The following is a 115,343-nucleotide window of genomic DNA, read 5'->3' as shown; positions in this document are numbered from 1 at the left end:
ATCTGCGAGCCGCCATTCTGAACGCGGGTATCCACCGTCTGGCCACCCGCCACTATCTGGATGCCGCGGTTGCCGATAGTGTGGTTGGTAGTTAACCCACCGGTGCGTACGTTCTGTACGCCCTCCTGTACTACCTCATCCCGAGTCGATCCGGTGACATCCTCGGTGAACGCCATCGCCCCGCTGCTAGCAAACATGCCGCCCACCGCCGCTGCGATTAACACCGCGCCGCTTGCACGCTTGCCTTTCGCCCGGGTCAGTTCTGAAACCACCACAAACGCCCGCTGAACGTCATTCCACACCAGCCGGTAACTGCAGTTAAGACTCTTCTTCATTTAAATGTCCTCGAAACCCGTCTCTCATCCGTCAGGCGGCGTGTTGATCGGGGTCTGCCAATGCTGTTGTTTTGATGCCAAAGGGATTGCTTTGCAGGGCAATCAGCCGACGAAGATGGCCGATGACCTGCTTGCCAGTGATAAAACGAGTGCATTCGTACTGGCGTTCCGTGCCTTTGTGGCGCGGACACCAGAAATAGTCCTGATGATCAAAATTAAGCCGCACGTCATCCCAGCAGCCGTTGCAGACATGCGTGTTGATGACGCGCCAGGGGGTATGAAATTCGCTGTTCGGCAGGCTGAATCCACTGATTAGCACCACCGGAATACGACAGCCCCACGCAAGCCAGGAGAGACCACTGCCGAGGCCGATAAAAAATTCGGCGTGCTCCAGCAGCGCTACGCGGTCAGCGAGGGGCAGATCGCCGGTGAAATCTTCGGCGCCGTGGGGGATTTTGTTCCAAATGTAACCGCGGCCTACCACGCGCTCTTTGTCGATACACAACACGCGGTAACCCTGCTCTTTGAGATAGTCGATCACTTCATGCCAGCCGCTGCCGTTGTTCCAGAATTTGGCCTGACTGGTGGACTGAGTCGCAATGCAGACGTAGGGTTCGGCGATACGACGTGGGCTGCGCTGGCGCAGATCCGGAACAATTTCCGTAGGGTCGACGCCGAGAATATGCCCGGCACTGCGGTGCAGACCAACGGCTCGAAAATCAAATGGCTGTTTGTTGAGATCGCCATGAAAAAACAGTCCGACGCGCCAACTGGCATAGGGCGGCTCGCTCACGCCCGGCCCGGCCTGCCAGGCTTCAGGGGTAAAGCAATTGAGCTGCGGATAGACAGGCTTAAAAAGATCGACGATGGGCTGTGCCATGGTGCAATCAACGTTGCACTGGTATGTCTGTCGAAAGCGTTCGGCGTAGGGTAGCCAGCCAATGAGGTCACCCAGCGTACCGCAGGGAAATGAAACCAGTACCTTTTTGCCGCGCATGTCCAGAACGTGATCCAGCACGGGTTCCGACTGAACACCGTCCCAGACCCGCAGACGAAACCGCACGTAATACTTTTTTGTGCTGATCACCCAGCCCTGCGCGACATCGTCGGAAAACAGAATATTTCCCGTTTCTTCATCGCTTATTTCTACCCGCCAGTTGCCGGGCGGCAACAGTAACCGGGCGCCGTCATTAAAATCATACAGGATACCCATTGGCCCCTGCTGAGTAGGAATTTCTGGCGGTGAAATAAAAGCATATCCATGACCAACCACTGCGGAAGTCGTCATCGCCTAACCTTAATCATGAGTAAACGCATTAAATAAGGCTGGTAGTAAATAATAAGCGGGCACCAGCCGACCTCCGGATGCAATAATCCGGAGTGAATGTCTTTATAAATTTATTGAGTCTCGTTAAGAGTCGATTAATGGTAGTAATAAGGAGATTTATTGCAAATTCTTTCTAAATCTTAAGATCTCTATATATCAATAACTTAGTTTTTGAACATTTTTAAGCCCGATCTCAATAACATCGAAAAAACAACCACTTACCTATCATCAAAAGCAAGAAATTTAGGATTATCCTTAAAGCAAATTTAGTGCGAAAAAGTGACAATCACTGGAAATATGAAATATATCCTCGCCTCTCTGGATGGCATTATGAAGATATATCCGCCTCGCTAAGATCAGAATGTTGAGCAAAACAAAATCGCCTCATCTGTTATTTTACAAGCAAGCCGAAGCGCTCTCTTTTATTTAATTTAGGACTGACAACCTTCATATAAAATAACAAACGGAACAATCCGATTGATTATTTTTAAGTCACCATAAAACCGAGAATATATAAACCCGGCTGTAACCGAAAATAACGTTGCCTAAAAAGGGGGAAAACTGATATCAACGCGATGGCCAGGCCCTATGCCGTCTCGCTCACGCAACGGTTGCGCAATTTTGTGATAACGGTTACACAACAAAAGGAGGATGACGATAATTTCGTATTTTGAAACAGCGTTTTTAATTCCTTTCTGTCTACGTGGACGCTATAATGCCGCCATCCTAATTTGAATGGATTCAGCTGATTGAACTGTAAAACAAATAACTCACATCAATTTTTCCCCGATCTGGCTGAATCTCAGGCACACATTACTCTGCACGCTTTTTTGATGTCACCTATCCTTAGTCTGTGGCATCGCTCTTTTCGCAACACAGGTTTGACTCCGGAGCCGTGCGCTACCCGGAGCGTGATTTCCATATCCTTCTCAACTCAAACTTAAAGACCAGAACTGTCATGAAAAAGACCAAAATTGTTTGCACCATCGGTCCAAAAACCGAATCCGAAGAGATGCTGGCGAAGATGCTGGACGCGGGCATGAACGTCATGCGTTTGAACTTCTCCCACGGTGATTATGCTGAGCACGGCCAGCGCATCCAGAATCTGCGCAACGTGATGAGCAAAACCGGGAAAAAAGCGGCAATCCTGCTGGACACCAAAGGCCCTGAAATCCGCACCATTAAACTGGAAGGCGGCAATGATGTTTCTCTGAAAGCCGGCCAGACCTTCACCTTCACCACCGACAAATCTGTCGTCGGCAACGCCGATACCGTCGCCGTCACCTATGAAGGCTTCACCAGCGACCTGAGCGTCGGCAACACCGTACTGGTTGACGATGGTCTGATCGGTATGGAAGTGACTGCCATAGAAGGCAACAAAGTTATCTGTAAAGTGCTGAACAACGGCGATCTTGGCGAAAACAAAGGCGTAAACCTGCCTGGCGTTTCCATCGCCCTGCCAGCGCTGGCTGAAAAAGACAAACAAGATTTGATTTTCGGCTGCGAACAAGGCGTGGACTTCGTTGCAGCATCCTTTATTCGTAAACGTTCCGACGTAGTCGAAATTCGCGAACACCTGAAAGCACACGGTGGCGAGCACATTCAGATCATCTCCAAAATTGAAAACCAGGAAGGCCTGAACAACTTCGACGAAATTCTCGAAGCCTCCGACGGCATCATGGTTGCCCGTGGCGATCTGGGTGTTGAAATCCCGGTTGAAGAAGTGATCTTCGCCCAGAAGATGATGATCGAAAAATGTATCCGCGCGCGCAAAGTGGTGATCACTGCTACCCAGATGCTGGACTCAATGATCAAAAACCCGCGTCCGACCCGCGCAGAGGCTGGCGACGTGGCGAACGCCATCCTCGACGGTACCGATGCCGTGATGCTGTCTGGTGAGTCTGCAAAAGGTAAATATCCGCTGGAAGCCGTTTCTATCATGGCGACCATCTGCGAACGCACCGACCGCGTGATGACCAGCCGTCTGGACTTCAACAACGACAGCCGTAAACTGCGCATCACCGAAGCGGTGTGCCGTGGCGCGGTTGAAACGGCTGAAAAACTGGAAGCACCGCTGATTGTCGTTGCAACCCAGGGCGGTAAATCTGCACGTGCCGTGCGCAAGTACTTCCCGGATGCCACCATTCTGGCCCTGACCACTAACGAAGTGACCGCACGTCAGTTAGTGCTGAGCAAAGGCGTTGTCGCGCAGCTGGTGAAAGAGATCTCCTCTACCGATGATTTCTACCGTCTGGGTAAAGAGGTAGCGCTGGAAAGCGGTCTGGCAGCCAAAGGCGACGTGGTCGTTATGGTTTCCGGCGCGCTGGTTCCGAGCGGTACCACCAACACGGCGTCTGTCCACGTTCTGTAATAAAACCGGACATTCATCGTTGATAAAAAAAGCGCCCTTGTGGCGCTTTTTTTATATTCTGAATACCGCCATAAATAAAAAAGCAAATAGGCTTTCACTATTTAATCGCGACATTATCTAAGATGAATCCGATGAGATTGTGCTGTTTTAACAGACGTTTTTTAACTTTTTTCTAAAAGTCGGTGCTTCTTTGAGCGAACGATCAAATTTAAGTGGATTCCCATCAAAAAAATATTCTCAACCTAAAAAACTTTGTGTAATACTTGTAACGCTACATGGAGATTAACTCAATCTAGAGGGTATTAATAATGAATCGTACTAAACTGGTACTGGGCGCGGTAATCCTGGGTTCTACTCTGCTGGCTGGTTGCTCCAGCAACGCTAAAATCGATCAGCTGTCTTCTGACGTTCAGACTCTGAACGCTAAAGTTGACCAGCTGAGCAACGACGTGAACGCAATCCGTTCCGACGTTCAGGCTGCTAAAGACGACGCAGCTCGCGCTAACCAGCGTCTGGACAACCAGGCTCATTCTTACCGTAAGTAAGAGTACCTGTGATGAAATGGCGCACATTGTGCGCCATTTTTTTTGCCTGCTATTTACCCGCCCCGTTGTGTCCCCGTCTGCTGATCTGTTGCCGTATCTGTTGCCATTTTATCGTCGCTGTTTTGCGCTGAAACTACGCTCTCCGTCACTGACGCGGATTTCCCTGCCGGAATGGCCACCGGGTAACCGGCACGACGATTCAGCGCTTTAGTAACCCACTGCCTGTCGCCGCCGGACTGATCGATCAATGTCGCCAGCGTGGCGGAAATCGCGATAGGCGAACGTTGCGTGTCCTCTTCAACGGTTTGCGACAACGGACGATGCACTTCAATATAGTGCCGGCCATCCGGTTCGACTGCATATTTCACCGGTTCATTGATAATAGCGACCCGCGTACCCGCTGCAACCTGCGCAAAAAGCGCCTGAATATCTGGTGCGCTCATACGGATACAGCCAGAACTGACGCGCAATCCTACGCTATCCTGCGCATTGGTGCCGTGGATAAGATATTCACCCTGCCCCATCCCCAGGCGCAGCGCAAAGCGCCCCAGCGGGTTATTCGGCCCTGCTGGCACCACGGGCGGGAGTTCAATGCCCCGCTCCAGTGAGCGTGCCCGAATGCCCGCGGTGGGTGTCCAGGTCGGATTGGGGATTTTCTGGCTAATGCGGGTCACCGAAACCGGCGTTTCCAGCCCCTGTTGACCAATACCGATAGGATAGACCTGCACACTGTTTTTACCCGGCGGGAAGTAGTAAAGCCGCAGCTCTGCGAGGTTCACCACAATCCCCTCGCGCGGCGTATCCGGCAACAGCAATTGCGAAGGAATGGTAACGACCGTACCCGGGCGCGGCACGGGCGCGATAGTGTCGTTGGCTTCCAGAATCAACATCGCGGCCGTATCAAAGTGCCGGGCAATGGCCTGTAAATTTTTATCGCTGGCTTGCACGGTGTACGTCTGGTTCTGACCAAGGAGACGGCTGCTATCCGCTGGCAATGAGTACTCCGCCGCACAGGCCAGTTGGGTTGCGCTAACCGCGCCGAAAAAGCACAGAGAAAGAAGAGAGACGCGTTTCATGTGTAGTTCCTGTATTCACTGGCAAGCCACCAGAATGCAAAGCCTATGCGAGGTGAATATCACCTCGCATCACAGGATGGAAGCTGTTTTTAGAGTTTAGCTAATGTTTGCAGCTTTGTTGCGGATAGCGCGGATCATGGCTTCAAGCCCTTGCGAGCGGGAGGGGGTGAGATGTTGCGTTAACGACATCTGTTCAAACCATGGGCGTACATCAAACGCGACAATATCCTGCGCAGTCATCTGCTGATAGAGCACAAAGACAATCGCAATAAGTCCTTTGACTATCGCGGCATCACTATCACCGGCCAGTTCAATGACCCCGGCCTCGTTGCGATGCATGACAATCCACACCTGGCTCTGGCAACCCTGAATAAGGTTCTGAGAGTTATGATCTTCGTCGCTTAAGGCCGGCAGTCGCTGACCGAGTTCGATAATATAAAGATACTTCTCTTCCCAGTTGGCACAACGGCCAAAATTGCGCAGCAATTTCTCTTTATCCGGTAATACCGCCATTTTCGCCTCTTAAGTTAGCCCAGTAACTGATGAATACGTTTCAGGCCTGCTACCAGACGATCCACCTCTTCTTCCGTATTGTACATAACGAGTGACGCACGGCACATGGCGGGCACATTGTAGAATGCCATCAGCGGCATGGCGCAGTGATGCCCGGTACGCACCGCAATGCCGTAATTATCCAGGAAGCTGCCAACGTCGTAAGCGTGGTGCTTACCCAAATTAAAAGCAATGACTCCCTGGCGTTGTGCCGGGCCATACAGCGTGAGATCCGGCACATCCGCCAGCGACGTTAAGGCATAGTGCATTAACGTTTGCTCATACTCACCAATCGCGTCTAGCCCCAGCGCCGTTACATAATCAAGGGCCGCTCCCAGTCCGATGATCCCGCCAGTATTGGGCGTGCCTGCTTCAAAACGCCACGGCGCTTTTGCCCAGGTCGTGCCTTCGGTCAGGCTAACTGTGGCGATCATGGCGCCGCCGCCTTCCCACGGTGGCATATCATTGAGGATCGCCTCTTTGACATACAGCACACCAATGCCCGTTGGGCCATAGAGCTTATGACCCGAAAAGGCATAAAAATCACAATCCAGCGCCTGTACATCGACCGGATGATGCATTACCGCCTGCGCGCCATCCACCAGCACTTTCGCCCCGAACTGATGCGCAGCGGCAATGATCTCCGCCACCGGGTTTTCGGTACCGAGCACGTTAGACACATGCGTAACCGCCAGTAAGCGGGTGCGCTCGTCAAGCAATGTCGGCAGCACTTCCAGTTGTAATGTGCCATCCTGGTTCAGCGGGATCACGCGTAACTGCGCGCCCACCCGCTCACACAGCATTTGCCATGGCACAATATTGGCGTGGTGCTCCATCGCGGTAATGATGATGTTATCCCCCGCGCGAACCTGGCTGTTCCCCCAGCTGTTCGCTACCAGGTTGATGCCCTCAGTCGTGCCACGCACAAACACCAGTTCTTCCGGCAAGCGGGCATTGAGAAATGCCGCCGCCTGCACACGAATATTCTCCATACGCTGCGTGGCTTCAGCGCTCAGGGTGTGAATGCCGCGGTGGACTGCCGCATAGCCGTGGCGGAAAAACTCCGCTTCCGCGTCAATGACCTGATTCGGTTTTTGCGCGCTGGCGGCACTGTCAAGATACGCCAGCGGCAATCCGTTCACTTCACGCTGCAGGACCGGGAAATCGGCACGCACGTTGTTAACGGGAAAACTCATGCTACGCCCCCTGCAAGGCGCTGGCTGATACGCGCCAGCACCTGTTGTTTCAGCGCTTCGTCGCGGATAGCTTCTGTCAGCTCTGCGGCAAAGGCATGGATAATCATTTGCTGCGCCGCCTGCTGATCAATACCGCGCGAGCGCAGGTAAAACATCTGTTCATCGTCAATTCGACCAATGGTGGCACCGTGGCTGCATTTCACGTCGTCGGCGTAAATTTCCAGTTGTGGCTTGGTGTCCACTTCCGCCAGACGCCCAAGCAGCAAGTTGTTGTTGGTCATCTGCCCATCGGTTTTAATCGCGTGCTGTGCCACATTTATCAGGCCGTTAAACACTGCCCGGCCTTTATCGCTGACAATGGTTTTATGTAACTGGCGGCTGTTACAGTAGCCTTTGTTGTGCTCCAGCCAGGTGCGGGTGTCGCAGACTTCCGTTTTCACCGGCATTGCCAGGCTATTGATATTGAGTTGCGTGTTTTCGCCATTCAGTTGCGTACTGGTGTTATGGCGCAACACCGCGCCCCCCAGTAGAAAACTGTGGCTCTCTGCAGAACCGTCATCCGTCAGCCAGATATCGTTGTGCGCAAAGTGGTAACTCACCGGGTTTTCAAACGCCAGTTTGACGTGATGCAAGTGCGCATTGGCCGCAACGTTCATTGTCAGGCGCGAACCGGTAAAATGCGGCTGCGCGTTGAGGCTGACATAGTGCTCATAGATTGTCGCCTCCGCACCCTGCGCCAGTTCCAGATGGTGGCGATAGTGCGCGGTGTTCATCTCCTCACCCGCCACGCCCTGAGTGATATGCATTAAGAGCAACGGCTTAGAAGGCCGTTGATCACGTACCACCTTAATCCAGGTCACGCCCTGCGCCAGGCTTTCCGTTAAATGCAGGAACACTTCTGGCTGTACCGGTGCAGGCAAATTCTGCCGCGCATCCACAAACGACACGTCGAAACCGGAGCCAGCAGTATCATCACTTAAGGCGGCGTTAAACTCACCATCGATAAACACCAGCCGTATGGCCTCCACCGGCAAGGCCAGTGCTGCAAGCTGTTGCGCGTTGACGGGCGCCGTCGTCGCCACAAACTGGCTGTTCAGCAAGCCATCAAGCGGCGTGTATTTCCAGTTTTCCTGTTTGCGCGTCGGTAGCCCCAGTCGCAGCAGCTGTTGCAGGTGTTGCTGCGCGATGTCGGAGCGGGTACCACCCTGCTTTTCAAACAGGTGATGCCACTGCTGCAGTGCGTTACTGCTGTTCGGTAAGCCAGCCATAGCCCTGCTCCTCCAGTTGCTTAACCAGGGTGAAGTCGCCCGATTTCACAATGCGCCCCTGATACAACACATGCACAAAGTCGGGTTTGATGTAATCAAGGATCCGCTGGTAGTGCGTAACGATAATAAAAGCCCGCTTCTCATCGCGTAGCGCATTTACGCCGTCGGCAACAATTTTCAGCGCATCAATATCCAGCCCCGAGTCGGTTTCATCCAGAATGCACAGATCCGGCTCCAGTACCGCCATTTGCAGAATGTCATTGCGCTTCTTCTCACCGCCAGAGAAACCCACATTTACCGAGCGGGTTAACAAATCTTCCGGCATTTTCAGCAGCTTAATTTTGTCTTCCATAAGATCCTGAAAGTCAAAACGATCCAGGGCCTCTTCGCCGCGATATTTACGCACCGCATTGAGCGCCGTTTGCAGGAAAAACTGGTTGCTGACGCCGGGGATCTCGACCGGATACTGAAAAGCCATAAACACGCCTTCGCCTGCCCGGTCTTCCGGTGAAAGCGCAAGCAGATCTTTGCCTTTAAACGCCACGCTGCCGCTAACAACTTCATAATCTTCACGCCCGGCCAGCGTTGCAGAAAGCGTGCTCTTGCCGGAGCCATTCGGCCCCATGATGGCATGCACTTCCCCAGGGCGAACCTCCAGACTCAGACCACGCAGGATCTCTTTATCTTCAACACTCACCTGCAAATCTTTAATACTTAACATTTATTGTCCCTTAATCCTTAACCGACGCTGTGTTCAAGGCTAATAGCCAGCAATTTTTGCGCTTCGACGGCAAACTCCAGCGGCAGCTCAGAGAACACGTCTTTACAGAAGCCGTTAACAATCATTGAGATCGCGTCATCTTCGCTGATGCCACGTTGCAGGCAGTAGAACAGTTGATCTTCACCAATACGTGATGTGGTCGCTTCGTGCTCCAGCTGCGCGCTATTATTGCGGCACTCAACATAAGGGAACGTATGTGCGCCGCTGTCGGGGCCAATCAGCATGGAGTCACACTGGGTAAAATTACGGGCATTGGTGGCCGTCGGCATGATTTTCACCAGGCCGCGATAACTGTTCTGGCTGTGTCCGGCCGAGATCCCTTTCGAAATAATCGTCGATTTGGTGTTTTTACCGATGTGGATCATTTTGGTGCCGGTGTCGGCCTGCTGATGTCCACTGGTCAGCGCTACGGAGAAGAACTCGCCAATCGAGTTATCACCACGCAGAATGCAGCTCGGGTATTTCCAGGTAATGGCCGAACCGGTTTCAGACTGCGTCCACGACATCTTGCTGTTGTCGCCCTCACATAGCGCGCGCTTAGTCACAAAGTTGAGGATACCGCCGGTGTTATTGTCACCTGGGAACCAGTTTTGCACCGTTGAGTATTTCACTTCGGCATCTTTGTGGATAATCACTTCCACCACCGCCGCGTGCAGTTGGTAACTGTCGCGCACCGGCGCAGAGCAGCCTTCGATATAACTGACGTAGCTGCCTTCATCGGCCACAAGGATGGTACGTTCGAACTGGCCCGTTTTTTCTGCATTAATGCGAAAATAGGTCGACAGCTCCATTGGGCAGCGCACCCCTTTCGGGATGTAGATAAAGGTACCGTCCGAGGCCACTGCTGCATTCAGCGCCGCGAAGAAGTTGTCGTTTGAGGGCACGACCGTGCCAAGGTATTTCTTTACCAGGTCCGGATGATCGTGGATCGCCTCGCCAAAGGAGCAAAAGATAATCCCCTGTTCCGACAGTTTTTCACGGTAGGTGGTTGCCACCGAAACGGAGTCAAAAATGGCGTCTACCGCCACTTCTTTCCCTTCGCGAACCGGTACACCCAACTGGTTAAACGCTTCTTCCACTTCTTCGGTTAACCAGGCGTTGGCATTCGTCTGCTGAACGGCGCCGGGTTGCGAAGCACAGGTGTCATCGCAGTTGCCACACGACGGGGCCGAGTAGTAGCTGTAATCCTGGTAATCCAGTTTGTCGTAGTGGGCTTTCAGCCAGTGCGGCTCTTCCATCTCCAGCCAGGCGTGGAACGCGTTCAGGCGAAATTCGAGCATCCACTCCGGCTCGTTACGCTTGGCCGAGATCGCCCGCACAACCTCTTCGTTGATGCCTTTGGCCAGCTCATCGGTCGTCAGGCGGGTGAAAAAACCCTCTTTGTAGTTGAGGTTGCCGCCGGTCCAGATTTTGACATCATCTGTTGCTTCAGTATTACGAGACATAGTACCGCCTATACCCCAAAACTTTCGCCGCAGCCGCATTCGTGCTGAGCTTTTGGGTTATGAAATTTGAAGATCTGATTTAAGCCTTCGCGCACGTAGTCCACTTCGGTGCCATCGATAAACGGCATGGCCTGGAGGGGCACATAAAGACGCGCGCCGTCAGATTCATACAGCAAATCATCGGCACTGGGCTCGGTCACTGTATCGAGCACATAGCCAAACCCGGCGCAGCCGGTCTGTTTAATACCAAGCCGCACGCCAAGCACACCCGCCTGTTTCGCAGCCAGAGCACGAATATGTTCTGCAGCAGCAGGCGTCATGGTGAGCCCGCGCCATGCAAAATCTTCCGGATTAAATGATTCCATCGCTTTACCTCACATCAGCAGATCAGAAGGGCATAACGCTATGTTAGTGATAATGATTATCACTTCAACCTCTTTTCCGAAGGGTTATTCCGCCGATGCCCCTTTTTTCGGCACTTGCTATAAGCATAGACCCTGCTGAATGGCTTTACAGACAAGTGAAAAATTGTTTAATAAATTGATAAATAATGACTTTAAACGGCCAGCCATGAGCAAGCGGTTAAAAAAGAAAAGATGTATAGGCAATACCTATTTTTGAGATAGGATTTGAAAAATTCTTTGAATCAAAAAGTTAGTCAGTAATCAAAAAGTTAGCTGCATCACAAAACCGGGAATCAAGGACATACCTCGCATCCTTACTCCGCCATTCCCGGTGCGTTAATTCAAAAACCTGGCTGGCAGAATGGGATTTTGCCTCCTTCACCGTAGGTGAGCATCTCAGCTATGATGTGGCTGTTTAAAATCCGTGCCCACGCGAGGGCTCTTTAGCGCAAGGAGAGTATGAGTGAAGACGCAGCTAAAAATGTCGTATTCAGATACAGGTGCAGGATTTCCCGTTTTACTGGGCCACAGCTATCTGTTTGATAAGTCTATGTGGTCGCCGCAGATTGATGCACTGGCGAGCCATTTTCGCGTAATCGCCACCGATTTATGGGGTCATGGCGAATCACCCGCCCTGCCCGAATCGGTCTCATCGATGGCGGATATCGCCCGCGATCATCTGGCATTAATGGATTCGCTGGGTATTGAGCAGTTCGCGGTGGTCGGCTTATCCGTTGGCGGCATGTGGGGTGCCGAACTGGCAGCCGCGGCACCTGAAAGGGTCAGAGCGTTGATGCTATTCGATACGTTCATCGGCGATGAAACGCAGGCAGCGAGAGATCAATACTTCATGATGCTCAATGCAATCAACGTCACCGGGGCTATACCGGCACCGATGCTGGAGTATGTGGTCGCACAGTTCTACTCCAGATACGCTGCCCAGGAAGATGTTCAGCACCTGCACAGCGCCCTGGCGTCGCTCAGCGCAGAACAGCTGCGTAACAGTATTGTTCCTCTCGGCAAACTCATTTTTGGTCGCCCAAACCGCCTGCCCGTACTGGAAAATATTACCTGTCCTGTTCATGTCGCCACCGGCGCGCTCGACCTTCCACGCCCGGCAACGGAAGGCCGTTTAATGGCCGATAAACTTGGCTGCGACTTTACGCTGATCCCGAATGCTGCGCATATCAGTAACCGCGAAAACCCGGAAAGAGTCACGCAACTGATTGTCGATTTCCTCAAACAGTACGGGTAATACACCACGCGTGATCACGGCCTTAAAGTTTAACCACTTTCAGGCCGTAATCTGCCGGGTTAACAATGTCCTCCAGCGTGCCCATCTGGGTTAATGCCTCTTTCGACACGACGCAATGGATCGTGCTCTCCGGGAAACGCAAATTCTTCACGATGTGCACCACCTCCGGCTTCCCTTTGCTGTCGATATCACTGATCCAGCCAAGAAAACCGCCGGCGTATTTCGCCAGGCTGCCGATCGGGTAAAAACCGTAAATTTGCAGATACTCGACAATCACTTCGCGATCCCAAACGTGATCGGCCTGGTAAATGTTACGGCAGGCGACCAGCGGCGTGAGCGGTGGCTCGCCATTGCGGGCATGCGTCTGTTTATTGATTGCTTTGATAACCGACAAACGCCGTGCCAGCGCGGAAAGTTGCGCCCCGCGTTTACCAGCAGGATAACCTGAGCCATCGAGCCGTTCGTTGGCATTTTCAATCACATCGCGGCAGGTCAGCCCCGGCGTCCACCCCAGCGCACGTAAACGGTTCAGCAATGTACCAACATGGGTTCGCAGAAGCGCTTTCTGCTGCGCATCCATGTTGATTTTCAGGGAAGGCAACGCGGCGCTGACCAGAAGCGGTTTACCCAGTGTATGCATGATGGCACCTAGCGTGGCCTCACGCAGTTGCGGATCGCGCGGGTCACGAAGACGCAGCATATCAGCCAGTCTGGCTGCAACCTGGATGGCATGCCGTACCCATTCTGGCTCGTCGCGCAGGCAGGAAAGTGCATACAGCAGTACCTTGCGATCCTGCTGTTGCAGATAAAGCAACGTATCGACGCAGTCATAAAAGATATCAACCGGTAAACGGTTACGCGTTTTCATGTACATCAGCGCCACCTGCAGGCGGTGCGCCACTTTCATCACGCCTTGCTCCATTGGCGTCTGGCGCGCGCGTTTCTCGCGCTCCTGCATTTCACGCTGCCGGGCTTTACGTTCACCCTGCCCTGGAATAAACAGCGGCGATTCGTAGACCATCATGCCGCGGATCCCTGTCCGGTACGCGGCCTCCCTTTCCGCCTCATTCACATAGCGGAATAACGACTGGGACTGGGATGAGGTCAGGTCGACAAATTGGATCCCGATAGCGGCATAACCGTTATTACCAAACGGGCGGATATGGCGAATAGCGCCCTGCGCGTCAAAACGTTCTCCGTCAGGAAACTCCAGCGTTATGCCTGAAATAGTCTGCCCAACTTCCAGAGCAATACTCTCGAACAGGTCAATTTCGACCATGCAGCCGCCAACGGATAAATTGCGTACCCGGCCGGGAATGGAGAGTTGCTGTGAGTAAACATCAAGGGATGCACGCGCCTGCATTCCAAGAATAAACGGAATACGTATTTCCCCACGGCTCTCTTCAACGAGGGCAGATTCCGGTAATTGGCATTCGAACCGGTAGAATTTGCTGTCTGTTTTTATGAGCCTGGCCGGGATACGGCTCAGGCTATAAGTATCGCGCTCAATATCCTCGCCGGCTTTAACCGCTTCGAGATCGAAGTTCAGACCACCCTCAAAAAGATAATTTTCGATATCCTTACCGGCGTATTCAATGTCGAGCACCATACGATTCGTTTGTTGATCGAGCGCACTGATGCCCGCAGTTAATGCATAAGGCATATCTTGCGCATAAATCGACAGCATATGCGGATGCTGAATTAACGAATGGATAACATTTCCTGGTGGGAGTGAACAGTGTTCCGCCATGCTTTATCCCTTACATGATAAATGATGTCGCCGCGGGTCAGTGGCCGCGGCCGAATCATTGTAATGCGCGCAGCGCAGATGAACCGATACGCTCCGCAACAACGTGTTATACGGGGCAGAGATGACGCAGAAACGTCACTTTCTCATTTTTTGGCCATTCCTGCCCCGATTCTAATATCCATGATGCCTGTTTAATACTACAAAAAATAGATTAAGATTTTTCTAAATTCGAAATAAACAATTCGTACGTTAATTAGAGATAAAAAAACCAACTGTTTGATTTATGGATTGTTATTTGACGGAGGTTTGCTGGGTATATGCAAAACAAAACGATAGGATAAGCTTTAACTGACGCGCCTCAATGCCCCTCTTGCACTAAAAACAAGTAGATAAGATCCATCTCAAAATCATAACAATCAAAGGTCATCCCAAAATAAAGCTAACGAGTTTGAAATACCAGTTTTATTTATAGATTTAAGCGATCATTTTCTTAACAGTGATAGATAGAGACTATCAAAGTAAGAGTAATCGATCATTCAAAACAATTTTAACGGTTATCATTCGGCATGTAGAATCAAAAAATTATATGTTTTCAATATGCTGTATCATTTTGTGGAGATCCTTATCAGGGATAATGGAAATACAAACCTTAGAATTTACTGGCAAGAAAATGCAGATGACTGCTGAGTTTCAACCGATTATTCAGCTTTCAGGTAATAAAATCCTACGTTATGAAGTGCTTGCCAGATTTTTTAATGCCGAAGGTTTCTTAATCCCTGCGCAACAGATCACGCCTGAGTTAACGCATCCGCAGACGCTTTTTCAGGTTTGTGATTTTATTATCGCGAGTGCATGTAACTTACTTAAACTCAAATCTGCGCTGGTAATTTCCTTTAAGTTACCCGCGCAGTTGATGGGCAACATGGAATACCTGGCAGGCATTTATAAACGCAGTTTGCAGAATAATGTTGCACCTCAGAATCTGGAAATCACAATAAGCGAGAAGATCCTTAAAGCACCACTTATTAATTACGTTACATATTTAAGACAGGCTAAAGAATATGGCTTTTTATTGGCGCTGGACGAGGCCAGGCCCGGCGCAATACCCGCCAGCACTCTGTCACAGTTATCTTTTGATACGATCCACCTTGACCGCGCCATGATTGAGAATATCCATCAGGATGCTGCAACCTTTACTGCGCTACGCCGTTGCATCGGGCCGCTTATCTCTGCAGGTATTACGGTGTTCTGTACCGGCATCGCGAAGTCGGCAGATCTGCACTTTCTGCAGAAACATCCCTCGCCAGGCATTCAGGGCTATGCATTGTCCCGTCCGCTCACCTACAGTCAGTTACGTCTGCTGGAAGGACTCTGAGAACATCGGCGACAAACAGCCTGCCCATAACTGAGCAGGCCGGGAGTCACTACAATCGCAGCAGGTTGAACACCAGTAGCGGGTCTTTTGGGTTAGCCAGTTTCTGCACTTTGCCACTGTAGCGTTCACGTTCGGCAAGCAGTGTAGTTTTGATGCTGAGAATTGCGCTCTGTTCATCTGTCAGCGCTTTTTTACCCTGGTGAGTAGCGTGTTGCGATCCGGCGGAAGGTGTGGTGCTTTGCCCCGCTGAGAGCTGGGTGACGATAGTTTTTAACGTGGTGGGGGTTAACCGGCTAAAAGGCGGCGCCTTCTGCGATTTATCTTCTTTTGCGGCCTGCTTCAGGAGCGTCTGAAACGTGCCGCTTTGCAGCTCAGTCCTCGCCTTCCAGCTCCCCTTGACGACAGCAGAGCCCGTCTGTGAAGCTGGCACCCCTTTTAATGACGTATCCATGATCCTTTCCCTTAATTTGCTTGTTCCTCGCAGTGACAGAGAATACCCCTGCATAAGAAAATCAAATAGAAGGTAACCAACCATTTAGTGTGGCTATTTAGCGTATCGCCCGTTAGGGCTGCTGTACCTCATCTTTGCGGGTACAGATAATCGCCTTCTCATTCGTATGATGATTATCGGAATAGAAAAAAGCTTTTTTGCCACTGGAAAGCTGGGTAATGATATGAATAGAAACCCAGTTGCTATCGCTGTTTTGATCGTTACTGTCGGTGTACGTCAGGGTGCGCCCGCTGTACTGGTCGGAGATTTCATACGGTTTCTCCTGCGGATTGGTGTAGTGGCGGCCATTTACCGTCAATCCACCCGGATCGACAACAGCCGTATACTCATCACACAGCAGGCTGATGCCCGCCGCAGAACTACAAACAGTAAACAGGGCCAAGCAGCCGCCCGCAATCAACCTGATCATATGCATCCCGTAGCCGTTTATTGGCAAAATAATAGTACAACGCCCCAAAACGGGGCGTTCAACGTGCTGATTAATTATAAAGAGAAGGCTCGCCGACAGGTCGTGTTTTGAAGCGGCGATGGATCCATAAATATTGTTCCGGCGCGCGCAGGATTTCACGCTCAATCACCCGGTTCATATAGCTGGCCGCTGCGAATTCGTCCTGTACAGGATAATCACTCAGCGCCTGGCCAATATGCAGCGCGTAGCCTGAATTGTCTTCTTTACGCACCATGGTGACCGTCAGCATTTTCGCCCCGGAAAGGCGCGACAGAACAAAAGTACCATTGGTCGTGGCGGCATTTTGAACTGAGAAGAACGGCGCAAAAATACTGCCTTTACGACCATAATCCTGATCCGGTGCAAACCACACCGCTTCCCCCTGCTTCAGTGCATTGACCAGCCCCTTGAGGTTGCGGCGATCGATCATTGACTTATTCGAGCGCATACGACCACGCGTCTGTACCCACTCCATCAGCGGGTTGTTGTGCGGACGGTAGGTTGCCATCATCGGCTGACACAACCCCATCACCCGGCCGCCGAGCTCCAGCGACATGAAGTGTACGCCCACGACCATCACCCCGCGCTGGCTAGCCTGCGCCGACTGCAAATGCTGATAGCCTTCAACGTCAAACCAGCGACGCACGCGTTGATCCGGCCAGAACCAGGCCATACCTGTTTCGATTAGCGCCATGCCGAGCGACTTGAAATTCTTTTCGATCAAAGCGTCGCGCAGTGCGCCATCCATTAGCGGAAAGCACAGCTCAAGATTACGGCGCGCTATGCGCTCGCGGCGTTTGAGAAAGGGGCGAGAAGCAAGCCCAAGGCCCGCGCCAAGGCGGGCAAGGACAGGATACGGAAGTTGCACAAGGAGCCAGAGAAACCCAAGTCCGAACCATGTGATCCAGTAACGTGGGTGTAAAAATGCGGGTTTAAATGTAGCCATCATTGTCACCAAAAAGCCGGTATTCAGTAGCGCTTAAGGAGACAATGAATCGCTTCATCAGGTCATTATGCGTTACAACACTTCACTGCGGTTTCCATGAAAGGGGTCAACCGAAGCGACACATCCAGTGCTGCGCAATATAGCACGAACGGCTAAGAACCTATGTAAAGAATAGTGAATAAAAAATGAATTTTTCTTTCCAATTACACAGGTTTGTGGCTCAGACTATGGCGGTTGTCAGCCGCGATGAACAACAGAGTCGTGACTGTTCATCGAAGATATCAATTTGCCACACCTGGTGCCGCCCGCCCGCATGCAGTGCGCGGCAAACGCCGCGAACACGCCCGCTACGCACGGAATGCAGATGGTTGGCGTTAACCTCCAGCCCTACCACTTTTTTGTCTCCTTCCGTACATAAATACCCGGCCACCGAGCCCAGCGTTTCTGCCAGCACCACAGAGGCACCACCGTGCAATAATCCAAATGGCTGATGGGTGCGATGGTCTACCGGCATCGACGCTTCCAGCGCATCATCACTGATGCGCTCAAAACGAATGTCGAGATACCCCACCATATTGCCGTCACCCATGGCATTCAGCGCTTCCAGGGTCACCGCGCGTTTCCAGATCATGCCAGTATCTCCAGTAAAGCCTGTAACGGATGACGGACGCCATTGCCTTCGACACGTTTCACCTGACTGCGACAGGAGTATCCCGTTGCCAGGCAGCGACTGCGCGGCAGACGTTGCATGGCCTGGTGCCAGGAGAGTTCATAAATACCCAGTGAACTGGCATGGTTTTTCACTTCATGCCCGTAGGTTCCGGCCATTCCACAACAGCCAACGCTGACGTTTTCCAGCTTCGCGCCAAAACGCGCGAAAATAGACGCCCATTGCGCTGGCGCGCCAGGCAGCGCCGTCACTTCAGTGCAGTGACCAAACAGATACCACGGCTCGCCGCTGATCGCCTGCGCGTCTCTTTCTTCCAACGCCGCAGGTAACCATTCATGCACCAGTTGCACATGAAAATTGCCGCGCTCATCGCCCAGAGCCAGCTTGTACTCATCCCGATAACAGAGCACCAGCGCAGGATCGACGCCTACCATCGGCATGCCAAGTTTAGCCACGCGATTAAGGAAATCGGCTGTCTTTTGCGCTGTCTTCGCAAAACGGTTCAGGAAGCCTTTAATATGCTGCGCCTTGCCGTTGGGCGAAAAAGGAAGCACAACGGGCTGGAAACCCAGTTTTTCCACCAGCCGGACAAAGTCCGCGACCACCTGCGCATCGTAATAACTGGTAAAGGGATCCTGGACCACCAGCACCGTTTTTGCTTTTTGCGCTACATCGAGTTGTTCGAGTTGCTCCAGCGTCATGTTGGCCGTTCGGTGGCCCACCATCTGGCGTTGCAGCGACGGCACCGACAGTAACGGCAAATCCACCATGCCGATGTGTTTTGCTGACAACGAACGCACCCAAGGCTGACTCATAAAAAAGTTGAAGGTCTTCGGCGCTCGCGCCATCAGCGGCGCATAGCTTTCTACCGTCGCGACCAGGTGATCGCGCATGGGGCGCAGGTAACGGCTATGGTAAAGCTGCAGAAACCGGGAGCGGAACTCCGGCACATCTATCTTAATGGGGCATTGGGTAGAACAGGCTTTGCAGGCCAGACAGCCCGACATAGCGTCTTTGACTTCATGGGAAAAATCATATTCGCCACGGCGCGCATGCCAGCTGTTGCGGGTCCGTTCAATCAGCGAACGCAGACTGGCGCGTTTTTCCGGCAACTCTTTTTCCAGTTGAACAGGATCGATTCCGCGATCCGCCAGCAGGCGCAGCCACTCCCGCACCAGCGTGGCGCGTCCTTTCGGTGAATGAATACGGTTAGCCGAAATTTTCATCGACGGGCACATCGGACTCTTCGCGTCGAAGTTAAAACACAGACCGTTACCGTTACACTCCATAGCCCCACGCCAGGAGGCACGAACGGCAATCGGGATCTGTCGATCATACGTGCCACGTTTAACATCGTCGACCTGCTTCATCGGCGCATCGATGCCTTCTGGCGGGCAAATTTTCCCAGGGTTAAGACGGTTTTGCGGATCGAACGCTGCTTTGACTTTGCGCAACTCGCCATAGAGTTGCTCGCCAAAAAATGCCGGACTGTACTCTGCCCGGAAACCTTTCCCGTGCTCGCCCCATAACAGGCCGCCATATTTTGCCGTGAGTGCAACCACCTCATCAGAGAGGGTTTTCATCAGTATCTCTTGCTGCGGATCGCACATGTCCAGTGCAGGACGCACGTGCAGCACCCCGGCATCAACGTGACCGAACATCCCATAGCTCAGCCCGTGGCTGTCCAGCAGCGCGCGGAACTCAACAATATAATCGGCCAGATGCTCCGGCGGTACGCAAGTATCTTCGGCAAAGGGGATAGGTTTTGCTGCACCTTTGGCATTGCCCAGCAGCCCGACGGCTTTTTTACGCATTGCATAGATACGTTCAATACCGGCCAAATCTTCACAAATTTGCCAGCCAATCACGCCGCCTTCACCGTCCGCCATCAATGTGCTCAGACGCTCGCACAACGATTGCACCTGGCCATCAATCAAGGCCTGATCATCGCCGGCAAATTCAACAATATTCAAACCCAACATTGTCTTATCCGGCACATCTGTAATCAGCTCGTTAACCGAATGCCAGACAATGTCTTCCCGCGCCAGGTTCAGTACTTTGGAATCCACCGTTTCCACCGACAACGCCCGCGCTTCCACCATAAATGGCGCATTGCGCAACGCAGAGTCAAAGGAGTCATATTTGACGTTCACCAGCCGGCGTACTTTCGGTAAAGGGGTGATATCCAGACGGGCTTCAGTAATAAAAGCCAGCGTGCCCTCGGACCCGGTCAGCACACGGGTGAGGTCAAACTCCGTCATCTCATCATTAAAGACATGACGTAAATCGTAACCGGTCAGAAAACGGTTAAGCTTCGGAAATTTATCAAGAATTAATTGGCGGTTATCGCGGCAACGTTCCAGCACCGTTTTATAGATGCGGCCAATGGCCGTGTTCGCCGCCCCGAGCGTTTCCGCCAGCGCAACCGGCATCGCCTGTGTATCCAGGATATCGCCGCCCAGCAGAACAGCGCGAACGCCCAGTACGTGGTCGGACGTTTTGCCATACACCAGCGAGCCCTGACCGGAGGCGTCGGTATTGATCATGCCACCGAGTGTCGCACGGTTGCTGGTGGAGAGTTCCGGGGCGAAGAAGAAACCGTAAGGTTTGAGGTACTGATTCAGTTGATCTTTAATGACCCCCGCCTCTACACGCACCCACCCCTCTTCCGGGTTGATCTCCATAATGCGGTTCATATAGCGGGACATATCAACAATGATGCCCTGGTTTAACGCCTGCCCGTTGGTGCCGGTACCACCACCACGCGGGGTAAACACCAGCGTGCGAAACCGCTCTTCGGCGGCAAGGCGGGTAATGAGGACAACGTCTGACGTTGAACGAGGGAAAACGACAGCATCGGGTAATAACTGGTAAATACTGTTATCTGTCGCCATTGTCAGCCTGTCGGCGTAACTGGTGGCGGTATCACCTGTAAAACCTTGTTGCTCCAAAGCCTGCAAAAAATTCAGCACCAGCTGAACGACGCCGGGTGCCTGGGAAATCTGTGGGATCATTATGCTTGACCCTGCCTGACGGTGAGTGTTGTAAAGAGTTAATCGTTTGCTTGTTGCATTCATCGTTGTATCACATTTTTTTCTTATACGCCCATGAGAATTACAGGCAGAATCAGACTGTCCAAAATCGCTGAAATCATTAATCATTATCACTGGTGATTTCCCGATATACCGAATTTTCGGCCACGTAAAAAGGTGAGTAATTCATATGGTTGATCTACGTCAGTCCAGGGATGTACCGCAAGTCATGCTGTCGGTGCTGTTTTTAGCGCTCATGATCATTGCCTGTCTGTGGGTCGTTCAGCCCTTTATCCTCGGCTTCGCCTGGGCGGGTACAGTGGTGATTGCAACCTGGCCGTTGTTGCTGCGTCTGCAACGCGTGCTTTTTGGCCGCCGCTCGCTGGCGGTGCTGGTGATGATGCTGTTGCTGATCCTGCTGTTTATTATTCCGGTTGCTTTGCTGGTTAACAGCCTGGTTGACTCCAGCGGCCCGGTTATTCATGCGGTAACAACCGGCGTAACATCGCCGCCGGATCTGGCCTGGCTGCACAGCATTCCACTGGTTGGCGACAGGCTTTATGCTGGCTGGCATAGTCTGCTGGACATGGGCGGAAGCGGTATTATGGCGAAACTGCGCCCTTACGTAGGCGCCACCACGACCTGGTTTGTCGGTCAGGCTGCGCATATTGGCCGTTTTATGTTGCATTGTACTCTGATGCTGTTATTCAGCGCCCTGTTGTACTGGCGCGGTGAGCAGGTAGCACAGGGTATTCGCCACTTTGCCATCCGGCTGGCTTCCCGCCGCGGAGATGCGGCGGTACTGCTTGCCGGCCAGGCGATACGCGCCGTGGCGCTCGGTGTGGTCGTGACGGCGCTGGTGCAGGCGGTACTTGGTGGTATCGGTCTGGCGATTTCCGGCGTACCTTACGCTACCCTTTTCACCGTGATGATGCTGATGACCTGCCTGGTACAGATTGGTCCTTTGCTGGTATTAGTTCCTGCTATTATCTGGCTCTACTGGAGTGGTGACTCGACCTGGGGCACCGTACTGCTGGTATGGAGTTGTGTGGTGGCAACGCTGGATAACTTTATCCGCCCGGTGCTGATCCGCATGGGGGCTGATTTGCCGCTGATCCTCATTCTGTCCGGGGTAATTGGCGGACTGGTCGCTTTCGGAATGATTGGGCTGTTTATTGGCCCGGTACTGCTCGCCGTTTCGTGGCGACTTTTCTCGGCATGGGTCAGTGAAGCCCCGGCCCCCGAAGACAGTGATAACGCACTTACCGATGTGCAAGATTTAGACAATCCCTCCTGACGCGCCTTAAGGCGGGGAAGCCCGCCTTAAGTAATCATTAAGCATTGCTTATCATTCAGCTGCGCTAATTCTGGCAAGAGACGTCCAAACCCCGCAGAATGCGGTACCTGGCAGGTATATTCTTTACGTATGTTTAACTAATGAGACGAATCTGATCGACTCAAAAATTCAGGATGCCTACTATTAGCTCAAGGTTATAGATCAACATCTTGATTTATAAGCATGGAAATCCCCTGAGTGAAACAATGAATTGCTGTGTGTAGTCTTTGCCCATCTCCCACGATGGGCTTTTTTTTATCCTGCATGTTGAGTACGTGTTGTTTGCACATGATTACCGCCAGTCACCGCGCAGGTTCCGTTATCCAGCACTGCACCGATCGGCAAATAATCAAACGCGAGATGGACCGCGCTCACGTCCTGCCCGTCACAGGCTTTAATATGTTCGTTATATGACGCACAACCTGCGAGGCTGGCGCAGGCCAGTACCGCAATAATCATTGATATTGCTTTCATTTAACTGCTCTCTGGTTTTGTAAGTGTATTTATCTGCCGGTAAAAAAAGGTTCACCGTCGAATAAATAAGGATTTCTGTGCTGCATTTCTTACTGCGAGGAAATACGTAATAACAGACGAATACGTCAGTGATGCATTAACCCATGCTGCTGCATAATATGGTCGACAACGTGTTTTAACCGGCCCTGCAGCCCGCCGTAACCCCGGCGTTCGCCCGCATAGCTCACCCACATCCCCCCACACGGTTCCACTTCAATAAAACCGGTAAGCCCATTACAAATAAAATGCACATATCGGTGTTCCCCGTATTTCTTTCTCATTTCATCTTCCTTACGCGAATATTCCGCCTCACCAGACATGACGTATGTATTGCTGGCATGGCATAAATCAGTTGATAAGATGAATTATATGCAGGGTAATTATCAGCACAATCAATAAATGACAGGGGCACGCACAAATAGCTTACGATCCCACAAATCGCTTAGGCAGATGTTAGGTAACAGGCCTGTTTGTTATATTAACAGGCCTTATGTTACTCAAATAACTACTGGTTAATATGACACTGGCTCATCATATTCCAGTCTCGCGGGAGCTCCCGGGTTTCGCCAGTGACATTCACGGTAACCGCGCCGCGAATATCGGCCGATGAAGCGCCTATTTGCAGCGTAAACTCTCCCGGCTCGACAATACGTCGGCCATCGCGGCGCGTAAAATTGAGCATATCGACCGGCAGGGTAAAGGTCAGTGTCGCCGTTTCACCTGGTGCCAGGGCCACGCGCTGGAAGGCTTTCAACTCTTTTACCGGGCGCACCAGCGAGGCGATGTGATCGCGAACGTAGAGCTGCACAACCTCACTGCCGCTGCGTTCACCGCTGTTTTTGACGGCGACCTGAACACGGATTTCCCCCTCAATGCTGACCTCTGGCGTCAGCAAAACCGGCTGAGCATAGGTAAAATGCGTCCAGCTTTGACCGTAGCCGAAGGGGTAGCGGGAACCGAAATGGAAGGCAAAGGGCGTGCCGCCGCTTTTCAGTTTATGATTGTAGTAGTACGGCATCGCGCCCGCGCTCTTGGGTACACTCACCACCAGCCGCCCCTGCGGTTCGGCACGCCCTGTCAGCACATCAGCAATGGCCCAGCCGCCCTCCTGCCCCGGCGCCCATGCCATTAGCAAAGCGGCAACGCGCGATTCCAGCCCCTGCAGGTGATAAGGACGCCCGCCGGTCATCACCACAATGACGGGCTTACCGGTATCGACCAGCGCTTCCAATAATTGCTGCTGCACGCCAGGCAGAGCCAGGCTATCCGTGTCTGAGCCTTCGCCTACCGTGCCACTTTGGAACAAACCAGCCAGATCGCCCACACACGCGATTACCACTTCACTCTCCTGGGCTACACGCACTGCTTGCGGGATCAGCGAGGTATCGTTCGATACTGGCGATTGCTGGATCGGCTTGCCAGAGGTATCACCAGGAAATACCGGTGCGCCTGAGGCGCGCTTTTCAATAATGTAGCAGCCCTTAGCATAGCGAACACCTTCCTCGCCCAGCACGTTGCGCAACGCCTGCAGAGGCGTGGTGACCTGCGAAGTCTCTTCCAGCATATCGCTGATAATCAGATGCACCGGGAAGCTATAACCGCTAAGGAGTGCCAACGGATCGTCCGCCGTTGGGCCTATGACTGCCAGCCGCGGCGTGCCATTAAGTGGCAAAATGCCATTATTCTCCAGCAGCGTCAGTGAACGCGTCGCCACCTCGCGCGCGGTCTGTCGCGCATCGTCAGATTGCAAGCGAATAGCGCGCTCATCCGTATAAGGCTGCTCAAACAAACCCAGGCGAAACTTCACCGCCAGTACACGGGCAACGATTTCGTCGATCTTAGCCATCGATATCAGCCCACGTTCTACGGCCTGCGCCAGATGCCGCGCACAATCATCTTTCGGTAATTCGACATCCAGACCGGCATTGAAAGACAACGCGGCCGATTCTGCCGCATCATGACTAATGCCATGATGCTGGTGCAGCAAACTGACGCCGCCATAATCGGCAACGATTATGCCATCAAAGCCCCACTGCTCACGTAACACGGTAGTCAGCAGAAAGTGGTCGCTATGGCCTGGCTGGTTATCAATGTCATGATAAGCCGGCATCACCGACCCGGCTTTTGCCAGCTTGACCGCCATCTCAAATGGCAACAGGAAGGTGTCGTTCAGTTCGCAAAAACCGAGATGCACCGGTGCATGGTTACGTGCTCCCTCGCTAAATGAGTGACCGACGTAATGCTTAAGCGTCGCCAGTAAATCGCCCTTCTCACCCTGTAAACCCTCTACATACGCGCACGCCATGACCCCCACCAGCCAGGGATCTTCACCGAACGTCTCTTCGGTGCGCCCCCAGCGCACATCGCGGGAAACATCCAGCACGGGCGCAAGGCCCTGCTTACAGCCCGTAGAGCGCGCCTCTTCGCCTATTTGCAGCGCCGCACGCTTGATCAGTTCCGGATCCCAGGTTGAGCCATAATTCAGTGAGGAGGGAAATAGCGTAGCGTCTTTGCACAACAGGCCCACCAGACACTCTTCATGGAACAACGCCGGAATACCAAGGCGCGTCTCTTCCACCAGTCTCTTTTGCAGCGCATTGGCTGCGCGCACGCCGCTGTGTGCGTCAACGATATGGGTGCCCAGCGGGCGTGTTATCTGCCCGACGCCGAGCTTCAACCGTTGATCCAGCGCAGCCTGCGCACTGACACCGGCAAACTCATCGCTCAGGTCCGTACGTTCCCGGTGCTTGCCGTTTTCGTCCAGCACCAGCCACAGCGCATGCATCTGGGCGAATTTCTCTTCCGGCGTCATTCGCGCCAGTAAATCAGCCACGCGCTCTGCAACCGGGCGGCTGGCATCCTGATAAATCGCACTCATCGGATCACTCCTGTGTTACTGAAATCCGGGGAATCTTGTGGCGCCGTTGTGCTCTGCGGCTCGCCACGTTTCTGAATCAATTGCTGTGCAATGGTGTCGGCAAGCTGGCTGTTGAGTTTGTAACGCGTTAACAGCAGCACCATACAGATAAACAACAGGCAAGGGATAAGGGTAAACAGTGCGTTAATGGTGGTGAGTACAGTCGTATTTTGTAGCGCCTGATTGGGCGCATAGTCGACCGCCGCGAGCACCCAGCCCACCACGGCACCGCCCAGCGCAAGGCCGAATTTAATGGCAAATAGCGCAGTGGAAAATACCAGGCCATCCAGCCGCCGACCACTGCGATGCTCTTCATAATCAACAACGTCAGAGAACATGGTCCATTGCAGCGGCGTGGTCAGGTTTTGAATAAAACTGAACACGATGTTGACGGCAAAAATAAGCCATACCTGGGTAGGAGGAATAATAAAGATCAGCGCGGCAAAGACGACAAAGGTAATAATCGTCCACTGATAGGCACGCACACGGTCAAATTTCCCCAGCAGACGTGCAGATAATAGTGCGCCAGCCAGCGCGGCAAGCATGCCAGAAACAATAAACGTAAAAACCATTTCCGGACGTTGCAGCACATATTTGACGTAATACATGGTTGCAGAACCGCGCGTCACCACCGCCGTTAACAGCAAAATATTGAACACAAATACGATGCGCCACTGGCTATTTGCCGCCAGCAGTTTCAGGTCACTGACCAGGGAACCGGAACTGTCATTACGCGGGGTGAATCGCTCGCGGGTCATAAAGAAGCAGCCAAAAAACAGCGCAATGCCGAGGATCCCCATAAGGCTCATAGCGTAGAAATAGCCTTTTTGATCGTTGCCGCCACCCAACTGCGCCACCAATGGCAAGGCAATGACGGTGACGATCAAACCGCCAATAAAGGACAGGCCAAAGCGCCAGGACTGCAATGAATGACGTTCATGTGGATCCATGGTCAGCGCACCCGGCATGGCGCAGTAAGGGACGTTAATGGCCGAATAGATAAAACTCAGGATCGCATAAGTGACGCAGGCGTAGATAATTTTTGCCGTCGCCCCCGCATCCGGCACGTAAAACGTAATGATGCAACTTACGCCGAAGGGTATGGCAAACCACAGCAGCCATGGGCGAAAACGGCCGTGCCGCGTCTGAGTACGATCGACCAGCGCGCCAATACAGGGATCGACAAAAGCATCAATCGCACGCACCACTAAAAACATGGTGCCCATAATTGCAGCTGGCAAGCCAAACACATCGGTATAGAAATAGGCGAGAAACAGCGTGGCTGTTTGCCAGACCAGCGCACTGGCCATATCGCCCAGGCCGTAGCCTATTTTGTCTGAAGTACGCAGGACAGAGGGAATTGTCATTTTTATTAGCCTTGTGAGGTGAAAAAATATTTCAACCTGACGTGATAATTCGCGTCACGCCACTCACTACCGGCTCAAGTATTGGAAGAAGAAATGCGGGTCACAATTGCAATAATTACCAGGCTTTTTACGTTTTTTGGTAATTGTGATCGAAGACGAATTCGCAGTGAAAGCAGAAAAAATCCCCGACATGATGTCGGGGATTTTGATTTAGCCGTTATTTTTTCAGTTCGGCAAGGCTCAACCAGGTTTGCACGACGGTGTCCGGGTTCAGGGAGAGGCTGTCAATGCCTTCATCCATTAACCAGGCAGCAAAGTCTTCGTGATCCGATGGCCCCTGACCGCAAATACCGACATATTTGCCCTGTTTTTTCGCCGCGCGGATAGCCATAGAAAGCAGAGCTTTCACCGCATCGTTGCGTTCGTCAAACAGTTCTGACACCACACCGGAGTCACGGTCAAGGCCCAGCGTTAACTGAGTCATATCATTCGACCCGATCGAGAAACCATCGAAATACTCGAGGAACTGCTCAGCCAGTAGGGCATTCGACGGGATTTCACACATCATAATGATTTTCAGCCCGTTCTCGCCGCGTTTTAGCCCCTGCCGCGCCAGCTCATCGACAACGGCTTTCGCCTGCTCAACGGTGCGTACGAACGGGATCATAATCTCGACGTTGGTCAACCCCATCTCATTACGCACACGTTTCACGGCTTCGCATTCCAGCGCAAAACAGTCGCGGAAACTGTCGGCCACGTAACGCCCGGCGCCACGGAAGCCGAGCATCGGGTTCTCTTCTTCCGGCTCGTAGCGCTCGCCCCCCACCAGGTTGGCATATTCGTTCGATTTAAAATCGGACAAACGCACAATCACGCGTTTTGGCCAGAAGGCTGCCCCAAGCGTTGAAATGCCTTCCGTCAGACGGCCAACGTAAAACTCCACCGGCGAATCGAAACCTTTCATCATTTCGCGGATGTCGTTTTGCAGCTTCGGATCCTGATCATCAAACTCAAGCAGCGCACGCGGATGGACGCCAATCATGCGGTTGATGATAAATTCCAGACGCGCCAGGCCTACACCTTCGTTAGGCAGGCAGGCAAAATCGAAGGCACGATCCGGATTACCCACGTTCATCATGATTTTTAGCGGCAGGTCCGGCATGGTATCGACACTGGAACTTTTCACACTAAAATCCAGCAGATCGGCATACACATACCCGGTGTCACCTTCGGCACAGGAAACGGTCACTTTCTCACCCGTTTTGATGCGCTCGGTCGCGTCGCCACATCCCACTACCGCCGGGATCCCCAGTTCGCGGGCAATGATTGCCGCATGGCAGGTACGACCGCCGCGGTTAGTCACAATGGCCGCCGCTTTTTTCATGATCGGTTCCCAGTCCGGGTCGGTCATGTCTGTCACCAACACATCGCCCGCCTGGATCAGGTTCATTTCGCTGATATCGTGGATCACTTTAACCGTACCCGCACCAATGCGGTGGCCAATGGCCCGGCCTTCAGCGACGATTTTGCCCTGGGCATGCAACGTGTAACGTTCCATTACCTGGCCACGCGAGCGAACAGTTTCCGGGCGCGCCTGCACAATAAACAGTTTGCCGGTATGACCGTCTTTCGCCCATTCAATGTCCATTGGACGGCCATAGTGCTGTTCAATCTGTACAGCCTGCTTCGCCAGCGCCTGCACTTCCTCGTCGGTCAGTGAGAAGCGATCGCGTTCTTCCTGCGGCACGTCTTCGATCTGCACCTGTTTTCCGTGTTCCTGGGTCGGCGCATAAATCATACGGATTTTTTTCGACCCCATTGTACGACGCACAATCGCCGGGCGATTAGCCGCAAGCGTCGGTTTATGCACGTAAAATTCATCCGGGTTTACCGCACCCTGCACCACCATTTCACCCAGCCCCCAGGCCGCAGTGATAAATACCACCTGGTCAAAGCCGGATTCGGTATCAATGGAGAACATCACGCCGGAAGACCCGATGTCGGAACGCACCATACGCTGCACCCCTGCCGACAACGCAACGCCGCGATGGTCATAACCCTGATGCACACGATAAGAGATGGCGCGATCGTTAAACAGTGAGGCGAAAACATGTTTAATCGCCACCAGCACCGCGTCATACCCTTGTACGTTGAGGAAGGTTTCCTGCTGCCCGGCAAAGGACGCATCCGGCATATCTTCCGCTGTTGCCGACGATCGAACAGCAAAGGAAGCCTGCGCATCGTCTTCTGACAACCTGGCATACGCATCATGAACGGCTTTTTCCAGCGCTGGCGTAAACGGCGTGTCGACGATCCACTGGCGAATCTGCGACCCGGCTTTCGCCAGTTCGGCAACATCGTCGATGTCCGTTTTATCCAGCAGTTCATAAATACGTTGGTTCAGCCCGCTCTGCTCAAGAAACTGGTTAAACGCATCGGCGGTGGTCGCAAAACCATTCGGTACGGAAACACCCACACCGGACAGGTTAGTAATCATCTCACCAAGGGAGGCATTTTTGCCTCCAACTCTGTCTACATCATTCATGCCGAGTTGGTCATACCAAAGCACCAGCGGAGACGAGTCATTGTTGGACATCGAAACAATCCTTTTGTGATATATGAATGGGTAAAACACCAGACTACGCATTAATCCTGGCATATTTAATTTCATTGAAAAAACGGTGAATCGTGTAAGCAATTACGATTTCTGGTTTTTCGGACAGATTCCCATCAATCAACGGCCCTCAGAAAATAATTTCTTTGAGTAAAACCTTATTTTTCATAGTAGATTAAAAAAACTGAACTGCACTTTTCATTAAAAATAAAAACAGCATTTCATTTTTAAAAATGAGAAAAAGGATATACGCAAGATCGGGCTTTTAATTTATGCTTTCATAGAATTACGCATGATATTCAGGATGGGTTAAATGGACAGTTCTGTTGATCGCCACGTGTTTTATATTTCTGATGGAACCGCTATCACAGCCGAGGTATTAGGCCATGCGGTGATGTCGCAATTCCCTGTCGCCGTTAGCAGCATCACGCTGCCCTTTGTCGAAAACGAAAGCCGCGCCAAAGCTGTCAAAGAACAAATAGATGCGCTCTATCAACAGACCGGTAATCGCCCACTGGTTTTTTATTCCATTGTGATCCCGGAAATTCGCAACATTATTTTGCAAAGCGAAGGATTCTGTCAGGACATCGTCCAGGCGCTGGTTGCGCCTTTACAACAAGAATTAAAACTCGATCCCACCCCGATTGCGCACCGCACGCATGGCCTTAATCCTGGGAATTTAACCAAATATGATGCGCGTATTGCGGCAATTGATTACACGCTTGCCCATGATGATGGTATTTCGTTGCGCAACCTTGATCAGGCGCAGGTGATTTTACTCGGCGTTTCCCGCTGCGGTAAAACGCCAACCAGTCTCTATCTGGCAATGCAATTTGGTATTCGCGCGGCAAATTATCCTTTTATTGCCGATGACATGGATAATCTCATTCTTCCCGCTGCGTTGAAGCCACTGCAACATAAATTATTTGGTCTGACCATTAATCCTGAACGTCTCGCCGCCATTCGTGAAGAGCGTCGCGAGAATAGCCGCTACGCATCGCTGCGCCAGTGCCGTATGGAAGTGCAGGAAGTGGAAGCGCTTTACCGCAAAAATAATATTCCGTGCCTTAACAGCACCAATTACTCCGTCGAAGAGATTGCGACCAAAATGCTCGACATTATGGGCCTGAACCGCCGCATGTACTAACAGGCTAGTACATGAGTTCGCGATGCGCTATGATGTGCCGCAACAACGTGATGGGCGTCACGGCTACACTTGAATTAAGCCAGGATTGGTTTAAGGTGTCGCCCATTACTTCCGGTATTTCTGCCGATGAAGCACACATTTTTGAGATCTCTGATGAATAAAACCGATGAACTTCGCACTGCGCGAATTGACAGCCTGGTCACCCCGGCTGAACTTGCGCAGCAATACCCCGTTAGCGCAACGGTGGCGGAGCATGTAACCGACTCCCGCCGCCGGATAGAAAAAATCCTTAATGGCGAAGACCGCCGCCTGCTGGTGGTTATTGGCCCCTGCTCGATCCACGATCTGGACGCGGCGATGGATTATGCCCGTCGTCTGCGCACCTTACGGGAAAAATATCATGCGCATCTGGAAATTGTGATGCGGACCTATTTTGAAAAACCCCGCACCGTGGTGGGCTGGAAAGGGCTGATCTCCGACCCGGATCTGAACGGCAGCTATCGGGTTAACCACGGTATCGCACTGGCACGTCAGTTACTGCTCCAGGTCAATGAGCTGGGCGTACCGACCGCAACCGAGTTCCTGGATATGGTTACCGGCCAGTTTATTGCCGATTTGATCAGCTGGGGTGCTATCGGCGCGCGGACAACAGAAAGCCAAATCCACCGGGAAATGGCTTCTGCGCTCTCCTGCCCGGTCGGTTTCAAAAATGGTACGGATGGTAATACGCGTATTGCCGTCGATGCGATCCGCGCATCGCGTGCCAGCCATATGTTCCTCTCGCCGGATAAAAGCGGGCAAATGACCATTTACCAGACCAGCGGCAATCCTTATGGTCATATCATCATGCGTGGCGGGAAAAAACCGAATTATCATCATGGCGATATCGTCGCAGCCTGCGAGGCGCTGCGTGAATTCGGTCTGCCAGAACATCTGGTGGTGGATTTCAGCCACGGCAATTGTCAGAAACAGCACCGCCGCCAGCTGGATGTATGTGCAGATGTTTGTGCGCAGATCCGTAATGGCTCTACGGCCATTGCTGGCGTAATGGTGGAAAGTTTTCTCCAGGAAGGCACACAAAAAATCGTTCATGGCCAACCACTGGCGTACGGGCAATCCATTACCGACCCTTGCCTGAACTGGCAAGACAGTGAACGGCTGCTGGATGACCTGGCCGCTGCCATCGCCACGCGTTTTTGACCTTCGCCCGCCGTCCGCGGCGGGTACGCCGAATGCATCCGCCTACGTTTTCCTGGGGGAATACCGATATTCTTCCGTCATGCGCTTGCCTCTCACTCTATAATATTGATAATGATTATCATTGTTAACATTGCATTGTTTGAGTGGATATGTCGCATATGGATAGCACGACGCGCCTCCCTGTCAGCTCGCAGGAAAATACAACCTACGTGACCCCGGCCGATCGCCGCATCAACAGCCAGACGCTGCTGGGCGACGAAGGGCGCATTGTCATTGAGCACAAGGGACAAGAGTACTTGCTGCGCCAGACCCATGCCGGGAAACTGATCCTTACTAAGTAAGATTAGCTTGAGCAGCTTACTTCCAGCCGTTTTCCCCAGTCTGGCGGACGACTGACATAATCATCATTACGATCGATGAAAGGCTGGCGCAATGCCTCATGTAACCGTTCCAGTTCCGTCATATCGCCCTGCTCAGCGGCGGCTATCGCGCGTTGTGCCAGCCAGTTTCGCAACACCATAGCCGGGTTAACGCTCAGCATCTGATGCTGGCGCTGTGCATCATCAATATTTTCGGTCTGTAAACGTGCGCGGTAACGCGCAAACCACGCATCAAACGCGGCACGATCGATAAACTCATCACGCAGCGGCGAGCTGGCGCTGAGCTGTTCCGTCACGCTTAGCATGCGGAAAGTCCGGGTATAATCGCTCCCTTCCCGCGCCATCAGTGAAAACAGCGCATCAAGCAGCGCATTGTCCCCTTGTTGCTGGCTAAAGAAACCCAGCTTCGCGCGCAGCAGCACGCCATATTCATCCATCAGAATGTGCTGGTACTCGTCCAGTGCGGCGTTTAACGCTTCAACCGCAATAAATGGTGAAAGCGACTGCGCCAGACGCTGCAAATTCCACAGGGCAACCGCCGGTTGGTTTTCGAAACTGTAGCGCCCCTGATAATCCGAATGGTTACAGATAAAACCTGGCTGATAATCATCGAGAAAACCAAATGGGCCGTAATCGATAGTCAGCCCCAGGATCGACATATTGTCGGTGTTCATTACGCCGTGGGCAAAGCCGACCGCCTGCCATTGGGCTATCAACTTTGCCGTGCGCCGCACCACATCCCGAAACCAGGACACGTAGCGATCGCTGTCTTCCTGCAATGCCGGCCAATGGTGACGGATGACAAAGTCTGCCAGTAGCTGCACCTTTTGCGGTTCACGCCGATAGTAAAAATGCTCGAAGTGACCGAACCGCACATGGCTTTCAGCTATGCGCATGAGCATTGCCCCTTGCTCGCGCGTTTCGCGTATGACGGGAGTATCACTGGTGACAATACTCAGCGCACGCGTTGTGGGAATGCCGAGGCGGTGCATCGCTTCTGAGGCCAGGCTCTCACGGATGGTAGAACGCAACACGGCCCGGCCATCGCCCATCCGTGAATACGGTGTCAGACCTGCACCTTTGAGATGCCAGTCGCGGGTTGAGCCATCTGGCAATTGCTGTTCGCCGAGCAAAATACCACGCCCGTCGCCCAGTTGACCGGCCCATACACCAAATTGATGCCCACTGTAGACTTGCGCCAGCGGCGACATACCGGGCAACAAGGTTTCGCCTCCCCAGACGCCAGCGCCGGACGACGGCTGGAAAAGTGAATCGGGCACGCCCAGCACCTGCGCCAGCGCGGTGTTACGCCAGATAAGACGGGCGTTATGCAACGGCGTTGGAAGCTGTGCGGTATAAAATTGTGGCAGCTCATCGCGCCAGTGTGTTGTAAAAGACAGGGTCATAAATCCTCCTGCCTTTAGTGTAGAGCCTGCAACGGTATTTAAACACGGAGGAAAAGCAAGGCTATGAATGTGCCAGTGAGGTCAGCATCGGTACAGTGACTGCCGGCCACATCGCGCCCTGAATGGCGCTGAAAGGGAATGGCGCAATCCGCTTTAGCGCCAGTTCGTCATCAATGCCGGCAATCATTATCGATCGGCAATAGGGTTCAATTTGAGAAACAATCGCCCTTATAAAGGGTTCAAAAGAGCTTGACGATAATCGTTGATGTACAAAATTTTTATCAAACATCACACCTTTAAACAGGCCATCAAAAATGGCTTTCGTCGATGCGGCGCCAGTACCGAAATTGGCTAACACCAACGGATATTGTTTCGCCAATAGAGACAATATCTGATTTTCGTTCCCCTTATTCAGACAGGGAAAATTCTCATTGATCATTAACTCAAGGAACGGAAATTTATTGACGCTGGCCGCAAGTTGTTCGTCGCTGAGCAGAGCTTCAACAATATGGGGTGAGATATTTATCCAGGCGATTAACTGATGTTGTATAAAAAAGAGCTGGCAGGTTTCCAGCAACGCCAGTTGTTCGGTAAACAGTTCCAGCGTTTCGCTTGCCGTAAGACGTGGGGCAACCAGCTCTGTAGGGGCGCGGACATTGCTGTCTAACCCCACAAAGTTGACGATAATTTCCAGCCCCTGAAGCATCCCGTTACGCTTTTTCGCAGGCAGTAATAAAAGCTCGGAGCGGTATGTGTCATCAAGCGATACGATCATTGCGCCAGTCCCGCATTAAGGGTGATTTCCGGCATACACAGACCCAGATATACATAATTCAAATTTCTTGATTTTAATAGGATTAACGTCATTTTTTTCCGTTTTAAATTCGAATTATCCTTAATCCTTTTTAAACCATCGAGGATAAATGCGAATAATCTGCATACCCGGTTCCAAGTGTACGACCAGATTAATTAATATTATAAATATTAATTAGCGGAAATTTCCTGGAATCAAAAAGGTAAACCCTTAAAAACAAAAGAGGCTGCGCTCTGCGTAGCGCGATGCCTCTTTTATCATGTCGCGAACGACGCTAATGACTCAAATGCGCCGCGCCTGCCAGAAATTTTTACGCCAGTACACGTTATCCAGTGAGGATCGCATCACACCACGACTCGTCGATGCGTGGATAAATGCATTGTCCGTGTCGTAAATTCCTACGTGCAGACCATTTTCACCGGAGCCGGTTTTAAAGAAAACCAGATCGCCGGGCAGTAAATCATCTTTGTCGATACGGGTTCCAATTTCTGCCTGCTGACGCGTTTCACGCGGAAGCTGAAGGGCGAATTTGTCCCGAAAGGTCATCATCACAAAACCGGAACAGTCCACACCTGAGCGGCTCATTCCACCATAGCGATAGGGTGTGCCACTCCATTCGCCAAGCTGATCGTTCAGGTTCGCGATAACGGTAATCGAGTCGGACAACCTCGGGTTAGGTGGCGGCGCGCGATGAGAGCTACATCCTGCAAGGAATAACGCTGCTGCCACGAGAAACCAGATACGCATTCTGGATCAAGCCCCTTTCTTTCTTTTTTCCGGAATAATCTACCGTGGGAATGAGATCCCTGGCAAGTCACGTTTTGTCACGCCAGCGGGAGCAACATCGCATGCCCTTCAATATCCAGCCGGCGAAACGGCATACCATACGCAGTGGCAAGTATTGATGGCATTAATACTTCGTTTGCAGCCCCGGCAGCAACAAGCTTACCGGCTTTGAGTAACCAGGCCTGATGCGCGTGACGCAGGGTATGGTTAAGGTCGTGGCTGCTCATCACCACTGTGATCCCCGCCGCCGCCAGTTCATCAACCAGCTTGTCCAGCGCGGCCTGTTGGGCAACGTCGAGACTGTTCATGGGCTCATCCAGTAAGAGCAGTCGCCCGGAAGGGTTCCCCTGCGGGTGGATTTGCAAAATCACTGCGGCCAGACGCACACGTTGCCATTCACCACCCGAAAGCTGGTTAACGGAACGGTCAAGCTTATCCATCAGCCCCAGCTTGCCGGCGATCTCTGGCACCAGCGTGCTATGCGCATTATCAGACTGATGCAGCGATAAGTAGTGCCAGACCGGCATCGCAAATGGTGGGGGTTGATGCTGGGCAAGATAAGCACGCTGATGCGCAAGCTGCGTCGCTGACCAGCTTGCCAGGGGTTTACCCTCAAAAGAGACGACCCCCTGCCCCTCTGACAACCCGGCAAGCCGGGCCATCAGCGTGCTTTTACCCGCGCCGTTCGGCCCGACTAAATGCAGGATAACAGCGCGCCCCACCTGCGCTGTTATCGGCCCCAGCCTGCCCGCTTCGGCCACATCCCGCAGGTTTAACAGCCCTGACATTATTTTGCCAGCGCGTCTTTAACCGCTTCCACCAGCGCAGGATCGTCCGGAGTCATGTCCGGCGAGAAGCGTTGGATCACCTGGCCATCACGCCCAATCAGGAATTTTTCGAAGTTCCAGAGGATATCGCCCGGCTCTTTTGGCGCCCGTCCTTTGCTTTCCATTCGTTCATAAAAACCGCTCCCCTGAGGCGCTATCGCCTTTGGCGCAGCGGCAATCAGTTTTTTATACAGTGGATGGCGGGCCTCACCGTTGACCTCGATCTTGCTGAACATCGGGAACGTGATGCCATAGGTAGTGCTGCAAAAGGTTTTGATCTCCTCTTCGGAGCCGGGTTCCTGGCCCAGGAACTGATTGCAGGGGAAGCCCAGCACCTTAAACCCTTCTTTACCCAACGTTTGCTGGATCTGCTCCAGTTGCTCATACTGCGGTGTCAGACCACACTTAGATGCCACGTTAACCACCAGCAAAACATCGCCGCGATATGCCTCAAGCGTAGTGCGTTCGCCATTAATGGTCGTTACTTCAGTGTTCAGAATATCCTGTTGCATAGCGTACCTTTTGTTGATGTTATGGATGCCGGATCTAACGCCCGACCCTCAATAATAGCCAGATAAAGACGGGCGCGCCCAGCGTTGCGGTCACGACACCTATCGGAAGTTCTGCAGCGCTTAACGCCAGACGGGCAACCACATCGGCGAGTAACAGCGCAACCGCACCCGCCAGAGCACAAGCAGGCAGTAACGCACGATGGTCTGTCAAACCGCACAAGCGGAGAATATGCGGGATCACCAGACCAATAAATCCTATCGCCCCGGCCAGCGCCACGCTGACACCAACCATCCAGCCGGTAGCGCCCACAAGCAGGTTACGCCACAGCCATAAGGGCAAGCCCAGTTGTCGCGCCGAAACTTCGCCCAGCGCCAAGATATTAAGTGGTGTCGATTGCAGGCTTATCCAGATAATGGCTGGCAACAGCGCCAGCATTAACCAGCTCTGCTGCCAGTCAATGCCACCGAAGCCGCCCATCATCCAGTACATTAACTGCCGTAAATCGAATGATGTCGAGAAGTAAACCGCCCAGGTCATTAATGCCGTACAGATGATCCCTAATGCCACCCCGGCCAGTAACAACCGGCTGGTGGAAAGGTGCCGACGCGCGAAACGCAACAAAATCAGGGTGACAATCAGTGCGCCCGCGATCGCATATACCCCTAATGCCCAGCCTGGCAGCATACCACCGCCGAGCAGCACAGCAGCAATCACCCCAACGCCCGCACCACTGGAAACACCGAGCAAACCGGGCTCCGCCAGCGGGTTTTCAAACAGGGTCTGCATCACGGCACCAGAAAGGGCAAGCGCCGCACCCACCAGCATTACAGCCAGCGTGCGCGGCAGGCGAATTTGCCAGACGAAGAGTTGCCCGTCGGGCGTAAACCAGGCAGACGGCGCAATCCATTGTTCACCCGCGCAGAGACTAAAGAAGAGCGCAAACAGTAAGAGCAGCGATAGTCCGCAAAGCCAGCGGCGATTTTTTTGCTGTTGAAGGTGTGCGTATGCCAGCATGATTTCCGTTTTCGCGGTCAGTCAGGAGACTGATTTTATGATTGATGCGCAGGGCTGAAAAGAAAAAAGGCCGCATAGCGGCCTTTTTAATTAGTTCATATCACTCAGCTTTCGGCGAAGCGTTTTCAACACGGCTCTTTAACTTCTGGCCGGGTCTGAAGGTCACCACGCGCCGGGCTGTAATGGGAATATCTTCGCCCGTTTTGGGGTTACGACCCGGACGTTGATTTTTGTCGCGCAAATCGAAGTTGCCAAAGCCGGAGAGTTTTACCTGTTCACCGTTTTCCAGAGCACGACGGATCTCTTCGAAAAACAGCTCTACCAGCTCTTTTGCGTCCCGTTTGCTAAGCCCAAGCTTATCAAACAGATATTCTGACATTTCAGCTTTTGTAAGCGCCATAGGTTCAATCCCTCAATGATGCCTGGAATCGCTCTTTTAATGCCTCTACACATCTGGCAACGGTAGCGGCAATCTCCTCTTCTTCGAGTGTACGGCTGGTATCCTGAAGGATCAGGCTAATGGCAAGGCTCTTATACCCTTCCGCTACACCCTTACCGCGGTACACGTCAAATAAGTTTACGCCAACTACCTGATTTACGCCAACTTTCTTACATTCGCCCAAAACATCTGCTGCAGGCACATTTTCGGCAACCACAACAGCGATATCACGGCGGTTCGCCGGGAAGCGAGAAATGTCCTGAGCCTGAGGAACCACGCGGTCTGCAAGCGCATTCCACTCCAATTCAAACACCAGTGTACGGCCGTTTAAATCGAGCTTGCGTTCCAGCTCAGGATGGACAACACCAATGAAACCAATACGTTTATCTTTCAGATAAATCGCCGCCGACTGCCCCGGATGTAATGCCGGATTGGTCTCTGCACGGAATTCGATTGCCGATAATTTGCCCGTCAGTTCCAGGACAGACTCAAGATCACCTTTCAGATCGAAGAAATCGACGCTGCCTTTCACCAAATCCCAATGCTCTTCGGAACGGTTGCCACAGATGGCCCCCGCCAGCATGACATCCTGACGAATACCCAGATTTGCCTGCGTATCCGGCACAAAGCGCAGACCGGTTTCGAAAATGCGTACACGGCTCTGCTGGCGGTTCTGGTTATAGACGATGGTACCAAGCAGGCCGGTCCACAATGACAGACGCATCGCAGACATTTCACTGGAGATCGGGCTTGGCAGAATCAGCGCTTCTTCGCCCGGATGGATCAGCTGTTGCAGTTTCGGATCAACGAAACTGTAGGTGATCACTTCCTGGTAGCCTTTGTCGTTCAGCATCGTTTTCACGCGCTTAAGTGACAGGTTCGCCTCACGGTGCTCACCCATAATCAGGCCAGCCTGCACTGGTTCATCCGGAATATTGTTGTAGCCGTAAATACGCGCGACTTCTTCAACCAGGTCTTCTTCGATTTCCATATCGAAACGCCAGCTCGGCGCAACGGCCAGCCACTCATCCTGACCTTCGGTCACTTCACAGCCCAGGCGCGTCAGAATATCGCTCACCTGCTCGTCAGCGATGTGATGACCAATCAAACGATCCAGTTTGCTGCGGCGCAGACGAATAGTGGCACGCTTTGGCAACGTGTCTTCATGGGTCACATCGATAACCGGGCCTGCTTCTCCACCACAAATGTCGAGCAGCAAACGGGTCGCACGTTCCATGGCTTTATACTGCAACTGCGGATCAACACCACGCTCATAACGATGAGACGCGTCCGTGTGCAGACCATGACGGCGTGCACGGCCGGTAATCGACAGCGGGTTGAAGAACGCACACTCCAGCAGGACATTCTGTGTTTCAGCGTTCACGCCGGAATGCTCGCCGCCAAAAATACCGCCCATCGCCAGCGCTTTGCTGTGATCGGCGATCACCAGGGTGTCGGCATTCAGTTTGGCTTCGCTGCCGTCCAGCAGAACCAGGGTTTCACCCTCTTTCGCCATGCGAACGACAATCCCGCCCTCCAGGCGATCGCGGTCGAACGCATGCATCGGCTGACCGAGTTCCAGCAGTACGAAGTTGGTCACATCGACAACAGCATCGATAGAACGAATTCCGCAACGACGCAGTTTCTCTTTCATCCACAACGGCGTAGGGGCTTTAACGTTAATCCCTTTTACGACGCGACCGAGGTAGCGTGGGCAGGCGTCTGCCGCTTCAACCACGATCGGCAATGTATCGGTGATGGTCGCGGTAACCGGTGTAATCTCCGGCACAAGCAGCGGAGACTGGTTCAGTACAGCAACATCACGCGCGACGCCGATAATGCCCAGGCAGTCAGCACGGTTTGGGGTTACGCTGATTTCGATAGTGTTGTCATCGAGTTTCAGGTATTCGCGGATATCGGTACCAATCGGCGCGTCTGCCGGCAATTCAATAATGCCGCTGTGATCGTCAGAAATCCCCAGTTCTGAGAAGGAGCACAGCATGCCTTCTGACGGCTCGCCACGCAATTTTGCGGCTTTGATCTTGAAATCGCCCGGCAGCACTGCGCCAACAGTCGCCACAGCCACTTTCAGACCCAGGCGGCAGTTCGGGGCACCACAGACAATATCCAGCAGGCGATCACCGCCCACATTGACTTTTGTTACGCGCAATTTGTCCGCGTTCGGGTGTTGAGCACACTCCATGACTTCGCCAACTACCACGCCATGAAACGCACCGGCAACCGGCTCAACGCCGTCGACTTCAAGACCCGCCATAGTGATTTGGCCAGACAGCGCTTCACTATCGATGGCCGGGTTTACCCATTCGCGTAACCACAGTTCACTGAATTTCATTGTTTTGCCTGCCTTTATTTAAACTGTTTGAGGAAACGCAAATCGTTTTCGAAGAAAGCGCGCAAATCGGTCACGCCATAACGAAGCATGGTGAGACGCTCCATACCCATTCCAAACGCAAAGCCAGAGTAAACTTCCGGATCAATGCCAACATTACGCAGCACGTTTGGATGAACCATACCGCAGCCTAACACCTCCAGCCATTTCCCGTTTTTACCCATTACGTCGACTTCTGCAGAAGGTTCAGTAAACGGGAAGTAAGACGGCCGGAAGCGGATCTGCAGATCCTCTTCAAAGAAATTACGCAGGAAATCGTGCAGCGTGCCTTTCAGGTTGGTAAAGCTGATATTTTTATCAACAATCAGCCCTTCCATTTGATGGAACATCGGCGTGTGTGTCTGATCGTAGTCGTTACGATAAACACGGCCCGGCGCGATGATACGGATTGGCGGCTGCTGATTTTCCATGGTGCGGATCTGCACGCCGGACGTTTGCGTACGCAGCAGACGGGTGGCATCAAACCAGAAAGTGTCGTGGTCAGCGCGTGCCGGGTGATGGCCCGGAATATTCAGGGCGTCGAAGTTATGATAATCATCTTCGATTTCAGGACCTGTCGCCACGGTAAAGCCGAGCTCACCGAAGAAACTTTCAATACGGTCAATGGTGCGGGTTACCGGATGCAAACCACCATTCTCGATACGGCGTCCAGGCAGGGAAACATCGATAGTTTCAGCCGCGAGGCGCGCGTTCAGTGCCGCGTTTTCAAGGTCGGTTTTACGGGTATTCAGCGCTTGCTGTACCTGCTCTTTAGCTTCGTTGATCACCGCCCCGGCAGCCGGGCGCTCTTCTGGCGGCAGCTCACGCAGGGTGGTCATTTGAAGGGTCAGGTGCCCTTTCTTACCCAAATATTCGACGCGAACATTGTCCAGCGCGGCGACATCCTGGGCATCGTTAATGGCTGCCTTGGCACTGGCAACCAGCTCTGCGAGATGTGACATGGTTTTCCTCGTTATATGACGATATTTACATGCGGCAGATACAAAAAAAGCCTCCACAAGGGAGGCTTTCTGGCGCTGTTTTCCGTTTCTTCTTTCACGCGCAAGCCTCCTGGATTCAGGTGCTAAAGTAAAAAAAGAAGCGGAAAATAGCAGCATTCATGCTTGCGTTACCTTAACCGGGTAAGTGAGCTGTGATGGCTTATTGAAAGCGTATCACGGCAAAATGTCAATGGATTGATAATGTTAAAGCAAAAGAGGGAGCCAGGCTCCCTCTCTTAAACTGGCTTACGCCAGAGCTGCTTTCGCTTTTTCAACCAGGGCAGAGAATGCCACTTTGTCGAATACGGCGATGTCAGCCAGGATCTTACGGTCGATTTCAACAGAGGCTTTTTTCAGGCCGTTGATGAATTTGCTGTAAGAAATACCGTTCTGACGTGCTGCTGCGTTGATACGTGCAATCCACAGTTGACGGAACTGACGCTTTTTCTGACGACGGTCACGATAAGCGTACTGACCAGCTTTGATAACAGCCTGGAAGGCAACACGGTAAACGCGTGAACGCGCGCCGTAGTAACCTTTAGCTTGTTTCAAAATTTTCTTATGACGTGCACGTGCAATCACACCACGTTTTACGCGAGCCATATGCTCTCCTGTATATTCTAATTAAAAAGTTAAAAGGTTAACGACTTATGCGTACGGCAGGCACGCGATTACCAGGCCCAGATCGCCTTTGGAAACCATGGCTTTCGGACGCAGGTGACGTTTACGCTTGGTAGCTTTTTTGGTCAGAATATGACGCAGGTTAGCGTGCTTGTGTTTAAAACCACCTTTACCGGTTTTTTTAAAACGCTTAGCAGCACCGCGTACGGTCTTGATTTTTGGCATTTTTTAACTTCCACTTCGCATTGTTAATAAACGAAACATAGGCGAACTAAACCCTGAGCTTGCGGCCCAAGGTTTAGTTACTTGATGGCCTTACTGTTTCTTCTTAGGAGCAAGCACCATAATCATCTGGCGGCCTTCGATCTTCGTAGGGAAGGATTCGACTACTGCCAGTTCATTCAGATCGTCTTTCACGCGATTAAGCACTTCCATACCGATCTGTTGGTGGGCCATCTCACGACCGCGGAAACGCAGTGTGATCTTGGCCTTATCGCCCTCTTCGAGAAAGCGAATCAGGCTGCGGAGTTTTACCTGATAGTCGCCTTCATCTGTACCAGGTCGGAATTTAATTTCCTTAACCTGAATAACTTTTTGCTTCTTCTTCTGTTCCTTAGAAGATTTGCTTTTTTCATAGAGGAACTTGCCGTAATCCATTATACGGCAAACGGGCGGCTCGGCGTTAGGGCTGATTTCAACTAAATCTACCCCGGCTTCTTCAGCTTTTTCCAGAGCTTCTCTCAGACTCACAATACCAAGCTGCTCGCCTTCCAGACCTGTTAAGCGAACTTCCAGGGCGCGAATCTCGCCATTGATACGATTAGGACGCGCCGTTTGAACTCGTTTTCCGCCTTTAATACTTTATTCCTCCAGTTGTTGAAGACTGCGGCTGCGAATCTCTTGTTGCAGCTTCTCGATAACTTCATTTACGTCAAGGCTACCCAGGTCTTTACCACGACGGGTACGCACAGCAACTTTGCCGGCCTCAACCTCTTTGTCCCCACAAACCAGCATATAAGGGACACGACGTAAAGTGTGCTCGCGGATTTTAAAGCCTATCTTCTCGTTTCTCAAGTCTGCTTTTACGCGAATGCCCGCATTTTGCAGTTTCCGGGTCAATTCATTAACGTAATCAGCCTGGGAATCGGTGATATTCATCACGACAACTTGCACCGGTGCAAGCCATGTCGGGAAGAAACCTGCGAATTCTTCAGTCAGGATGCCGATAAAGCGCTCCAGTGAACCAAGAATTGCGCGGTGGATCATCACCGGCACCTGACGCTCGTTGTTTTCGCCTACATAAGAGGCACTCAGACGAGACGGCAGAGAGAAGTCCAGCTGTACAGTACCGCACTGCCATGCACGATCGAGGCAGTCATACAGTGTAAATTCAATTTTCGGGCCGTAGAAAGCACCTTCACCCAGTTGGAATTCGAACGGGATGTTGTTTTCTTCCAGCGCAACGGCCAGATCTGCTTCCGCACGGTCCCACATTTCGTCACTACCAATGCGTTTTTCAGGACGCGTTGACAGTTTGACGACGATTTTCTCAAAACCAAAAGTGCTGTACATATCATAGACTAAACGGATACAGGCGTTCACTTCATCGCGAACCTGCTCTTCCGTACAGAAGATATGAGCATCATCTTGCGTAAACCCACGTACGCGCATCAGACCATGCAGCGCGCCCGATGGTTCATTACGGTGGCAACTGCCGAACTCTGCCATACGCAGCGGCAAATCACGATAGGATTTCAGCCCCTGGTTGAAGATCTGCACATGACCCGGGCAGTTCATCGGCTTAATGCAGTATTCACGGTTCTCAGAAGAGGTAGTGAACATCGCATCTTTATAGTTGTCCCAATGGCCTGTTTTTTCCCACAGGACACGGTCCATCATGAAGGGACCTTTTACTTCCTGGTACTGGTACTCTTTCAGTTTGGAACGTACAAACGTTTCCAGTTCGCGGAAAATCGTCCAGCCATCGTTATGCCAGAACACCATACCCGGCGCTTCTTCCTGCATATGATACAGGTCGAGCTGTTTACCGATTTTACGGTGATCGCGTTTCGCTGCTTCTTCCAGACGCTGCAGGTACGCATTCAGCGCTTTTTTATCTGCCCATGCAGTACCGTAAATACGCTGCAACATTTTATTGTTGCTGTCACCGCGCCAGTAAGCGCCCGCAATTTTCATCAGTTTAAAATGATGGCAAAAACGCATATTCGGCACGTGCGGACCGCGGCACATGTCGATATATTCCTGGTGATGATACAAGCCCGGCTTGTCATCATGCGCGATGTTTTCATCAAGAATAGAGACCTTGTAGGTTTCACCGCGTTTGACAAACGTCTCACGGGCTTCATGCCAGCTCACTTTTTTCTTAATGACGTCGTAGTTGCTTTCGGCGAGCTCATGCATACGTTTTTCGAGCGCGTCGATATCTTCCTGGGTCAACGTATGGTCAAGATCGATGTCGTAATAGAAACCGTTATCGATGACCGGACCAATCGCCATTTTGGTGTTTGGCCAAAGTTGCTTAATAGCGTGGCCTAACAGGTGCGCGCAGGAGTGACGGATAATTTCCAGGCCTTCATCATCTTTGGCGGTGATGATAGCAAGGTTGGCGTCGCTGTTGATGACATCAGAGGCATCAACCAGTTCGCCATTAACGCGGCCAGCGATACAGGCTTTCGCCAGTCCGGGACCGATATCCAGTGCAACATCCATGGGGCTTACAGCGTGGTCGTAATGGCGTTGGCTGCCATCAGGAAGAGTAATTACAGGCATTTCATTTCCTTATTTGCAGTGGTGCCCCACACGAAAGAGCACATACAAAACTAAACAATGTATTTATATCAGCAAGTTAAAGATGTTTCTTTGCTTCACTCTGCAAAGTCTGTACAACAGCATTCGGGATGTACCCACCCCCACCGGCTGATAACGCCCCCCAATAGTACACGCCATTGGCTTCACATAAAAGTATGAAAAAAATCGTTATACTGCGCGGCGGATGTCGACATTACGGTACTTCCTACCTCACAGGGCACCCGGGGACACCGCATTAATAAAGAAAGCGTCAGCCAAATTAACTCCCCCCCGCTTACTGCACTAAGGTTTGTCGTGTGGACGCCCCTGTTGAAGTGAGTTTTTTCTATTTTGTTTCACCGGGGTGATTACATATTTACAACAATGGGCGTTCCAGGCGAAATTACTTTGTATTGCCTTTTCATTTTGGTAAGCAGAATGAAAAGGTATTTTAAAAATACTAATGCCATCTGACGTTTATCATGTTTTAAGACGCTATTTTGTCCTGTTGCACTGCTTCAGGTTCGAATAGCATTCATCAACGCCTAACCAACTGATAATGAATGGAAATAATCTATCCACTTCTGGTTATCGCGCTGGTCGCGATTATTGTGTTCTCGTTTTATAAGCACTACAGCATGAAGTCGTCCAGGAACCTGCCAGGCCGTCATAAAAAACGGCACTAATAAGGATCCACCTGCTCAAAAAGGCACGCGTTATGCGTGCCTTTTTCTGTTACTCACCTCAGGCTTCGTAACCTAAGGCGCGAATGACTTCCTCCATCGCATCATGCGTCAGGGGAGAGCGTTTTATGCGGGGGTTTGCCAGCATCGTTCTGACCACACCAGCAATAACAATGTGTTTCGGCTCTTGCCCAAGGTCGCGCATTTCCAGCACCACTTTTCCAACCACCCGGCACATCTCCTCATATAACTCGTTATCTGTTGCCTTTCCCATCATGCCTCCGGTTGCGTGGTGTTACCTAAGAATTTGCGTTAAGCTAACCATATCTAATAAAGAAACATCGCCAGGTGCATCCTGTGCGTTGCAACATTATTAGAGATGTTCTTTGTAACGAATAACTTTTATTGCCCTTCCGATGCGTGCGGATTTCACCCGGAAGGGAGCTTTTTACCGGAGAGGCTTACGATGTGGCAAGTTTTCTCTCCTTCTGCCCTGGCCTGATGCCCCTTTCCCACCGACACCGCTTCGCTCAGACATTTGCACAAAGTTAAATTTTTCCGCCAATTTGGGTTAAAGATCACCCTGCCGCCTGCCGATGATTGAAACATTAGCGGTCTGAATGAATCAATACAGCAATGCCATCGATCAATTACGACAACATGACCGGTCTGAACCTGACGCTCAGGGCGGCGACCGCTTCGACGCTGGAGGAATCTATTCAGCGTCTGTCGTCGGGGTTACGGATCAATAGCGCGAAGGATGACGCAGCAGGTCAGGCCATTGCCAACCGCATGCGCGCAAATGTCAACGCGGATACTGTCGTATCCCGCGGACTGGATGACGCTATCAGTATGGCGCAAACCGCTGATGGCGGGCTGAACACCATCAGTGAATTACTGATCCGCGCCAAAAGTCTGGCGATCCAGTCAGGTAATAGCACCCTTTCCGCCAGCGATCATCAGAGCATTGATAACGAATATCAAAGTATTCTTAAGAGTATTCAGGCCATTTCGGAAGGCACTGAGATTTTTGGCCGCTATCCACTGGCTACCGACAGCCCTGAATTGCCTCCTGAGCTGATAGGCAATGTCCCGCCGCTCAGCGTTAAGTTTCCGGCGCAGGGCACCAACTATACATTCAGTTCTGGCATTGTCTCGCTGGCGTATATCCCTGCCGGCGCCACAAACATTACGCTAACCATGGATTCGCTGGGCCTGGATGATGACATCCAGTTGTTTACTCGCGACGGTAAACATCTGGCCGGTACACCGCTCACGGGCAGCGATCCGGACTATACATGGAAAAGCCGCGGCATAACGGATTCGACCAAAGCCACGTCAAAAGTACTGACGGCGGCCAATGGTTTTCAAAGCGGCGCCACTTACGATGATTCGCAATTAATTGAGGGGGGGGCATCCTGGGCGCTGAACGGCAGCGCTACCCTTAATTATAACGGCATGACCATTCGCTACAGTGGCGACGGCGATCGCTATGAAACGGGCCGGGCCTTTAATGACGGCAGCAATGGAACGAACCGTCTGGAACGTTTAAAAATCGATAAGGCCAGCGAAGATCTGATCGTGATGGTGCTGGGTAGCGGTTCGTTTACCAGTAACCTGACCTGGGGCGATTTGCCCACGCCAACTATCACACCGACCACGCCGCCGAAACAGAGTCGTCCGTGGGAAGTGGTCACCAGCGCCAATTACGGCGACGACGTAAAAGCTGTCACGCTGGCAACCACCCCCTCGGATCTGAAATCGTTAGGGCTGGCGCAGACGGATTTACGATCAACGGGCACCGCCAGTGTGGCGATGGGGCTGCTGGATAAGGCGCTGGATAAAATCAGTGGCTATCGCGCGCAGTATGGCGCGTCGATCAATCGTTTTGAGTCGAATAAATCCGTTCTGGCACAACAAGGCATTGCAACGCAAGCGGCGCAAAGTCGTATTCAGGATGCGGACTATGCGTTAGAGGCAAGTAAAATGGCAAAAGCGCAAATATTGCAACAAGGTCAGGATGCGGTACTGAAAGTCGCCAACCAGTCGGCGCAAAATATTCTTGCCCTGCTACGCAGTTAAATCTTAAAAGCTATTTAAAAGAAGCAATAAATAATTACTTTCAGTTTTTGTCAAAATTGCTAACGATTTATTTTACAGTTGCCCAATCTTTCGCGTAAATACAAAAACCGGTACGACACAATCCGGTTTTTTAAGAAAAGGAAGGAACGGAAGAGATAATTAGTTCCACTCACCAGCAACCAGTGTGTGAGCATCAAATGCGGCATCGTTGTTACCGTGCGTAGACTGAGCAACGGTAACCATGTTAGAGCCCGCCTCGATATTAGTGATGTTTGAGCTGTTCTGGCTGGCAGGTGCATTAACGGTATCAGCAGCGAAGACACCAAATGAGAGTGCAGAAAGCACTACAACTGCTGCAGTAGTTTTGATTTTTTTCATGATTTCATTCTCTAATTTAAATAACACAGATGACTGTCTGGGTGATTAATTACCCGTGCTCATAGTGTAGATCTGGATCACACTTTTGCACAGTCAATTTATTTATCCATTCGTGTCAAATAAACTGAATATGTTTCACAACAATTAATTATGGAGAAATTAAGGAGGGTATGAATATACTTAAATGAAATTTATCAAAGGCCGAAGAAAATAGCACAAATTAACAAATAAAGATAATGGGCCGGGTATTTCCGGCCCACTTAATTACATTTTATAGCCTAACGTTACCGTCGTTCTGCGATCGGTGTGTTCCGGCGCGGTGGATGGCGGCTCGGAGTTCCAGGTCAGGTTATACGCCACTTTCAGCGCGAAATGCGCGTTGATAGCGACATTCAGCGCCGTCTCGGAGTTCACAGTAGTGTCGTCCGCACCAAAGACGGAAACGCCCTGCGTGAATTTCGTATTGTCACTGATCTGCCATGCATAGGTGCCAGAAGCGTACCCCAGCGCAGTGGTTTTCGTGTCGCCATCGGTGTACTTATCATGACGCAAACCAGGACCGAATTCAAAACGCAGGCTATGCACCGGACCGTTCAGGATCTGACGACCATAACCTGCCGTCAACACGTCGCGATCGCGATAACCGTTATAGCGGTCCGTCAACCAGCTCGCCTGGCCAAACAGGTAATCATAATCCGTCAGGTTGTAACGGCTACGGCCACCAATAGCATATTTCTCAGACGAACGTTCATCGTTTGATGAGGTGTTACTGGCATTGCCCCACAAAGACCATGCCGTTCTGCTACCGTACCAGGTCAGCGTGGAGTCGGCAGTCAAAGAAGAACTCTTTGTGTTGCCGGACTGGGCGAGATAGCCACCATTCACGCTACCTTCGAACGGTTTCTTCGCAGTTGAAGGATCATCCATGACAGTAAAAACGGTATCATCTGCGGCAGCATTCATCGACGCAAGCACGCCCGCAGCGATAAGCAATGCGGGTACTGTCTTAAAAAGCTTCATTTATTAAGAGTCCGTACAGCAAAAAAAGAGACCAACACGGTCCCGGAATCTTTCATGAGGATCAATGACCAACGGTCCTAAGAAAGGTAACAAATTATAAAAAGCCCCGTTAAACATATCAATGAAATCTTATTTGATTTTTTGAATAAGAGAGATCTCAAAAAGGGGTATTTGGTTATTAATCGCTTTTATGCCTTAACTCAATTTCATGCTGAAAATCATACTGTTATTCCTTTCCCTTCCGGGTAATCGGTGCCAGGCTTAGGGCAACCGGATAAAAAGGAGATCATGATGGTTTCTGTTTATACCCTGACGCTCGCGCCCTCTCTGGATAGCGCGACGCTAACACCACACATCTACCCTGAAGGTAAACTGCGTTGCAGCACACCAGTATTTGAACCCGGCGGCGGCGGCATCAACGTGGCCCGGGCGATTGCGCACCTGGGCGGCAAAGCAACAGCCCTCTTTCCTGCGGGCGGAGCGACCGGTGAACACCTGGTCAATTTACTGGCGGACGAACGCGTGCCGACTATCGCGGTGGCGGCCAAAGACTGGACGCGGCAAAACTTGCACGTACATATCGAGTCAAGCGGCGAACAGTACCGCTTTGTTATGCCGGGGGCCGCGCTCAGCGATGATGAGTTTCGCCAGTTGGAAGAAAAAGTCCTCGCCATTGAAACCGGCGCAATATTGGTGATCAGCGGCAGTCTGCCGCCAGGCATCAAAGTAGATAACCTGACACAGCTTATCAAAGCGGCGCAGCAGCAGGGCATCCGATGCATCGTGGACAGCTCCGGAGAGGCGCTCACCGCCGCGTTATCGATCGGCAATATTGAACTGGTAAAACCCAATCAGAAAGAGTTGAGCGCACTGGTCGGGCGGGAACTGACGCAACCGGATGATGTTCGCCTTGCGGCACAGGAGATTGTCCGCAGCGGTAAAGCGTTGCGGGTGGTGGTATCTTTGGGACCGCAAGGCGCACTGGGCGTTGATGCGGAAGACTGTGTGCAGGTTGTGCCACCCCCAATGAAAAGCCAAAGTACGGTAGGGGCAGGAGACAGCATGGTCGGCGCGATGACGCTCAAGCTCGCACAGAATGCCCCGCTTGCCGATATGGTGCGTTTTGGCGTTGCTGCCGGGAGCGCGGCCACTATTAACCAGGGCACGCGGTTATGCGCCCTGCAAGACACGCAGAAAATTTACGACTATCTGCGTAAAGTCTGAAAAAGCCGCGCTTCGCTGGGCGGGCGGGCGCGCATCAAAGCGATCAGGGTAGTCGACAAATTTTCCTTGCCGACTATGCTAAAAAAACTTTCAGGATTACAACGAGGTGAAATATGGGCAGTGACAGCATCACGCGCTACGTCGTAACGGTCACCTTTCATGAACGAACCCTGACCGAAATCAATGAACTGAATAACCACTTTACACGCGCGGGTTTTCTCCTCACCATGACCGATGAACAAGGCAACGTGCACGATCTCGGCACTAACACCTTCGGTTTTATCAGCGCGCTCAGCGAGCAAGATGTCCACGCGCTGGCGAGTGGACTGGCGGAAAGCGCGATCGACGAAGAGGCTGACATTACCGTTAGCACCTGGGACACCTGGCAACAGCAAGATCATTAAGAACGCTGTTGTGCCCTTCGTTGCTCAGTTGTGCGTTATATCCTGTTTTTTGAAAGCTTTAGTGCGCTAACCTTATGATCTGGCTGATTACATGGGAGAGACATCATGTGGCAAGCGATAAGCCGTCTGTTAAGCGAGCAACTGGGCGAAGGCGAGATTGAGCAGCGTGAGGAGCTGCCAGGCGGCGAAATCCACGCTGCATGGCGCGTGCGTTATGCGGGCCGCGATCTCTTCGTGAAATGCGATGAACGTGAACTGTTACCCATCTTTACCGCCGAAGCCGATCAATTAGCGCTGCTGGCACGGAGCAACACGGTCAAAGTACCCGCAGTATGGGCGCTCGGCAGCGACCGTGATTACAGCTTTTTAGTGATGGAATATCTCCCAGCCCGCCCGCTGGATGCACACAGCGCCTTTCTGCTCGGCCAGCAGCTTGCGCACTTGCATCAGTGGAGCGATCAGCCGCAGTTCGGCCTTGATTTTGATAACGACTTATCCACTACCCCACAACCCAACGCCTGGCAGCGACGCTGGTCTACCTTTTTCGCCGAACAGCGCATTGGCTGGCAACTGGAACTGGCGGCAGAAAAAGGCCTGGAGTTCGGCAACATCGATGCCATTGTGGAACATGTTCAGCAGCGTTTATCGTCGCACCAGCCGCAGGCTTCGCTGCTTCACGGCGACTTATGGTCGGCCAACTGCGCCCTCGGACCGGACGGACCTTACATTTATGATCCGGCATGTTACTGGGGCGATCGTGAATGTGATCTGGCGATGCTGCCGCTTCATCCGGATCAGCCGCCGCAAATCTACGATGGCTACCAGTCAGTCTCTCCGCTCCCGAATGATTTCCTCGATCGCCAGCCTGTCTACCAGCTCTATACCTTGTTCAACCGCGCGATCCTTTTCGGCGGCGAACACCTGGTGAATGCCCAAAAAGCCCTCGAACGCGTGTTAGCCGTGTAGGATATTTTTCTGCATCGGGCCCGGACAGATGCTGCTACCGGGCCCTTTCACGTTATAAAAACCCCAGCAGCGTAAAGAAGAAGTAGCCTGCGACAATGATCAGCACCGGCAACACATACAGCGGGAAAATCTGGCGGAAAATGGAGTGATTTGGCACCACGATCCTTGCTTCAAGCTGCGCGCGCGATAGACCTTCATCGCCTTTGGCCTTTTCCAGAATGGCCTGATCTTCCACCCCTTCACGCAGGAAACGCACTTGCCGGCTCATCCGCGCGCCTGAAGCCTGCAACGCCAGAGCCACAAAGATCAGCGCAAAGATAATCCAAAACATGATGTTCAGGCTTTGGTGAAAATCCGGCGTTGGCGAGTTGTACCAAAACAGGTTCAGAAACGGCGTATTGAAGCGCATCATTTCGATCATTACATGAGCGAAATCCAGCATCACCGCGTTGATACCGGGCTGCTTGTCGCTGTGGTCGTACATAAATTTCAGAATGGAAATAATGGTCGAAATAATGGCCGGAATAAAAATCACCCAACCCAGAACGCGTTTCAGCACGGCTATGCGTCCAGCTTGTTGATACGTCATGGCTTCCCCTTGGTTGTGACGCACGGTTTGCGCCTAAGTCTACCTGCAGAGAATCATTTTCGCCTGATCTTTAAAGGCGGTATGATGCCCTTTCGCTCATAATCCGAACTTTCTTCCCGACACGAGCCGCTAAAAAGAGAGGTGTTATGTCTGCCCCGCAACAAATTCTTGCTGCCATTTTTGATATGGATGGATTACTTATCGACTCAGAGCCACTCTGGGATCGCGCTGAACTGGACGTCATCGCAGGACTTGGGGTCGATATCACACGACGCAATGAACTGCCGGATACCCTCGGATTGCGCATCGATATGGTGGTTGAACTCTGGTATGCGCAGCAACCCTGGAACGGTCCTGGTCGTCAGGAGGTCACCGATCGGATCATACAGCGCGCGATTTCGCTGGTTGAACAAGAACGCCCGCTGCTCGCAGGTGCCCGCGAGGCTGTCGCACTGTGCAAAGCCAACGGTTTGAAAGTGGGTCTGGCCTCCGCCTCGCCACTGCGTATGCTGGAAAAAGTACTCGCCATGTTTGACCTGCGCGACAACTTCGATGCGCTGGCTTCGGCTGAAGCGCTCCCCTACAGCAAACCCCACCCGCAGGTCTACCTTGATTGCGCTGCGAAACTTGGCGTTGAACCGCTCTGCTGCGTGGCGCTGGAAGATTCTGTCAATGGCATGATCGCCAGCAAAGCGGCCCGCATGCGTTCCATCGTTGTGCCGGATGCCGAACATCGTGCCGATCCGCGTTATGTTCTGGCGAACGTCAAACTTGATTCTCTTCAACAACTGACGCTATCCCATTTATTGGGCTAAGTTACCGGGGTGGCATTTTGTCGCCCCGCTCAAAATAATTGAAACATCATTTCATTTTTATTTGTATTTTCCCCGCCCCCCTTCTATCCTGAAACTCAGGCGCTGACGCCCTCTTTCACAACAATAATATGCCGGAGAACTCATGATACTGGATGCCTTTAAGCTTGCGGGTAAAGTGGCCATTGTGACCGGGTGTGATACCGGCCTTGGCCAGGGAATGACACTGGGGCTGGCGGAAGCGGGCTGCGATATTGTTGGCGTAAACCGTAAAATTCCGCATGAAACCGCCCAAAGAGTAGAAGCATTGGGACGCCGCTTCCTGGCGATTCAGGCAGATTTGCGCCACCAGCAGACGCTTGAGGGAATTGTTGCCGAAACCGTTGCCAGGATGGGACGCGTTGATATCCTGGTGAACAATGCCGGTACTATCCGCCGTTGCGATGCAATCGACTTTAGCGAGCAGGACTGGGATGACGTAATGGATCTCAACCTCAAAACGGTGTTCTTTTTGTCACAAGCCGTTGCCCGGCAATTCATTGCACAAGGCGATGGCGGTAAAATCATTAATATCGCCTCAATGCTCTCCTTTCAGGGTGGCATCCGCGTTCCGTCCTACACGGCCTCGAAAAGTGGTGTGATGGGACTAACACGCCTGCTGGCGAATGAATGGGCCCCTCACCATATCAATGTGAATGCCATAGCGCCGGGCTATATGGCGACTAACAATACGCAGCAATTGCGTGAAGATGCCGAACGCAGTCAGGAGATCCTCGATCGCATTCCTGCCGGGCGCTGGGGAGAACCCGCCGATTTACAGGGCGCTGCAGTGTTTTTAGCGTCCCGGGCCGCGGACTATATCAACGGTTATACCCTTGCCGTCGATGGTGGCTGGCTGGCGCGCTAAATCTGACAGGATTGTGACAAAGAGTTACACCGTCACCTCTTCCGCCTACTGTACAAACATCCTATACTGTATGCATCGACAGTTACGCGAGTTTGATCATGACGGCGGAAGGCCACCTGCTTTTTTCCATTGCCTGCACGGTGTTTGCCAAAAACGCCGAGCTGACGCCCGTGCTTGCTCAGGCCGACTGGTGGCATATTGTGCCATCAGCCATTCTCACCTGCCTGCTACCCGATATTGACCACCCGAAATCATTCCTTGGACAGCGGCTGAAATGGGTTTCCAAACCTGTGGCACGCGCCTTTGGTCACCGGGGATTTACCCACAGTCTGCTCGCGGTATTCCTTGCGCTAACCCTGTTTTATTTGAAAGTTCCGGAAAGCTGGGTTATTCCGGCCGATGCACTGCAAGGCATGGTGGTTGGGTATTTAAGCCATATTTTGGCAGATATGATCACCCCGGCGGGTGTCCCGCTGTTATGGCCTTGTCGCTGGCGATTTCGTCTGCCGCTGCTCTCACCGCAAAAAGGCAATCAACTGGAGCGCGTCTTGTGTATGGCGCTGTTTACTTATGCCGTGTGGATGCCCCCCACGTTGCCCGAAAACGGGGCAGTACGCTGGTCCTCAGAAGTGATTAACGCATTGCAAAGCCAGTTTGATCGCTTTATTCATCAACAATCCGGCCAGTAATTAACCCGTTATCGCATTTTTGGCATAACCCATTCCATTTGGATATAAGAGCGTCCTGGGAGTTCTGCTAACCTTGCGCCACGGGATCGGCCGACAGGTTGACCGAATAATGATATCAGGAGAACGGGGATGAATTTTCCATTAATCGCGAACATCGTGGTGTTCGTGGCACTGCTGTTTTTGCTGGCGCAGACTCGCCACAAACAGTGGAGTCTGGCAAAAAAAGTACTGGTCGGTTTAGGCCTTGGTGTGGTCTTTGGACTGGCGCTGCAGGCGATCTATGGCTCCGATAATCCGGTACTGAAAAGCTCTATTCAGTGGTTCAACATCGTCGGTAATGGCTATGTGCAACTGCTGCAAATGATCGTTATGCCGCTGGTTTTCGCTTCGATTCTGAGTGCGGTTGCCCGCCTGCATAATGCCTCTCAACTGGGCAAAATCAGTTTCTTAACCATCGGCACGCTGCTGTTCACGACGCTGATTTCCGCTCTGGTGGGTGTGCTGGTCACTAATCTGTTTGGTCTGACTGCGGAAGGACTGGTGCAGGGCTCGGCGGAAACCGCGCGCCTGAATGCAATTCAGAGCAACTATGTGGGTAAACTGGCGGATTTGACGGTGCCGCAACTGCTGCTGTCGTTTGTGCCGAAAAATCCTTTTGCCGATCTCACCGGCGCAAACCCGACGTCGATTATCAGCGTGGTGATCTTTGCCGCATTCCTCGGCGTCGCGGCACTGAAACTGCTGAAAGACGATGCGCCGAAAGGGCAACGCGTACTGACTGCTATCGACACTCTGCAGAGCTGGGTAATGAAACTGGTTCGTCTGGTCATGCAACTGACGCCGTATGGCGTACTGGCGCTGATGACCAAGGTCGTGGCAGGTTCCAACATTCAGGACATCATCAAGCTGGGTAGCTTCGTCATTGCCTCGTACCTGGGTCTGGCTATTATGTTCATGGTGCACGGCGTGCTGCTGGGCATTAACGGCGTCAGCCCGCTGAAATTTTTCCGTAAGGTATGGCCGGTACTGACGTTTGCCTTTACCAGCCGTTCCAGCGCGGCCTCAATTCCACTGAACGTCGAAGCGCAAACGCGTCGTCTGGGTGTGCCGGAATCCATTGCCAGTTTCTCTGCCTCTTTTGGCGCAACCATTGGCCAGAACGGCTGTGCTGGCCTCTATCCGGCCATGCTGGCGGTGATGGTAGCCCCGACGGTCGGCATTAACCCGCTTGATCCGGTCTGGATTGCCACGCTGGTCGGCATTGTGACGGTCAGTTCCGCCGGGGTAGCGGGCGTCGGCGGCGGCGCAACGTTCGCAGCACTGATCGTGCTACCTGCAATGGGGCTGCCGGTGACGCTGGTCGCACTGCTGATCTCTGTCGAACCGCTGATCGATATGGGCCGTACAGCGCTCAACGTCAATGGTTCAATGACCGCAGGCACGCTGACCAGCCAGTGGCTGAAGCAAACGGATAAAACCGTGCTGGATAGCGAAGAGGACGCCGAACTGGCGCATCGCTAAAAGAACAAGTACCACATTAACCGCCTGCACCGTCAGGCGGTTTTTTTATTCGTTATCGATATCTATCTCACCTTCCTGCCGCATCTGCATCGCCCAGCGCTGGGCTGACTCCGGTACGCTGAACACCGGAGAACGGCGAAAATGCTCGCCCATCAGGACAAAAGCCACATATTTGCCACGTAATAACCAGACATCGCGAAACCCTTCAACTTTCAGGGCGTGATCGGGCGGAGCCGGTTCGACACGGGGTACATAGCTGATAACAGCGCGGTTTTGTTGACGAAAAGGTTTCATAGGCAATGCATTCACTAAAGACAATTTCCACAACCAGTAATCACCTATCATAGCCGAAAGTTGCCCTGCGCGTCGCGCCTGCGGTGACTTTCTCTTATTTTTCGCGGGGTTCAGGCGCCCCTCAAACCGTCGCCGTCAGGACATTGTTCTATAGTTAGAGGGGTTTTAATGTAACAACGACCCTTTTCAGCAATGGAAACAGGAGACGAGTTCAATGTCGCAGAATGAAAAAGAGTCACAACATCACGCGCCGGTTCACGATGCCAGCGAGTCGCGCCCCGGACTGGATTCCCTGGCGCCCGCAGATAACTCACACCGCCCTTCTCCCCAGCCGACCGCGCCGGGCGAGCAACCAACCGCACCGGGCAGCCTGAAAGCCCCGGATACCGCGAACAGCAAACTCACCTCGCTGGCGTCTGTTCGCAAGGGCGGCGAAAACTATCCTCTTACCACCAATCAGGGCGTGCGCATTGCCGATGATCAAAATTCATTACGTGCCGGCACACGCGGTCCAACACTGCTTGAAGATTTTATCCTGCGGGAAAAGATCACCCACTTCGACCATGAACGCATCCCGGAGCGTATCGTGCATGCGCGAGGTTCTGCAGCGCATGGTTACTTCCAGCCTTATCGCAGCCTGAGCGACGTGACAAAAGCCGATTTTCTTTCCGATCCAGAGAAGATCACACCTGTTTTTGTGCGTTTTTCAACTGTTCAGGGTGGCGCAGGTTCAGCCGATACCGTGCGTGATATTCGTGGCTTCGCCACCAAGTTCTACACTGACGAGGGCGTTTTTGATCTTGTTGGCAACAACACGCCGGTGTTTTTTATTCAGGATGCACATAAATTTCCGGATTTCGTTCACGCGGTAAAACCTGAACCGCACTGGGCGATACCGCAGGGCCAAAGCGCTCATGACACCTTCTGGGATTATGTTTCTCTCCAGCCAGAAACGCTGCATAACGTGATGTGGGCGATGTCCGATCGCGGCATCCCCCGTAGCTATCGCACAATGGAAGGTTTTGGCATTCATACCTTCCGGCTGATCAATGCCGAAGGTAAGGCAACGTTCGTGCGTTTCCACTGGAAGCCGCTGGCGGGCAAAGCCTCGCTGGTATGGGACGAGTCGCAAAAACTGACCGGCCGCGATCCCGATTTCCATCGCCGGGAATTGTGGGAGGCGATTGAGGCGGGCGATTACCCGGAATATGAACTGGGTCTGCAACTGATCCCGGAAGAGGATGAGTTCAAGTTCGACTTTGATTTGTTGGATCCCACCAAACTGATCCCCGAAGAGTTGGTGCCGGTGCAACGCGTCGGGAAAATGGTGCTTAACCGCAACCCGGATAATTTCTTTGCCGAAAATGAACAGGCCGCATTTCATCCGGGCCATATTGTCCCCGGTCTGGATTTCACCAACGATCCATTGTTACAAGGGCGTCTGTTTTCTTACACCGACACCCAGATTAGCCGCCTCGGTGGCCCGAACTTCCATGAAATCCCGATCAATCGCCCCACCTGCCCTTATCACAACTTCCAGCGCGACGGCATGCATCGCATGGAGATCGACACCAACCCGGCGAACTATGAACCGAACTCGATCAACGATAACTGGCCACGTGAAACGCCTCCTGGCCCCAAACGTGGTGCCTTTGAAACCACTCAGGAGCGGGTCGATGGTGCTAAAATCCGCGAGCGCAGCCCCTCTTTCGGCGAATACTATGCGCACCCACGTCTGTTCTGGCTGAGCCAGACACCGTTTGAGCAACGCCACATTGTGGATGCCTTCAGTTTTGAACTCAGCAAAGTGGCGCGGGCTTATATTCGGGAACGCGTCGTCGATCAACTGGTGCGCATTGACGTCAATCTGGCGACAGCCGTAGCAGAGAACCTCGGTATTACGCTCAGTGATGAACAACTTAACACCGCGCCGCCGCCGGACGTTAACGGGTTGAAGAAAGATCCGGCGCTCAGTTTATATGCGGTGCCGGATGGCACAGTCAAAGGCCGTGTCGTCGCCGTATTGTTGAACGAGAAGGTTCGCGCTGCCGACGTGCTCACGCTGTTACAGCAGTTAAAAGACCACGGTGTGCACGCGAAACTGCTCTATTCCCGTATGGGAGAAGTGATTGCTGATGATGGCTCGCAATTACCGATTGCAGCGACATTTGCCGGCTCGCCTTCCCTGACCGTAGATGCGGTAGTTGTACCTGGCGGTCATCTCAGTGGGCTGTTGCAAAATGGCGATGCGAAATACTACCTGCTGGAGGCGTATAAACACCTGAAACCGATCGCGCTGCTGGGTGATGCTCGTCAGTTCAAAGCCCTGTTGAATGTCGACGCACAAGGTGAAGAGGGCATTATTGAGGCGGATAGCGCTTCTCCGACCTTTGTCGACGAGGTTCTCACCGCGCTGGCTGCGCACCGGGTGTGGTCACGCATTAGCAAAATAGACGCCATTCCTGCCTGATCCTGAAGCGGATAAAAAAAGCCCCATTATCGACATGGGGCTTTTGTTTGCTCAGGCTAAAAGAGAAAAATTACTGCTTAGCTTGCGGATCCGTGTCGTATTCGGCACAGGACTGGTAGCCAGAATTCATAACGTGACCGGTCTCATCCAGGGCAACGAAGTATGTTTCGGTTTTGCCGTCACGTTGACCCAGAATGTAAGTCTGGCAGGTACCGCGAGCGTGGATCATCGTCACTTCAGATGAAGGGCGACCTGCAATCTGCATCACCTGCTGGCGGCTCATGCCTTTTTTGACGTCTTTCACTACTGGCTGGCTGACCTGGTCTTTGGCGCGATCGTAAGCCGTACACCCTGCCAGCATGGTCATCACTGCTGCTGCACCAAGAATTCCTGCGATGTTCTTGTTCATATTCCATCCTCTTGTTTATCCGCTTGTGTATCAGCGTGTTATCTAAGCCTGGAATATAAAATTGCATTTTTCAACTTTACAGAGGCGATGGCATAACTTTCGGAAAGTTCTAATAAAACAGAGATAATTTGCTAAAACGCCGTAAATTGCGACACTCAAAACTGTGATCCTTGTCGTTTCACGGCCAAAGGGTTACTTTGAGCCCATCATTTATTTGCAACCTGCAAAGCAGGATTACATAACGGAGGGGTAAATGACTCTGCAACAAGAGATTATTCAGGCGTTAGGCGTGAAGCCGGCGATCAATGCCGAAGAAGAAGTGCGTCGCAGTGTAGATTTTTTGAAAACCTATCTGAAAACGTTTCCCTTTCTGAAATCGCTGGTGCTTGGCATTAGTGGTGGGCAGGACTCCACCCTTGCCGGCAAAGTGAGTCAGATGGCGATATCAGAGCTGCGCCAGGAAACCGGCGATGAGGCTTATCAATTTATCGCCGTGCGTCTGCCCTACGGCACGCAGGCCGATGAGCAGGATTGCCAGGACGCTATTGCCTTTATTCAGCCGGACCGCGTGCTGACGGTAAATATCAAGAGCGCCGTGCTCGCCAGCGAACAAGCATTACATGATACCGGTATCGAACTGAGTGATTTTGTACGCGGCAATGAAAAAGCGCGTGAGCGGATGAAAGCGCAATACAGCATTGCTGGCATGAGCAAAGGCGTTGTGGTGGGCACCGACCATGCTGCCGAGGCAGTCACCGGCTTCTTTACCAAATACGGTGATGGCGGTACCGACATCAACCCGCTTTTCCGCCTCAACAAGCGCCAGGGTAAACAACTGCTGGCCTGGCTGGGTTGCCCGGAACACCTTTACAAGAAAGCGCCCACCGCCGATCTGGAAGACGATCGCCCTTCACTGCCGGATGAAGCGGCGCTGGGGGTCACTTACGAAAATATTGATGATTATCTGGAAGGCAAAACGCTGGATGCCGGCACAGCGAAGATTATCGAAGGCTGGTATGTGAAAACCGAGCATAAACGTCGCCCACCGATCACCGTGTTCGACGACTTCTGGAAGAAGTAATCATAGAGGCGGTGTAAGCCGCCTCTTTTTTAACCGCCACACGCCTGCTATACTGGATAAGTAAACAGTATCAGGAGTCCGTTGTGGTCAGGCGTCTATCCGCCCCGCGTCCCGAATTCGAAGCGGCGGCAATCTATGCATATCCCGAACATCTTCGCCCCTCGCTGGAAGCGATGCCCAATCTGCCCGGGGTCTATATTTTTCACGGGGAAAGCGAGGTCATGCCGCTCTACATTGGCAAAAGCGTGAATATTCGCAACCGCGTTCTTTCACACCTGCGCACCCCGGACGAAGCCGCCATGCTCCGCCAGTCGCGGCGAATTAGCTGGATCTGTACCGCCGGCGAAATGGGTGCGCTCTTGTTAGAAGCCAGGCTCATTAAGGAGCAGCAACCGTTATTCAATAAACGGTTGCGCCGTAATCGCCAGCTCTGTTCGCTGAGCTTACACGGCGATAAGCCGCAGGTAGTGTATGCAAAAGAGGTGGATTTTTCAGCCTCGCCCGATTTGTATGGATTGTTCGCTAATCGCCGGGCGGCACTGCAGGCACTCCAGAGTATCGCCGATGACGAAAAGCTCTGTTATGGCCTGCTCGGGCTGGAGTCCATAACACGGGGGCGTCCCTGCTTTCGTTCAGCATTGCAACGCTGTGCTGGCGCATGTTGTGGTAAAGAGTCGCTGCAAACGCACCATGAAAGATTTACCGCAGCGATGGCGCGTATGCAGTTGATCTGCTGGCCGTGGCAGGGGCCGATAGCGCTGAAAGAACACGGCAATGCCATGACGCAGTACCATATTATCCATAACTGGCTATGGCTGGGCTCAGTCAGCCGGCTGCGCGATGCCGAGGAACTGCTGCGCACCCCGGCCGGTTTCGATCATGACGGCTACAAAATTCTTTGCAAACCCCTTCTCTCAGGCGAGCATGAGATTATCGAACTGAGTTAGTGCCCCGGCAACCAGGTGATTTCACTGAAAAGTAACTGCCCTTCCGGTTTTAGCAACCGGAGGGTATGGTGGCCCTCCTGCCAGTACGCACCCTGATCGGCTGTCAGCAGTTTCTCGCCGAGTTGCCACGCACCGCTCAGCACAAAGATCACGCCGCCGCGCGCACCAAAGGTTGTAAAGGTGCGGTCAGCAATACGCACCTTTGCCCGGCAGCGATCACGGCGCGTCAGCACATTAAAATCCATCGACATTTTTCCGTCAGACAATTCGGCCTTTACAGCCTGTTCACCGGCAAAGGTAAAAGGTTGATGGCGTTTCAGGATGTGGTGAAAGGCAGTGCCGCCGTCCAGCGTGACTTCTCCCCCTTCAATCAGCGTGATCACCCTGTCAACGCCCGGAAACTGCGGAAACTCACCGTTGCTCGCCAGGGAAGCGATACTCACACGCCAGCTAAAATCCCGCGTCGACGGCGGAAAACAACAAATCTCACGCGTCTCACCCGCACCATTACGCCAAAGATTGACCGGCATTTTGCGGATATCAAAATATTCCATCATCACTCCTGAATGGCGCGGCACAAGGCCTGCGCCGCTGCTTCGCAGAACAGCGTACTGACTTGTTATTGTTCAGAATGCCATGCAGGGTTGGCCGCAGCCAGGCGGATTAGCCTCAGACACATGCCTCACTCTGCAAGTAAAAAACTCTAAATTTCAGATAAGTAACACCCTTAAAGCGGGTGGCATGATGAGAATACCGTGCCGGTGGCGGCTGGCAAGAGGAAGGTAAGAAAAAACCGCCGGATCTGCCCACCACGTAAACGTTAATGGGCAAAACCGGCGGTCTTAAGAGGGGGCTGAATTATTTTATTCAGCAGGTGCAGGAGGCATTTTACCTTCCGGCGCCGGACGTTCTGTCAGACGCTTCTCAAAATTCGCATTGAACTGTTTTTTCTGCTCCGGCGTCAGAATGTTATAAATTTTGTTCTGGGTTTCCATATGTGCCAGCATGTCGGCTTTATGCTGCGCTTCCATTTTCGTCAGTTGCGCTTCGGCTTTGGCTTTATCGAAACTGTCGCTGGCCACAATTTCATGCATGGCACGCATCTCTTCCACCGGCGGGCGTTTCATCTGGTCTCGCTGGCTTTTCATAATGTCGCGGATCTGCTGTTTCTGCGCATCGGTCAGATTCAGATCTTTAAACATCATCATTTCATGCGGCCCTTTTGGACCCTTGTGATGCATCATCGGCTTGCTATCCGCCGGTGCAGCAGGCGCGTCCGCAGCGTGTGCCAGGTTAGCGGCGCCGAAGGCCAGGGTAGAGGCAACAAACAGGGCAGTTAATTTACGCATAATTTTATTCCTTACTTCGGTTTTACTTACGGCGGTTGCCGTGTTGACGCTATTCACTTTACTGCCTTTATCGTCAATTAATCAGAGCGACAGTAAAACAATGAAAGTGTAAATAACCTTTTTACGACAAATAAGGAGGAAATAAGGATAAAGGGTGAAGAGATGAAAATTAAATATACAACTTACTGATTCAGAAGGGATTATGAAGAATTATAAAATAAACCTGATTATAAATAAAGCCACTCACCAGGATAAATCTGTAATTTATTCATGAGGGTGATGAAAATAAGCCCTGCATCAGCAGGGCTTCGGTATTAATCTATTTTTTCCAGCATTAATCCTGCACGCAGACCAATGGCGACGTCAGGGTTTGGAAACAAGACATACTCCCTGTCATGTTGAACGACATAACGCTCCCCGCGATCTTCCGCCAATAAGGTGCCCGCTTCAAACGGCGTGAAATTGAGCGTATCGGCAGAAATATAGAGTTTGAACGCCTCGCTGTTACGGGTCAGTTGCTGCACCACGCGGTACCGCAACGGCATGGTTTCAGTATCTGGCGCGGGCTCTCCGGCAACCAGCGCAGCAAGCGCCCAGGCGGTACGCTGAAACTGGCTCAGATCATTCTCGCCGAAGGGCAAAGCTTTACCCAACTCCAGCGTGCAGGCCAACGCACCGAACTGCTCGCAACTGTAGTGCGTAAAGGTGCCTGCCGGCGCACGATGGAACACCAGCGCCTCAAGCCCGGCGGCGCCAAGCCACTCAAGAAACAGCTCATCCCACGGCTCTGCACGCTGCGGCAATATGCCAAAACGGACATGGTGCGACCCTCGGATCGCCGTATGCAAATCAAGATGCCAGCGCCCCCCCTCGCCTTCATCGAAGAAGTGGGTGACCGCCCGCTCCAGCTGTGCGGCGCGCAGCGTTTCATCACTCGGAGGCAGTGTGCGCCAGCGTCCGCCAAACAGGCGGTTCAAATCGTTGGTCAAAAAGCGTTTGCCCTGGGTCAGCGCCTGGGGATTGCCAAGGATCACCAGCAGCCGCCAGGTCAATGGTTGCACACCGGAAAATAAATTCTTCAGCAGGATATCCAGCATCTCGACCGGCGCGGTTTCATTGCCGTGAATAGCACAGGAAATCACCAGCGATCGCCCGCAAGGTTGCGGCGGCACTAACTCCAGGATCCCCTGTTCATGCCACAGCCAGTGAATCCCCCCCGACTCTCCAGACATTTTACGCGGAATGTCACCCGATAATGTGGCGGCAAGAAAGTTATCCATACGACCTCCTGTTAACGCTGGAATGGATAAACAGACCCCAGGTTCAGTAGCTGCGTCAAACGATCCAGCGCTTCGCGTCCTTCACGCAACAGCTGTGGATCGGCTAAATCGGCCTGCGTCAGGCGATCGCGATAATAGCGATCAACCCAGTCATTGAGCGTAGTAAACAACCTGTCGTTCATCATGACTGCCGGGTTTACTGCCTGTTGCTCCGTCTCGCTAAGCACGACCCGCAGACGCAAACAGGCTGGGCCTCCCCCATTCGCCATGCTTTCACGCAAATCAAACACCTTCAGCTCGCTAATGGGGTTATCCTGCTCCAGCAGTGTATTCAGATAACGCCAAACGCCGGCGTGCGTCTGCGACTCCTGTGGCAATATCAACATCATGCTGCCATCGTCACGACTCAAAAGCTGACTGTTAAACAGATAGGTTGCTACCGCATCCTCTACCGATACGGCGCTCTGCGGTACCACAATCGCCATAAACCCCGGAACGTGGGCACGCAATTCGGCTAACAAACGCGGCTGATCGACAAAGGCCAGCGCATGGCAAAACAGCACCTGCCGGTTGGAAACGGCAATCACATCATTGTGGAAGACGCCAAGATCGATGACATCCGGGTTTTGGCGGGCAAAAATCACACGCTGCGGATCAACCTGATTCAGCCGCGCCACAGCCTGACTTGCTTCTAATGTTTGTCGTGCCGGGTATCGGGCTGGCCCCGTCTCGCCCCCCTCTTCCCGACCATAAACAAAGAGTTGCATACCGGGTTCGCCATAATCGCCACCGAAGCGGTTATGATTCGCAGCGCCTTCATCGCCCAGCATCGCCACCTGCGGCAGCGCGCCGTGGATAGCAAAGGTGTCCCGATCGGGGAAAATTGCCCGGAGCAACGCTTCCGTGGTCGGTGCTTCTGTTGCCCGGTGGAGCTTGTTATTCAGGTTCGCCACTGTCAGATGCACTTTGCCATCGAGGGCATCCGCCGACGGGCACACTGTTGCAGCATTCGCCACCCACATGGCCGATGCAGAACTGGCCGCTGAGAGCAAATGTGGCGCCTGGGTCGCGGCTTTCGCAACAACGTGTTCGTCACTGCCGCTAAAGCCCAACTGGCGCAGCAGCGCAACATTTGGCCGTTCCTGCGGCGGGATCACTCCCTGCGGGAAACCGGCATCCGCCAGCGCCTTCATTTTTAGTAGCCCTTGTTTCGCCGCCAGCCGTGGATTGGAAAGCTGGAAACGATGTCTTGTCGAGGCCTCATTACCAAACGACAGCCCGGCATAGTGGTGGGTTAACCCCACCAGGCCATCAAAGTTCACTTCACGCGCTTTCATCGCGGCTCCTCATGGGCAAAATCGAGTCCCGGGCTGAGCGTTTGCGGCAGGTGTAATGTCGCCGTTTCGAGGCTTGCCATCGGCCAGGCACAATAATCCGCCGCGTACCAGGCGCTGGCGCGGTGATTGCCTGATGCGCCCACTCCGCCAAATGGCGCGGTGCTGGCCGCACCGGTCAGGGGTTTATTCCAGTTAACGATCCCGGCGCGGGCTTCGAGCAATAACCGGTCAAACTTCTCGCGCTCTGACGATATCAGGCCGCAGGCCAGCCCATAGCGGGTAGCGTTAGCCAGAGCGATGGCCTCATCAAAGTCATCGTAACGCCAGACGCCTAACAACGGGCCGAAGACCTCTTCATCTGGCACATCGGCAACGCCCGTTAACGCGATAATGCCCGGCGTCAGTAATGATGTACCTTCCGATAACAGGCGTGGCGCCAGCAAGGTTTTACCCCCGCGTGCTTCATGCGCCTGCCAGGCTTGTACGACGTGGTGAGCCGCCCCGGCTGAAATCAGCCCGCCCATAAACGGTTGCGGCTCTGCGTCCCACGCCTGTGGAATTAACCGTGCACTGACCTCCATCAGTCGTTGCAGAAAAGCGTCCCCGGTTGCGGAGCGTTTCACCAACAAACGACGGGCGCAGGTACAACGCTGACCGGCAGTAATAAATGCCGACTGGATCGCCAGATGTACAGCGGCATCAATGTCCTCGGGTTCGTCCACAATTAAGGGATTATTGCCCCCCATTTCCAGCGCCAGGATCTTTTCCGGCTGCCCGGCAAGCTGGCGATGTAACTGATAGCCTGTCTGCGCACTGCCGGTAAACAGCAGTCCATCCACGCCTGGCAGCGTGCTCAGGGCTTGCCCGGTTTCACGACCGCCCTGCAGCAGGTTAAGCACACCAGCAGGCAAACCCGCCTGCTCCCACAGTTTCACCACGGCTTCCCCGGTCCATGGCGTCAGTTCACTGGATTTAAACAGCAGAGTATTGCCTGCCAGCAGCGCCGGAATAATGTGCCCGTTAGGTAAATGGCCCGGGAAGTTGTACGGGCCAAATACCGCCAGCACGCCGTGAGGGCGGTGACGCAATGTCGCGGCGCCGTCGGCCATTTCGGTATGTTGCTCACCGGTTCGGGTATGGTATGCCTTCACCGAAATCCCCGCTTTGTTGATCATCGCAGTGATTTCTGTCAGCGCTTCCCAGCGTGGCTTACCGGTTTCGCGCGCAATAATTTCCGCCAGCGTGGTTTTATTCGCCTCCAGCAGCGCCGTGAATTTCTCGACAATGGCCTGGCGAGTGCTAAATGGCTGGCGCGCCCACAGTGGAAAAGCCTTACGTGCCGCCTCACAGGCCTGCTCAACTTGCGCAGCCGTTGCGTCGAAGCCATGCCACAGCGCTTCATGACTCACCGGGTTGGTTTTTACCCGACGCTCTCCTTCGCCGGTGATCCAGTCGCCATTAATCCATAGACTCATTGTGATTTCTCCTCAGCGCAAAGGCGGGCGAGACGAACCGTGTCACCCGGCTGGCATTTCAGGGCATCCAGCTCTGCTGGCGTTAATAACAGGCGCTCGCAGGCCGGATCGGCTGTAATAAGCATGGCCCTAAATTGTTGGTATTGCTCATTCGCGACCATGCAGGCCGGCCATTCGCCGGGCGCGCGATGGCCTTCGCCAACGGTCACCAGACGACTCTTGCGGATGGCTCTGACCCGGTCAATATCGCACTCAAGGGTCGGACCGCCGTCGAAAATGTCGACATAGTTGCGATAACGGAAACCTTCTTTTTCCAGTACCGCACGGGCAGGTGCCGTTTGTGGATGCACCTGCCCGATTACCGCCTGCGCCTCTTCCGACAGAAAATGGGTGTAGATAGGGTGCTTCGGCATCAGTTCAGCAATAAAGGCTTTCTGCCCGGTGCCACACAAGTAGTCAGCCCGGCTGAATTCCATCGAGAAAAAACGTTTCCCCAGACTCTCCCAAAAAGGCGAATAGCCATGCTCGTCAATCACGCCGCGCATTTCCGCCACCACTTTTTCGTTAAAGCAATCGCGGAAGGCGGCCATAAACAGAAACCGCGATTTCGACAACAAATAGCCGTTGCCGTCTTTGCGCCAGGCGGGATCGAGAAATAACGTGCACAGTTCACTGCTGCCGGTGTGATCATTACTGAGGAACAGGGTCGGCAACGCGTTATAGACATTCAGCTCTTTTGACGCATGTACTTGTGTGCCCACACGGTAGTTGTACCAGGGATCGTTAAGCCCCACTGCCACTTCGATGGCGCAAATCCCGGCCACTTCGCCACTTTGCGTCTCTTCCAGTACGAAAACATACCCCTGCTCACTCTTCGCCAGTTCCCCCGCCCAGGTGCGACGCGAACGTTCAATTCGTGCCGCAAGTGTGGCTTCATCAACCGGGAGAGAGGTCAGCCCGCCCCCGGTTTTCCCGGCGAGCGCCAGCAGTGCCGCGAGATCGCCCTCAGCGACAGGACGGATCACCATCATGATGAACGCTCCGCAACGAATTCCTTACACGCGCGGGCAAAACGCTCCAGCCCGACGCGGATCTCTTCTTCACTGATATTCAGCGCGGGCGCGAAACGCACCACATTCGCGCCGGCAATCAGTACCATTGCCCCTTCCAACGCCGCCAGCTGCGAAATGAGCTTTGCACTCCCGGCGTATTCTTCCGCAAGCTGGCAGCCAATCAGCAACCCGAGGCCGCGAATGTCACTAAACAGGTGATAGCGTTCGTTCAGGGCCGCCAGTTGCTCGGTTATCCACTGGTGACGCTGTTTCACGCCGTTTAGCATTTCATGGGTATTAACGAGGTCAAGCACCGTTCCGGCAACGGCCCCGGCCAGCGGGTTACCACCGTAAGTTGTGCCGTGTGTACCAACATTCATCACCTTGCCAAACTGTTCACGCGTCAGCATTGCGCCAATCGGGAATCCGCCGCCCAGGGCTTTGGCGGTGGTGAGCACATCTGGCGTCACCCCGTAATGCATATAGGCATACAGCTCGCCGGTGCGGCCAACACCGGTTTGCACTTCATCAAAGATCAGCAGTGCGTTATGGCGGTCGCAGAGCTCGCGCAAACCTTGCAGGAACGCGGTGCTGGCTGGCACCACGCCGCCTTCGCCCTGCACAGGCTCGACAATCACCGCGCAGGTGTCGTCATTGATCAATTCACTGGCGGAAGCCAGATCGTTATACACCGCGTGCTGGATTGCCGGCGGTAGCGGCGCAAAGTCCTGCGAATAGGCAGGCTGGCCGCCCGCACTCACGGTAAACAATGTGCGACCATGAAAGGCATTTTTGAATGCAACAATGCCGCTTTTCTGCGCGCCAGCGTTATCGTGAGCATATTTACGCGCCAGCTTTAACGCGGCCTCATTTGCTTCCGCGCCCGAGTTACAAAAGAAAACACGGTCGGCAAACGTTGCATCCAGTAACCGCTTCGCCAGTTTCAACACCGGTTCATTCGTGTAGCCATTGCCGGTATGCCAGAATTTAGCCGCCTGCTCACTCAGGGCGTTGCACAATGCCGGGTGCGCATGTCCCAGTGCGTTAACGGCAATCCCCCCCGCGAAATCGATATACTCTTTACCTTGCTGATCCCACAGACGTGAGCCTTCTCCGCGAACCGGAATAAAAGGTGCTGGCGCGTAGACAGGCAACATCCATTGATCAAAATTTTCACGCGTAATTGACAGAGACATAGCGACCTCATCCGGTAAATAAAAAGTTTATAAAATGTTAACGAATGTGAAGACTTTCGCTGTAAATGTAGATTGCATGGTTCGTGCCAGCTAGCGGAGAAAATGCATAAACGGGGTTGTTCAACAATAATTCAACCGCTTACAACCTGTCGCCATTCACTTTAATTGCATAAAAAGTGAATAATTCGCGATCGATGTGTGATGGCAGGCGGAATGGCGTGAGACTTTATGCAATAAGAATAATTAATATTGGAACTGTGATCATCAGCGAAATTAATTTTCATCCACCACCCTTTTTAAGCGCATCCTGCACAGAAACAGGGCAGCTGGCGCGTTTTTTGTGCAAAGGGGCAGGCAAAACAAGCGCCGTACCAATAAGTGGCAGTTGCGAAACATAAACTCTGCTAACATCTCTGCATCTTTCACTCTGCTAAGTGGCTGCGACTATGAAATTTGTCTCTTTTAATATCAACGGGCTGCGCGCCCGTCCCCATCAACTTCAGGCCCTTGTAGAACAGCATCAGCCGGATGTGATCGGCCTGCAGGAGACAAAAGTTCATGATGATATGTTCCCCCTCGAAGAGGTGGCACGCCTTGGCTACAACGTGTTCTATCATGGGCAAAAAGGCCACTACGGGGTCGCGCTGCTGACGAAAGCCACGCCTGTCTCGGTACGCCGCGGTTTCCCCAACGATGGCATCGAAGCGCAACGCCGCATCATCATGGCAGAGATCCCCTCTCCGCTTGGCGATATCACCGTTATTAATGGTTACTTTCCCCAGGGCGAAAGCCGCGACCATCCGCTGAAATTCCCGGCGAAGGAGAAGTTCTACCAGGATCTTCAGCAGTTCCTTGATACGGAACTGAAAAAAGAGAAGCCGGTGCTGATCATGGGTGACATGAACATCAGCCCGACGGATCTGGATATCGGCATTGGCGAAGAGAACCGCAAACGCTGGCTGCGTACCGGTAAATGCTCATTCCTGCCGGAAGAACGCGAATGGATGGATCGCCTGAAAAGCTGGGGCCTGGTTGACACATTCCGCGAAGCCAACCCGGACACGCAGGATCGTTTTTCCTGGTTTGATTACCGCTCTAAAGGCTTTGATGATAACCGTGGCCTGCGCATAGACCTGCTATTGGCGAGCCAGCCGCTGGCAGAGCGCTGCATCGAAACCGGTATTGATTATGACATCCGCGGTATGGAAAAACCCTCCGACCACGCGCCGGTCTGGGCCACCTTTAAGATCTGAAACTGATGGACTCCGCGCCCGTTTGCAGCCCGTGGGTCAGTGTTGACTGGCTCAACGATTTGCAGCACCAGTGTAATCAGGCCGCTGCGCCAGACCGGGAATGGCGGTTGTTGGAAGTGGGTTACGAGGCCGCGCAAGCCTATCGCGCCGGGCACATTCCCGGCGCAGTGTATATGGATACGCGCGAGGTAGAAGCACCGCCGCTGTGGAATGTTGTTTCCCCCACACGTCTGCGCGCCGTGCTGACCCGCTATGCCCTGCACGTCGACACCCCTGTGATCCTCTACGGTCGCGGTAATTACGCCGCCGAGCGGCTCGCGCAAATTCTGTTATACGCCGGGATCCAGGATGTGCGTTTGCTTGATGGCGGCTGGCAATGCTGGCTGCGCGCAGGACTGAAGGTGGAGGTGGGCCCAGCCCGCCGCCTTCACGCCGAACCTTTTACCGCACCACTACCCATGCAGCCGCAATGGCTGCTGAATCAATCTCAAACCCGCCAGTTACTGGCGCAACCGGATACGGTGCTGGTCAGCGTACGTAGCCGGGCTGAATTCACCGGCGCCACCAGCGGTTATGGTTACATTGCTGCAGCCGGCGAGATCCCGGGAGCCCGTTGGGGGCATGCAGAAGGCGACAGTCAGTATATTGAGAATTACCACTGCCCGGATGGCACACTGCGCGCCCCACAAGAGATTGCCACTTTGTGGCAACAGGAGCAGATCACTGGCGACAAACAGGTGGTATTTTATTGCGGCACGGGCTGGCGCGCATCGCTGGCTTTTCTGATCGCCCGCTCGCTTGGCTGGCAACGTATTGCCGTGTATGACGGCGGCTGGTTTGAATGGAGCCAGTCCTCTTAATGGAAAACAGGCTCGTATGACAACACGCAACAGTATCGATGTGGTCGCCGCTATTATTGAACGCGATGGCAAAATTTTACTCGCCCAACGCCCCGGGCATGCCGATCAGGCCGGGTTGTGGGAATTGGCGGGTGGGAAAGTCGAACCCGGCGAAAGTCAGCCGCAGGCACTGACGCGCGAATTGCGCGAAGAACTGGGCATTGAAGCCCACCCGGCAGGTTACGTCGCCAGCCATCAGCGCGAAGTCTCCGGGCGGTTAATTCATTTACATGCCTGGCATGTGGTGCACTTTCAGGGAGAACCCACGCGGCACTACCACAGCGCCCTGCTATGGTGTACGCCCGCCGATGCGCTGCAACAATCGCTCGCCCCGGCAGACGTCCCGCTGCTGGAGGCGTTTATGGCTTCACGCGGCGCCATACCAGCGGATTAGTGGACAACGCTTTCTCATCACGCTGGCATTGCAGAAGCACGCCCTCGGTTTTGATCACCGCCCCTTCGGTATAATTTTGATTGCCATAAACACAGCACTGCATGCAGGGCTGTGTGGTTTGCGTCTGGCCGCCGGAGCTGAACACCTCAGCGGGAACATTCACTTCAATACCAGGCGACGGCATACGTTCCGCCAGCACACCATAGGAGGCGACCAGTAATGTTGTCGCCACTGCCCACGTGAAACGGGTCATAACTTGTCCTTTCTAATTGACTCCACTAATTACTATAACGGATCTATTTGGCAGGACTTTAATTTCACGGATCATCGGTTTTAGTTATGACAGCACGGGGGTTATTAATTTGCCTGGTGAGCGAATTTTTCCCTTGCCCGCTGCCGCATTGCGGATGTTATAGTCCAAAAGCGCCCATTTTTTGCGCACACAACCACAAGACATTCACACCGATAAGAGAAACTTATATCTATGGATCAGACCCACTCTCTTGCATCATTTCTTGCTTATGTTCAACAACGCGATCCACACCAGCCGGAGTTCTCGCAGGCCGTTCGTGAAGTTATGACTACCCTCTGGCCTTTTCTCGAAGCCAACCCCCGTTATCGCCAGTTTTCACTGCTGGAGCGTCTGGTAGAACCGGAACGCGTGATCCAGTTCCGCGTTGCGTGGGTGGACGACCGCAACCAGGTGCAGGTTAACCGTGCCTGGCGCGTGCAATTCAGTTCGGCCATTGGCCCGTACAAAGGCGGAATGCGCTTTCACCCCTCGGTGAATTTATCCATTCTGAAGTTTCTGGGTTTTGAACAAACCTTTAAAAATGCCCTCACCACTCTGCCGATGGGTGGAGGTAAAGGCGGCAGCGATTTCGATCCAAAAGGCAAAAGCGACGGCGAAGTGATGCGTTTCTGCCAGGCGTTGATCAGCGAACTTTATCGTCACCTGGGGGCCGACACCGACGTGCCTGCGGGCGACATTGGCGTTGGTGCGCGTGAAGTCGGTTTTATGGCCGGAATGATGAAAAAACTCTCTAACAACACGGCCTGTGTCTTCACCGGTAAAGGGTTATCATTTGGCGGCAGCCTGATCCGCCCGGAGGCGACGGGTTACGGTCTGGTGTATTTCACTGAAGCCATGTTAAAACGCCACGGGCTGAGTTTTGAAGGCCTGCGCGTCGCCGTGTCGGGTTCCGGCAACGTCGCGCAGTACGCGATTGAGAAAGCCATGGCCTTTGGCGCCCGCGTGGTCACAGCCTCTGATTCGGCCGGAACCGTGGTCGATGAGTCCGGCTTTACCGCAGAAAAACTCGCCCGCCTGTGCGAAATCAAAGCCAGCCGCGATGGTCGTATTGCCGATTATGCGCGCGAATTTGGCCTGACCTATCTCGAAGGTCAGCAACCGTGGTCCGTACCGGTAGATATTGCGCTGCCGTGTGCCACGCAAAACGAGCTTGATACTGACGCTGCCCGCCTGCTAATTGCCAATGGGGTTAAAGCCGTTGCTGAAGGGGCCAATATGCCTACCACCATCGAAGCAACAGAACTGTTCCTTGACGCCGGCGTCCTGTTTGCCCCCGGGAAAGCGGCCAATGCCGGAGGTGTGGCAACGTCAGGTCTGGAGATGGCCCAAAACGCGGCGCGCATGGGCTGGAAAGCGGAGAAAGTGGATGCCCGTCTGCACCATATCATGCTCGACATTCACCAGGCGTGTGTGGAATACGGTGGAGAAGGTAAACAGACGCACTATGTGCGTGGGGCGAATATTGCCGGTTTTGTTAAAGTCGCCGACGCCATGCTGGCGCAGGGCGTCATTTAACCCGGTTCGAACTCGCAAGGCGCAGGCCAACTGGCATAATGCCGGGTGGCGCTGCGCTTAGCGTCAGGTTTCTGACCGGATAAGCAACGCGCCAGCCGCCCCCGCAGTATGGCGACTGGCACGTAGGTCCAGCCTACGACATCTCTGTCGGGGTTTCCGCCGCTGGCGGGCGTTTTTTACCCCGGCCTTTCGCAAAGCTCTTTTTCTTTTCCCCGCCCGGTGCAATCAGCCCGCGAAACTGACGTACCGGGGTATTACGCGCCTGGTGGATAAGCTCATGCAACGTGCCGACCAGCGGTTGCATAAAATCCTGGTAACGGCACTCTTTCTCACTGATTTGCGTCAGCACGGATTCCCAGTGCGCGGTCATATCCGGTCGGGCCGCCATTTCCGGCAGCGAATGGATCAGCGCCCGCCCCGCATCGGTTGAATGAATATAGCGCCCTTTTTTCACCAGGAAACCACGTTTAAACAACAGTTCGATAATCCCGGCGCGGGTCGCTTCGGTGCCCAGACCATCGGTGGCACGAAGGATCTTTTTCAGGTCTTTATCCTGCACAAACCGTGCAATTCCGGTCATGGCAGAGAGCAAGGTGGCGTCGGTAAAATGACGCGGCGGTTGAGTCTGACGCTCGACCACTTCGCCTTTTTCGCACAGCAGTTCATCTGCTTTCGCCACGACAGGTAATGGCGTCCCGTCGTTTTCTTCATCACGTTCCTTCGAGCCCAGCAAGGTACGCCACCCTGCCTCAGCAAGGAAACGGGCTTTTGCAACAAACTTGCCGTTGGCAATATCCAGATCGATCTGACATTTGCGAAATACCGCATCCGGGCAGAACTGCATCAAATACTGGCGGGCGATCAGGTTGTAAACCCGGGTTTCGTTCTCGGTAAGATTGACCTTCGCGGCACGAGCGGTCGGGATAATGGCATGGTGCGCATCGACCTTTTTATCGTCCCAGCACCGGTTGCGGGTATCCGGGTTGATCACTGGCTGCGGCAGTAAATCTGCCGCGTGAACGCTGATTGCATTCATCACAGCATGCCGCCCGGCGTAATGTTCCTCCGGCAGATAGCGGCAATCAGAACGCGGGTAGGTAATGAGTTTGTGGGTTTCGTACAGTTTCTGGCAGGTATCCAGAACATTTTGCGCGCTTAGTCCGTAACGCTTAGCCGCTTCGATTTGCAGCGCCGACAGCGAAAACGGCAGCGGAGCCAGTTCTGATTCCCGTTTATCGTTATACGCCGTGACGATAGCGGGCTGCCCGGAAATACGGCTGACCACATGATCCGCCAGCGGGCGGTGCAGCAGGCGCCCTTCTTCATCCTGGTAGGGCTCACACGCTTCGCTCGGCTGCCACAATGCGGTAAAGCGTTCACCCGCCGGAGTGAGGATGTGGGCTTTCACGTCAAAAAAATCTTTGGCGATGAAGTTTTCGATCTCTTCATCGCGGCGCACCACCAACCCGAGGACGGGCGTCTGTACACGACCAACAGACAACACGCCCTGATAGCCCGCATTACGGCCAAGTAAGGTATAAGCGCGGGTCATATTAATGCCGTACAGCCAGTCGGCGCGGGCGCGGGCAAGCGCCGACACGCACAGCGGAATAAATTCGCTGTTGGCGCGCAGGCGTTCAATCGCTCTTTCTACCGCCTGTGGGTTAAGGTCGTTGATCAGGCAGCGCTGCACCTGCTGGCGCTTTTGCGGGGCCAGTTGCAAATAGTCGATCACTTCGTCGACCAGCAACTGCCCTTCGCGATCCGGGTCACCCGCGTGTACCACCTGTTCTGCACTGGCGAGCAAACGCTTAATGACGTTAATCTGCTTGAGCACTGAGGGGCGTGGCTGTAACTGCCACTTCTCAGGCACAATCGGCAAATCAGCCAGGTTCCAGCGGGCATAACGGCTGTCGTAAGCATCGGGTTGCGCCTGCTCCAGCAGGTGACCGATACACCAGGTCACCACCTGATCATTACCACACTCAATGTAGCCGTCGCCTTTGCGATGCGGCTTTGGCAGCACATCGGCAATAGCGCGGGCCAGACTGGGCTTTTCGGCAATAAATAACCGCATAAAATTAACGGATCTCGATCATCGGGCGGCCGCCACGGGCACGCACCAGTTCGCCAATGGCGCTCAGTTCAATGCCATATTCTGCCGCCGTGGCTTTCACTGCCGTTTCCGCTTCTGGCAAGACCGCCAGCAGCAGCCCGCCAGAGGTTTGCGGATCGCACAACAGGTCACGCACGTCAGCCGGCATTTCACCCATTAAATGGCCATAGCTTGCAAAGTTGCGTTGCGTACCGCCCGGTACCGCGCCTTGTGCGATATAGGCTTCGACACCGGGTAACTTCGGCACATCCTGCCAGTTGATCTGCGCTTGCACGCCTGCGCCCTGACACATTTCGCTCAAATGCCCGAGCAGGCCAAAACCGGTGACATCCGTCATGGCTTTCACCCCGTCGATAGCGGCAAACGCCGCCCCGGCGATATTCATCCGGCACATCACTTCAGTCGCCAGTCCCTGATGTTCTGCTTTCAGCAGCGACTTTTTCTCAGCGGTTGTGAGAACGCCAATCCCCAGCGGTTTGGTCAGGAATAACCGACACCCCGCCTCGGCGGTGCTGTTTCGCTTCACGCGCTCAGTAGGCACCACGCCCGTTACCGCAAGACCAAAGATGGGCTCTGGCGCATCAATAGAGTGCCCGCCCGCAAGGACAATGCCCGCCTGCTGGCAGGCAAAGCGGCCACCCTCAATCACCTGGCGGGCAATCTCTGGTGCCAGGGTGTTAATCGGCCAGCCCAGAATCGCGATCGCCATGATCGGTTTCCCCCCCATCGCAAAAATATCGCTGATGGCGTTGGTGGCGGCAATGCGGCCAAAATCGAAGGGGTTATCGACAATCGGCATAAAAAAGTCAGTGGTGCTGATAATGCAGGTACCGTTACCCAGATCGTAAACGGCGGCGTCATCGCGCGTTTCGTTGCCGACAAGCAAGTTCGGGTCGAGAAACTTCGCCTGCTCGCTGTGCAGAATAGTATCCAACACTTTGGGGGAAATTTTACAACCGCAACCGGCTCCGTGGCTGTATTGCGTTAAACGTATAACTTGCTCGCTCATGGACATCTCCTGTCAATGCAATCCCGCTATGGTAGCGCCCAAACGGTAAGGTGATAAGTCTGGCAATCTGAAATCGCGCGCTGTTGCTCATTAAGCGAACGAAAGCCGCCCCTGACGCGCCTGTTTTTACGTCACGGCTGTCGCCAGAGAGCATCTCATCTGTCATTTTGCGAGCTAAGCCAATTTAATTTTTTTCTAATTGTGACAGAAATATGACAGAGCCTGAGAGGGCAACGGACATTATCCAACACCAAGGAACTACGGCGAATGAAAAAAAATATTCTCGCATTTTGTCTTGCCAGCCTGCTTTCTACCAGCGCACTGGCGTTGGTGCCTGCGGGCAACGATGCCACCACCAAACCTGACCTTTACTACCTTAAAAATGATCAGGCGATTGACAGCCTGGCGCTGTTGCCGCCTCCGCCAGAGGTGGGCAGCATTGCATTTTTGAACGATCAGGCGATGTATGAACAAGGCCGTTTATTGCGCAACACCGAACGAGGTAAACAGGCGGCTGAAGACGCCAACCTGAGTGCGGGCGGCGTGGCAAATGCCTTCTCGGCCGCATTTGGCTCACCCATTACCGAGAAGGATTCTCCGCAGCTACATAAGCTGCTGACCAACATGATTGAAGACGCTGGCGATCTGGCCACCCGTGGGGCGAAACAGAAATATATGCGTATCCGCCCGTTTGCCTTCTATGGCGTACCGACCTGCAATACCAAAGAGCAGGACACGCTGTCGAAAAATGGCTCTTATCCCTCCGGCCATACCTCCATCGGCTGGGCAACCGCGCTGGTGCTGGCGGAGGTGAATCCGGCGCGCCAGGATCAGATCTTTAAACGTGGTTTCGATCTTGGCCAGAGCCGGGTGATTTGCGGTTACCACTGGCAGAGTGATGTTGATGCTGCGCGTATTGTCGGTTCGGCGGTTGTCGCCACGCTGCACACCAACCCGGCTTTCCTGCAGCAGTTACAAAAAGCCAAAGATGAATTTGCCGCTCAGCGCAAATAAACGTTCAGAATGGCCCGGCAGCGCGATGACGTTGACCGGGCCTGCAAGAGATAGTCTGCTATTCAGAAACGCGTCACAAACGGCGTGGTGTCTGGTAACGTGACGGTGGTGGATGCTTTCAGTTGCGGGGTGCCGAGGTAGAGGAAGCCGACGATTTTATCCTGCTCGCGGCAGTTAAATGCCTCACGCACGACCGGGCTGTCGGTCAACGGCCCCGTACGCCAGATACCATTAAACCCCTGCGCCAGCGCCGCCATTTGCATGGCCATCACAGCACACCCAGCCGAAAGCAACTGTTCCCATTCCGGGACCTTAGGGTGCGCTTCGCATTTGGCGACCACCGCAATAATCAGCGGTGCGCGAAACGGTGAAGTGCGGGCTTTTTCGATGCCCTTTTCATCCTGGCCGGCCGCCACAGCCCCCTGTTCCAGAATCTGACTGAAACGCTCGCGCCCTTCGCCTTCAACGACGAAAAAATGCCACGGTTGCAGCGTGCCATGATCCGGAGCGCGCATTCCGGCGCGAAGAATGTTGTCCAGTTGTTCACCTGTCGGCGCTGGCTCCGCCAGTCGGGAAGCACTGCGACGGTTGACGAGCAATTCAAGTGCGTCCATTAGTTAACCTCCTGTAGTCAAATTTATTCATAAAATTAACACGGGCGTAGAATTTGTTACAGCGCCGGAGGCGATTCCTGCTGACAAGTGACGGCGGGGTAATTAGGATAACCACACTTTGCCGCTCAGGGCAGCGGTGGGCGTTAACTACCAGGGAGAATACATGCGAACCCTTTGGCGTATTATTGCCGGTTTTTTTAAGTGGGCCTGGCGATTGCTGAACTTTATCCGCAATCTGGTGCTGAATCTGTTCTTTATCTTGTTGGTGCTGGTGGGTGTAGGCATCTGGATGCAGGTCAGCAGCGGTAAAGCCGATCACAGTAGTCGCGGTGCTTTGCTGCTGGATATTTCCGGTGTGGTCGTCGACAAACCGAGCGCCAGCAACCGGCTCGGCGTGCTGGGTCGTCAGTTCTTTGGCACCAGTTCCGATCGCCTGCAAGAGAACTCCTTGTTCGACATCGTTGAAACCATCCGCCAGGCGCAAAACGATCGCAATATTACCGGCATCGTGATGGATCTGAAAAACTTCGCCGGTGCCGATCAGCCATCGATGCAGTATATCGGTAAAGCGCTACGCGAATTCCGCGACAGCGGTAAACCGGTGTATGCCGTCGGAGATAACTACAGCCAGGGGCAGTACTACCTTGCCAGTTTCGCCAACAAGATTTGGCTCTCGCCGCAGGGTGTGGTTGACCTGCACGGCTTTGCTACCAACGGGCTTTATTACAAATCGCTGCTGGATAAGCTGAAAGTCACCACGCATGTGTTCCGCGTCGGTACATATAAATCAGCCGTCGAGCCGTTTATCCGTGACGATATGTCGCCCGCTGCGCGCGAGGCCGACAGCCGCTGGATCAATGAGCTGTGGCAAAACTACCTTAATACCGTGGCCGCGAACCGCCAGATCACCGCGCAGCAGGTGTTCCCTGGGGCGCAGGCCATGCTGGATGGTTTACGCAAAGCCGATGGCGATACCGCGAAATATGCGCTGGATAACAAACTGGTGGATGAACTGGGCTCCGCTGCCGATGCGGAAAAAGCACTGGTTAAACAGTTTGGCTGGAGCGACCAGGATAAGAACTTCCGTGCCGTCAGTTATTATGACTATTCGCTGAAGAAACCGAGTGATGTCGGCGATACCGTGGCGGTGATTTTCGCCAATGGCGCGATCATGGATGGAGAAGAGACGCCGGGTAACGTGGGCGGTGACACCACCGCCGCGCAGATCCGCGATGCTCGTCTGGATCCGAAAGTAAAAGCCATTGTGCTGCGTGTTAACAGCCCTGGTGGCAGCGTCAGCGCATCAGAAGTGATCCGTTCCGAACTGGCGGCGGTCAGAGCGGCAGGCAAACCGGTGGTGGTTTCGATGGGCGGAATGGCCGCGTCCGGGGGTTACTGGATCTCTACCCCGGCAAACTACATTCTGGCTAATGCCAGCACCCTTACCGGTTCTATCGGTATCTTTGGGGTTATCAACACCGTGGAAAACAGCCTCAGCAGCATTGGCGTGCATACTGACGGTGTGGCGACGTCACCGCTGGCGGATATCAGCATGACCAAAGCCCTGCCGGATGAAGTGCAGCAGATGATGCAGCTCAGCATAGAAAATGGCTATAAACGCTTTATCACGCTGGTGGCGAAGTCGCGCAACAGTACGCCGGAGCAGATCGATCAGATTGCGCAAGGCCACGTCTGGACCGGGCAGGATGCGAAAGCTAATGGTCTGGTCGACGGGCTGGGTGACTTTGACGACGCGCTGGCGAAAGCCGCTGAACTGGCGAAGCTTAAACAGTGGCACGTCGATTACTACGAAGAGGAAGCCAGCTTCTTTGACCGGGTAATGGACAGCATGTCCGGCTCTGTTCGCGCCATGTTGCCGCAGGCCTTACAGGCGTATCTGCCCGCCCCGCTGGCGAATGCCGCGCTGGAAGTCAAAAACGAAACGGATAAACTGGCCGTGTTTAACGATCCACAAAATCGTTACGCGCTCTGTCTCAACTGCGCCAATATCCGCTAAAATCGCCTGTTCACGTCCCCTCCCGCCGGAGGGGATTTTTTTGATGCTAAGAACTTATTATTATGCAAAAAAAATCCATTTACGTAGCCTACACGGGCGGGACCATCGGTATGCAGCGCTCTGAGCACGGCTACGTGCCTGTATCCGGGCACCTGCAACGTCAGCTGGCGCTGATGCCTGAATTCCATCGTCCGGAAATGCCCGACTTTACCATCCACGAATACGATCCGCTGATGGACTCCTCCGATATGACGCCGGAAGACTGGCAACATATTGCCGACGACATCAAAGCGAACTATGACCAGTACGACGGTTTTGTCATCCTTCACGGCACCGACACCATGGCGTACACCGCTTCTGCACTGTCGTTTATGCTGGAAAATCTCGGCAAACCGGTCATTGTGACAGGGTCACAAATTCCGCTGGCGGAACTGCGTTCAGACGGGCAGATCAACCTGCTGAATGCGCTGTATGTGGCGGCGAATTTCCCCATCAACGAAGTGGCACTCTTTTTCAATAACCGTCTGTTCCGGGGGAACCGCACCACCAAAGCGCATGCGGATGGTTTTGATGCTTTTGCCTCGCCCAATCTCGCGCCGCTGCTTGAAGCGGGTATCCATATTCGTCGTCTTAATACGCCGCCTGCGCCTTACACCGTGGGGGAACTGGTAGTGCATCCGATCACTCCGCAACCGATTGGCGTTGTCACTATCTACCCCGGTATTTCTGCCGATGTCGTGCGCAACTTCTTACGCCAGCCGGTAAAAGCGCTGATCCTGCGTTCTTATGGTGTGGGCAACGCACCGCAAAATGGTGAGTTTCTCAAAGAGCTGCAGGAAGCCAGCGCGCGCGGCATTGTGGTAGTGAACCTGACCCAGTGCATGTCCGGCAAAGTGAATATGGGCGGCTATGCCACCGGCAACGCCCTCGCCCATGCCGGTGTGATTGGCGGCGCGGACATGACGGTAGAAGCCACGCTGACTAAACTTCACTATCTGTTAAGCCAGGATTTGGATGCCGATGCAATCCGCAGCGCAATGACCCAAAACCTGCGCGGTGAACTGACGCCGGACGAGTGAGGAGGCAACCATGACGCAACGCGCTTTGCTGCTGGTCGATATCCAGAATGATTTTTGTGCGGGTGGCGCACTGGCTGTCGCAGAAGGCGACAGTACGGTGGACATTGCCAATGCCATGGTGGCCTGGTGCCACGCACGCGCAGAAACCATCGTGGCCAGCCTTGACTGGCACCCGGCGGATCACGGCAGCTTCGCCAGCCAGCATCACGCAGCGCCCTTCAGCCAGGGCGAGCTGGATGGCCTGCCGCAAACATTCTGGCCCGATCACTGTGTGCAACACAGTGAAGGTGCTCAGTTGCATCCGCTGCTGGATAAAACAGCGATTGCGGCGGTATTCCATAAAGGGGAAAACCCCTTGCTGGACAGCTACAGCGCGTTTTTTGATAACGGCCACCGGCAGAAAACCGCCCTCGATGGCTGGTTGCGCGAACACGGTATTAACGAACTGGTGGTCCTCGGGCTGGCCACCGACTACTGCGTAAAATTCACCGTGCTGGATGCGTTACAACTCGGTTATCAGGTCAGTGTGATCACCGATGGCTGCCGCGGTGTGAATCTTCATGCTGACGACAGCGCGCAGGCCTTTATGGCAATGGCGGCTGCCGGTGCCACGCTTTACACCCTGGCGGACTGGCAAGAAACGCAGCCGTAATCCCCCTTGCTGGCGGAAGCATTGCGTTTCCGCCACGCACATAAAATGCACTTTTTATCACATAAATGCATTTAAGCCGTAAAAATTATGCATTTCTGTGCATTGCACATTCGCAGATGAAAAAAACGCTGTACTTATAATCTGATACCTCTTGAATATTGCATTTCACCCCCGCAAGCAGTGCTCACCTTCGGCAGTGATGATCGGTTTTTAATCGATTTGACTCACAATTTTATTGCATTTTTCTTGCTAAAAAACCCATTTGATCGAATGTTGTTAACATTATGAAAACAATTAACTGACCTCTGGAGTATTTATGACGCTTTATCACCCCTAAGCCACCACAACCCCCCTGCACAGGCTTAGCCCGTAGCAGACCTCAGGTGGCAGGCTATCAACTTGCACCGCGGGGATGAACAGCCCCGCGAAAACAGACGCGAACTTTCTGACAGTTGGCGCGATCTCTCCGCGCCGGCAGGAGATCCTTATGCTTTCACTTTTAGGTTACGGCATGATTGTTGTTTTTATGGTGCTGATCATGACCCGGAAACTTTCGGCGCTAGTGGCATTAACGCTGATCCCGATTATTTTCGCCATGCTTGCAGGCTTCAGCGCCGACATGGGCGGCATGATGATTGACGGTCTGAAGAAAGTGGCCCCCACCGCGATCATGGTGATTTTCGCCATTCTCTATTTCAGCACCATGTTTGACACGGGCTTGTTTGATCCGATTATTCGCTTCTTTATCCGCATTATTAAAGGCGACCCCGTTAAAGCGGTGATGTGCACCGCGGTGTTGGCGGCAATGGTGTCGCTGGATGGCGATGGCTCGACCACCTATATGATCTGTGTGACTGCCATGTTGCCCCTCTTTAAACGCATCCGCCTCGATCCGCTTGCGCTAACCTGCGTGGTGTTCCTGTCGGGGAGTATCACCAACCTGCTGCCGTGGGGCGGCCCGCTCGCCAGAGTCGCGGCGTCCTTAAAAGTGGAATCCAGCGAGCTCTTTATTCCGTTAATTCCCACAATGATTGTCGGCTTTATTGGTGTACTGGCGCTGGCCTGGTTTATTGGCATGCGGGAGCGCCAGCGCCTGGGAACGCTGTCAATTCACCCCGGTCATCTCGGACGGAAATTTGCCGCTGAAGAGACAACCGCGGCTTATATTACCCACGCGCCGGATGAAAAAGAGGCCCTGCGTCGCCCTAAGCTGTTCTGGATTAATTCTGCGCTGACTACCGTATTAATGGTTTCACTGGTGCTGGAATTACTGCCGCTGGCCGTCTTATTTATGATTGCCTTTGCGCTGGCGTTGCTGATCAATTATCCGCAGCTTGAAGCGCAACGTCAGCGTATTGCGGCCCATGCGCCTGCGGCCCTTAATCAGACCTCGATATTCCTTGCGGCAGGGATCTTTGCCGGTATTCTCTCCGGCACCGGAATGGTGACCGCCATGTCGGGCACGCTGCTGGATATTTTACCTGACAGCTTTGGTCCATATTTAGCGCCTATCACGGCCTTAATCAGCTTGCCCGGTACTTTTTTTATGTCGAACGATGCCTTTTATTACGGCGTATTACCGGTGATTGCCGAAGCCGCAAAAACCTATGGTATCGCGCCGGTAGAAATTGGCCGGGCATCGCTGGTCGGCCAGCCAGTGCACCTGCTTAGCCCCCTGGTCGCCTCGACCTATTTGCTGGTCGGGCTGGCGGGGGTGGAGTTCAGCGATCATCAGAAATACACCTTTAAATGGGCATTTTTATTGTGCATGTTATTTCTCGCCTGCGGTTTACTGCTGGGGATTTATCCGCTCTATTCCCGGTGATAACGACGCGGGCAGCTTTTCGCGTGCCCGCTTTTTTACATCAGACCTTTTTCTGCGAGCGAAAATATCCCATGAGAGCCAATCACCAGATGATCGAGGACCACAATATTTAGCAAGCGCATTACCTTCTGAATATCTTTGGTTAACTGATAATCGGAACGGCTTAATAATGGATCCCCGGAGGGGTGGTTATGCGCCAGAATAAGGGCTGCGGCGTTAAGCTGTAGTGCGCGTTGCGCGATGACTCGGGGGTGCACTTCCACACGGTTGATGGTGCCAAGGAATAATTTCTCGAAGCCGATTAGGGTATTTTTATTGTCGAGAAACATGACGGCAAAGACTTCCCGCTCATCCGGCTCCAGGCTTAAGCGCAAAAACTGCTTCACTGTTTCTGAACCGGTCATTTTCAAACCGGGCTCACGTAAGCGTCGGTCAAGGATCTCTATTGCCTGCGCAATAATCTGGCGCTCATCATCGGTCATTAGCCGTCTCTTTTGTTCTCAACGCGTTAATACCCTGTTCTGTGCCGGGTTATTCAGCGCGCCATGATTGCATTTAAATTTTTTAAAATGCAATAATATTGGCATTGATCTGCATCCAGATGCACCCTGCACAGGCATAAGGCAGCTTATATGAAGGTTAGCTCACTGACGGAACGTATTTCAGACAAAATTATCAGCATGATCGACGGCGGAATGTTGTCGCCAGGCGCGCATTTAAGCGTGCCAAAGCTGGCGGAGAATTTCGATGTCTCCCGCTCCCCGGTACGTGAAGCGTTACTGTTTCTGGAATTTAAAGGCATTCTTAACCAGCAAAAAAACCGCGGTTTTTTTGTCAACGATGATTACCAGCCACAGGCGCATGTGAGCAACTTACGCAATACCGATGGTGATCTGCCGAAAGAGTATTACAAAATCGCTGAAGATTGGTTGCAGGACAATATCGAAGCTGAAGTCACAGAACAATATTTGCTGCGCACCTATGACTTATCGAAAACCCAGTTGAATATTATTCTGAGCCGCGCCATGAGCGAAGGATGGGTGGAGCGTAAGCAAGGGTATGGCTGGCGTTTCCTGCCCGTCGCCAAAACCAAACAAGCGCTCGAGCAAATCTTCAGCTTTCGTATGGTGATCGAACCGATGGCGATCCTGGAACCGACCTATAAAGCCCCGCAGGATAAGGTGGCGGAACTGAAAAAAGAGCTGCAGATGTTGCTCGACTCCGGCATTGAAAAACTTTCGCCTGCGCTGCTGCAACTGGCGGGTTATCGCTTTCATGAGACATTGATCAGTTTTTCTAACAATCCTTATTTCGAAATCTCCCTGCGTAATGTCAACCGCATGCGCCGCTTGCTGGACTACCGCATTATGGACGATCGCGGCCGCTACTATGCCGAAGTGAAAGATCATTTGCATATTCTTGAACTGATTGAATCCGGTCAATTAATTGAGGCGTCGTACACCATGAAACAGCATCTGGTGAAAGCGCTACACAATAAGAGCCGTATCGACACGCAGGTCTTAGCCAAGGCCTGACATGAAGTGCTTTTGTTGATGTACTGCTGTTATTTCGCTTTTATTTGATTATTGATTTTATTTTATTTTTATTCTTATCGTGATCCAGATCGCTGCCTAAAATGTGCATTTAAACTTTAATAAATGCACATCAACAAGGAGTCGATCATGCCCTCTTATGCTTACATTGGCTGCCGAACGTCGCAGAGACGCGGCGCACGTGGACGCGGAATTAAGGTTTTTCGGATAGATGCACCAGGCGTCTGGCACCTGGTGCAGACGCTCGCTTCATCACAGGAAAATCCCTCATGGCTTACCCTCAACGCAGCGGCAACGCGACTGTATGCAATCCACGGTGACGGTGATCGGATCAGCGTCTATCAGCGCAACAGCCAGAGCGGAGAACTACGCTGGCTGTCCGATCAAACCACTGGCCCTGCTAACCGTCACCCGGACCTGGATCCTCTTCGGCGGAATAATCCGGTCCACGCTGTGCTGACGCCCGATGAAAAATACGTGCTGATTGCCAACCACGAAGCAGGAAATATTGCCTGCCTGGCCGTAGAAAATGCCGATGCGCTTTCGCCACCGCTGGCGTTTACCCCCATTGCCGGTCGCCCTGCCGCCGTGGGCGCCGCAAAAAACCTCTCGCGTCCTCACGAGATCATCTTCGCCCCGGATCAGCAGCATTTCGCGGTTCCCGTTCAGGGCCGCGATGCAGGAATGGGCCTTGATATGCTGCAAATTTACCGTTTTCAGCAAGGCGAGGTGATAAAAACGGACGAAGTCCGGCTGGCCGACGGCAGTTGGCCGCGACACGTCGACTTTCATCCCTCCGGGCGCTGGCTATACTGCCTCACAGAACTGGGGAACACCCTCTGTGTCTTCGATTATGATGCCTCACGCGGCTCACTCAGCCTGAAACAGACCCTCAGCAGTCTGCCTGATGGCTGGGAAGAGCGCAGCGACGCCAGCGAAGTAGAAGTACACCGGAGCGGGCGCTTTCTTTACGCTGCGAACCGGGGGCATGACAGCATCGGTATTTTCAGCATTGATCAACAACACGGTACGCTGACAGCCACCGGGTGGGTAAACTGTGGCGGCAAAACGCCGCGCTTTACCGCTTTTTCGCCCGAAGGGACCTGCTTCTACAGTGCCAACGAAGACGCCGACACGCTGTGTGAATTCCACGTTGATGCCGGGTCCGGCATGCTGACTGCAAGCGGTATGATTATTCCGGCGGAGAGCCCCACCTGCATCTGCTTTGTGTAATCCCCACCCCGCAGTCGCTATTCACTGCGGGGCACGCTGCCCACCGGTCAGATGATCGATCAGTGATTTAGCGGCCGGAGACGCCTCGTGATAGCGGCGCGTTGCTACCAGCAGTTCGCGCTTTGCCCAGCGCTCCTCCAGCGGAATGCATTTCAGCGCCGGGTGCAAGGTGAAGTGATTGACTTCGTTGACCGGTAACAAGGCGATCCCTAGCCCCTGGCGCGCCAGTTCAGCCATGCAGGTAAAGCTGCTCACCCGTAGGTTAATGTCCAGCGTAATGCCTGATTTTGCCGCTTCCCGCTCGAGCATACGGCTGACCGTGCTGTCGCGGTGCGCGCCAATCATTTTCTCGCCAGCGCACTCACTTAATCTCAGCGTGTCTCGCATTGCCAGTGGATGTTCGATCGCCATCAACACGGCCAGACTGTCTTCACGCCATGGCCAGACCTCAAGCCCCGCGGGGGTGGTCCAGGTAGAGAAAAACCCCACATCGACGCTGCCCTCGAGTAGCCCCTGTACCACGCCCATGCCGGTGCGCTCTTCTATGTCGATATCCGTCTGTGGGAAGGCCGCAAGATACCGATTGAGCGCCAGCGGCAGGTGATGCATTAAAGCCGCCTGGATGGCGCAAATGCGAATATGCCCGCGAACACCGGCGGCATAATCCCCGAGTTCTTCTTCCATTTGCGCAAGATTTTTGCCAATGGTTCTGGCATGAAAGAGCAACGAGTGTCCGGCGGGCGTCAGTTCAATACCGCGCGGCAACCGCAGCAGCAGCGGCGTACCAACCTGCAATTCCAGCTCGCTGATGCGTTTACTGGCCGCCGAAACAGCCATGTGTTTACGCCGGGCCGCGCGGGTCAGGTTTTGTTCTTCAGCCACGGCCACAAACAGCGACAGCGTGGTCAGGTCGTAGCGCATGTTCTCCCTCATTGAGAATGGATAGTCTGGTGAATGACATACGGCAAAATGCCACCGTGCATGAGATAACGCAGCTCCTGTGTGGAGTCGATCGCCGCCTGCAATTGTACGCTGGCGATCGGCGTGCCGTGTCGCGAAATGCTCATACTCACCCCGGTATGGCCGGGACTCAGGCATTCCAGCCCACTAAAATCCAGCTGTTCACTGCCATCCAGAGGCGGGACATTCTTCGCCTCGCCTGGCAGAAAACACAACGGAATGATGCCCATGCCGATGAGGTTGGTACGGTGAATGCGCTCAAAACTGCACGCCACAACGGCCTTAATGCCCAGTAATGCCTGTGCTTTTGCGGCCCAGTCACGACTCGACCCCGCGCCATAACGCTCTCCTGCCAGCACCACCAGCGGGATCTGTCGTTGTAGCCAGCTCTGCGCAGCGGCATAGACCGGCATAATTTGTTGATGATCAGCCGCCCAGGCAAGCCCGCCTCGCGTCTGCGCCGCCGTCGGTAACAACCGATTGATAACCGACGAATTGGTAAACGCGCCACGGATCATGACCTCATGATTGCTGCGGCGCGTGGAGTAAAGATTAAGATCATTCACAGACTCCCCCTGCGCCAGCAGCCACTGACCTGCTGCGCTGTCGGCGGCAATGGCCCCGGCCGGGGAAATATGATCGGTGGTGACATCATCGCCAAGGCGCAAAAAAGCGCGCGCACCGCGTAAACTTAGCGGCGCGGCCGGGTCGCGCCCTTTCCCTTGCAGATAACCGGGGCGGCGAAGATAGGTCGAGGTCGTGTCCCACGGAAAAAACGTACTGCCCTGCGCGGCAATATTCTGCCAGTGCGGCGTGCCTTGCCACACGCTTGCCCGACGCAGCTGGTAATGTTCGCGGGTGACGAATTGCCTGACGATCGCCTGCACCTCTTCGTGGTCTGGCATTAAATCAGCCAGATAACGCGGTTTCCCGTGCGTATCCACACCCAGTGGCGTGGCGGCAATATCGTGCTGAATATTGCCAAGCAGCGACCAGGCGATCACCATCGCTGGCGACGTGAGATAACCGTGCCCTAACGACGGATTAACACGTCTTGGGAAATTACGGTTCCCCGAAAGGACACACACAGCCTTAAGCCCTTCCACTACCAGCGTTTCCATGGCCGGTTGCAGCGCGCCGGAACTGCCGATGCAGGTCATACATCCGTACCCGGTGACATGAAAGCCGACCTTTTCCATCTCCGTTAACAACCCGGCCTGCGTCAGATAATCGGTCACGGCGCGGGATCCGGGCGAGAACGAGGTTTTTACCCACGGTTTCGGCACCAACCCGGCACGCGCGACATTGCGGGCAAACAGCGCGGCCTGAATGATAAGCCGGGGATTGGCGGTGGTCGTACAACTGGTGATGGCGGCAATAGCGATTGCACCCTGGCGCACCGGTTCGGCATAGCAGGAGTGCTGCCACTGACGCTGGCTTTCGCCAGATGGCAACGTCTGGCTGAAACTGTGCGCCACCTCAGGCAACGTTACCTGCTGGTGCGGGTTGACCGGTCCGGCCATGGCTGGCGAGATAGCCGCCAGATCGATCTCAATCACCGCGTGATAATCCGGTTGCGGCCCATCTGCATCGTATAACAACTGCTGACGCGCCAGATATGCCCATGTCAGATCGCAGTGCGCCTCGCTGCGTCCGGTAAGACGCATATACTCATCGCTGCGGCGATCGTAGGGAAACAGCACTACTGTCGCGCCATATTCCGGGGCCATATTGGCGATAGTCGCCCGCGACTCCACCGACATGTGCGCCAGCGCCGGGCCGGTAAATTCAACAAACTTACCCACGACACCGTGCTCGCGCAGCAAACGGGTGATATGCAGTGCCAGATCGCTGTCCGTCACACCGGCAGGCAAAACGTCGCTCACGCGGATGCCGACAACGTCCGGGAAACGCAGCGTAACCGGTTCACCAACCAGCGCAGCCTGCCCTTCCAGCCCGCCCACGCCCCAGCCAAGAATGCCTAAGGCGTTAATCATTGGCGTGTGGCTGTCGGTCGCGATCATGCAGTCCGGGTGTAGCAGCGGGATTGCCCCGCGCCGATCGGTGCTCACCACGTCGGCGATATTCTCCAGATTCATCAAGTGAATGATGCCGGTACCGGGCGGGATCACGCGAAAGTTATCCAGCGACTGTTCCGCCCAGCGGATAAACCGATAGCGCTCCTGATTACGGTGAAAATCAATACTCAGGTTTTCTTCTACTGCATCCGGGCTGGCATAACGTTCAACAATCACGGAGTGATCGATAGTCAGCACCGCCGGTATGCGCGGATTCATCTTGCGTGCATCGCCGCCCTGTTCGGCAATGAGATCGCGCATGGCCGCAAAGTCCGCCAACGCAGGCAAACAGGTCGTGTCATGGAACATTAACCTGTCGGGATAGAACAGCACCTCTCCAGGCGGCAACGCACCAGAAAGGTAATGCAAAAACGTGGGCAGGGTTTCCGGTGACCGCCGGGCGACATTTTCCAGCAACAACCGGAGGCACCACGGTAATTTTTGCACTGCGGGAAGCGGTAACAGGCTGTCGAGGGCGACTATCTGAAAGTCTGAACGGTGAAAACGGAACGGGGTCAACGGAACGGTTTTGTGCATTATGCGCGCCTTACGTCTTTATCGGTCTTGTCTTAGGAATTAACCTGTCATAAAGATCGCTGAATGAAAATTGCACATTCGACAAGGCAGCGTTCGCCAACGGCGAACGCTGATACCCGGTTAACGTCAGGTCATATGCGCAGCGATAATCTGCTCAATCACGCCCTCTTGTTGCCACTGCGCGAGCCATTCATGCAGGAAGGCAAATGAAGCCGCATCCTGTCTCGCCACGCAGATAGCCTGCGCGATTTCGGTAAAATTATCCTCCAGCACCCGGCACCCCACCGCTTCCCGCGCTGCTTTTTCCAGCGGCTGGCGAATCCCGGCCGCCATATCGCCTTCGCCCTGCAAAAAGTGATCAATCGCCGCCTGCGAGGACGGCAGACGGTTAAGGGTTGCGTGGTTGAGATGGCGCGAAAGCCAGAGATCATAGGCCGCATTTTCACCGACATTGATCACCACGCCTGGCTTATCCATCTCAGCAACACTGCGCAATGGATCGTCTGCCTTCACCAATAACGTTCCCTGAATAGTGATATAGGGCGCGGTGAAATGCAGTTGCGCTTCACGTTTGGGATCGATAGCCAGAAATGCAATATCCCAACGGCCACTGGCCGCATCTGCCACCACTTTTCCCGCGGCGGGGTAAGTCACCCACTGTGGTAGGCGGTTCATGCGGGCGGCTATTTTTTTGGCTATCTCAACGGTGATCCCGCCCGGTTCGCCCTGCGCGGTAGTGGTCGTAAGTACCGCGTTGCCGAGGTTAATGGCGAAACGTAGCGGTAAATCAGCTTCTGCTGGCATCCGGCTCTCCTGTGATTGTCGTGCTATCGGTGTGTTCTCCCGGAAAGTGTAAGCGCTGGATCTTCCCGGCGATAAAAAGATAGCAACACAAGTTCAGAAACGCGCACACGCCCACGAAAATCAGCGCACCATTGAACGAACCGGTATCTTTGATGATGTAAGCAATGATGATTGGGGTGAAAATACCGGAAATGTTGCCGATCATATTAAACAACCCCCCGCTCAATCCCACTGCCTCTTTAGGTGAGAAGTCGGATACCACACACCAGCCCATCGCACCAAATCCTTTGCCGAAAAAGGCGAGCGACATAATGGCCACCACGATCCAGGCCGAATCGACGTAGTTACAAATCACCATACTTACCGCCAGTAACATGCCGATAACGATCGGTGTTTTGCGCGCCGCCGATAAACTGAATCCGGACTTCAACATATAATCGGACAATACGCCGCCCAGCAACGCGCCTGCACAACCGCATAACGCCGGCAGCGAGGCGACAAAACCGGCTTTCAGGATCGTCATGCCGCGATCGTGAACCAGATAAACCGGGAACCAGGTGAGAAAAAAGTACGACAGGACGGTAAAGAAAAATTGCCCCATATAGACGCCCAGCGCCAGGCGGTTGGTGAGCAGCTTGCGGGTGTAGCCTTTGGCGGAATCGTCGTTCTTGTGTGTCACTTTCATATTCGTCAGGCCGCCGCCGCTTTGAATATATTCCAGTTCCGCACTGTTCACTAACGGGTGGACTTTTGGGGTATCCGCCAGCGCCTTATTCATGACCAGCGACACTACAATCCCCAACCCGCCCATAAACCAGAACACCGATTCCCAGCCATAGTGATAAGAGAACCAGCCCATGGTGGGCAAAAATACCACCAAGGCAAAATATTGCGCTGCAGTGGTGAAACCCGATGCTTTACCCCGCTCTTTCGCCGGGAACCAGGCCGCCAGGAAACGGGAGTTGGCCGGTAACGTCGGCGCTTCAATCAGTCCCATCATAAAAATGAAACCAAACATCAGGATGCGCGTTACCCAGACATTATCAAATGCGGAGCTAAAACCGACCAGGAAGACAAAGGCAGACCAGGTGAAAACGCCGGTAACCAGCACCTTTTTCGAGCCAAAGCGATCCAGTAACCACCCGCCCGGATATTGCCCGAGCACATAGGCCCAGGTGAAAGTGGAAATAAGATAACCAAGCGCAACAATATCCAGTCCGGCGGATTTCACCATATCGGTGCCGGCAATAGAAAACGTTGCCCGGTCGCCATGATTGAGGGCAATACTAAAAAACACCATCAGTAAGATCACATACCGATAATGGGAGGGTTTATTTTTCGAGGTCTCAGCGTGTGCTATTTTCATTTATATTGGCCTTATGCAAAGCTAATTAAATCGATAAAATTCTTCAGCATTCGCAACAAATAACCGGTGACGACAATAGGTATTCTGCGCCCATTCGAACAGGCGGTTCAGAATAAGGGCATCATCGGGCATCGGTTTATTGGCTGAAATGAGATTCGGATGTGGCCAGTCGCTGCCATAGAGAACACGTTCAGTTGCTTGTGATATAAACGCCTGGATCACCGCAGACATATCAGCAACATCCGCGACGGCAGACTGGTGATACAGCGCAGAAAGTTTCACCCAACAATTGCCTTTGTCGATTAACTCCCATGCAAATCGCCAGGCTGGATGCACCATCGGCGTCGGTTGCGGTAAACGGAAAAAGTGATCGATTACAATTCGGTTAGGGACTTTCTCAATGAACGGTTTTAATTCGAGCAAGGTATCTGCCGGCGCATGAAATTGTATATGCCATCCCCGCTCTGCCACCCGGTGCGCCAGCGGCAAAATCATGTCGGGCGTGGTCACCGCTTTCGCGCCAAAATTGAAGCGAATGCCTGTTACGCCCGCTTCTGCCAATTCATCCAGTTGCGCATCGCTGATGGCAGGCGTGATCACAGCTTCACCGCGCGCCTCACCACCGAAATAGCGTAACGCAGCCAGCAAGCAGCGATTGTCATCGCCATAGGAAGACGGTTGCACAATTACGTTGCGTTGTAATCCAAGCCGCTGCCGAAAATGCTGATAATCCTTTACCGTTGCCGCAGGTAAATTTCGGGTATCACCTGGCGCCCACGGGAAACGAGGATCAAAAATATGATGATGGCAATCGCAGCTTTTTTCCGGCAATACGCAGCCGACAGGATGTGAAATAACGCTGTATTTCACCTCCTTTTCTTTATTTACGCTATTCACAGTTCGCCCTGTAATAAGAGTCGCGCTCGTGTGTTATTTCAGTAACGACTTGAGTTTATTGACCGCCGCTTGCGGGCTGCTCAATACCGGGCAGGTCACGGCAGCCTGAACCTGGTCAAGGGCAATGGCCATTGAGAAATGTGCCAGTAAAATCACATCGGCATCTTTCACGGTGGCAGCTTTCTCTGCCAGCAGACGATTGTGTAACGCCGGGTTATGGGTTTCCAGCGCGTCACGCGCATCGGCAATCACGAAGGTACGCAGTGTCGCTTGCGGGCTAATGCGCGAGGCCATGTCGGCAAATTCTGCCTCCATACCCGCTACGGCAGGGCCAAAGGTTGCCAGCATCACAATACGGTTTCCGAGGTTAAGCGCCTGCTCAAACATCGCTTCATTCGGTTTCAGCACAGGCACAGCCTGCCCCGCTGCGCTGGCATCGATGGCTTCGCCAAAAGCCGAGCAGGTAAACAGAATTGCCCTTGCCTCTATCGATTGACTATAGGCAACCAAATCCGCAATCCGCTGATATAAATGCGGGGTCAGGTTATCCTCGCGACGGCGATCAACCGACAGGGCATCGTCGAGTAAATTGCTGACGCTGGCTTCTGGCCACAGGCGGGCAAACGCCTCGTTAATCGGTGCCATCGCCAGGGGTGTCGCGTGGACAAGCACAATACGTTGCTGCATCAGGTTATCCTTAAAAGAGCGCCATCCGCAGATGGCGCTATTAACATCAGGCGCGGATTGCCGCTGCCACTCTCTCTGAGAAGGCTTTGGTACCACATTTGCCACCCAGATCTGGTGTGCGGTTTTCCGGGTTTTCCAGCACCTCGTCTACTGCACGGTTGATCTCTTCAGCGGCTTTCAGGAACACCGGCTTATCGTGTTTTTCTGCGTACCATTGCAGCATCATCGCTACCGACAGGATCATCGATACCGGGTTGGCTTTGTCGAGATTCTGAATATCCGGTGCGGAACCATGCTGTGCCTGCGCGCAGCAGTGCGTGTCGCTGGCCATAATGGATCCCGCCAGTCCGAGGCTGCCCGAGAGTTCACTGGCCAGATCGCTAATGATGTCGCCGTAAAAGTTAGTGGCAACCAGCACGTCAAAACGTTCCGGGTTGCGTACCAGGTGCGCAGTGGAGGCGTCCACCAGCAGGTCATCCAGCTCCACTTCGGGGAAGGACCTGGCGACGTTGCGCACGCACTCCAGAAACAGACCGTCGGTCATGTGGAAGCTGTTGGCTTTATGAATGGCGGTCACTTTTTTACGCCGCTGCATAGCCAGTTCAAAAGCTTTGCGCGCGATACGTTCGGAACAATGGCGGGTGATTTTCCGCGTTGACAGCGCCATATCCGGGCTGGGCATCACTTCTCCCCAACCGCGCGTCATGTTGCGATCGGGGTAAAAACCCTCCGTCGCTTCACGCATGATAACCAGATCCATTGTCTTTCCTTCTTTCATGTTTGAGGTCAGGAAAGGACGCGTGCGTGCAGGGCGAACGTTGGCATACAGATCAAGCCCGATACGAAACCCGGCAGAGACATTACGTCCCCCTTTTTCCGGTACGGGGTAATCCGCATGCGACTGCGTGCCCAAAATGATGCCATCGTAGGTTTTTGCTTTTTCGAGCGTCTCATCACGCAGCGTGGTACCGAATTTCTCCAGGCTTTTGAAGCCAACATCATCATAGTCAAAGCTAAAACCCAGGCCGCGTGCTGCATCCAGCGCCTTCAGTACGGTAACCGCAGAAGACGTAATTTCCGGGCCGATCCCATCACAAGGTAAAACCAAAATACGCATACACACTCCAGTTCACTGATTAACTATCGATTGCATTTTTATATCAATAAATGCATTCAACGCAAATTGATGAAGATCACATTTTTAACACAACAAATGCTTTCTTTTTTTAACAACCATCGGGAGACTTGAAACAGGATAGCGCCAAAAAAGCCAGAAATCACGCTGCAAGGTGAGGAGAAGTTAGAAAAAAGTTAAATACATCAATCCGCTCGCATACATTTTTGTGATCAAAAACACATTTCACACCCACTCCATATTGCACTTATTAATCAATAAAAGCAGAATCAGGAGTAAATTTCACCACCGGAAAAATGACATGATAAAGCTGGGTGTCATCGCAGATGACTTTACAGGAGCAACGGACATTGCCAGTTTCATGGCGGAAGCGGGATGGCGGGTCATTCTTTTTAATGGCGTGCCGGCAGAAACCGTGCAGCCCGGAGAAGCCGACGCCATTGTGATTGCCTTAAAAAGCCGCTCTGTCGCTGCCGGAGTGGCGGTAGAACAGTCTCTCGGCGCGGGAGAATGGCTGCTGGAGATGGGATGCCAGCAGCTTTTCTTCAAATACTGCTCGACATTTGACTCTACGGCTTATGGCAACATCGGCCCGGTGACGGACGCGTTGATGAAACTCGTTAATGCCTCCATGACGGTGCTCTGCCCCGCCGTGCCGGACAATGGGCGCACCATTGTGCACGGCCATTTGTTTGTCAAAGGGCAATTGCTGAATCACAGCGGGATGCAGCACCACCCGGTCACGCCGATGATGAAGTCTTCCATCAAAGCGTTGATGGAAGAGCAATCCACCGGTTTATGCGGCATCGTGGATCTGAATACCGTTAAAAATGCGCCTGATGACATCGCCCGCCAGCTCGAACAACTGGCATTCAATAAAATTAAGTACGTGGTATTCGATGTGCTCGATAACCAGGATTTGCGCGTGGTAGCAAGTAAAACGCGCCACTTCCGGCTGGTGACTGGCGCGGCAGGCCTGGGCAGCGCGATTGCGCGCCTGGATGTAACGGATAACCCCGTCGCGCAGACAACACTGCCGGTACCCAAAGCGGGCAAAGCGATCATCTTGTCTGGCAGTTGCTCTTCAATGACCAACCAACAAGTGAATTTCTACTCACAGCGAGCGGATGCGCTGGCGCTGGATATTGAAAAAATCGTCAATGATGAAAGTTATTTGCCTGGCGTGCTGCGCTGGGCGATACGCCATGCCGATAGCGATCTCGCGCCCCTCATTTACGCCACCCAGCCACCCCAACTCATTGAAGCCGTTCAGAAGCATTATGGCGCGGCGCAGGTCAGTGAAAAAATCGAACGTTTCTTTTCGCAGCTGGCCGACAGACTGCGGCAGGACGGTTTTAATAAATTTATTGTCGCGGGCGGCGAAACCTCCGGAGCGGTCACTCAGGGCCTTCATATCACCGGCATGGTGATTGGTCATACCGTGGCGCCCGGCGTTCCGTGGACACAAAGCCGTGATGGATCTCTGTGGATGATCCTGAAATCCGGCAATTTCGGCGCACCCGATTTCTTCTTAAAAGCGCAGGAGAATTTTCAATGAGTGAGTACCAGTTACGTAATGATCTTGTGCGTTATGCGCGATCGATGTATCAGCGGGGTTACAGCAGTGGTGGCGCAGGAAACATTAGCCTGAAGCTGCCGGACGGCAACATTCTGGCGACGCCGACCAATTCCAGTTTCGGCGATCTTGATGCCGACCAACTGAGCAAGGTGACGATGGGCGGAGAGCTGATTTCCGGGCAAAAAGCCTCCAAAGAGGTGTTAATGCATCTGGCTATTTATCGCCAGCGCCCCACTTGCGGGGGTATTGTTCATTTACATTCACCCTGGCTCACGGCGCTCTCTTGCCTCAGTGATTTGAATGTTGAAAATGCCCTGCCGCCTATCACGCCTTATTATGTTATGCGTGTCGGTAAATTACCGGTGATCCCTTATATTCGCCCCGGCTCGCCAAAAATTGCCGATGAGGTAGAAAAACTGGCGCGCGATCATAACGCCATGCTATTGGCGAATCATGGGCCAATTATCGCCGGGAAAGATATTCGGGAAGCCTGTTTTAATGCCGAAGAGCTGGAAGAGACAGCCAAACTCTATTTTATGCTAAAACCCTATGGCATGCGGACTCTTAGCGAGGAGAATGTCGCCGAGCTGAATACGCTGTTTAATATGAAATAAGCCACCTGAATTAAATCTCGGCGATCGTGTCTGCGTGTTATTCACGCAGACCGCTACTCTACTATTCTAAAAAAACAGGACAACGATATGTCTCTTATGCTTATCGTCGGCATTGTAATGTTCGGCGTTTTAACCTGGTGTTTATTAAAAAACACCTTTCCTCCGGCTGTGCTGTTTATTATTCTGCCAACTATCGCGGCTCTGGTCTGCGGCTTTGAGTTTAAGGTACTGAGTGAATATGTTGCCAGCGGCCTGAAATCTGTTGTCGGTACTGCCACGCTGGTCGCTTTCAGCGCTATGTTCTTCACATTAATGAAAGAAGCCGGCGTGTTTGATGTCATTGTGCGGTTTATCCTCCGTTTTGTCTCAGAATCGGTGTTCTCTGTATTGCTGGCGACGCTGATTATCTCTTCTATATGTAGTCTGGATGGTAATGCCTATGCGACCCTGTTAGTAACGGTGCCCGCGTTATTACCGATCTATGAAAAAATGAATATCAGTAAAAAAACCTTGCTGTTGCTCATCACTGTTGGTGTTGGCGTAACCGGTATTACGCCCTGGGGGGGCTCGCTCAACCGCGCTATTGCCGTCACCCATTTAAATATCCTCGATGTATATTACAATTTATTGCCACTACAAGGTGTATTGTTCGTGTTAGGGGTGATCCTGTGCTGGTATATGGCCAGAGTGGAAATGAAAAATAACGCCGGAATCGATCACAGCGCGTTCCTCGCATTACGACATGATTTTCTGGTCAGTAAGAAAGTGCAAAATAAAGGGTTATTACGTTTCAATTTTGCGCTGGTGATCACCACCATCGTAGTATTAATCAGCGGCCTGGTGGCGGGTAATTACTTGTTTATGATCGCCTTTTCTATTGCCACCGTGATCAATTTCCCTAATCCGAAAGATGCACAACAAAAAATAAAGGATTACGCGCTCACTGTTTTCCCGATTATTGTGATCTTTCTGACCATTGGCGTGTTTGTCGGTATTCTGCAAAATACGGGCATCATCACGACGCTGGTGGATTCGCTGGCCGCGGTGTTGCCTGCCAGTCTGGGACCTTATCTCTATTTGCTGCTGGCAGCGTTTAGCGTACCGATCGTCATTTTAATCGGTTCCGACGCGTTTTACTTTGCACTGCTGCCGCTGGCCGTCGGGCTGGGTGAAACCTTTCATGTTTCGCCAATGCACGTGACCATTGCCATGCTGATTACTGAACAGATTGGCTTACTGCTAAGCCCGGTCATTCCGGCTACGCATCTGGGATTAAACCTGCTCTCGCTGCGTGTGGATGAACACATCAGACATGCCATCTTTAAAGTCTGGACGTTAAGCGTGTTGGCGCTGGTTGCCGCATTAGGGATGGGGATCATTCCGCTGTAATTCGTCGAAAAGCCCCGCCAGCATAATCGAGCGGGGCTTTTTGTTCAGGATTTGAAGGTCGCTATCGGTTTCGGCGAGATGCCAAAATCCTCTTTTAGCTGCTGCTTGCTCTTCATGACCATCTGCCCATTGGTATCGATGGTCATGTGCTGCGCCTCGGTGTTATTGCGCGCCTGCCACAACATCACCAGCTGTAAGCTGTTCTCTTTTTGCTCTGGCGTCAGCGCCACACCGTCTGGCCACTTACCTAATTCGACTGCCGTTGACAGACGCTGGTAGATCTCCGGCGTCATGCTGTTAACGATTTGTTCAAGACTCATCCTGTTTCACTCCGATGGAATAATCGCTGAATCGATTTTTCAACCGCGGGTCTGGTCACCATTTTCCTCATCGGTGAAACTCAGAGAGGCGGAATTCACGCAGTAACGCTCGCCGGTCGGTTGCGGACCGTCCGGGAAAACGTGCCCGAGGTGCGCATCACATTGACCACAACGAATTTCCACGCGCTGCATACCGTGGGAATAATCATTGATATAACGGATGGCCTCTTCGCTTACTGGCTCGAAAAAGCTGGGCCAGCCGCAACCAGAATCGTACTTGGTTTGCGAATGAAACAGCGCCGCGTCACAAACCAGGCAGTGGTATACGCCATCGCGTTTGTTATGCAGTAAGCGACCAGTAAACGGCGGTTCAGTCCCGTGATTCTGCGTCACATAAAACTGCATTTCCGTCAGTTCGTTTTTCAGGTCGTCTTCAGAAGAATTCTTTGTCATTTGCTCACTTCTCTCGGTAAAAAACCCGACAACGTTCACTTCGATTCTAACAAAACATTAACACTGCGGTGCTAACTTTTGTTCTAAACTTAGCAGTTGCGATAAAGCAGCCAGCGAATTGTGAGAATCATCACATTTTTATCCTTGGCGACCTTTAAAATTCCGGGCGGCGTCCCGATATGGGGAGCATGCTCATGGGAAGAGTGAGGCGAGTCAGTCGAACAAAGGTTATGCGGAGGATTGATTTGTCGCAATGATTGACACGATTCCGCTTGACGCTGCGTAAGGTTTTTGTAATTTTACAGCCAACCTTTTATTCACTAACAAATAGCTGGTGGAATATATGACTATCAAAGTAGGTATCAACGGTTTTGGCCGTATCGGTCGCATTGTTTTCCGTGCTGCGCAGGAACGTTCTGACATCGAAATCGTTGGTATCAACGATCTGTTGGACGCTGAATACATGGCGTACATGCTGAAATATGACTCTACTCACGGCCGCTTCAACGGTACCGTAGAAGTCAAAGACGGCCACCTGGTTGTTAACGGCAAAACCATCCGTGTTACTGCTGAGAAAGACCCGGCTAACCTGAAATGGAACGAAATCGGTGTTGACGTTGTTGCTGAAGCAACCGGTATCTTCCTGACCGACGAAACTGCACGTAAACACATCACTGCAGGCGCGAAAAAAGTTGTTCTGACTGGCCCGTCCAAAGACAACACCCCGATGTTCGTGCGTGGCGCTAACTTCGACAAATATGCTGGCCAGGACATCGTTTCCAACGCATCCTGCACCACCAACTGCCTGGCTCCGCTGGCAAAAGTTATCAACGACAACTTCGGTATCATCGAAGGTCTGATGACCACTGTTCACGCAACCACCGCAACTCAGAAAACTGTTGATGGCCCGTCTCACAAAGACTGGCGCGGCGGCCGCGGCGCATCCCAGAACATCATCCCGTCCTCTACCGGTGCTGCTAAAGCAGTAGGTAAAGTACTGCCGGAACTGAATGGCAAACTGACTGGTATGGCGTTCCGCGTTCCTACTCCGAACGTGTCTGTTGTTGACCTGACCGTTCGTCTGGAAAAAGCAGCGTCTTACGAAGAAATCAAGAAAGCCATCAAAGCCGCTTCTGAAGGCCCGATGAAAGGCGTTCTGGGTTACACCGAAGACGACGTTGTTTCTACCGACTTCAACGGCGAAGTTTGCACTTCTGTGTTCGATGCTAAAGCAGGTATCGCACTGAACGACAACTTCGTGAAACTGGTGTCCTGGTACGACAACGAAACTGGTTACTCCAACAAAGTTCTGGACCTGATCGCTCACATCTCCAAATAAGTTGAGATGAGAACATGATCTGAAAGAGCGACTTCGGTCGCTCTTTTTTTGTTTTGAAGACAGAGGATTGCGTTAATGATTAATAAAATTTTTGCACTTCCGGTAGTCGAACAAATTACCCCGACGCTCTCTCGCCGCAAGCTCGACGAGCTGGAGCTGATTGTCGTCGACCACCCGCAGGTCAAAGCGTCATTCGCACTGCAGGGAGCGCATTTGCTCTCCTGGAAACCGCAGAGTGAAGAAGAGGTCCTGTGGCTGAGCGGTAACACCCCCTTTAAAGATGGCGTCGCACTGCGTGGCGGCGTTCCGGTGTGCTGGCCCTGGTTTGGCCCGGCAAAACAGCAGGGCCTGCCTGCGCACGGTTTTGCGCGTAATTTGCCATGGGTTCTGAAAGCGCATAATGAAGATGCCACTGGCGCTGTTCTGACATTTGAATTGCAAAGCAGCGATGCCTCCCGCAAATTCTGGCCGCACGATTTTACGCTCTACGCCCGCTACAAAATTGGCGCAACCTGTGAAATGGAACTGGAAGCGCACGGCGAGTTCGAAACCACTTCCGCGCTACACACCTACTTTAACGTCGGCGACATCGCGGCAGTGAAAGTGAGCGGACTTGGCGATCGTTTCATCGATAAAGTCAACGACGCAAAAGAAGACGTCCTGGCAGACGGGGTACAGACCTTCCCGGATCGTACCGACCGCGTCTATCTCAATGCCGAAGCCTGCAGTCTGATCCATGACAGCGCACTGAATCGCACCATCGAAGTGATCCACAGTCACAACGCCAACGTGGTAGCGTGGAACCCAGGCCCGGCGCTCTCCGTAAGCATGGCAGATATGCCGGACGACGGTTATAAAACGTTCGTGTGTGTGGAGTCGGTCAACGCGACCGCGCCGCAGAAAGCCACCGAAGAGAAACCGTCCCGCCTGGCGCAAACTATCCGCGTGGTGAAACGCTGATCATGCGCATACCCTCTCCCACCGGAGAGGGTAAAAACGCGTTACACAACATCCAGCGGTGTTTTACGGTTCAGCATATCCCGCAGCAACATGCAATCCTGGTAAGCTCTACAAAATGCCCAGCCTTAGTCATATGGGGTTCGACTGGGAGGGGGAAGATGTCGGGTTTGGATAAAAGTTGTGCTTAGGAAATATAAATTTGATCACAGTGCGTATTAGTTAAAGTAGAACTTATTTTTAAGACTTATGCGCCTTAACTTTTCATATATCCCACACGTTGTAATTCCAGTTGTCAAAACATATAGCTTTGGTTGTTTTAACAGTAGACGCAGAGTGCTTTCCCCTGCGTCAATATGGAGTTTAATTAGTCTTAGGAATAGACATTAATTTAATTTCTTCAATGTGCCTTTTTGTTAAATTTATTTCACACTGATCGATAGTAGGTTGGTAATCATATGTTTCCTTTCCAATTTCAGATGCAACCCCGAGACATAATTCCTTTCTGTATATCTCCCAATTTTTTTGCGACGCAATGAAATGTGTCCTGTAAACATCCCCAATAGTCAAATTTTCGTCATTACTGTTGAAAACAGGGCCATCGTAATGCTTAACTATATCATTACCCGTTGATTTTATAAATTCATCTAGTTTTGAAAGAATTTCTTTCTTTTTTTGTGAGATACAATCATGAGCCATGTGATAGTCATTATTATATTTTTTATAGCACTGTTCGGTCTCCAGCCCCTCACCAAGTCCAGCAAATGCTTTCAAGGGCAAAAAAAGACCAGCCAGAACAATCACAAACATATTTTTTTTCATTTCAGGTAAGCTATCCTTTGTCTATTACTTTCGTATCGCATGTACTGCGTGTCATTCGATATATATTTAATTAATTCACTCTTACCTTTTATCGCTGCTTCAATCAAGCCCCGGACATCATGAACACTTTGATAAAAAATATCGACAATGACATCGTTGACTGATACCAGCAACTAACGAAACTTTTATAAGCGGAAGAAAATACATGAGCAATTAATCATACCCTCTCCCACCGGAGAGGGTAAAAACGCGTTACACAACATCCAGCGGTGTTTTTCGGTTTGGTGCTGGAAAGGTGTTATCCAGACGTGCAAGCTCATCACTGCTCAGCGTAATGTGCAATGCCGCTGCGTTCTCCTCGACATGCGCTACCGTCGACGCTTTAGGGATCGCAATCACGCCCTGATGACTGATTACCCACGCAAGCAGAATTTGTGCCGCGCTGGCGCGATGCGCGCTGGCAATCTCACGCACCACACTGTTTTCCAGTAACCCGTCGCGTAAACGCCCGGCCTGTGCCAGTGGGCAATAGGCCATTACCGGCATTGCCTGCTGCTGACACCAGGGCAACAGATCGTACTCAATGCCGCGTGATGCCAGGTGATACAGCACCTGATTGGTAGCACAGGCTTTGCCGCCTCTTACGCGCCACAATTCCTGCATATCGTTGTAATCGAGGTTAGAAACGCCCCAGCGGCGGATTTTGCCTTGTTGGATCAGCGTTTCCATAACCCCGACGGTTTCACTAAGGGAGTAGTTACCGCGCCAGTGCAGTAAATAGAGATCCAGGTAATCGGTTTTCAGACGGCGTAAGCTGGCTTCACAGGCGTCGATAGCTTTTTGGCCGCCTGCATTCCACGGGTAGACCTTAGAAACCAGAAACACCTTGTCCCGCAGACCACCCAGTAAGGCTTCGCCGACCACCTCTTCTGCCCCGCCGTCCGCATACATTTCAGCGGTGTCGATAAGGGTCAGTCCCTGCTCAACGCCCGCCCGTAGTGCATGCGCTTCAGATTTGCGCAGCTGCGCATTTTCGCCCATATACCACGTACCCTGGCCGATGGCGGGAAGCGAAGCCTGGCCGGAAAAAGTGACGTTTTTATCTGCCATATTATCCTCCTGCGATAAATGCACCACCGTAAAGCAAAACAGGGCCAATGGCCCTGTTTTCATGCACAGATTGCACTGTTCAAGCGCACAATCAGAAACGGTATGTCACGCCTGTGGATAACAGCCCTGCCCAGGACTTGTCCACCATTGGGCTGTCTTTGATCTCATCCGACAGATGAGTATAACGACCGGTACCATAGATGCTCCAGCTGTCAGTCAGGCGATAGCTGACGCTCAGTTCCAGGTATGGACTCCAGCTATTGTCCGGATCGTAACTGCTCAGGCCGCTACGACGCGATTCGGCACGTGAAACACCATAATAGTACTGGTTCTGCTTATCGCTCGCCCACTCCACACCGATGCCCGGCGTCAGAGTCAGCCCACCGTTGGTATAACGGTAGAGCCACGCCAGATCCCAGACAAACCCATTACTGTTATCCAGCGTGTCACCGGCAACGGTGGTGCGCAGGAAACCATACGGCGTATTGTGAATATAAGAGAGCCCGGCCATCAGCGTCGCTTTACGCTTGTCCAGCTGACGCAGCTGATTGTTATCGCTGTCTTTCGGCTTGAAATGCCACGGTGAGTAGAACGCCGTGATCGACAGTTTGTCGGCATCGTCATTCCACAGGTAATAGCCGCCGCCTAAACCACGGAACCAGAAATTATCGCTTTCATAGGTGATAACCGGCACCGGCAGCACTTCACGGTCATATTGTTTGTACGGGGATTCTACGACACCTACGCCCGCACCAAGAGAAAAGGTATTTTCTGCGTTCGCCGTAAACGCGGCCGTTGCGGTCAGCACACCCAGTGCCAGGAGTTTGAGTTTGGTCACAGTCCTTCCTTTCCTGTTGTCAAATAATTGGCGCGAGAAGTTTACCCGCCTGTTATGTACACCCCAAATTTTTTTACCTAAAGATTACAAAACTCAACCCGCAATCATGTGGTTATTAAATGACAGGCGGCTTGCAATTATATGACCCGTTGAAGACAGCGTCAGTTGACGCTTATCTCAAAAGCAGTTTTTTTTGGATGAGTTATTGATATGCCATTGAAATTGCTTTTTGGCAGCATGCAAGTTTTGCAAAGCCATCTACGCTTAATTTAAGAAGACGATTTACCTGAGCCGCTTTTTGTTAATGACTTGCAACCTGGCATAAGGGTTGCTCTGTGACTTTCAGCGTCGTTCAGTTAACGCTTCCGGGAGCCTCTACTACTCATATGAACGGCTCTTAACCTGTGCTAAAAAACGAAAGGACGGCATGCCATGAATATATTCGATCACTATCGCCAGCGCTATGAAGCTGCCAAGGACGAAGAGTTCACACTGCAGGAGTTTCTTGCAATCTGTAAGCAAGATCGCAGTGCCTATGCTAACGCGGCAGAAAGGCTATTGATGGCCATTGGTGAGCCAGTGATGGTCGACACTGCCCAGGAGCCACGGCTTTCCCGTCTCTTTTCGAACCGGGTGATTGGACGCTACCCGGCATTTGAAGAGTTCTATGGTATGGAAGAGGCTATCGAGCAAATCGTTTCTTACCTCAAACACGCCGCACAGGGCCTGGAAGAGAAGAAACAGATCCTTTATCTGCTCGGCCCGGTGGGCGGTGGTAAATCGTCCCTCGCGGAGCGCCTGAAATCACTGATGCAGCGGGTCCCTATCTATGTACTCAGCGCCAATGGCGAACGCAGCCCGGTAAATGACCACCCGTTGTGCCTGTTTAACCCGCAAGAAGACGCGCAAATACTGGAAAAAGAGTACAGCGTACCGCGCCGCTATCTCGGTACCATTATGTCGCCGTGGGCCGCCAAGCGCCTGCATGACTTTGGCGGCGACATCAGTAAATTCCGCGTGGTGAAAGTGTGGCCGTCGATTCTGGAACAAGTCGCCATTGCCAAAACCGAACCGGGTGACGAGAACAACCAGGATATCTCCGCGCTGGTGGGTAAAGTAGACATTCGCAAGCTGGAGAACCATGCGCAAAACGATCCTGATGCCTACGGTTACTCGGGCGCACTGTGCCGCGCGAACCAGGGGATCATGGAGTTCGTGGAAATGTTCAAAGCACCGATTAAGGTGCTCCACCCACTGCTGACCGCCACGCAGGAAGGGAACTACAACGGTACCGAGGGCATCTCCGCCCTGCCCTTTAACGGCATTATCCTCGCTCACTCCAACGAATCGGAATGGGTGCAATTCCGTAATAACAAAAACAATGAGGCATTTCTTGACCGTGTCTATATCGTCAAAGTGCCCTATTGCTTACGCATCTCTGAAGAGATCAAAATTTACGAGAAACTGCTCAACCACTCTGAGTTGTCCCACGCGCCCTGCGCGCCGGGAACCCTGGAAACCCTGGCCCGCTTCTCCATTCTTTCGCGTTTGAAAGAGCCGGAAAACTCCAGCGTCTACTCGAAAATGCGCGTCTATGATGGCGAAAGCCTTAAAGACACCGATCCAAAAGCCAAGTCGTACCAGGAGTACCGCGATTATGCTGGCGTGGACGAAGGGATGAACGGGTTGTCGACACGTTTCGCCTTTAAGATCCTTTCACGCGTCTTCAACTTTGATCATGTCGAAGTGGCAGCGAACCCGGTACACCTGTTCTACGTACTGGAGCAACAAATCGAACGTGAACAGTTCCCGCAGGAGCAGGCTGAACGTTACCTAGAGTTCCTGAAAGGCTACCTGATCCCGAAATATGCCGAGTTCATCGGCAAAGAGATCCAGACCGCCTACCTTGAATCCTATTCCGAATACGGACAGAACATTTTCGATCGTTATGTCACCTATGCGGATTTCTGGATCCAGGATCAGGAGTACCGCGACCCGGATACCGGCCAGCTGTTTGACCGTGAATCGCTGAATGCGGAACTGGAAAAAATCGAGAAGCCCGCCGGGATCAGCAACCCGAAAGACTTCCGTAATGAAATCGTCAATTTTGTGTTACGTGCCAGAGCGAATAATAATGGCCGCAATCCGAACTGGACCAGTTACGAAAAACTGCGCACGGTTATCGAGAAAAAAATGTTCTCGAACACCGAAGAGTTGTTGCCGGTGATTTCGTTTAACGCCAAAACCTCAACCGACGAGCAGAAAAAACATGACGACTTTGTCGATCGTATGATGGAAAAAGGCTACACCCGCAAGCAGGTTCGTCTGCTCTGCGAATGGTATCTGCGTGTACGTAAATCATCATAACAAAGCGACCAGGCCGCGCCACGTGCGCGGCCCTGCGACAGAGTTGGTATACGCAGCGGGAGGGAACTATGACCTGGTTCATTGACCGGCGTCTTAACGGCAAAAACAAAAGTACGGTTAACCGTCAGCGTTTTTTACGCCGTTATAAAGCGCAAATAAAACAGTCGATCTCTGAGGCGATCAATAAGCGCTCGGTGACTGACGTGGAGAACGGCGAGTCCGTCTCTATTCCCACGGAAGATATTAGCGAACCGATGTTCCATCAGGGGCGCGGCGGCCTGCGCCATCGCGTGCATCCGGGAAACGATCATTTTGTCCAAAACGACCGTATCGAACGCCCCCAGGGCGGCGGCGGTGGTGGCGGTAGCGGTCAGGGCGAAGCCAGCCAGGACGGTGAAGGCCAGGATGAGTTTGTTTTCCAGATCTCCAAAGATGAATATCTCGATTTGCTGTTTGAAGACCTGGCGCTGCCGAATCTGAAGAAAAATCAGCAACGGCAGATGAACGAGTTTAAAACTCACCGAGCGGGCTATACCGCCAACGGCGTACCAGCAAATATCAGCGTCGTGCGATCACTGCAAAACTCGCTTGCCCGTCGTACCGCCATGACCGCGGGCAAACGCCGCGAGTTACGTGAGCTGGAGGAGAGCCTGGAGACGGTCGCCAACAGCGAGCCAGTGCAGTTGCTGGAAGAGGAGCGTTTACGTAAAGAGATTGCGGAGTTGCGAGCTAAAATTGAGCGCGTGCCGTTTATCGACACCTTTGATTTACGTTACAAAAATTACGAAAAACGCCCCGAGCCTTCCAGCCAGGCGGTGATGTTCTGTCTGATGGACGTGTCCGGATCGATGGATCAGGCCACGAAAGATATGGCCAAACGGTTTTATATTCTCCTCTATTTGTTCCTGAGCCGGACGTATAAAAACGTTGAAGTGGTTTATATTCGCCATCATACGCAGGCGAAGGAAGTGGATGAGCACGAGTTCTTTTACTCGCAGGAAACCGGCGGGACGATTGTTTCCAGCGCGCTCAAATTGATGGATGAAGTGGTGAAAGAGCGTTATGACCCGGCGCAATGGAACATTTATGCCGCGCAGGCCTCGGATGGTGATAACTGGGCCGATGACTCACCGCTGTGCCACGAACTGCTGGCGAAGAAAATCCTGCCGGTGGTGCGTTACTACAGCTATATCGAAATCACCCGTCGCGCGCATCAGACACTGTGGCGGGAGTACGAGCACCTGCAAACGATGTTTGATAATTTTGCCATTCAACATATCCGCGATCAGGAAGACATATACCCGGTATTCCGGGAGCTTTTTCACAAGCAAAGCGCCAATTCAGGTGCCTGAATGCACTGCCCCAGCCGGAAACGTGTTTTCCGGCTTTTTCTCTTCAGAATCGCCCTCTTTTGTGACCTTTCCCGCAAAAATGCCGCCATTTTCGGGCTAATGCCTGAAATGCCCTACAAAAGGGCAGCTATTTGTCCCCTTGCGCAAAAATTAATATGGCACATTTTAACTATACCCAGCCGAATGCAGCGTGGCGCGGCAGTTGTTGAACACTAGACAGGATATATGAGCATGCTTGATCTCGAGGACTTGAAGGTCTTCACCCGTGATGCAGAAATGAAGCAGTACATCGATGCCATCTGGGATGATTTAGGAGAAACCTTCGCACAAACGCAATTGATTTTACCTCCAGAAATGGCCATGCCCCGTCGGGAACTCTCGTTCCACGATCATGTCAAGTTGCTGGGCTATCTGTGCTGGTTAATCACTAACTCCGGCGCGGAAGGCGATATTATTGAAATCGGCGTCTGGAAGGGCAAATCCAGCGCCTTTATGAATGAAATTTGCAACCGTCAGCGCCGGATCATCAGTATCGATCCTATGGAACTGACTAACCAGCCTCTGGAGCTGGGTTTCTACCACCAACACATTTTCCCGGAAGTTAATCTGGTGCGTGGCTATTCCGAGCGCAGCATTGACCGCGTTATGCAGCTCTCGCCAAAAACCATTTTGCTGCACATTGACGGTGGTCACCTGAAACAGCACGTGTTGACTGACTTCCTGCTCTATTCACCGACGGTGATCAGCGGTGGATTTATTGTGTTTGATGATTACCGCGATCATCAATACTCTCCGGAAGTCGGCCCGGCTGTCGATCTGCTGCGTGCAGGGGGGTTCTTTAACGGGTTCGATGTTATTGGTAGCGTTCCGGGCTTTGAAAACAGCTACCTGTTGCAAAAGAAATAAACAGTACACACAAAGCGTTGTTTGTAGTGCTTGTATTTTTTGCCGCCTGACCAGGCGGCTTTTTTATTTTCATCGTCTGGTCAGTGGTTTATGCTTAATTTCTTTCACTGCACCGGAGCGATCATGTCAGAAATAGCCAGCCGCAACGTCCACCAGCATCTGCTTACCCTTCTTGAGCAGCAGCACGCGCGTTTTCAGGTCGTCGAGCATGATGCTGTTGGCAAATGCGAAGCCGTGAGCGAAATTCGCGGAACTGCTCTCGGCCAGGGCGCGAAGGCGCTGGTCTGTAAGATCAAAGGCAATGGCGTAAAAAAACATGTGCTGGCCATTCTTGCCGCCGATCTGCAGGCGGATCTCTCCCGTCTGGCGCAACATTTTGGCGGGCTGAAAGCCTCGCTGGCAAGCCCGGCGGAAGTGGAACAGTTAACCGCCTGCGTCTTTGGCGCCATCCCACCCTTTTCCTTCCACCCGGAACTGCAACTGGTCGCCGATCCCGTGCTGTTTGAGCGTTTCGACGACATTGCCTTCAATGCGGGATTACTGGAAAAGTCCGTGATCATGAGCACCCGCGACTACCTGCGTATTGCTCAGCCGGAACTGGTGGACTTTCGCCGGCAGTAACGCAGTGACCGGGCCCCCGGTCATTGCCAGCACCACCTCATGAACGAGGATTATTAGCGGTTCTGGCAATTGCCTGAATCTTCACTGCTGGTATGAAAAAGCCTCCCCTTTCACATGTTTACGCGTAAAGTAAACGGGTTTCATTTTTGGCAAGGAATCCCTGCATGTTTGATACCACCCTGTTTATTTTGCTGGCGCTGGCAGCACTCGGTTTTGTCAGTCACAACACCACCGTCGCCGTGTCGATTATGGTGTTGATCATTGTCCGTATCACCCCGTTGAATACCTTTTTCCCGTGGATCGAAAAACAGGGGCTGACGATTGGCATTATTATTCTGACCATCGGCGTGATGGCACCGATTGCCAGCGGATCGCTTCCGCCGTCCACGCTGTTACACTCGTTTGTAAACTGGAAATCACTGGTTGCCATTGCAGTTGGCATTTTTGTCTCCTGGTTGGGCGGGCGCGGTGTGACGCTGATGAGTTCGCAGCCCTCACTGGTGGCGGGCTTACTGGTGGGAACCGTTTTAGGGGTGGCCCTGTTCCGGGGTGTACCGGTCGGGCCACTGATTGCGGCGGGGCTGGTGTCGCTGCTAATTGGCCGGCAGTGAATAACGCCGCTGTCTGCGTTTTACCGCAAATTCCAGCGCGCTACACAGCAGGTAATAGACTAACCCGGTAAAAATAAACAGCGCCGCCGGGTAAACCTGCACCCGGTTATTCACCTGCCCGGCAACGGTGGTCAGCTCAGGCACGTTCACAATAAACGCCAGTGACGTGTCTTTTAGCAGCGCGATCAACAACCCGACATATGACGGCAATGCATTACGCAGCGCCTGCGGTAATAATACCCGCCGCAGGATGGCGACGCTGCCGAACCCGCTACTGAGGGCGGCTTCATATTGCCCTTTGGGTAACGCCCCCAGGGCCGCCAGCGTCGAGTACATCACCGCTGCCGAGGTAAACCACGCCAGCGCCAGCGTCACAGTCAGCGCCCCCGGCAGGTCAGCCCCTGTCAGCCAGGGCAGTAAAAACCACAGCCAGAAGATAACGAAAATCAGCGGAATACCGCGGATCAGCTCTGCCCAAATAAACAGCAACTTCCGCGGCCAGCCGGTAAAACGCCAGGCCAGGCAAGCCAGCACAATGCCGCCCGGAAAGGCCAGAACCGCTGCCCCACACGTCATCAATAGCGAGAGCAGCACCCCGCCCACTTCGCCCTGCGCCGCACGGCCCCAAAGCAGATAGTCGAGATTATCGGTAATCACCGTTATGTTAGCGATCACGCTGGGCCTCCGGTGCACGACGCAATGCGCGCCACTGGCGCGGCAGATTGAACAGCAAACTCATTACCAGCCCAAGCGCCAGATAGAGCACACTCCCCACAGCAAAGGCTTCCAGCGCGTGGGCGTTATAACTCTCAATTTGTCGGGTCTGATAGGTCAGTTCGGCAAAACCTATGCCGGTTGCCAGCGACGACAGCTTCATCAGGTTAAGATATTGCCCCACGACCGGCTGCCAGGCGTTGTGCAGCCCCTGCGGCAACAACACCCAGCGAAAAAGCGCTAACTGACTGAAGCCCTGTGACTGCGCCGCTTCAATTTGCCCCTTTGGCACCGCCAGCAGTCCGGCCTGGATCTCTTCTACCAAAAATGCAGCGGTAAACAGCCCCAACGCCCACGCAGACGAGAGAAACTCCGGTGTAAACCACCAGACATCGCCCGGCAGGATGCTGAACGCATGATCGTCATTGACATACTGGCGGAAGCTCTGCGGCAACAGATTCCAGGCGGCAAAGTACCAGAACAGCAGTTGTACCAGCAGAGGGGTATTGCGAAACAACGACACCCACACAGCAACTACGCTTCGCCCAACGCTTCCCCCCGCAAGCCGCAGCGCCAGCAGCAACACGGTCAATACGGTGGCCAGTACCATTCCGGCGACCGTCACCCAGACAGTGGTCAGAAAGCCAGACGTGATCCATTGCGCAGGCTGGCCGGTCAGCACGCCTGCCCAGTCGAGATGCAGCGCCATTACAACTCCTTGCTCTCTGCATGCAGCGGGTTAAGCACCTTCTGCAGAAAACGTTGCGCACGCGGGTGCTGTGGTGCAGAGAAGAACTGCGCAGGGGCGGCCTGCTCAAGGATTTCGCCGCCATCAATAAAAATAACCCTGTCGGCAATCTCGCGGGCGAATTGCATCTCATGCGTGACAACAATCAGCGTGATACCGCTATGGGCGAGCGATTTCATCACCTGCAACACTTCCCCAATCATTTCCGGATCCAGCGCGGAAGTGGGTTCATCAAAGAGAATGATATGCGGGTCCGCCGCCAGCGTGCGGGCAATCGCCACCCGCTGCTGCTGACCGCCAGAGAGTTGAGAAGGGTAATGGTGCGCTTTATCCTGCAAACCGACGCGCGCCAGCAGCGCCAGCGCGATTTCCTGCGCCTGGGCAGCGCTTTTACCGTGAATATGCCGTAGCGCAAGGGTGATATTGTCCAGCGCCGTCAGGTGGGCATACAGGTTGAATTGCTGAAAGACAAACCCGACGTGACGACGCAGTTCACGCAGCCCGCGTCCGGTTAGCTGGCGAGTCGGCTGACCATCAACAAAGATCTCGCCGCCGCTCAGTGTTTCCAGTTGATTTATCAACCGGATCAGTGTGGATTTGCCGGACCCGGAAGGCCCGCAAACCGCCAGCACCTCACCGGCTGCGACGTGCAAATCAATATGCTTTAACACGGTATTATCGCCGTAGCGCTTATTCACACCGCGAAACGTGACCGTGCCCTTTTCCACGGACAACGCCTCCGTGGCATCAGCCACAGAGGCGGAGAACAGACCTGCCAACATATTACTTCGCTTCTATTGTAAAGCTGCGCGGGGCCGGAGTTTTGGTCTGCGGACCAAACCAAGTGTCGTAGATTTTTGCGGCTTCGCCATTTTTCTCAAGGTTTACCAGCTCATCATTCACGGCTTTCAACAGCGCCGGTTCGCCTTTGCTGACACCAACACCAATCTCTTCTTTCGACAGCAGGTCCGGCAGGATTTTGAATTTGGCTTTATCTGGCGCTTCCGCCAGCAGGCCAGCCAGGATGGTACTGTCCTGAGTGATCGCCTGCACATTGCCGTTACGCAGTGCAGTCAGTGCCAGTGGGATATCGTCATACGCCAGTACGCGAGCCTGCGGGAAACGCTGATGCAGCGCCTGCTCGCCGGTGGTGCCTTTCACCGCACCAATGCGCGCTTTGCTGAAGGCATCCAGTTTATCTGCCGCCGTAGAAGGCACCAGGAACTGCTGTCCGGTTACAAAATAAGGCGTGGAGAAGTCAATAACCTGTGCGCGTTCCGGCGTGATGGTGATATCCGCAACAATCAGATCTACCTTACCAGATTGCAGCAGAGGAATGCGGTTAGCCGGGTTCGTGGCGACCAGTTGCAGTTTAACGCCCAGGCTTTTAGCCAGCGCTTTGGCGAAATCAACGTCATAGCCGACGATGTCGTGAGATTTAGGATCCACCGCGCCAAAAGGCGGGTTGGCATCAAAGGTGGCGACTTTCACCACGCCTGCGGCTTTGATGTCCGCCAGTTTATCCGCATGGGCGGAGAAAGAGAGTGCAGAAAGCAGCGCCAGCGCACCGACTGTGGCTATTTTTTGAGTATGTAATGAGGTTGCCATGCTGATCCTTAAGCCTTGTTATTGTGTGAATTGCAGCGCTAAATTCACATAACCTTTACCCGCAGACAAATATCAAAAAGTGTATTGATTATCTGAAAAAGTTATTAAAAACCCGCCCCCCATACGAACGTCTTATCTCCAGGCAGCTGTTAGCAGAAAACCGTTTAATCCACAGATAAACAAGGGATTAGGCAGCAGAATATTTTACGCCTCGCCGAGCGTTGCCAGATAGCGCCCCGGCGTTTGCCCGAGTCCCTTTTTAAACATGGTGATAAATGCCGTGGTGGAGTCGTAACCCAGCGTATGGGCTATCTGCTGAACCGGCTTGCCGTCTATCAACAGCCGTAACGCGAGGATCAGTTGCATCTGTTGTCGCCAGCGGCGAAAACTCAGTCCGGTCTCTTTGACCACCAGCCGCGCCAGATTGCGTTCGCTCATGGCGAATGTGTGCGCCCATTGCGCTAACGTCTGCCGCGCGGCGGGATCCCGTTCCATACTGTCGACCATCTGGCGGATTTTGCCGTGTGCCGGAACCGGCAATTGTAACTGCATTTGTGGCTGCCCCGGCAACTCATCGAACAGCACCTGTACCAGTCGCTGCGTGGCGGGCTGACGCCGCTGCGCAGGCGTGCGGGTCGCCAGGGAGACAATCAACTCACGTACCAGCGGGGAAATTTTCAGCGTGCAGCAGTGCTCTGGCATCACCACCGCCCATGGCTCAATAAACAGGAAAAAGAGTTGCGCGTTTGCCGTTGCCCGGTTGCTATGGGGCACGCTTCCGGGGAGCCACATCGCATGATGTGGTGGCACCATCCAACGTGCATGTTCCACTTCGCACGTGATGGCGCCTTTCAGAGCCAGAATGAGCTGCCCTTTACGATGATGATGCGCAGGAATCAATTGTTCATCTTCACTGACAGTAATATTGAAAGCCACCGCCGCTTCTTGCTGGCTATCAGGATCGTATCCCCCCAGGCCGAGTCCGTGCATAAAGTTGTCCGAATTTAGCGATAAAGTGTCATTTTAGCTTGATTCAATCAGTGACAAAAAGCGCTATCGTAGCCGCCTGTTTTATTGCACGAGACTCCCATGACGACTTGTCTTCCAGCCCGAGGCAAACAAGGGATCCTGATGATTGCCGGGATCCTGATGATTGCCACCACCTTGCGCGTGACGTTTACCGGGGCCGCGCCATTACTTGATGCTATCCGCACTGAATACGGGCTTTCTACTGCGCAAACTGGCATGCTCACGACCCTGCCACTGCTGGCATTTGCCCTCATTTCCCCGCTGGCGGCAGGCGTTGCCCGCCGTTTTGGGATGGAGCGCAGCCTGTTCGCCGCTATGTTGCTGATCTGCGCCGGCATTGCCCTTCGCTCCCTGCCCTCTGCCACGCTGCTGTTTATGGGGACTGCCGTTATTGGCTGTGGCATCGCGCTGGGCAACGTTTTGCTGCCTGGCATCCTCAAGCGCGATTTTGCCGGGCATGTGGCTAAACTCA

The 115,343-nt window shown here is 53.0% G+C and carries 111 protein-coding genes, 1 other RNA gene and 1 other annotated feature (2 of these 113 cut by a window edge); of the genes, 43 read left to right on the top strand and 69 right to left on the bottom strand.

Translation table 11 applies throughout. From position 1 onward, the window contains the following. Together RTX30_RS01150 and RTX30_RS01145 are read right to left on the bottom strand one after the other, a co-directional pair. A protein-coding gene (locus tag RTX30_RS01150; protein ID WP_312685988.1) for an AIDA repeat-containing protein crosses the window boundary here: on the bottom strand, positions 1–335 show its start. Its footprint begins 6,469 nt before the window's first position; the window shows 335 of its 6,804 coding nt (coding positions 1–335); its start codon is at positions 333–335; its stop codon lies beyond the left edge, outside the window. 31 nt (positions 336–366) lie between these two features. Next, entirely contained in the window at positions 367–1,623 is a 1,257-nt protein-coding gene (locus RTX30_RS01145) for an autotransporter strand-loop-strand O-heptosyltransferase (protein ID WP_312685986.1), read from the bottom strand. A gap of 997 nt (positions 1,624–2,620) precedes the next feature. On the opposite strand from RTX30_RS01145, the gene pykF reads away from it, so the two are divergent. Beyond that, positions 2,621–4,033: a pyruvate kinase PykF gene (gene pykF, locus RTX30_RS01140; RefSeq protein ID WP_312685985.1), complete on the top strand. Its 1,413-nt coding sequence runs from the start codon at positions 2,621–2,623 to the stop codon at positions 4,031–4,033. A gap of 308 nt (positions 4,034–4,341) precedes the next feature. Next, positions 4,342–4,578, top strand: a complete 237-nt coding sequence (locus tag RTX30_RS01135) for a major outer membrane lipoprotein (RefSeq protein ID WP_007374746.1) — start codon at positions 4,342–4,344, stop codon at positions 4,576–4,578. 53 nt (positions 4,579–4,631) lie between these two features. On the opposite strand, the gene RTX30_RS01130 is transcribed toward RTX30_RS01135, so the two are convergent. The 7 genes from RTX30_RS01130 to sufA all read right to left on the bottom strand — a co-directional run bounded on the left by RTX30_RS01130 (position 4,632) and on the right by sufA (position 11,261). Continuing rightward, positions 4,632–5,654: a L,D-transpeptidase family protein gene (locus RTX30_RS01130; RefSeq protein ID WP_312685983.1), complete on the bottom strand. Its 1,023-nt coding sequence runs from the start codon at positions 5,652–5,654 to the stop codon at positions 4,632–4,634. Positions 5,655–5,750: 96 nt separating this feature from the next. Then, on the bottom strand, positions 5,751–6,167 hold the full coding sequence (sufE, locus tag RTX30_RS01125) for a cysteine desulfuration protein SufE (RefSeq protein ID WP_312685982.1): 417 nt from the start codon (positions 6,165–6,167) through the stop codon (positions 5,751–5,753). A 14-nt stretch (positions 6,168–6,181) separates the two neighbouring features. Continuing rightward, entirely contained in the window at positions 6,182–7,402 is a 1,221-nt protein-coding gene (gene sufS, locus RTX30_RS01120) for a cysteine desulfurase SufS (RefSeq protein ID WP_312685980.1), read from the bottom strand. Continuing rightward, entirely contained in the window at positions 7,399–8,670 is a 1,272-nt protein-coding gene (gene sufD, locus RTX30_RS01115; protein ID WP_312685978.1) for a Fe-S cluster assembly protein SufD, read from the bottom strand. The genes sufS and sufD overlap by 4 nt, the downstream gene beginning before the upstream one ends. After that, complete coding sequence (gene sufC / locus RTX30_RS01110) at positions 8,645–9,391, bottom strand: Fe-S cluster assembly ATPase SufC (RefSeq protein WP_312685977.1); 747 nt, start codon at positions 9,389–9,391, stop codon at positions 8,645–8,647. Before sufC ends, sufD begins: the two co-directional genes overlap by 26 nt. 17 nt (positions 9,392–9,408) lie before the next feature. After that, positions 9,409–10,896 carry a Fe-S cluster assembly protein SufB gene (gene sufB, locus RTX30_RS01105; protein ID WP_312685975.1) on the bottom strand — a complete coding sequence of 496 codons (1,488 nt, stop codon included), beginning with the start codon at positions 10,894–10,896 and terminating at the stop codon, positions 9,409–9,411. A gap of 8 nt (positions 10,897–10,904) precedes the next feature. Next, a complete protein-coding gene (gene sufA / locus RTX30_RS01100; RefSeq protein WP_312685973.1) occupies positions 10,905–11,261 on the bottom strand; it encodes a Fe-S cluster assembly scaffold SufA in 357 nt (118 codons plus the stop codon). Positions 11,262–11,781: 520 nt separating this feature from the next. Here sufA and RTX30_RS01095 point away from each other — a divergent pair. Next, positions 11,782–12,555 (top strand): alpha/beta fold hydrolase, encoded by a 774-nt coding sequence (locus RTX30_RS01095; protein ID WP_312685971.1) that lies wholly within the window; start codon positions 11,782–11,784, stop codon positions 12,553–12,555. A gap of 22 nt (positions 12,556–12,577) precedes the next feature. Here the strand turns inward: RTX30_RS01095 and RTX30_RS01090 are convergent, their stop codons facing one another. After that, entirely contained in the window at positions 12,578–14,305 is a 1,728-nt protein-coding gene (locus RTX30_RS01090) for a PilZ domain-containing protein (protein WP_312685968.1), read from the bottom strand. Between the two features lie 634 nt (positions 14,306–14,939). Between RTX30_RS01090 and RTX30_RS01085 the strand changes: the two genes are divergently transcribed. Further along, a complete protein-coding gene (locus tag RTX30_RS01085; protein WP_312685966.1) occupies positions 14,940–15,680 on the top strand; it encodes an EAL domain-containing protein in 741 nt (246 codons plus the stop codon). A gap of 49 nt (positions 15,681–15,729) precedes the next feature. Here RTX30_RS01085 and RTX30_RS01080 read toward each other — a convergent pair whose 3' ends face one another. The 5 genes from RTX30_RS01080 to RTX30_RS01060 form a co-directional block, all read right to left on the bottom strand. After that, positions 15,730–16,131 (bottom strand): hypothetical protein, encoded by a 402-nt coding sequence (locus RTX30_RS01080; RefSeq protein ID WP_312685965.1) that lies wholly within the window; start codon positions 16,129–16,131, stop codon positions 15,730–15,732. 112 nt (positions 16,132–16,243) lie between these two features. After that, positions 16,244–16,573, bottom strand: a complete 330-nt coding sequence (locus RTX30_RS01075) for a hypothetical protein (RefSeq protein ID WP_312685964.1) — start codon at positions 16,571–16,573, stop codon at positions 16,244–16,246. 97 nt (positions 16,574–16,670) lie between these two features. Next, on the bottom strand, positions 16,671–17,588 hold the full coding sequence (lpxP, locus tag RTX30_RS01070; RefSeq protein WP_312685963.1) for a kdo(2)-lipid IV(A) palmitoleoyltransferase: 918 nt from the start codon (positions 17,586–17,588) through the stop codon (positions 16,671–16,673). A gap of 217 nt (positions 17,589–17,805) precedes the next feature. Continuing rightward, positions 17,806–18,216 carry a 1,4-dihydroxy-2-naphthoyl-CoA hydrolase gene (gene menI / locus RTX30_RS01065; RefSeq protein ID WP_312685962.1) on the bottom strand — a complete coding sequence of 137 codons (411 nt, stop codon included), beginning with the start codon at positions 18,214–18,216 and terminating at the stop codon, positions 17,806–17,808. Continuing rightward, the gene (locus tag RTX30_RS01060) at positions 18,213–21,269 is read right to left on the bottom strand and encodes an FAD-binding and (Fe-S)-binding domain-containing protein (protein ID WP_312685961.1); all 3,057 of its coding nucleotides are present in this window, start codon (positions 21,267–21,269) and stop codon (positions 18,213–18,215) included. Before RTX30_RS01060 ends, menI begins: the two co-directional genes overlap by 4 nt. 208 nt (positions 21,270–21,477) lie before the next feature. Here RTX30_RS01060 and ydiK point away from each other — a divergent pair, with 208 nt between their 5' ends. Continuing rightward, positions 21,478–22,584 (top strand): AI-2E family transporter YdiK, encoded by a 1,107-nt coding sequence (ydiK, locus tag RTX30_RS01055; RefSeq protein WP_312685959.1) that lies wholly within the window; start codon positions 21,478–21,480, stop codon positions 22,582–22,584. 190 nt (positions 22,585–22,774) lie between these two features. Next, positions 22,775–22,882, top strand: an RNA gene (gene rprA / locus RTX30_RS01050) — antisense sRNA RprA. Here rprA and RTX30_RS01045 read toward each other — a convergent pair. From RTX30_RS01045 to ppsA, 5 genes are all read right to left on the bottom strand, one after another. Further along, positions 22,879–23,097, bottom strand: a complete 219-nt coding sequence (locus RTX30_RS01045; RefSeq protein ID WP_312685957.1) for a hypothetical protein — start codon at positions 23,095–23,097, stop codon at positions 22,879–22,881. The genes rprA and RTX30_RS01045 overlap by 4 nt on opposite strands. Positions 23,098–23,222: 125 nt before the next feature. Next, positions 23,223–23,417, bottom strand: a complete 195-nt coding sequence (locus RTX30_RS01040) for a hypothetical protein (protein WP_312685956.1) — start codon at positions 23,415–23,417, stop codon at positions 23,223–23,225. Positions 23,418–23,641: 224 nt separating this feature from the next. Continuing rightward, on the bottom strand, positions 23,642–26,014 hold the full coding sequence (locus RTX30_RS01035) for a glycoside hydrolase family 3 N-terminal domain-containing protein (RefSeq protein ID WP_312685955.1): 2,373 nt from the start codon (positions 26,012–26,014) through the stop codon (positions 23,642–23,644). After that, positions 26,011–27,420: an MFS transporter gene (locus tag RTX30_RS01030; RefSeq protein WP_312685953.1), complete on the bottom strand. Its 1,410-nt coding sequence runs from the start codon at positions 27,418–27,420 to the stop codon at positions 26,011–26,013. The genes RTX30_RS01035 and RTX30_RS01030 overlap by 4 nt, the downstream gene beginning before the upstream one ends. A gap of 217 nt (positions 27,421–27,637) precedes the next feature. Then, the gene (gene ppsA / locus RTX30_RS01025; RefSeq protein WP_312685951.1) at positions 27,638–30,016 is read right to left on the bottom strand and encodes a phosphoenolpyruvate synthase; all 2,379 of its coding nucleotides are present in this window, start codon (positions 30,014–30,016) and stop codon (positions 27,638–27,640) included. A 331-nt stretch (positions 30,017–30,347) separates the two neighbouring features. Between ppsA and RTX30_RS01020 the strand changes: the two genes are divergently transcribed. The 4 genes from RTX30_RS01020 to hemP all read left to right on the top strand — a co-directional run bounded on the left by RTX30_RS01020 (position 30,348) and on the right by hemP (position 32,722). After that, on the top strand, positions 30,348–31,181 hold the full coding sequence (locus RTX30_RS01020; RefSeq protein ID WP_312685949.1) for a pyruvate, water dikinase regulatory protein: 834 nt from the start codon (positions 30,348–30,350) through the stop codon (positions 31,179–31,181). Between the two features lie 11 nt (positions 31,182–31,192). Continuing rightward, positions 31,193–31,342 (top strand): hypothetical protein, encoded by a 150-nt coding sequence (locus tag RTX30_RS01015; RefSeq protein ID WP_312685947.1) that lies wholly within the window; start codon positions 31,193–31,195, stop codon positions 31,340–31,342. Continuing rightward, positions 31,335–32,381, top strand: a complete 1,047-nt coding sequence (aroH, locus tag RTX30_RS01010) for a 3-deoxy-7-phosphoheptulonate synthase AroH (RefSeq protein WP_312685946.1) — start codon at positions 31,335–31,337, stop codon at positions 32,379–32,381. Before RTX30_RS01015 ends, aroH begins: the two co-directional genes overlap by 8 nt. Positions 32,382–32,530: 149 nt before the next feature. Further along, a complete protein-coding gene (gene hemP / locus RTX30_RS01005) occupies positions 32,531–32,722 on the top strand; it encodes a hemin uptake protein HemP (protein WP_312685945.1) in 192 nt (63 codons plus the stop codon). A 2-nt stretch (positions 32,723–32,724) separates the two neighbouring features. On the opposite strand, the gene selO is transcribed toward hemP, so the two are convergent. From selO to fumD, 15 genes are all read right to left on the bottom strand, one after another. After that, the gene (selO, locus tag RTX30_RS01000; protein ID WP_312685942.1) at positions 32,725–34,167 is read right to left on the bottom strand and encodes a protein adenylyltransferase SelO; all 1,443 of its coding nucleotides are present in this window, start codon (positions 34,165–34,167) and stop codon (positions 32,725–32,727) included. 61 nt (positions 34,168–34,228) lie between these two features. Continuing rightward, entirely contained in the window at positions 34,229–34,942 is a 714-nt protein-coding gene (locus RTX30_RS00995; protein ID WP_312685940.1) for an EAL domain-containing protein, read from the bottom strand. A gap of 321 nt (positions 34,943–35,263) precedes the next feature. Then, positions 35,264–35,728, bottom strand: a complete 465-nt coding sequence (locus RTX30_RS00990; RefSeq protein WP_312685937.1) for an NlpC/P60 family protein — start codon at positions 35,726–35,728, stop codon at positions 35,264–35,266. A 77-nt stretch (positions 35,729–35,805) separates the two neighbouring features. Next, complete coding sequence (gene btuD / locus RTX30_RS00985; RefSeq protein WP_312685935.1) at positions 35,806–36,555, bottom strand: vitamin B12 ABC transporter ATP-binding protein BtuD; 750 nt, start codon at positions 36,553–36,555, stop codon at positions 35,806–35,808. Further along, positions 36,555–37,106, bottom strand: coding sequence for a glutathione peroxidase (locus RTX30_RS00980; RefSeq protein WP_312685932.1), 552 nt, complete (start codon positions 37,104–37,106; stop codon positions 36,555–36,557). Before RTX30_RS00980 ends, btuD begins: the two co-directional genes overlap by 1 nt. A gap of 34 nt (positions 37,107–37,140) precedes the next feature. After that, positions 37,141–38,121, bottom strand: a complete 981-nt coding sequence (gene btuC / locus RTX30_RS00975) for a vitamin B12 ABC transporter permease BtuC (protein ID WP_312685929.1) — start codon at positions 38,119–38,121, stop codon at positions 37,141–37,143. A 100-nt stretch (positions 38,122–38,221) separates the two neighbouring features. Further along, positions 38,222–38,521: an integration host factor subunit alpha gene (gene ihfA, locus RTX30_RS00970; RefSeq protein WP_006820203.1), complete on the bottom strand. Its 300-nt coding sequence runs from the start codon at positions 38,519–38,521 to the stop codon at positions 38,222–38,224. A 4-nt stretch (positions 38,522–38,525) separates the two neighbouring features. Then, the gene (pheT, locus tag RTX30_RS00965) at positions 38,526–40,913 is read right to left on the bottom strand and encodes a phenylalanine--tRNA ligase subunit beta (RefSeq protein WP_312685926.1); all 2,388 of its coding nucleotides are present in this window, start codon (positions 40,911–40,913) and stop codon (positions 38,526–38,528) included. A 14-nt stretch (positions 40,914–40,927) separates the two neighbouring features. Continuing rightward, positions 40,928–41,911, bottom strand: a complete 984-nt coding sequence (gene pheS / locus RTX30_RS00960; RefSeq protein ID WP_312685923.1) for a phenylalanine--tRNA ligase subunit alpha — start codon at positions 41,909–41,911, stop codon at positions 40,928–40,930. Between the two features lie 40 nt (positions 41,912–41,951). Next, positions 41,952–42,076, bottom strand: a sequence feature (Phe leader region). Then, positions 42,027–42,071, bottom strand: coding sequence for a pheST operon leader peptide PheM (gene pheM, locus RTX30_RS00955; RefSeq protein WP_001386830.1), 45 nt, complete (start codon positions 42,069–42,071; stop codon positions 42,027–42,029). (Overlaps the previous feature by 45 nt.) 120 nt (positions 42,077–42,196) lie before the next feature. Beyond that, a complete protein-coding gene (rplT, locus tag RTX30_RS00950; protein WP_007374646.1) occupies positions 42,197–42,553 on the bottom strand; it encodes a 50S ribosomal protein L20 in 357 nt (118 codons plus the stop codon). Between the two features lie 45 nt (positions 42,554–42,598). Beyond that, positions 42,599–42,796 carry a 50S ribosomal protein L35 gene (gene rpmI, locus RTX30_RS00945; RefSeq protein ID WP_001124225.1) on the bottom strand — a complete coding sequence of 66 codons (198 nt, stop codon included), beginning with the start codon at positions 42,794–42,796 and terminating at the stop codon, positions 42,599–42,601. Between the two features lie 90 nt (positions 42,797–42,886). Continuing rightward, positions 42,887–43,429 carry a translation initiation factor IF-3 gene (gene infC / locus RTX30_RS00940; RefSeq protein ID WP_071532057.1) on the bottom strand — a complete coding sequence of 181 codons (543 nt, stop codon included), beginning with the start codon at positions 43,427–43,429 and terminating at the stop codon, positions 42,887–42,889. A gap of 3 nt (positions 43,430–43,432) precedes the next feature. Further along, positions 43,433–45,361: a threonine--tRNA ligase gene (gene thrS / locus RTX30_RS00935; protein ID WP_312685920.1), complete on the bottom strand. Its 1,929-nt coding sequence runs from the start codon at positions 45,359–45,361 to the stop codon at positions 43,433–43,435. 762 nt (positions 45,362–46,123) lie between these two features. Then, positions 46,124–46,339 carry a fumarate hydratase FumD gene (gene fumD / locus RTX30_RS00930; RefSeq protein ID WP_312685915.1) on the bottom strand — a complete coding sequence of 72 codons (216 nt, stop codon included), beginning with the start codon at positions 46,337–46,339 and terminating at the stop codon, positions 46,124–46,126. Between the two features lie 359 nt (positions 46,340–46,698). Here fumD and RTX30_RS00925 point away from each other — a divergent pair, with 359 nt between their 5' ends. Next, the gene (locus RTX30_RS00925) at positions 46,699–48,144 is read left to right on the top strand and encodes a flagellin (RefSeq protein WP_312685912.1); all 1,446 of its coding nucleotides are present in this window, start codon (positions 46,699–46,701) and stop codon (positions 48,142–48,144) included. Positions 48,145–48,303: 159 nt separating this feature from the next. Here RTX30_RS00925 and RTX30_RS00920 read toward each other — a convergent pair whose 3' ends face one another. Continuing rightward, positions 48,304–48,522 carry a hypothetical protein gene (locus RTX30_RS00920; RefSeq protein ID WP_312685909.1) on the bottom strand — a complete coding sequence of 73 codons (219 nt, stop codon included), beginning with the start codon at positions 48,520–48,522 and terminating at the stop codon, positions 48,304–48,306. 264 nt (positions 48,523–48,786) lie between these two features. Then, the gene (locus RTX30_RS00915) at positions 48,787–49,542 is read right to left on the bottom strand and encodes a YdiY family protein (RefSeq protein ID WP_312685906.1); all 756 of its coding nucleotides are present in this window, start codon (positions 49,540–49,542) and stop codon (positions 48,787–48,789) included. A gap of 291 nt (positions 49,543–49,833) precedes the next feature. Between RTX30_RS00915 and pfkB the strand changes: the two genes are divergently transcribed. From pfkB to RTX30_RS00900, 3 genes are all read left to right on the top strand, one after another. Further along, positions 49,834–50,766, top strand: a complete 933-nt coding sequence (pfkB, locus tag RTX30_RS00910) for a 6-phosphofructokinase II (protein ID WP_312686796.1) — start codon at positions 49,834–49,836, stop codon at positions 50,764–50,766. A 113-nt stretch (positions 50,767–50,879) separates the two neighbouring features. Further along, positions 50,880–51,170, top strand: coding sequence for a type V toxin-antitoxin system endoribonuclease antitoxin GhoS (ghoS, locus tag RTX30_RS00905; RefSeq protein ID WP_312685903.1), 291 nt, complete (start codon positions 50,880–50,882; stop codon positions 51,168–51,170). Positions 51,171–51,275: 105 nt separating this feature from the next. Beyond that, a complete protein-coding gene (locus RTX30_RS00900) occupies positions 51,276–52,136 on the top strand; it encodes a fructosamine kinase family protein (RefSeq protein WP_312685900.1) in 861 nt (286 codons plus the stop codon). A 52-nt stretch (positions 52,137–52,188) separates the two neighbouring features. Here RTX30_RS00900 and RTX30_RS00895 read toward each other — a convergent pair whose 3' ends face one another. Further along, positions 52,189–52,725, bottom strand: a complete 537-nt coding sequence (locus RTX30_RS00895; RefSeq protein ID WP_312685897.1) for a YniB family protein — start codon at positions 52,723–52,725, stop codon at positions 52,189–52,191. 146 nt (positions 52,726–52,871) lie between these two features. On the opposite strand from RTX30_RS00895, the gene hxpB reads away from it, so the two are divergent. The 4 genes from hxpB (at position 52,872) to RTX30_RS00875 (ending at position 56,654) form a co-directional block, all read left to right on the top strand. After that, a complete protein-coding gene (gene hxpB, locus RTX30_RS00890; RefSeq protein ID WP_312685894.1) occupies positions 52,872–53,540 on the top strand; it encodes a hexitol phosphatase HxpB in 669 nt (222 codons plus the stop codon). 142 nt (positions 53,541–53,682) lie between these two features. Further along, entirely contained in the window at positions 53,683–54,444 is a 762-nt protein-coding gene (kduD, locus tag RTX30_RS00885; RefSeq protein ID WP_312685891.1) for a 2-dehydro-3-deoxy-D-gluconate 5-dehydrogenase KduD, read from the top strand. A gap of 98 nt (positions 54,445–54,542) precedes the next feature. Beyond that, positions 54,543–55,133, top strand: coding sequence for a metal-dependent hydrolase (locus RTX30_RS00880; protein WP_312685888.1), 591 nt, complete (start codon positions 54,543–54,545; stop codon positions 55,131–55,133). Between the two features lie 129 nt (positions 55,134–55,262). Further along, positions 55,263–56,654, top strand: coding sequence for an L-cystine transporter (locus RTX30_RS00875; protein WP_312685885.1), 1,392 nt, complete (start codon positions 55,263–55,265; stop codon positions 56,652–56,654). Between the two features lie 45 nt (positions 56,655–56,699). On the opposite strand, the gene cedA is transcribed toward RTX30_RS00875, so the two are convergent. After that, positions 56,700–56,999 carry a cell division activator CedA gene (cedA, locus tag RTX30_RS00870; protein ID WP_312685882.1) on the bottom strand — a complete coding sequence of 100 codons (300 nt, stop codon included), beginning with the start codon at positions 56,997–56,999 and terminating at the stop codon, positions 56,700–56,702. A 163-nt stretch (positions 57,000–57,162) separates the two neighbouring features. Here cedA and katE point away from each other — a divergent pair, with 163 nt between their 5' ends. Next, positions 57,163–59,418, top strand: coding sequence for a catalase HPII (gene katE / locus RTX30_RS00865; protein WP_312685880.1), 2,256 nt, complete (start codon positions 57,163–57,165; stop codon positions 59,416–59,418). 70 nt (positions 59,419–59,488) lie between these two features. Here katE and osmE read toward each other — a convergent pair whose 3' ends face one another. Further along, a complete protein-coding gene (gene osmE / locus RTX30_RS00860) occupies positions 59,489–59,827 on the bottom strand; it encodes an osmotically-inducible lipoprotein OsmE (RefSeq protein WP_312685878.1) in 339 nt (112 codons plus the stop codon). 253 nt (positions 59,828–60,080) lie between these two features. On the opposite strand from osmE, the gene nadE reads away from it, so the two are divergent. Next, positions 60,081–60,908, top strand: coding sequence for an ammonia-dependent NAD(+) synthetase (nadE, locus tag RTX30_RS00855; protein WP_312685876.1), 828 nt, complete (start codon positions 60,081–60,083; stop codon positions 60,906–60,908). 83 nt (positions 60,909–60,991) lie between these two features. Beyond that, positions 60,992–61,855 (top strand): excinuclease Cho, encoded by an 864-nt coding sequence (cho, locus tag RTX30_RS00850; RefSeq protein WP_312685874.1) that lies wholly within the window; start codon positions 60,992–60,994, stop codon positions 61,853–61,855. Here the strand turns inward: cho and ves are convergent. From ves to RTX30_RS00815, 7 genes are all read right to left on the bottom strand, one after another. Then, the gene (gene ves / locus RTX30_RS00845) at positions 61,852–62,409 is read right to left on the bottom strand and encodes an environmental stress-induced protein Ves (RefSeq protein WP_312686794.1); all 558 of its coding nucleotides are present in this window, start codon (positions 62,407–62,409) and stop codon (positions 61,852–61,854) included. The two genes, cho and ves, sit on opposite strands and share 4 nt — an antisense overlap. 309 nt (positions 62,410–62,718) lie before the next feature. Next, positions 62,719–63,204 carry an ATP-independent periplasmic protein-refolding chaperone Spy gene (gene spy / locus RTX30_RS00840; protein WP_312685873.1) on the bottom strand — a complete coding sequence of 162 codons (486 nt, stop codon included), beginning with the start codon at positions 63,202–63,204 and terminating at the stop codon, positions 62,719–62,721. A gap of 314 nt (positions 63,205–63,518) precedes the next feature. Beyond that, on the bottom strand, positions 63,519–64,484 hold the full coding sequence (gene astE, locus RTX30_RS00835) for a succinylglutamate desuccinylase (protein ID WP_312685872.1): 966 nt from the start codon (positions 64,482–64,484) through the stop codon (positions 63,519–63,521). Positions 64,485–64,495: 11 nt separating this feature from the next. Next, positions 64,496–65,821, bottom strand: coding sequence for an N-succinylarginine dihydrolase (astB, locus tag RTX30_RS00830; RefSeq protein WP_312685871.1), 1,326 nt, complete (start codon positions 65,819–65,821; stop codon positions 64,496–64,498). Next, positions 65,818–67,296 carry a succinylglutamate-semialdehyde dehydrogenase gene (gene astD / locus RTX30_RS00825; protein WP_312685869.1) on the bottom strand — a complete coding sequence of 493 codons (1,479 nt, stop codon included), beginning with the start codon at positions 67,294–67,296 and terminating at the stop codon, positions 65,818–65,820. The genes astB and astD overlap by 4 nt, the downstream gene beginning before the upstream one ends. Beyond that, entirely contained in the window at positions 67,293–68,327 is a 1,035-nt protein-coding gene (astA, locus tag RTX30_RS00820; RefSeq protein ID WP_312685867.1) for an arginine N-succinyltransferase, read from the bottom strand. Before astA ends, astD begins: the two co-directional genes overlap by 4 nt. Continuing rightward, entirely contained in the window at positions 68,324–69,544 is a 1,221-nt protein-coding gene (locus RTX30_RS00815) for an aspartate aminotransferase family protein (protein ID WP_312685866.1), read from the bottom strand. Before RTX30_RS00815 ends, astA begins: the two co-directional genes overlap by 4 nt. Positions 69,545–69,990: 446 nt before the next feature. Here RTX30_RS00815 and xthA point away from each other — a divergent pair, with 446 nt between their 5' ends. From xthA to RTX30_RS00800, 3 genes are read left to right on the top strand one after another with little or no spacing between them, the layout of a single operon-like run. After that, complete coding sequence (gene xthA, locus RTX30_RS00810; RefSeq protein WP_312685865.1) at positions 69,991–70,797, top strand: exodeoxyribonuclease III; 807 nt, start codon at positions 69,991–69,993, stop codon at positions 70,795–70,797. Between the two features lie 5 nt (positions 70,798–70,802). Beyond that, on the top strand, positions 70,803–71,657 hold the full coding sequence (locus RTX30_RS00805) for a rhodanese-like domain-containing protein (protein ID WP_312685864.1): 855 nt from the start codon (positions 70,803–70,805) through the stop codon (positions 71,655–71,657). 16 nt (positions 71,658–71,673) lie between these two features. Then, positions 71,674–72,090, top strand: coding sequence for a pyrimidine (deoxy)nucleoside triphosphate diphosphatase (locus RTX30_RS00800; RefSeq protein ID WP_312685862.1), 417 nt, complete (start codon positions 71,674–71,676; stop codon positions 72,088–72,090). Here the strand turns inward: RTX30_RS00800 and RTX30_RS00795 are convergent. Then, positions 72,056–72,274 (bottom strand): DUF1496 domain-containing protein, encoded by a 219-nt coding sequence (locus RTX30_RS00795; RefSeq protein WP_312686792.1) that lies wholly within the window; start codon positions 72,272–72,274, stop codon positions 72,056–72,058. The genes RTX30_RS00800 and RTX30_RS00795 overlap by 35 nt on opposite strands. Positions 72,275–72,574: 300 nt before the next feature. Here RTX30_RS00795 and gdhA point away from each other — a divergent pair, with 300 nt between their 5' ends. Beyond that, entirely contained in the window at positions 72,575–73,918 is a 1,344-nt protein-coding gene (gene gdhA, locus RTX30_RS00790) for an NADP-specific glutamate dehydrogenase (protein WP_312685859.1), read from the top strand. Between the two features lie 133 nt (positions 73,919–74,051). Here gdhA and RTX30_RS00785 read toward each other — a convergent pair whose 3' ends face one another. Together RTX30_RS00785 and selD are read right to left on the bottom strand one after the other, a co-directional pair. Further along, positions 74,052–75,995, bottom strand: a complete 1,944-nt coding sequence (locus RTX30_RS00785) for a DNA topoisomerase III (protein WP_312685856.1) — start codon at positions 75,993–75,995, stop codon at positions 74,052–74,054. Positions 75,996–75,999: 4 nt separating this feature from the next. Further along, entirely contained in the window at positions 76,000–77,043 is a 1,044-nt protein-coding gene (gene selD / locus RTX30_RS00780) for a selenide, water dikinase SelD (protein WP_312685853.1), read from the bottom strand. Positions 77,044–77,310: 267 nt separating this feature from the next. On the opposite strand from selD, the gene phoC reads away from it, so the two are divergent. Continuing rightward, positions 77,311–78,057, top strand: coding sequence for an acid phosphatase PhoC (gene phoC, locus RTX30_RS00775; protein ID WP_312685850.1), 747 nt, complete (start codon positions 77,311–77,313; stop codon positions 78,055–78,057). A 62-nt stretch (positions 78,058–78,119) separates the two neighbouring features. Here phoC and RTX30_RS00770 read toward each other — a convergent pair whose 3' ends face one another. Then, complete coding sequence (locus RTX30_RS00770) at positions 78,120–78,671, bottom strand: NAD(P)H nitroreductase (RefSeq protein ID WP_312685848.1); 552 nt, start codon at positions 78,669–78,671, stop codon at positions 78,120–78,122. A 163-nt stretch (positions 78,672–78,834) separates the two neighbouring features. Between RTX30_RS00770 and sppA the strand changes: the two genes are divergently transcribed. From sppA to RTX30_RS00750, 4 genes are all read left to right on the top strand, one after another. After that, positions 78,835–80,688, top strand: a complete 1,854-nt coding sequence (gene sppA / locus RTX30_RS00765) for a signal peptide peptidase SppA (protein WP_312685846.1) — start codon at positions 78,835–78,837, stop codon at positions 80,686–80,688. 62 nt (positions 80,689–80,750) lie between these two features. Beyond that, a complete protein-coding gene (gene ansA, locus RTX30_RS00760; protein WP_312685844.1) occupies positions 80,751–81,767 on the top strand; it encodes an asparaginase in 1,017 nt (338 codons plus the stop codon). 10 nt (positions 81,768–81,777) lie between these two features. Beyond that, on the top strand, positions 81,778–82,419 hold the full coding sequence (gene pncA, locus RTX30_RS00755; protein WP_312685842.1) for a bifunctional nicotinamidase/pyrazinamidase: 642 nt from the start codon (positions 81,778–81,780) through the stop codon (positions 82,417–82,419). Between the two features lie 487 nt (positions 82,420–82,906). Further along, entirely contained in the window at positions 82,907–84,244 is a 1,338-nt protein-coding gene (locus RTX30_RS00750; protein ID WP_312685840.1) for a CitMHS family transporter, read from the top strand. A 35-nt stretch (positions 84,245–84,279) separates the two neighbouring features. On the opposite strand, the gene RTX30_RS00745 is transcribed toward RTX30_RS00750, so the two are convergent. Next, positions 84,280–84,726: a RadC family protein gene (locus tag RTX30_RS00745; protein WP_312685838.1), complete on the bottom strand. Its 447-nt coding sequence runs from the start codon at positions 84,724–84,726 to the stop codon at positions 84,280–84,282. A 150-nt stretch (positions 84,727–84,876) separates the two neighbouring features. Between RTX30_RS00745 and RTX30_RS00740 the strand changes: the two genes are divergently transcribed. Both RTX30_RS00740 and RTX30_RS00735 read left to right on the top strand, forming a co-directional pair. Beyond that, positions 84,877–85,779: a GntR family transcriptional regulator gene (locus RTX30_RS00740; RefSeq protein ID WP_312685836.1), complete on the top strand. Its 903-nt coding sequence runs from the start codon at positions 84,877–84,879 to the stop codon at positions 85,777–85,779. A gap of 147 nt (positions 85,780–85,926) precedes the next feature. Then, positions 85,927–87,030 carry a lactonase family protein gene (locus RTX30_RS00735; RefSeq protein WP_312685833.1) on the top strand — a complete coding sequence of 368 codons (1,104 nt, stop codon included), beginning with the start codon at positions 85,927–85,929 and terminating at the stop codon, positions 87,028–87,030. A gap of 21 nt (positions 87,031–87,051) precedes the next feature. On the opposite strand, the gene RTX30_RS00730 is transcribed toward RTX30_RS00735, so the two are convergent. From RTX30_RS00730 to RTX30_RS00700, 7 genes are all read right to left on the bottom strand, one after another. After that, positions 87,052–87,951 carry a LysR substrate-binding domain-containing protein gene (locus RTX30_RS00730; RefSeq protein WP_312685830.1) on the bottom strand — a complete coding sequence of 300 codons (900 nt, stop codon included), beginning with the start codon at positions 87,949–87,951 and terminating at the stop codon, positions 87,052–87,054. Positions 87,952–87,959: 8 nt separating this feature from the next. Next, positions 87,960–90,605: an aconitate hydratase AcnA gene (locus tag RTX30_RS00725; protein WP_312685828.1), complete on the bottom strand. Its 2,646-nt coding sequence runs from the start codon at positions 90,603–90,605 to the stop codon at positions 87,960–87,962. A 126-nt stretch (positions 90,606–90,731) separates the two neighbouring features. After that, on the bottom strand, positions 90,732–91,409 hold the full coding sequence (locus tag RTX30_RS00720) for a transporter substrate-binding domain-containing protein (protein WP_312685825.1): 678 nt from the start codon (positions 91,407–91,409) through the stop codon (positions 90,732–90,734). Further along, on the bottom strand, positions 91,393–92,775 hold the full coding sequence (locus tag RTX30_RS00715; protein WP_312685820.1) for an MFS transporter: 1,383 nt from the start codon (positions 92,773–92,775) through the stop codon (positions 91,393–91,395). Before RTX30_RS00715 ends, RTX30_RS00720 begins: the two co-directional genes overlap by 17 nt. 21 nt (positions 92,776–92,796) lie before the next feature. Further along, on the bottom strand, positions 92,797–93,645 hold the full coding sequence (locus tag RTX30_RS00710; protein ID WP_312685818.1) for an amidohydrolase family protein: 849 nt from the start codon (positions 93,643–93,645) through the stop codon (positions 92,797–92,799). Between the two features lie 60 nt (positions 93,646–93,705). Continuing rightward, a complete protein-coding gene (locus RTX30_RS00705) occupies positions 93,706–94,359 on the bottom strand; it encodes an aspartate/glutamate racemase family protein (RefSeq protein WP_312685815.1) in 654 nt (217 codons plus the stop codon). A gap of 46 nt (positions 94,360–94,405) precedes the next feature. Beyond that, the gene (locus RTX30_RS00700; protein WP_312685812.1) at positions 94,406–95,476 is read right to left on the bottom strand and encodes an isocitrate/isopropylmalate dehydrogenase family protein; all 1,071 of its coding nucleotides are present in this window, start codon (positions 95,474–95,476) and stop codon (positions 94,406–94,408) included. Between the two features lie 319 nt (positions 95,477–95,795). On the opposite strand from RTX30_RS00700, the gene otnK reads away from it, so the two are divergent. From otnK to RTX30_RS00685, 3 genes are all read left to right on the top strand, one after another. Further along, positions 95,796–97,052, top strand: a complete 1,257-nt coding sequence (gene otnK / locus RTX30_RS00695) for a 3-oxo-tetronate kinase (protein WP_312685810.1) — start codon at positions 95,796–95,798, stop codon at positions 97,050–97,052. Next, positions 97,049–97,687, top strand: a complete 639-nt coding sequence (locus RTX30_RS00690; protein ID WP_312685808.1) for an aldolase — start codon at positions 97,049–97,051, stop codon at positions 97,685–97,687. The genes otnK and RTX30_RS00690 overlap by 4 nt, the downstream gene beginning before the upstream one ends. An 87-nt stretch (positions 97,688–97,774) precedes the next feature. Next, positions 97,775–99,076: an SLC13 family permease gene (locus RTX30_RS00685; RefSeq protein WP_312685805.1), complete on the top strand. Its 1,302-nt coding sequence runs from the start codon at positions 97,775–97,777 to the stop codon at positions 99,074–99,076. A 44-nt stretch (positions 99,077–99,120) separates the two neighbouring features. On the opposite strand, the gene RTX30_RS00680 is transcribed toward RTX30_RS00685, so the two are convergent. Next, a complete protein-coding gene (locus RTX30_RS00680; RefSeq protein WP_312685803.1) occupies positions 99,121–99,396 on the bottom strand; it encodes a YeaC family protein in 276 nt (91 codons plus the stop codon). A gap of 39 nt (positions 99,397–99,435) precedes the next feature. Next, positions 99,436–99,849 (bottom strand): peptide-methionine (R)-S-oxide reductase MsrB, encoded by a 414-nt coding sequence (gene msrB / locus RTX30_RS00675; protein WP_312685802.1) that lies wholly within the window; start codon positions 99,847–99,849, stop codon positions 99,436–99,438. Between the two features lie 343 nt (positions 99,850–100,192). Here msrB and gapA point away from each other — a divergent pair, with 343 nt between their 5' ends. Then, positions 100,193–101,188 (top strand): glyceraldehyde-3-phosphate dehydrogenase, encoded by a 996-nt coding sequence (gene gapA / locus RTX30_RS00670; protein WP_017456513.1) that lies wholly within the window; start codon positions 100,193–100,195, stop codon positions 101,186–101,188. A gap of 75 nt (positions 101,189–101,263) precedes the next feature. After that, entirely contained in the window at positions 101,264–102,148 is an 885-nt protein-coding gene (locus RTX30_RS00665) for a D-hexose-6-phosphate mutarotase (RefSeq protein ID WP_312685793.1), read from the top strand. A 360-nt stretch (positions 102,149–102,508) separates the two neighbouring features. Here RTX30_RS00665 and RTX30_RS00660 read toward each other — a convergent pair whose 3' ends face one another. From RTX30_RS00660 to RTX30_RS00650, 3 genes are all read right to left on the bottom strand, one after another. Beyond that, positions 102,509–102,967: a lysozyme inhibitor LprI family protein gene (locus RTX30_RS00660; protein ID WP_312685791.1), complete on the bottom strand. Its 459-nt coding sequence runs from the start codon at positions 102,965–102,967 to the stop codon at positions 102,509–102,511. 252 nt (positions 102,968–103,219) lie between these two features. Beyond that, entirely contained in the window at positions 103,220–104,077 is an 858-nt protein-coding gene (locus tag RTX30_RS00655; protein ID WP_312685789.1) for an aldo/keto reductase, read from the bottom strand. Positions 104,078–104,168: 91 nt separating this feature from the next. Further along, positions 104,169–104,915, bottom strand: a complete 747-nt coding sequence (locus RTX30_RS00650) for a MipA/OmpV family protein (RefSeq protein WP_312685788.1) — start codon at positions 104,913–104,915, stop codon at positions 104,169–104,171. Positions 104,916–105,347: 432 nt separating this feature from the next. Here RTX30_RS00650 and yeaG point away from each other — a divergent pair, with 432 nt between their 5' ends. The 5 genes from yeaG (at position 105,348) to RTX30_RS00625 (ending at position 110,772) form a co-directional block, all read left to right on the top strand. Beyond that, positions 105,348–107,282 carry a protein kinase YeaG gene (yeaG, locus tag RTX30_RS00645; RefSeq protein ID WP_312685786.1) on the top strand — a complete coding sequence of 645 codons (1,935 nt, stop codon included), beginning with the start codon at positions 105,348–105,350 and terminating at the stop codon, positions 107,280–107,282. Between the two features lie 68 nt (positions 107,283–107,350). Beyond that, the gene (locus tag RTX30_RS00640; protein ID WP_312685785.1) at positions 107,351–108,634 is read left to right on the top strand and encodes a YeaH/YhbH family protein; all 1,284 of its coding nucleotides are present in this window, start codon (positions 107,351–107,353) and stop codon (positions 108,632–108,634) included. A gap of 231 nt (positions 108,635–108,865) precedes the next feature. Further along, positions 108,866–109,540 carry a class I SAM-dependent methyltransferase gene (locus tag RTX30_RS00635; RefSeq protein ID WP_312685783.1) on the top strand — a complete coding sequence of 225 codons (675 nt, stop codon included), beginning with the start codon at positions 108,866–108,868 and terminating at the stop codon, positions 109,538–109,540. 123 nt (positions 109,541–109,663) lie between these two features. Beyond that, complete coding sequence (locus RTX30_RS00630; protein ID WP_312685782.1) at positions 109,664–110,161, top strand: YbaK/prolyl-tRNA synthetase associated domain-containing protein; 498 nt, start codon at positions 109,664–109,666, stop codon at positions 110,159–110,161. A gap of 164 nt (positions 110,162–110,325) precedes the next feature. After that, on the top strand, positions 110,326–110,772 hold the full coding sequence (locus tag RTX30_RS00625) for a DUF441 domain-containing protein (protein ID WP_312685781.1): 447 nt from the start codon (positions 110,326–110,328) through the stop codon (positions 110,770–110,772). Here RTX30_RS00625 and RTX30_RS00620 read toward each other — a convergent pair. The 5 genes from RTX30_RS00620 to RTX30_RS00600 form a co-directional block, all read right to left on the bottom strand. Continuing rightward, entirely contained in the window at positions 110,755–111,447 is a 693-nt protein-coding gene (locus RTX30_RS00620; RefSeq protein WP_312685780.1) for an amino acid ABC transporter permease, read from the bottom strand. The genes RTX30_RS00625 and RTX30_RS00620 overlap by 18 nt on opposite strands. Then, a complete protein-coding gene (locus tag RTX30_RS00615) occupies positions 111,437–112,195 on the bottom strand; it encodes an amino acid ABC transporter permease (RefSeq protein ID WP_312685779.1) in 759 nt (252 codons plus the stop codon). The genes RTX30_RS00620 and RTX30_RS00615 overlap by 11 nt, the downstream gene beginning before the upstream one ends. After that, positions 112,195–113,016, bottom strand: coding sequence for an amino acid ABC transporter ATP-binding protein (locus RTX30_RS00610; RefSeq protein ID WP_312685778.1), 822 nt, complete (start codon positions 113,014–113,016; stop codon positions 112,195–112,197). Before RTX30_RS00610 ends, RTX30_RS00615 begins: the two co-directional genes overlap by 1 nt. A gap of 1 nt (position 113,017) precedes the next feature. After that, the gene (locus RTX30_RS00605; protein WP_312685776.1) at positions 113,018–113,842 is read right to left on the bottom strand and encodes an ABC transporter substrate-binding protein; all 825 of its coding nucleotides are present in this window, start codon (positions 113,840–113,842) and stop codon (positions 113,018–113,020) included. A gap of 204 nt (positions 113,843–114,046) precedes the next feature. Then, positions 114,047–114,832: a helix-turn-helix transcriptional regulator gene (locus RTX30_RS00600; protein WP_312685774.1), complete on the bottom strand. Its 786-nt coding sequence runs from the start codon at positions 114,830–114,832 to the stop codon at positions 114,047–114,049. A 99-nt stretch (positions 114,833–114,931) separates the two neighbouring features. Here RTX30_RS00600 and RTX30_RS00595 point away from each other — a divergent pair, with 99 nt between their 5' ends. After that, positions 114,932–115,343 carry the 5' end (the start) of a CynX/NimT family MFS transporter gene (locus tag RTX30_RS00595; RefSeq protein ID WP_312685773.1) on the top strand. It continues 776 nt past the right edge of the window, so the window shows 412 of its 1,188 coding nt (coding positions 1–412); the start codon lies at positions 114,932–114,934; its stop codon lies off the right edge, out of view.

It is taken from the genome of Kosakonia sp. (assembly GCF_032052965.1).
Lineage (GTDB): Bacteria > Pseudomonadota > Gammaproteobacteria > Enterobacterales > Enterobacteriaceae > Kosakonia.
This window is presented reverse-complemented; position numbering and strand designations above follow the sequence as displayed.

Excerpts from the sequence above, each read along its gene's own strand:
- phoC (WP_312685850.1), top strand. The coding sequence starts at position 77,311 with ATGAAAAAAAATATTCTCGCATTTTGTCTTGCCAGCCTGCTTTCTACC.
- RTX30_RS00600 (WP_312685774.1), bottom strand. The coding sequence starts at position 114,832 with ATGCACGGACTCGGCCTGGGGGGATACGATCCTGATAGCCAGCAAGAA.
- RTX30_RS00720 (WP_312685825.1), bottom strand. The coding sequence starts at position 91,409 with ATGCCAGCAGAAGCTGATTTACCGCTACGTTTCGCCATTAACCTCGGC.
- katE (WP_312685880.1), top strand. The coding sequence starts at position 57,163 with ATGTCGCAGAATGAAAAAGAGTCACAACATCACGCGCCGGTTCACGAT.
- RTX30_RS01020 (WP_312685949.1), top strand. The coding sequence starts at position 30,348 with ATGGACAGTTCTGTTGATCGCCACGTGTTTTATATTTCTGATGGAACC.
- RTX30_RS00925 (WP_312685912.1), top strand. The coding sequence starts at position 46,699 with ATGCCATCGATCAATTACGACAACATGACCGGTCTGAACCTGACGCTC.
- ydiK (WP_312685959.1), top strand. The coding sequence starts at position 21,478 with ATGGTTGATCTACGTCAGTCCAGGGATGTACCGCAAGTCATGCTGTCG.
- pheS (WP_312685923.1), bottom strand. The coding sequence starts at position 41,911 with ATGTCACATCTCGCAGAGCTGGTTGCCAGTGCCAAGGCAGCCATTAAC.
- sufE (WP_312685982.1), bottom strand. The coding sequence starts at position 6,167 with ATGGCGGTATTACCGGATAAAGAGAAATTGCTGCGCAATTTTGGCCGT.
- sufB (WP_312685975.1), bottom strand. The coding sequence starts at position 10,896 with ATGTCTCGTAATACTGAAGCAACAGATGATGTCAAAATCTGGACCGGC.
- RTX30_RS01040 (WP_312685956.1), bottom strand. The coding sequence starts at position 23,417 with ATGAGAAAGAAATACGGGGAACACCGATATGTGCATTTTATTTGTAAT.
- RTX30_RS00795 (WP_312686792.1), bottom strand. The coding sequence starts at position 72,274 with ATGCCGTCGCCTGGTATTGAAGTGAATGTTCCCGCTGAGGTGTTCAGC.
- fumD (WP_312685915.1), bottom strand. The coding sequence starts at position 46,339 with ATGATGGGAAAGGCAACAGATAACGAGTTATATGAGGAGATGTGCCGG.
- ihfA (WP_006820203.1), bottom strand. The coding sequence starts at position 38,521 with ATGGCGCTTACAAAAGCTGAAATGTCAGAATATCTGTTTGATAAGCTT.
- RTX30_RS00610 (WP_312685778.1), bottom strand. The coding sequence starts at position 113,016 with ATGTTGGCAGGTCTGTTCTCCGCCTCTGTGGCTGATGCCACGGAGGCG.
- btuC (WP_312685929.1), bottom strand. The coding sequence starts at position 38,121 with ATGCTGGCATACGCACACCTTCAACAGCAAAAAAATCGCCGCTGGCTT.
- sufD (WP_312685978.1), bottom strand. The coding sequence starts at position 8,670 with ATGGCTGGCTTACCGAACAGCAGTAACGCACTGCAGCAGTGGCATCAC.
- aroH (WP_312685946.1), top strand. The coding sequence starts at position 31,335 with ATGAATAAAACCGATGAACTTCGCACTGCGCGAATTGACAGCCTGGTC.
- RTX30_RS00715 (WP_312685820.1), bottom strand. The coding sequence starts at position 92,775 with ATGAAAATAGCACACGCTGAGACCTCGAAAAATAAACCCTCCCATTAT.
- astA (WP_312685867.1), bottom strand. The coding sequence starts at position 68,327 with ATGATGGTGATCCGTCCTGTCGCTGAGGGCGATCTCGCGGCACTGCTG.
- RTX30_RS00915 (WP_312685906.1), bottom strand. The coding sequence starts at position 49,542 with ATGAAGCTTTTTAAGACAGTACCCGCATTGCTTATCGCTGCGGGCGTG.
- RTX30_RS00635 (WP_312685783.1), top strand. The coding sequence starts at position 108,866 with ATGCTTGATCTCGAGGACTTGAAGGTCTTCACCCGTGATGCAGAAATG.
- astD (WP_312685869.1), bottom strand. The coding sequence starts at position 67,296 with ATGAGTCTATGGATTAATGGCGACTGGATCACCGGCGAAGGAGAGCGT.
- RTX30_RS00995 (WP_312685940.1), bottom strand. The coding sequence starts at position 34,942 with ATGATCGTATCGCTTGATGACACATACCGCTCCGAGCTTTTATTACTG.
- pykF (WP_312685985.1), top strand. The coding sequence starts at position 2,621 with ATGAAAAAGACCAAAATTGTTTGCACCATCGGTCCAAAAACCGAATCC.
- yeaG (WP_312685786.1), top strand. The coding sequence starts at position 105,348 with ATGAATATATTCGATCACTATCGCCAGCGCTATGAAGCTGCCAAGGAC.
- RTX30_RS00640 (WP_312685785.1), top strand. The coding sequence starts at position 107,351 with ATGACCTGGTTCATTGACCGGCGTCTTAACGGCAAAAACAAAAGTACG.
- thrS (WP_312685920.1), bottom strand. The coding sequence starts at position 45,361 with ATGCCTGTAATTACTCTTCCTGATGGCAGCCAACGCCATTACGACCAC.
- otnK (WP_312685810.1), top strand. The coding sequence starts at position 95,796 with ATGATAAAGCTGGGTGTCATCGCAGATGACTTTACAGGAGCAACGGAC.
- astE (WP_312685872.1), bottom strand. The coding sequence starts at position 64,484 with ATGGATAACTTTCTTGCCGCCACATTATCGGGTGACATTCCGCGTAAA.
- RTX30_RS00660 (WP_312685791.1), bottom strand. The coding sequence starts at position 102,967 with ATGAAAAAAAATATGTTTGTGATTGTTCTGGCTGGTCTTTTTTTGCCC.
- RTX30_RS00750 (WP_312685840.1), top strand. The coding sequence starts at position 82,907 with ATGCTTTCACTTTTAGGTTACGGCATGATTGTTGTTTTTATGGTGCTG.
- RTX30_RS01045 (WP_312685957.1), bottom strand. The coding sequence starts at position 23,097 with ATGAAAGCAATATCAATGATTATTGCGGTACTGGCCTGCGCCAGCCTC.
- RTX30_RS00895 (WP_312685897.1), bottom strand. The coding sequence starts at position 52,725 with ATGACGTATCAACAAGCTGGACGCATAGCCGTGCTGAAACGCGTTCTG.
- hemP (WP_312685945.1), top strand. The coding sequence starts at position 32,531 with ATGTCGCATATGGATAGCACGACGCGCCTCCCTGTCAGCTCGCAGGAA.
- hxpB (WP_312685894.1), top strand. The coding sequence starts at position 52,872 with ATGTCTGCCCCGCAACAAATTCTTGCTGCCATTTTTGATATGGATGGA.
- RTX30_RS00730 (WP_312685830.1), bottom strand. The coding sequence starts at position 87,951 with ATGCGCTACGACCTGACCACGCTGTCGCTGTTTGTGGCCGTGGCTGAA.
- RTX30_RS01095 (WP_312685971.1), top strand. The coding sequence starts at position 11,782 with ATGTCGTATTCAGATACAGGTGCAGGATTTCCCGTTTTACTGGGCCAC.
- RTX30_RS00805 (WP_312685864.1), top strand. The coding sequence starts at position 70,803 with ATGGACTCCGCGCCCGTTTGCAGCCCGTGGGTCAGTGTTGACTGGCTC.
- RTX30_RS01060 (WP_312685961.1), bottom strand. The coding sequence starts at position 21,269 with ATGATCCCACAGATTTCCCAGGCACCCGGCGTCGTTCAGCTGGTGCTG.
- RTX30_RS00920 (WP_312685909.1), bottom strand. The coding sequence starts at position 48,522 with ATGAAAAAAATCAAAACTACTGCAGCAGTTGTAGTGCTTTCTGCACTC.
- RTX30_RS00735 (WP_312685833.1), top strand. The coding sequence starts at position 85,927 with ATGCCCTCTTATGCTTACATTGGCTGCCGAACGTCGCAGAGACGCGGC.
- nadE (WP_312685876.1), top strand. The coding sequence starts at position 60,081 with ATGACTCTGCAACAAGAGATTATTCAGGCGTTAGGCGTGAAGCCGGCG.
- pfkB (WP_312686796.1), top strand. The coding sequence starts at position 49,834 with ATGGTTTCTGTTTATACCCTGACGCTCGCGCCCTCTCTGGATAGCGCG.
- RTX30_RS00745 (WP_312685838.1), bottom strand. The coding sequence starts at position 84,726 with ATGACCGATGATGAGCGCCAGATTATTGCGCAGGCAATAGAGATCCTT.
- RTX30_RS00685 (WP_312685805.1), top strand. The coding sequence starts at position 97,775 with ATGTCTCTTATGCTTATCGTCGGCATTGTAATGTTCGGCGTTTTAACC.
- selO (WP_312685942.1), bottom strand. The coding sequence starts at position 34,167 with ATGACCCTGTCTTTTACAACACACTGGCGCGATGAGCTGCCACAATTT.
- RTX30_RS00700 (WP_312685812.1), bottom strand. The coding sequence starts at position 95,476 with ATGCGTATTTTGGTTTTACCTTGTGATGGGATCGGCCCGGAAATTACG.
- RTX30_RS00980 (WP_312685932.1), bottom strand. The coding sequence starts at position 37,106 with ATGCAACAGGATATTCTGAACACTGAAGTAACGACCATTAATGGCGAA.
- RTX30_RS00680 (WP_312685803.1), bottom strand. The coding sequence starts at position 99,396 with ATGAGTCTTGAACAAATCGTTAACAGCATGACGCCGGAGATCTACCAG.
- ghoS (WP_312685903.1), top strand. The coding sequence starts at position 50,880 with ATGGGCAGTGACAGCATCACGCGCTACGTCGTAACGGTCACCTTTCAT.
- sufA (WP_312685973.1), bottom strand. The coding sequence starts at position 11,261 with ATGGAATCATTTAATCCGGAAGATTTTGCATGGCGCGGGCTCACCATG.
- RTX30_RS01090 (WP_312685968.1), bottom strand. The coding sequence starts at position 14,305 with ATGGCGGAACACTGTTCACTCCCACCAGGAAATGTTATCCATTCGTTA.
- btuD (WP_312685935.1), bottom strand. The coding sequence starts at position 36,555 with ATGTCAGGGCTGTTAAACCTGCGGGATGTGGCCGAAGCGGGCAGGCTG.
- RTX30_RS00630 (WP_312685782.1), top strand. The coding sequence starts at position 109,664 with ATGTCAGAAATAGCCAGCCGCAACGTCCACCAGCATCTGCTTACCCTT.
- lpxP (WP_312685963.1), bottom strand. The coding sequence starts at position 17,588 with ATGATGGCTACATTTAAACCCGCATTTTTACACCCACGTTACTGGATC.
- spy (WP_312685873.1), bottom strand. The coding sequence starts at position 63,204 with ATGCGTAAATTAACTGCCCTGTTTGTTGCCTCTACCCTGGCCTTCGGC.
- menI (WP_312685962.1), bottom strand. The coding sequence starts at position 18,216 with ATGATCTGGAAACGCGCGGTGACCCTGGAAGCGCTGAATGCCATGGGT.
- msrB (WP_312685802.1), bottom strand. The coding sequence starts at position 99,849 with ATGACAAAGAATTCTTCTGAAGACGACCTGAAAAACGAACTGACGGAA.
- cedA (WP_312685882.1), bottom strand. The coding sequence starts at position 56,999 with ATGATAGGTGATTACTGGTTGTGGAAATTGTCTTTAGTGAATGCATTG.
- RTX30_RS00655 (WP_312685789.1), bottom strand. The coding sequence starts at position 104,077 with ATGGCAGATAAAAACGTCACTTTTTCCGGCCAGGCTTCGCTTCCCGCC.
- sufS (WP_312685980.1), bottom strand. The coding sequence starts at position 7,402 with ATGAGTTTTCCCGTTAACAACGTGCGTGCCGATTTCCCGGTCCTGCAG.
- rpmI (WP_001124225.1), bottom strand. The coding sequence starts at position 42,796 with ATGCCAAAAATCAAGACCGTACGCGGTGCTGCTAAGCGTTTTAAAAAA.
- gapA (WP_017456513.1), top strand. The coding sequence starts at position 100,193 with ATGACTATCAAAGTAGGTATCAACGGTTTTGGCCGTATCGGTCGCATT.
- RTX30_RS00605 (WP_312685776.1), bottom strand. The coding sequence starts at position 113,842 with ATGGCAACCTCATTACATACTCAAAAAATAGCCACAGTCGGTGCGCTG.
- RTX30_RS01080 (WP_312685965.1), bottom strand. The coding sequence starts at position 16,131 with ATGGATACGTCATTAAAAGGGGTGCCAGCTTCACAGACGGGCTCTGCT.
- RTX30_RS00900 (WP_312685900.1), top strand. The coding sequence starts at position 51,276 with ATGTGGCAAGCGATAAGCCGTCTGTTAAGCGAGCAACTGGGCGAAGGC.
- ppsA (WP_312685951.1), bottom strand. The coding sequence starts at position 30,016 with ATGTCCAACAATGACTCGTCTCCGCTGGTGCTTTGGTATGACCAACTC.
- gdhA (WP_312685859.1), top strand. The coding sequence starts at position 72,575 with ATGGATCAGACCCACTCTCTTGCATCATTTCTTGCTTATGTTCAACAA.
- sppA (WP_312685846.1), top strand. The coding sequence starts at position 78,835 with ATGCGAACCCTTTGGCGTATTATTGCCGGTTTTTTTAAGTGGGCCTGG.
- RTX30_RS00990 (WP_312685937.1), bottom strand. The coding sequence starts at position 35,728 with ATGCGTATCTGGTTTCTCGTGGCAGCAGCGTTATTCCTTGCAGGATGT.
- RTX30_RS00880 (WP_312685888.1), top strand. The coding sequence starts at position 54,543 with ATGACGGCGGAAGGCCACCTGCTTTTTTCCATTGCCTGCACGGTGTTT.
- xthA (WP_312685865.1), top strand. The coding sequence starts at position 69,991 with ATGAAATTTGTCTCTTTTAATATCAACGGGCTGCGCGCCCGTCCCCAT.
- RTX30_RS00740 (WP_312685836.1), top strand. The coding sequence starts at position 84,877 with ATGAAGGTTAGCTCACTGACGGAACGTATTTCAGACAAAATTATCAGC.
- RTX30_RS01085 (WP_312685966.1), top strand. The coding sequence starts at position 14,940 with ATGGAAATACAAACCTTAGAATTTACTGGCAAGAAAATGCAGATGACT.
- RTX30_RS00705 (WP_312685815.1), bottom strand. The coding sequence starts at position 94,359 with ATGCAGCAACGTATTGTGCTTGTCCACGCGACACCCCTGGCGATGGCA.
- RTX30_RS01035 (WP_312685955.1), bottom strand. The coding sequence starts at position 26,014 with ATGAGTGCGATTTATCAGGATGCCAGCCGCCCGGTTGCAGAGCGCGTG.
- ves (WP_312686794.1), bottom strand. The coding sequence starts at position 62,409 with ATGGAATATTTTGATATCCGCAAAATGCCGGTCAATCTTTGGCGTAAT.
- pncA (WP_312685842.1), top strand. The coding sequence starts at position 81,778 with ATGACGCAACGCGCTTTGCTGCTGGTCGATATCCAGAATGATTTTTGT.
- pheT (WP_312685926.1), bottom strand. The coding sequence starts at position 40,913 with ATGAAATTCAGTGAACTGTGGTTACGCGAATGGGTAAACCCGGCCATC.
- RTX30_RS00785 (WP_312685856.1), bottom strand. The coding sequence starts at position 75,995 with ATGCGGTTATTTATTGCCGAAAAGCCCAGTCTGGCCCGCGCTATTGCC.
- RTX30_RS01135 (WP_007374746.1), top strand. The coding sequence starts at position 4,342 with ATGAATCGTACTAAACTGGTACTGGGCGCGGTAATCCTGGGTTCTACT.
- RTX30_RS00615 (WP_312685779.1), bottom strand. The coding sequence starts at position 112,195 with ATGGCGCTGCATCTCGACTGGGCAGGCGTGCTGACCGGCCAGCCTGCG.
- ansA (WP_312685844.1), top strand. The coding sequence starts at position 80,751 with ATGCAAAAAAAATCCATTTACGTAGCCTACACGGGCGGGACCATCGGT.
- RTX30_RS00665 (WP_312685793.1), top strand. The coding sequence starts at position 101,264 with ATGATTAATAAAATTTTTGCACTTCCGGTAGTCGAACAAATTACCCCG.
- selD (WP_312685853.1), bottom strand. The coding sequence starts at position 77,043 with ATGAGCGAGCAAGTTATACGTTTAACGCAATACAGCCACGGAGCCGGT.
- RTX30_RS00690 (WP_312685808.1), top strand. The coding sequence starts at position 97,049 with ATGAGTGAGTACCAGTTACGTAATGATCTTGTGCGTTATGCGCGATCG.
- RTX30_RS00815 (WP_312685866.1), bottom strand. The coding sequence starts at position 69,544 with ATGTCTCTGTCAATTACGCGTGAAAATTTTGATCAATGGATGTTGCCT.
- RTX30_RS01130 (WP_312685983.1), bottom strand. The coding sequence starts at position 5,654 with ATGAAACGCGTCTCTCTTCTTTCTCTGTGCTTTTTCGGCGCGGTTAGC.
- sufC (WP_312685977.1), bottom strand. The coding sequence starts at position 9,391 with ATGTTAAGTATTAAAGATTTGCAGGTGAGTGTTGAAGATAAAGAGATC.
- RTX30_RS00770 (WP_312685848.1), bottom strand. The coding sequence starts at position 78,671 with ATGGACGCACTTGAATTGCTCGTCAACCGTCGCAGTGCTTCCCGACTG.
- RTX30_RS00875 (WP_312685885.1), top strand. The coding sequence starts at position 55,263 with ATGAATTTTCCATTAATCGCGAACATCGTGGTGTTCGTGGCACTGCTG.
- RTX30_RS00725 (WP_312685828.1), bottom strand. The coding sequence starts at position 90,605 with ATGCACAAAACCGTTCCGTTGACCCCGTTCCGTTTTCACCGTTCAGAC.
- rplT (WP_007374646.1), bottom strand. The coding sequence starts at position 42,553 with ATGGCTCGCGTAAAACGTGGTGTGATTGCACGTGCACGTCATAAGAAA.
- RTX30_RS00800 (WP_312685862.1), top strand. The coding sequence starts at position 71,674 with ATGACAACACGCAACAGTATCGATGTGGTCGCCGCTATTATTGAACGC.
- astB (WP_312685871.1), bottom strand. The coding sequence starts at position 65,821 with ATGAAAGCGCGTGAAGTGAACTTTGATGGCCTGGTGGGGTTAACCCAC.
- RTX30_RS01145 (WP_312685986.1), bottom strand. The coding sequence starts at position 1,623 with ATGACGACTTCCGCAGTGGTTGGTCATGGATATGCTTTTATTTCACCG.
- RTX30_RS01030 (WP_312685953.1), bottom strand. The coding sequence starts at position 27,420 with ATGACAATTCCCTCTGTCCTGCGTACTTCAGACAAAATAGGCTACGGC.
- kduD (WP_312685891.1), top strand. The coding sequence starts at position 53,683 with ATGATACTGGATGCCTTTAAGCTTGCGGGTAAAGTGGCCATTGTGACC.
- osmE (WP_312685878.1), bottom strand. The coding sequence starts at position 59,827 with ATGAACAAGAACATCGCAGGAATTCTTGGTGCAGCAGCAGTGATGACC.
- RTX30_RS00625 (WP_312685781.1), top strand. The coding sequence starts at position 110,326 with ATGTTTGATACCACCCTGTTTATTTTGCTGGCGCTGGCAGCACTCGGT.
- RTX30_RS01015 (WP_312685947.1), top strand. The coding sequence starts at position 31,193 with ATGAGTTCGCGATGCGCTATGATGTGCCGCAACAACGTGATGGGCGTC.